This window comes from Pseudomonas sp. TE6288 (assembly GCF_054062095.1).
Map to the genome: position 1 here is coordinate 1 of NZ_JBSSEW010000007.1, position 111,859 is coordinate 111,859.

Here is a 111,859-nt window from a genome sequence, read left to right on the forward strand (position 1 = left end):
TGGTAGTGTGGGGTTTCCCCATGTGAGAGTAGGTCATCGTCAAGATTCATTTCGCAAAACCCCTATCTGCGCGAGCAGGTAGGGGTTTTGTCTTTGTGCCTGGAAAACACTGTAGGAGCCGGCTCGCCGGCGATGCGCCGCGTCAGCGGCGCCCCGGGGGCCACGCTCATGGAAAGTGTGACTCGAACACCGATACAGTTCCTCATATGGCCATCTCCCACAATTCGAGTCGGAACACTAGAATAGAGCCGACGCATCCATTCAGAACCCCTTTATGCCTAACCCTGTCGAACCCGAAGCGCTCGCGCAGCTGCGGCTGGATGAACTGGTGGCCTGCCACGAGTGCGACCTGCTGATGCGCAAGCCAACCCTGCAGCATGACGAGAAGGCCCTGTGCCCACGCTGCGGCTATGAGCTCTATGCCCATCGCCACAACCTGGTCAACCGAAGCCTCGCCCTGGTGCTGACGGCGCTGCTGTTGTACGTGCCGGCCAACTTCCTGCCGATCATGCAATTGCACCTGCTCGGTCAGACCTCCGACGATACGGTCTGGAGTGGCGTGCTCGGCCTGTACAACTCAGAGATGCGCGGTATCGCCGTGGTGGTGTTCCTGTGCAGCATGGCCATCCCGCTGCTGAAGCTGCTGTGCCAGCTGGCGGTGCTGTTGAGCATCCGTTTTGACTTCGGTCGCAGCTATGGCCTGCTGATCTATCGTATCTACCACCACCTGCGTGAGTGGGGGATGCTCGAGGTCTACTTCATGGGCGTGCTGGTGGCCATCGTCAAGCTGGTCGACCTGGCCGAGCTGAGCATCGGCCTGGGCCTGTTCTGCTTCATCAGTCTGCTGCTGGTGCAGGTCTGGCTCGAGGTGGTCATGTCGCCGCACCAGATCTGGGTGGCCTTGTCGGGGGAGGATGTCCATGCGGGCGATTGATGCAGGCATCCTGGTCTGTAATGAATGCCATGAGCTGAACCGCCATGAGCCTGGCAGCAACTCGCAGGCCTGCACCCGCTGCGGTGCGGTGGTGCACGCTCGGCGGCCCAACAGTATCGTGCGTACCTGGGCGCTGCTGGTCACGGCGATGATTCTCTATATCCCGGCCAACGTGCTGCCGATCATGACCGTCAGTGCCCTGGGGCAGGGCAGCCCGGACACCATCATGTCTGGCGTCATCACCCTGATGAAGCACGGCATGTTGCCGATCGCCGCCGTGGTGTTCATCGCAAGCATCCTGGTGCCCACCTTCAAGCTGGTGGGTATCGCCCTGCTGCTCTATTCGGTGCAACGCCACCAGCCCCTGTCCGCACGGCAGCGCATCCTGATGTACCGCTTCATCGAATTCATCGGCCGCTGGTCGATGCTGGACATCTTCGTCATCGCCATTCTCGTGGCCGTGGTGAATTTCGGCCGCATCGCCAGTGTCGAAGCCAACCTGGGCGCTGTCGCCTTCGCCACTGTGGTGATCCTGACGATGCTCGCCGCTTTAACTTTCGATCCCCGACTGATCTGGGACAACACGGAGTCGGATGACGACCATGAGTGACTTGCCTACGGCTAAAACCCGCCCAGCTTCGAACTGGTCGGCCATCTGGATCCTGCCGCTGATTGCCTTGGCGATCGGCGGCTGGCTGGCCTGGCAAGCCTACAAGGATGCCGGCATCGAGATACAGGTGCGCTTCGAGAGTGGCGAGGGCATCGTCGCCAACAAGACCGAGGTCATCTATAAAGGCATGTCGGTGGGCAAGGTGGTCGCCCTGGTGCTGGATGACAAAGGGGACAGCCGTGGCGTCGTCGCCACCGTCGAGATGCGCAAGGAGGCAGGCCCGCACCTGACCAAGGGCACGCGCTTCTGGCTGGTCAAGCCGAGCGTCAGCCTGGCAGGTATCTCGGGCCTGGAGACACTGGTTTCAGGTAACTACATTGCCGTCGATCCCGGGGAGGGGGAGCCTACCAAGCGCTTCACCGCGCTCAAGGAAGCTCCGCCACTGTCCGATGCCGAGCCGGGCTTGCACCTGACCCTCAAGGCCGAGCGACTGGGCTCGCTCAACCGCGACAGTCCGATCTTCTACAAACAGATCCAGGTAGGTCGGGTGAAGAGCTATCGGCTGTCTGAAGATCAGGGCACGGTAGAGATCAAGGTGTTCATCGCGCCAGCCTATGCCAGCCTGGTGCGCAAGCACACACGTTTCTGGAACGCCAGCGGGGTCAGCATCGATGCCGACCTGTCCGGGGTCAAGGTGCGCACTGAATCGCTGTCGAGCATCGTGGCCGGGGGCATCGCCTTTGCAACGCCGGAGAACCGCAAGGACAGCCCGCCCACCGATCCAAGCCTGCCGTTCCGCTTGTACGAGGACTTCGACGCAGCCCAGGCCGGCATCCGCGTCAAGGTCAAGCTCAGTGACTTCGAAGGTTTGCAGAAGGGGCGTACACCGGTGCTGTACAAGGGCATCCAGGTGGGCACGCTCAAGGATCTCAAGGTCGAAAATGACCTTGCCAGTGCAACGGCCGAGCTGACCCTCGACCCACTGGCCGAGGACTACCTGGTCGAAGGCACGCAGTTCTGGGTGGTCAAGCCGTCGATCTCGCTTGCCGGTATCACCGGCCTCGAGGCATTGGTGAAGGGTAACTACATTGCGGTGCGCCCGGGCGAGCCGGGCGCCAAGCCCCTGCGCGAGTTCGAGGCGCGTGCCAAGGCGCCACCATTGGACCTGAAGGCGCCCGGCCTGCACATGGTGCTGTTCGCTGACACCCTGGGCTCGCTGGAAGTGGGCAGCCCGGTGATGTACCGCCAGGTGCGCGTGGGCAGCGTGCAGAGCTACCAGTTCGCTCGCAACAGCAAGCGCATCCTGATTGGCGTGCACATCGAGAAGGAATACGCCAACCTGGTCAACGGTTCCACGCGCTTCTGGAATGCCAGTGGCATCACCCTGACCGGTGGCCTGTCGGGTATCCAGGTCAAGAGCGAGTCGCTGCAGACGCTCATGGCCGGCGGTATCGCCTTCGACACGCCGAAACCGGATGTACCGCTCAAACGGCATATCCCACGTTTCCGCCTGCATGAAAGCCAGGACGCGGCCAACCGTGCCGGTACCCTGATCACCATTCGCGTGGACCGCGCCGATGGCCTCAAGCCGGGCACGCCGATCCGCTTCCGCGGGTTGGACGTGGGCAGCGTAGAGAGCGTCGACCTGACTGGCGACCTGCAGGCGGTTCTGCTCCGTGCGCGGATTACTCAGGCGGCCGAGCGTATCGCCCGCGTGGGTACGCAGTTCTGGGTGGTCAAGCCTGCCTTGGGGCTGGTGCGTACCCAGAATCTCGACACGCTGATCGGCGGCCAATACCTGGAGGTGCTGCCAGCGCTCAAGGATAAGGGGCCGCAGCGTGACTTCATCGCCCTGGGCGATGCCCCCGAGGTGAAAGGCGAGGAGGTCGGCCTGCCGCTGACCTTGAGCGCGGCGCGTCGTGGCTCGATCAAGCCGGGCGTGCCGGTCACCTACCGTGAGATCGCAGTGGGCAAGGTCACCGGCTTCGAACTGGGTCAGACCGCCGACCGGGTACTTATCCACATCCTTATCGAGCCTCGCTACGCCGGACTGGTGCGTGGCGGCAGCCGCTTCTGGAACAGCAGTGGGTTCGGCTTCGACTGGGGCCTGTTCAAGGGCGCCACGGTACGTACCGAGTCGGTGGAGACCTTGATCGAGGGTGGGATTGCCTTCGCCACGCCCGATGGCGAGCAGATGGGCAACCCGGCGCGACCGCAGCAGACCTTTGCGCTGTTCGACAAGCCGGAGGATGAGTGGATGCAGTGGGCGCCGAAGATCCAGATCGGCAAGTAATGATGGGATGGGCCGCTATGCGGCCCTTTCGCCGCGGTTCTTCGTCACGACAAGCCGGCTCCCACGCCGACCGCATTGGCCTCGGGCCATTCGTTATTCAGTGGCAGCCGGCTTGCCGGTAGCCTCGAAGGCACCGACGCTAATGCAGTTTTGGCGAGTAACGAGAAAATCACAGGCATAAAAAAACCGACCCTAGGGTCGGTTTTTTCGACAAGAACGTCGCTTAGGCAGCTGCAGCTTCTTTCAGTGCCTTGATGTGGCCATTCAGACGGCCTTTGTGGCGAGCAGCTTTGTTCTTGTGGATGATACCCTTGTCGGCCATACGGTCGATTACAGGTACAGCCAGAACGTAAGCGGCTTGCGCTTTTTCGGCGTCTTTTGCGTCGATGGCCTTGACTACATTCTTGATGTAGGTACGGACCATGGAACGCAGGCTGGCGTTGTGGCTGCGACGCTTCTCAGCCTGTTTTGCACGTTTCTTGGCGGAAGGTGAGTTGGCCACCGTCGAGCTCCTCGAAAGACTTTAGGTAAATAGCAAACAAAATAGGCCGCGAATCATGCCGATGAGTCGATCGGATGTCAAGGCCACCTGCAAGGTTCCGCCGAGTGGTGAGCCAACAGGAGGGAAATATTCCTTTCTGTCGCACGACCTGTAAACTCGGGAATTTTTGGCTCCCCTGCGAAGGCGCGGGAGTATCGCACATTCGGACGCTGTCTGGCAGCGTCCTCTGCCCCTGGCGTGAAACTTTTCGATGAACCTGCTCAAATCCCTGGCCGCGGTCAGCTCCATCACCATGATTTCCCGGGTGCTCGGCTTCGTGCGCGATACCATCCTGGCGCGGGTGTTCGGCGCCGGCATCGCTACCGATGCCTTCTTCATCGCCTTCAAATTGCCCAACCTGCTGCGGCGGATCTTCGCCGAAGGCGCGTTCTCCCAGGCCTTCGTGCCGATCCTTGCCGAGTACAAGACCCAGCAGGGCGAGGAGGCCACCCGTACCTTCATCGCCTATGTCAGTGGCCTGCTGACCCTGATCCTGGCGCTGGTCACCGCCATCGGCATCCTCGCCGCGCCCTGGGTGGTCTGGGTCACGGCACCGGGGTTTGTCGACAGCACCGAGAAGTACGAGCTGACCACCGCGCTGCTGCGGGTGACCTTTCCTTATATATTGCTGATCTCGCTGTCGTCGCTGGTCGGTGCGATCCTCAACACCTGGAACCGCTTCAGCGTGCCGGCGTTCACCCCCACGCTGCTCAACGTGGCGATGATTGCCTTCGCCGTGCTGCTCACCCCCTACTTCGACCCACCGATCATGGCCCTGGCCTGGGGCGTGCTGGCCGGTGGCCTGGCGCAACTGCTGTACCAGCTGCCGGCGCTGAAGAAGATCGGCATGCTCGTGCTGCCGCGCCTGAACCTGCGCGATACCGGCGTGTGGCGCGTGCTCAAGCAGATGCTGCCGGCGATCCTTGGGGTATCGGTGAGCCAGATCTCGCTGATCATCAACACCATCTTCGCCTCCTTCCTGGTGGCCGGCTCGGTGTCCTGGATGTACTACGCCGACCGCCTCATGGAGCTGCCCTCCGGCGTGCTGGGCGTGGCCCTGGGCACCATCTTGCTGCCGACCCTGGCCAAGACCTACGCCAACCAGGACCGTGAGGAGTATTCACGGATCCTCGACTGGGGCCTGCGCCTGTGCTTCCTGCTGGTGCTGCCCTGCACCCTGGCCCTGGGCATCCTCGCCGAACCGCTGACCGTGGCGCTGTTCCAGTACGGCAAGTTCACCGCCTTCGACGCAGCCATGACCCAGCGGGCGCTGGTCGCATATTCGGTGGGGCTGATGGCGATCATCCTGGTCAAGGTGCTGGCACCTGGCTTCTATGCGCAGCAGAATATCCGCACACCGGTGAAGATCGCCGTGTTCACGCTGGTGTGCACGCAGTTGCTCAACCTGGCCCTTGTCGGCCCGCTGGCCCATGCCGGGCTGGCCCTGGCGATCAGTCTGGGCGCCTGCCTGAACGCCGGCCTGCTGTACTGGAAGCTGCGCAGCCAGCAACTGTTCCAGCCGCAACCGGGCTGGGCGATGTTCCTGCTCAAGCTGGTGCTGGCAGTGGCGTTGATGTCGGGCGTGCTGTTGCTGGGCATGCACTACATGCCGGCCTGGGAGCAGGGCAACATGCTCGAGCGCTTCGTGCGCCTGGGCGCTCTGATCGTCGCCGGTGTGGTGACCTATTTCGGTTGCCTGTACCTGTGTGGTTTCCGCCCACGGCATTTCGCCCGCAAGGCGCTGCACTGAGGCGCGAAAAGGGTCAGGCGTCGGTTTTTCGCATTCCATACCCCGTGGTGGCGCTGCTGCCTGTCACCAGCGCCCGGGTGTGGTTATAATCGGCCACTTTATGAGCAAGAAGCGCGTTATGCAGCTGGTTCGAGGTCTTCACAACCTGCGCCCCGAGCACCGGGGCTGTGTCGCCACCATTGGCAACTTCGACGGGGTCCACCGCGGCCACCAGGCGATCCTCGCGCGCCTGCGCGAACGTGGCCAGGAACTCGGCCTGCCCACCTGCGTGGTGATCTTCGAGCCACAGCCTCGCGAGTATTTTGCCCCGGATACCGCGCCGGCCCGCCTGGCGCGCCTGCGTGACAAGGTCGAGCTGCTGGCCGGCGAGGGCATCGACCGGGTGCTGTGCCTGTCGTTCAACCAGCGCCTGAGCCAGCTCAGTGCCGAGCAGTTCGTCAAGGCGGTGCTGGTCGATGGCCTGGGCGTGCGCCACCTCGAAGTGGGCGACGACTTCCGCTTCGGCTGCGACCGCGCCGGTGATTTCGCCTTCCTCACCGAAGCCGGCAAGCGCCATGGCTTCAGCGTCGAGGCAGCCAACACGGTCATCCAGGACGGCCTGCGGGTCAGCAGCACCGAAGTGCGCAAGGCCCTGGCCGATGGCAACTTCGAGCTGGCCGAACACCTGCTGGGCCGCCCGTACCGCATTACCGGCCGCGTGTTGCATGGCCAGAAGCTGGCCCGCCAGCTCGGCACCCCTACCGCCAACATCCAGCTCAAGCGCCGTCGCGTGCCGCTGTCCGGGGTCTACCTGGCAAGCATCGAAATCGACGGCCAGCAGTGGCCGGGTGTCGGTAATATCGGAGTACGCCCCACCGTTGCCGGTGACGGGCGTCCTCACCTGGAGATTCATCTCCTGGACTACGCCGGTGACCTCTATGGCCGGCGCCTGACGGTGGAATTCCACCACAAGCTGCGTGAAGAGCAGCGTTTCGCCTCCCTGGAGGCGCTGAAGTCGGCGATCGACGCGGACATCGCCGCCGCACGTGCCCACTGGCACGCTCAACCGCTAACGAAGAGCCTGAAATGACCGACTACAAAGCCACGCTTAACCTTCCGGACACCGCCTTCCCCATGAAGGCCGGCCTGCCTCAGCGCGAACCGCAGATCCTGCAGCGCTGGGACAGCATTGGCCTGTACCAGAAGCTGCGCGAAATTGGCAAGGATCGTCCGAAGTTCGTCCTGCACGACGGCCCGCCCTATGCCAACGGCAAGATCCATATCGGTCATGCGCTGAACAAGATTCTCAAGGACATGATCGTCCGCTCCAAGACCCTGTCGGGCTTCGACGCCCCGTACGTACCGGGCTGGGACTGCCACGGCCTGCCGATCGAACACAAGGTCGAGGTCACCCATGGCAAGCACCTGTCCGCCGACCGCACCCGCGAGCTGTGCCGCGAGTACGCAGCCGAGCAGATCGAAGGGCAGAAGACCGAGTTCATCCGCCTGGGCGTGCTGGGTGACTGGGACAATCCGTACAAGACCATGAACTTCGCCAACGAGGCCGGGGAGATCCGCGCCCTGGCCGAGATGGTCAAGCAAGGCTTCGTGTTCAAAGGCCTGAAGCCTGTGAACTGGTGCTTCGATTGCGGTTCGGCCCTGGCCGAAGCCGAAGTCGAGTATGCCGACAAGAAGTCCCAGACCATCGACGTCGCCTTCCCGGTCGCCGACGAGGCCAAGCTGGCCGCTGCCTTCGGCCTGGCCGCGCTGGCCAAGCCCGCCGCCATCGTGATCTGGACCACCACCCCGTGGACCATCCCGGCCAACCAGGCGCTGAACATCCACCCGGACTTCACCTACGCGCTGGTCGATACCGGCGAGCGCCTGCTGGTGCTGGCCGAAGAGCTGGTCGAGTCGTGCCTGAAACGCTATGCCCTGGAAGGTTCGGTCATTGCCACCGCCCCGGGTTCGGCCCTCGAGCTGATCAACTTCCGTCACCCGTTCTACGACCGCCTGTCGCCGATCTACCTGGCCGAATACGTCGAGCTGGGCGCCGGTACCGGCGTGGTGCATTCCTCGCCCGCCTACGGTGAAGATGACTTCGTCACCTGCAAGCGCTACGGCATGGTCAACGACGACATCCTCACCCCGGTGCAGAGCAACGGCGTGTACGTCGAGTCGCTGCCGTTCTTCGGCGGCCAGTTCATCTGGAAGGCCAACCCGGCCATCGTCGACAAGCTCAGCGAAGTTGGCGCGTTGATGCACACCGAAACCATCAGCCACAGCTACATGCACTGCTGGCGCCACAAGACCCCGCTGATCTACCGCGCCACCGCGCAGTGGTTCGTCGGCATGGACAAGCAGCCCACCAGCGGCGACAACCTGCGCGAGCGCTCGCTCAAGGCCATCGAAGAGACCAAGTTCGTTCCGGCCTGGGGCCAGGCGCGCCTGCACTCGATGATCGCCAACCGTCCGGACTGGTGCATCTCGCGTCAGCGCAACTGGGGCGTGCCGATCCCGTTCTTCCTGGACAAGCAGACCGGTGAACTGCACCCACGTACCGTCGAGCTGATGGAAGAAGTGGCCAAGCGCGTCGAGCAGCAAGGCATCGAGGCCTGGTTCAAGCTGGATGCCGCCGAACTGCTGGGCGATGAAGCCGGCCAGTACGACAAGATTTCCGACACCCTTGACGTCTGGTTCGACTCCGGCACCACGCACTGGCACGTGCTGCGCGGCTCCCACGATATCGGCCACGCCACCGGCCCGCGCGCCGACCTGTACCTGGAAGGCTCCGACCAGCACCGCGGCTGGTTCCACTCTTCCTTGCTGACCGGCTGTGCCATCGACGGCCACGCGCCGTACCGCGAGCTGCTGACCCACGGCTTCACCGTGGACGAGAACGGCCGCAAGATGTCCAAGTCGCTGGGCAACACCATCGAGCCGGAAAAGGTCAACAACACCCTGGGTGCCGACATCCTGCGCCTGTGGGTCTCCGCCACCGACTACTCCGGTGAGATGGCCGTTTCCGAGCAGATCCTGCAGCGCAGCGCCGACGCCTACCGCCGCATCCGCAACACCGCGCGCTTCCTGCTCTCCAACCTGTCCGGCTTCGACCCGGCCCGCGACCTGCTGCCGGCCGAGGACATGCTGGCCCTGGACCGTTGGGCGGTCGACCGCACTCTGCTGCTGCAGCGCGAGCTGGAGGAGCACTATGGCGAGTACCGTTTCTGGAACGTCTACTCGAAGATCCACAACTTCTGCGTGCAGGAGCTTGGTGGCTTCTATCTCGACATCATCAAGGACCGCCAGTACACCACCGGCGCCAACAGTGTCGCCCGCCGCTCCTGCCAGACCGCGCTGTACCACATCAGCGAGGCGCTGGTGCGCTGGATCGCGCCGATCCTGGCGTTCACCGCCGACGAGATCTGGCAGTACCTGCCGGGCGAGCGCAACGAGTCGGTGATGCTCAACACCTGGTACCAGGGCCTGACGGAACTGCCGGCCGACGCCGAGCTGGACCGCGCCTACTGGGACCGCGTGATGGCGGTCAAGGCGGCGGTCAACAAGGAGCTGGAGAACCAGCGCACCGCCAAGGTCATCGGTGGCAACCTGCAGGCCGAAGTCACCCTGTTCGCCGAAGAGGGCCTGACCGCCGACCTGAACAAGCTCGGCGACGAGCTGCGCTTCGTGCTGATCACCTCGGCCGCCAGCGTGGTGCCGTTCGTCCAGGCCCCGGCCGATGCCGTGGCAACCGAAGTGGAAGGTCTCAAGCTGAAGGTGGTCAAGTCCGGCCATGTCAAATGCGGCCGTTGCTGGCACTTCCGCGCCGATGTGGGCAGCCACCCGGAGCATCCGGAAATCTGCGCCCGTTGCGTCGACAACCTGAGCGGTTCGGGCGAGGTGCGCCACTATGCCTAATGCGTCCGCGGGGCGTTTCGGGCGCCTTGCCTGGCTCTGGCTGAGCCTGGTGGTGCTGGTCCTCGACCAGGCCACCAAGGTCTACTTCGAGGGCGCGCTGAGCCTGTACCAGCAGATTGTGGTCATCCCTGACTACTTCAGCTGGACACTGGCCTACAACACCGGCGCGGCGTTCAGCTTCCTGGCCGACAGCTCCGGCTGGCAGCGCTGGCTGTTCGCCGTGATCGCCGTGGTGGTCAGCGCCGTGCTGGTGGTCTGGCTCAAGCGTCTGGGGCGTAACGAGACCTGGCTGGCCGTGGCCCTGGCCCTGGTGCTGGGCGGTGCATTGGGCAACCTGTACGACCGCGTGGTGCTCGGCCATGTGGTCGACTTCATCCTGGTGCACTGGCAGAACCGCCACTACTTCCCGGCCTTCAACCTGGCCGACAGCGCCATTACCGTGGGCGCGGTGATGCTGGCGCTGGATATGTTCAAGAGCAAGAAGTCCGAGGAAGCCGTCCATGACTGAGACCCGTATCGGCCAGAACACCGAAGTCACCCTGCACTTCGCGCTGCACCTGGAAAACGGCGACACCGTCGACAGCACCTTCGACAAGGCCCCGGCCACGTTCAAGGTCGGCGACGGCAACCTGCTGCCGGGCTTCGAGAACGCCTTGTTCGGCTTCAAGGCCGGTGACCAGCGCAAGCTGAGCATCGCCCCGGAGAACGCCTTCGGCCAGCACAACCCGCAGAACGTGCAGGTGATGCCGCGCTCGCAGTTCGAAGGCATGGAGCTGTCCGAAGGGCTGCTGGTGATCTTCAACGATGCCGCCAACACCGAACTGCCAGGTGTGGTAAAAGCGTTCGACGATAACCAGGTGACCATCGATTTCAACCATCCACTGGCTGGCAAGACCCTGAACTTCGAGGTGCAGATCCTCGACGTGAAGGCCGTGTGAGCCTGGAGCCGAGCATGCAAATCAAACTCGCCAACCCGCGCGGCTTCTGTGCGGGGGTCGACCGGGCGATCGAGATCGTCAACCGCGCCCTGGAAGTCTTCGGCCCGCCGATCTACGTGCGCCACGAAGTGGTGCACAACAAGTTCGTGGTCGAAGACCTGCGTAACCGTGGCGCGGTGTTCGTCGAAGAGCTGGACCAGGTGCCGGACGACGTCATCGTCATCTTCAGCGCCCATGGCGTTTCCCAGGCCGTGCGCCAGGAAGCCGCGGGCCGTGGCCTGAAGGTATTCGATGCCACCTGCCCGCTGGTGACCAAGGTGCATATCGAGGTGGCCAAGTACAGCCGTGATGGCCGGGAGACCATTCTCATCGGCCATGAAGGGCACCCGGAAGTCGAAGGCACCATGGGCCAGTACGACGCCAGCAACGGCGGTGCCATCTACCTCGTCGAGGACGAGGACGATGTTGCCAGGCTGCAGGTGAACGACCCCGACCACCTGGCCTTCGTCACCCAGACCACGCTGTCGATGGACGACACCAGCCGGGTGATCGACGCCCTGCGCGCACGCTTCCCGAACATCGGTGGCCCGCGCAAGGACGACATCTGCTACGCCACGCAAAACCGCCAGGACGCCGTCAAGCAACTGGCCGACGAGTGTGACGTGGTGCTGGTGGTCGGCAGCCCCAACAGCTCCAACTCCAACCGCCTGCGCGAGTTGGCCGAGCGCATGAGCACCCCGGCCTACCTGATCGACGGTGCCGAGGACCTGCAACGCAGCTGGTTCGACGGTGTCCAGCGCATCGGCATCACCGCCGGTGCCTCGGCGCCCGAGGTGCTGGTGCGTGGCGTGATCGAGCAGCTCAAGGCCTGGGGCGCCACCGGCGCCGAAGAGCTCGACGGCCGCGAAGAGAACATCACCTTCTCGATGCCCAAGGAACTGCGGGTTCGCTCGCTGATCTGACTTAGTCACCTGCACAGCGGCGGTCCTCGTCGCTGCGCAGGCTGACCCGGCCACTGGGGCTCAGCACCACCTGATGCTGGCTGCCAGGCCCGCTGCGCTGGCAGATGTCCAGCGTGATGCCGACAAAGCCTTCCCCTATCGGTGCGCCCCGCCTGCTGAAGCGCACCTCCCGCGCAGAACTGGCTACTACCTTTACCGGCTTGGCCAGGCGATGTTCGCGCAACATCTGGCCGTCGTGCTCTTGCGATACGCGCCAGCCTTTGCCCCAGTCACCTTCCAATGGATGAACCGTCAGCGCCTGCTGTTGCAGCGCGGCCTGGTTGCGCGCGGCGCGCAGTGCCTGCGCCAGTTCCCGGGCGACGGCGGCCAGTTGCAGGGTTTCGCCGAGCCGGGCGTAGGACGTTGCCCCCAGGTGTGTCAGCAGGCTGCCAATCGTCAATGCGCACATCATTTGTAGCAGTGTTACGCCTTGTTGCTTCACCGTGCTTTCCTCCCTGGAAGTGCTTCGCTGTAGCTTCCGGCCTGGCCACGCGAGGCGCCAGTCAGCCGGTTCGGGCAGACGGCGAGGAAAGATCCCAGGAGGGCGACGATGCGAGCGAAGGAAGGCGGGATGACGCTGCTGGAGGTGCTGCTGGCGATGACGGTACTGGCGCTTGGGGTGTTCGCCGCAGCGGCCTTGCAGGTGCGTGGCATGCAGGCGGCTGAGAGCGCCCGGCGCGACGGTCAGGCGTTGCAACTGGCCCAGGGCATGCTCGAGCGGGTGAGGGCCAGCGGCACGCTCGAAGCGGGGGAGGAGAGTGCCTGGCGCTCGCGGGTCACCCAGGTGCTTGGCGCCTCGGCACAGGGGCGGATCAGGCGCCACGCCGGCATGTTGGAGCTGCAGGTGAACTGGCCGGCCCAGGCAGAGGGTCGCCCGGCCTTGCAGTTGCAGGGCAAGGTACTGCCATGAAACGCGGGCAAGCGGGCGCCGGGCTGGTCGAAGTGTTGTTGGCCGTGGCCCTGGGGGCGTTGTTGCTGGTGGCGGCGGGCCAGTTGTTCGGCCAGGCCTATCAGGCCTGGCGGCTGCAAGGCGCGGTGGCGAGGCTGCAGGACGATGCGCGCCTGGTCCTGCAGCGCCTGGCCGAGGATATCCGCATGGCGGGCATGTTCGGCTGCCTGCGCCTGGAGGCGGCGGACTTCGCCGATCCGCAGGCTGCGCTAGCCTTCGCCAGGCCAATCGAGGTCAACGCTGACAGCCTCACGCTGGTAGGCGCCGAGCTGCCGGGATTGCTCGGTGCGCCGGACTGGACCGTGCTAACCGACTGTCGCAGTTGGGCGCAGGTCCTGCGTGGCCAGCATGTGCCTGGCGATGCCCTGCTGGCCTTGCCGGTGCGCCGGGTTACCTACCGCGTGCGCAATGGCAGCCTGATGTTCACCAGCAACGCCCAGCATGCCAGCCTGGTCGGCAATGTCCGGGCCCTGCGGGTGCGCCAGGGCGACGGTCGCGTCGATATCGAGTTGCTCATGCAGGACCGCGAACATCGGCTGGAGCAGCGCCATGCACTGAGCGTGGCCGTGCGCAATCCTGGGGCTGGCGCATGATTCGCCAGCGTGGCGTGGTGCTCTTGCTGGCCCTGAGCCTCAGCCTGCTGCTTGGCCTGCTGACCGCTCTGGGCATGCGCGAGGCCTTGCTGCAGGCGCGGCAGGTCGGCGAACAATGGCGCAGGGCGCAGGCCTTCGAACAAGCCGAAGCCAGCCTGGTGGAAGGGGCCGCGTTGCTGCAAGGCGGGTTGCCTGCGTTGTGTCTTGACTGCCTGCCGCCTGAGCTGCCGACGGCATCACCTGCCGCGCCGTGGCGAACCACCGACAGTGGCTACGTGCTGCTCCAGCACCTGGGGCAAACACTCCGTGCCGTCGGCCTGCCGCGAGACAAGCGGGTCGACCTCGTGCGGATCACGGCGCTGAGCCGCCAGGTGCGTGGCCGACAATTCCTGGAAGCGGTCTATGCCGTGGACGGGCAGGGCAGTATCGGACGCATCAGCTGGCGGCAGCGCCTGGAGGAGGGCTGATCATGCAGCGGGGCCTTGGTCTGATCGAATTATTGATTGTCGTGGCGCTGATCGGCATGCTGGCAACCATTGCCTACCCCAGTTACAGCGACCAGCAACGGCGTGCCGCGCGCGGCGAGGTGGTCGGGCTGCTGCAGGACGCGGCGTTGCGCCTGGAACAGCATCGCGCGTATGTCGGCGGCTACGCCGACACCGAGCAACTCGTCACGGTATTGTCGGCTGGCAGCCGCTACTACCGCCTGCAGGCTCAGCGCGACGAAGACGCTTTCACACTGCTTGCCCGCCGTGTGACGGAGACGTTCATGGCAGGCGACCGCTGTGGCGACTTCCGCCTCGATCACGCTGGCGTGCGTGACAACCCGGGCGGCAGCGAAGACGAGCAGACATGCTGGGGAAGCTGAAGATCAAAAGGTGCCCGCGCACCGTGGAATTACTTCAGGTGTTGGATCGAACGATGAGCAAGCAAGTAGTGATTGTCGGCGGTGGCGTCATCGGCCTGCTGACGGCGTTGAACCTGGCGGCGGATGTCGACCGGGTGGTGGTGTGCGACCAGGGCGAAGTAGGGCGTGAGTCGTCCTGGGCCGGTGGCGGCATCGTCTCGCCGTTGTACCCCTGGCGTTATAGCCCGGCGGTGACGGCGCTGGCGCATTGGTCGCAGGATTTCTATCCACAGCTGGGCGAGCGTCTGTTCGCCAGCACCGGCATCGACCCGGAGGTCCACACCACCGGGCTGTACTGGCTGGACCTGGACGACGAAGCCGAGGCGCTGGCCTGGGCGGCGCGTGAGCAACGGCCGCTCAGCGCCGTGGATATCTCGGCTGCTTATGACGCGGTGCCCGTGCTGGGAGCGGGCTTCCACCGCGCCGTGTACATGGCGGGCGTGGCCAACGTGCGCAACCCGCGGCTGGTGAAGTCGCTCAAGGCGGCGCTGCTGGCGCTGCCCAACGTGACCCTGCGCGAGCATTGCCAGATCAGCGGTTTTGTCCATGAAGGCGGGCGTGTCGCCGGGGTACGTACCGAGCAGGGTGTGCTGGCTGCCGACGAGGTGGTGCTCAGTGCCGGTGCCTGGAGCGGCGATCTGCTGCAGACTTTGGGCCTGAGCCTGCCGGTGGAACCGGTGAAAGGGCAGATGATCCTGTTCAAGTGCGCCGAGGACTTTCTGCCGAGCATGGTCCTGGCCAAGGGCCGCTACGCGATCCCGCGTCGCGACGGGCATATCCTGGTCGGCAGCACCCTGGAGCATGCCGGTTACGACAAGACCCCGACCGCGGATGCACTTGAGAGTCTGAAGGCTTCGGCGGTGGAGCTGCTGCCGGCGCTGGCAGATGCCGAGGTGGTGGGGCACTGGGCTGGCCTGCGCCCTGGGTCGCCGGAAGGCATCCCTTACATTGGCGCGGTGCCGGGGCATGAGGGGCTATGGCTGAACTGCGGCCATTACCGCAACGGGCTGGTGCTGGCGCCGGCGTCTTGCCAGCTGTTCAGCGACCTGCTGCTGGGGCGTGCGCCGATCATCGATCCGGCGCCGTATGCGCCGCAAGGGCGTTTGGCTTAAGTTCGTCGGGCCCGCTGTGCGGGCCTTTCGCCGGCAAGCCGGCTCCCACAACGACTGCGCTGGCTTCGAACCTTGTGGGAGCCGGCTTGCCGGCGAAAGGCCGCAGGGCAGCCTCGCTCAGCGCGGTTGCCCCGGCCCTTGCTCCAGATGCTGCTGGCTGCAATACCAGTCCTTGCCCAACTGCAACGCCCGGTCATTGGGCAGGTGCACGCCGCAATGGGCGCAACGCACCATCTGCAGCGGGTCCTGCAGGCGCGGTTCGGCAGGCGATTGCTGACTGGTCTTGAACTTGCGCCACAGCCAGAACGCGGCGGCGATCAGGGCGATCCAGAAAAGTAGGCGAACCATGGTGTCCAGCTTGTCGAATGAAGAAGGCGACAGTCTAGGACGCGGCCAATAAAAAAGGGAGGCCTCGGGCCTCCCTTTCTTTGCATGCGACGTATCAGTCGAACAGACCGAAGGTCATATAGCTGAACCAGCTGCGGTCCTTCTCGGCTTCCTTCGGACCTTCCGGCAGGATCGGGTCGCCGTTCTCGTCCTTGGGCAGCAGCTCCTCGGGCATCTCGGAGCGGGCGTCCTGGAACTGCTTGACCACGTCCTGGTTGGCGCGGGTCTCGCCCGGCGGCAGCGGGGTCTTGGTCTCGATCAGGCCCAGGGTGGCCTTGGACAGCCACGAGCGGTTGCCGTTTTCGTCGACCTTGGTGACGAACTGGCCATCGACCAGGCTCGGGTGGTCCGGGTAGTTGAGCTTGAGGGTCTCGAGGCTGGTGGCGGCCAGTTCGTCCAGGTGCATGCGCTGGTACGACTCGACCATCACCGCCAGGCCGTCACCCACCGACGGGGTTTCCTGGAAGTTCTCCACCACATAGCGGCCACGGTTGGCGGCGGCCACATAGGCCTCGCGGCTCAGGTAGTAGTTGGCCACGTGGATTTCGTAGGAGGCCAGCAGGTTGCGCAGGTAGATCATGCGCTGCTTGGCGTCCGGGGCGTAGCGGCTGTTGGGGAAGCGGCTGGTCAGCTGGGCGAATTCGTTGTACGAGTCGCGGGCGGCGCCCGGGTCACGCTTGGTCATGTCCAGCGGCAGGAAGCGCGCCAGCAGGCCGCGGTCCTGGTCGAACGAGGTCAGGCCCTTGAGGTAGTAGGCGTAGTCGACGTTCGGGTGCTGCGGGTGCAGGCGGATGAAGCGCTCGGCAGCCGACTTGGCGGCCTCGGGCTCGGAGTTCTTGTAGTTGGCGTAGATCAGCTCGAGCTGGGCCTGGTCGGCGTAGCGGCCGAACGGGTAGCGCGACTCCAGGGCCTTGAGCTTGTTCACGGCGCTGGTATAGCTGGAGTTGTCCAGGTCGGCCTGCGCCTGCTGGTACAGCTCGGCCTCGCTGAGGTTCTCGTCAATGACTTCCTTGTTCGAGGAACAGGCAGCGGTGAGCCCGAGGATGGCGATCAGCAGCAGGTGTTTCACTTGCATGGCGGCTTGCGTCCCTTTGACGGCCGCTGTCTTGGGCGGTGCCGTCCTGTTATGATGAGCGCCCCCGGCCAAACCCCGGGGCAAAAGAAGCCGTATTTAACCACAAGCGCGCAGCCGAAACCAAAGGCTGAACGCCCGTCGATTCGAGCATGTCCGAGATCATTCAACTTAGCGCAGAGGTCCCGTCCGAACTGGGCGGCCAACGCCTCGACCAGGTCGCCGCCCAATTGTTCGCCGAGTACTCGCGTTCGCGCCTGTCCTCGTGGATCAAAGATGGCCGCCTGACCGTCGATGGCGCGGTGCTGCGGCCGCGCGACACCGTCCACACCGGCTCCATCCTGGCCCTCGAGGCCGAGCAGGAGGCCCAGGGCGAATGGGTGGCTCAGGACATCGAGCTGGACATCGTCTATGAAGATGACCAGATCCTGGTGATCAACAAGCCGGCCGGGCTGGTGGTCCACCCGGCGGCGGGGCACCCCGACGGCACCCTGCTCAATGCCCTGCTGCACCATGTGCCGGACATCATCAACGTACCGCGCGCCGGTATCGTGCACCGCCTGGACAAGGACACCACGGGCCTGATGGTGGTGGCCAAGACCCTGCAGGCGCAGACCAATCTGGTCGACCAGCTGCAGAAGCGCTCGGTCAGCCGCATCTACGAGTGCATCGTGGTCGGCGTGGTGATCGCCGGTGGCAAGATCGACGCCCCGATCGGCCGCCACGGCGGCGAGCGCCAGCGCATGGCGGTCACCGATGGCGGCAAGCCAGCCGTCAGCCACTACCGCGTGCTCAAGCGCTTCCGCTCACACACCCATGTGCGGGTCAAGCTGGAGACCGGCCGTACCCACCAGATCCGTGTGCACATGGCGCATGTGGGCTATCCGCTGGTCGGCGACCAGACCTACGGCGTGCGCTTCCGCATTCCGCCGGCCGCCAGCGTGGCCATGGTCGAGGCGGTGAAGAACTTCCCGCGCCAGGCCCTGCACGCCCGCTTCCTGGCCCTGGATCACCCGACCACCGGTGAGCGCATGGAATGGGCCTCGCCGCTGCCGGACGACTTCCTCTGGCTGCTGTCGCTGCTCAACGACGACCGCGAGAGCTTCATCGGATGAGTGGCCTGACGCAGGCGCTGATCATTCCCGACTGGCCGGCCCCGGCCTCGGTACGCGCCTGTGTCACCACCCGCGAGGGCGGCGTCAGCCTGCCGCCCTATGAATCCTTCAATCTTGGCGATCATGTGGGCGATGACCCCGCTGCGGTTGCCGAGAACCGTCGTCGCCTGAGCGACGAATTCGCCATCCAGCCCGCCTGGCTCAAGCAGGTGCACGGGCTGGTGGTGGCCGATGCCGATCCCGCCGTGGTCGCCGAGGCCGACGCCAGCTGGAGCGACCAGCCGGGCATCGCCTGCACCGTGATGACCGCCGATTGCCTGCCGGCCCTGTTCTGCGACCGCGCCGGCACCCGCGTGGCCGCCGCCCATGCCGGCTGGCGCGGGTTGGCCGGTGGCGTGCTGGAAGCCACCCTCGACCGCCTGGCCCTGCCACCTGAAGAGGTGCTGGTGTGGCTGGGCCCGGCCATCGGACCGCAGGCGTTCGAGGTGGGCATGGAGGTGCGCGATGCCTTTACCGCCGTGCATCCAGAGGCAGCCGTGGCGTTCGTCGACGGCGAGCGGCCGGGCAAGCTGATGGCCGATATCTACCAGCTGGCGCGAATTCGCCTGGCGGCATGCGGTGTTACTGCCGTGTATGGCGGTGGGTTCTGCACTGTCAGTGATCCGCGCTTTTTCTCCTACCGCCGCACCCCTCAGGGGGGGCGGTTTGCTTCACTGGTGTGGCTCAGCCCTCGCTGAGCCTGGGGCCGCTTCGCGGCCCAATCGCTGGCAAGCCAGCTCCCACATGCCAAAGTCTGTACTGCCCCTGTGGGAGCCGGCTTGCCGGCGATTGGGCTGCGCAGCAGCCCCGGCAATATCAATCCCACCACCACCCTGCTGACCTCCGTCAACCCCGCTACGCTTGAATCTTCCAGAATCACCCTTATCTATTGGTCATCTCAGGCAGGTTCATCATTACAGGTGCTGTCCATCGCTCCGCCTGCCCTTTAAAGGAAGGTATCCCCCATGCGAATAGACCGACTGACCAGCAAGCTGCAACTCGCGTTATCCGATTCCCAATCCCTGGCCGTGGGCATGGACCACCCGGCCATCGAGCCCCTGCACCTGCTGCAGGCGCTGATCGACCAGCAGGGCGGCTCGATCAAGCCGCTGCTGATGCAGGTCGGCTTCGACGTCAACAGCCTGCGCAAGGCGCTGACCAAGGAGCTCGACCAGCTGCCGAAAATCCAGAACCCCACCGGCGACGTGAACATGTCCCAGGACCTGGCGCGCCTGCTCAACCAGGCGGACCGCCTGGCCCAGCAGAAGGGTGACCAGTTCATCTCCAGCGAGCTGGTGCTGCTCGCCGCCATGGACGAGAACAGCAAGGTTGGCAAGTTGCTGCTCGGCCAGGGCGTGAGCAAGAAGGCCCTGGAAAACGCCATCAACAACCTGCGCGGCGGCGCGGCAGTGAACGACGCCAACGCCGAGGAATCGCGCCAGGCCCTGGACAAGTACACCGTCGACCTGACCAAGCGCGCCGAGGAAGGCAAGCTCGACCCGGTAATCGGCCGTGACGACGAGATCCGCCGCACCATCCAGGTGCTGCAACGCCGTACCAAGAATAACCCGGTGTTGATCGGTGAGCCCGGTGTGGGCAAGACCGCCATCGCCGAAGGCCTGGCCCAGCGCATCATCAACGGCGAAGTGCCCGATGGCCTCAAGAGCAAGCGCCTGCTGGCGCTGGACATGGGCGCGCTGATCGCCGGCGCCAAGTACCGCGGCGAGTTCGAAGAGCGCCTCAAAGGCCTGCTCAACGAACTGAGCAAGCAGGAAGGCCAGATCATCCTGTTTATCGACGAGCTGCACACCATGGTCGGCGCCGGCAAGGGCGAGGGCGCCATGGACGCCGGCAACATGCTCAAGCCGGCCCTGGCCCGTGGCGAGCTGCACTGCGTAGGCGCCACCACGCTCAACGAGTACCGCCAATTCATCGAGAAGGACGCAGCCCTCGAGCGCCGCTTCCAGAAGGTGCTGGTCGAGGAGCCGAGCGAGGAAGACACCATCGCCATCCTGCGCGGCCTGAAAGAGCGCTATGAAGTGCACCACAAGGTGGCCATCACCGACGGCGCGATCATTGCCGCGGCCAAGCTCAGCCACCGCTACATCACCGACCGCCAGCTGCCGGACAAGGCCATCGACCTGATCGACGAAGCCGCCAGCCGCATCCGCATGGAGATCGACTCCAAGCCGGAGGTGCTCGACCGCCTCGACCGGCGCCTGATCCAGCTGAAGGTGGAATCCCAGGCGCTGAAGAAGGAAGAAGACGAAGCGGCGAAGAAACGCCTGGAAAAACTGACCGAGGAAATCGAGCGCCTGGAGCGCGAGTATTCCGACCTCGAAGAAATCTGGGCCTCGGAAAAGGCCGAGGTGCAAGGTTCGGCGCAGATCCAGCAGAAGATCGAGCAGGCCCGCCAGGAACTGGAAGCCGCGCGCCGCAAGGGCGACCTCAGCCGCATGGCCGAGCTGCAGTACGGGGTGATCCCGGACCTGGAGCGCAGCCTGCAGATGGTCGACCAGCACGGCAAGACCGACAACCAGCTGCTGCGCAACAAGGTCACCGAGGAAGAGATTGCCGAAGTGGTGTCCAAGTGGACCGGCATCCCGGTGGCGAAGATGCTCGAAGGCGAGCGCGAGAAGCTGCTGAAGATGGAAAGCCTGCTGCACGAACGGGTGATCGGCCAGGACGAGGCGGTGACCGCCGTGGCCAACGCCGTGCGCCGTTCCCGCGCCGGGCTGTCCGACCCGAACCGCCCGAGTGGTTCGTTCCTGTTCCTTGGGCCCACCGGGGTGGGCAAGACCGAGCTGTGCAAGGCGCTGGCCGAGTTCCTCTTCGACACCGAAGAGGCCATGGTGCGCATCGACATGTCCGAGTTCATGGAGAAACACTCCGTGGCGCGGTTGATCGGTGCCCCGCCAGGGTATGTGGGCTATGAAGAGGGCGGTTACCTGACCGAAGCCGTGCGCCGCAAGCCGTACTCGGTGGTGCTGCTCGACGAGGTGGAGAAAGCCCACCCGGATGTGTTCAACGTGCTGCTGCAGGTGCTGGAGGATGGTCGCCTGACCGACAGCCACGGCCGTACCGTGGACTTCCGCAACACCGTGATCGTGATGACCTCCAACCTGGGCTCGGCGCAGATCCAGGAACTGGCCGGTGACCGCGAAGCGCAGCGTGCGGCAGTGATGGACGCGGTGGGCGCGCACTTCCGCCCGGAGTTCATCAACCGTATCGACGAAGTGGTGGTGTTCGAACCGCTGGGCCGCGAGCAGATCGCCGGTATCACCGAGATCCAGCTTGGCCGCCTGCGTGGTCGCCTGGCCGAGCGCGAGCTGTCGCTGAGCCTGAGCCCGGAGGCGTTGGATAAGCTGATCGCCGTCGGTTACGACCCGGTGTATGGCGCACGGCCATTGAAGCGTGCGATCCAGCGCTGGATCGAGAACCCGCTGGCGCAGTTGATCCTGGCGGGCGAGTTCCTGCCGGGTGCGGCGATTACCGCGAAGGTGGAGGGCGACGAGATCGTCTTTGGCTGACCCGCAGTAAACGAAGAGCCCCGCGTCAGCGGGGCTTTTTTATGTGTGCTGTCCGGCCTTATCGCGGGGCAAGCCCGCTCCCACGCCGATCTGCGCCAGAAGATACCCAATGCGTGGGAGCGGGCTTGCCCCGCGATAAGGCCAGTGCAGGCAGCGCAAACCCCTGATTTTCCGGCTTCCCAGCTAACTTGCTGAAAATTTTGAAAAAAGTGCTTGCACAAAAATCAGAGTGCCCCTAATATTCGCCCCGCTGTCAGGCACTGAGCAGATCGCCAGCAACACCGACGATCTGAAAACAACTTACAAATCAGTAAGTTGAACGAAAAAAAGTGGTTGACAAGCAAAACGAAGAATGTAGAATAGCCGGCCTCAGCAGCGACAACGCGAAAGCGGATAGCCAAAGAGATCGAAGCTAACACAGGCTTCGAAGCAGTAAAGATGTACCGAAGTTCAGTTCCGCGATAGCTCAGTCGGTAGAGCAAATGACTGTTAATCATTGGGTCCCTGGTTCGAGTCCAGGTCGCGGAGCCAATCTCGGGGTGTAGCGCAGTCCGGTAGCGCGCCTGCTTTGGGAGCAGGATGTCAGGAGTTCGAATCCCCTCACCCCGACCATTTTCCGGGTCGTTAGCTCAGTTGGTAGAGCAGTTGGCTTTTAACCAATTGGTCGTAGGTTCGAATCCTACACGACCCACCATGTAAAAAGGGCATCTCGAATGAGATGCCCTTTTTCTTTTGTCCGCGATTTATATCCCCGCCCTTTGCTACCCTGTGGCCTTCGCCCGCAGGAGTGCCCGCGCATGCCACTCAAAGCCAGTGTTTTCATTGCCTCCAGCCTGGATGGCTTTATCGCCCGCGAAGACGGCGGCCTCGATTGGTTGATGGGGGCGACTCAGTCCAGCGACGACCATGGCTATGCCGGTTTCATGGCGGGCGTCGATACGTTGGTAATGGGGCGCGGCACCTTCGACAAGGTCATGACCTTTGGTGAGTGGCCGTACCCTGATACGCGAGTGGTGGTGGTCAGCAGTACGCTCGAGGCACTGCCCAGGGGGGGGTCAGGGCGCGTCGAGCTGCATCCGGGGCCGATCCCGGCGTTGCTCGAGCACCTACAGGCCACAGGCGCAAAGAGCCTCTACCTGGATGGCGGCAAGCTGATTCAAGGGTTCTTGCGCGAGGGGCTGGTGGATGAGCTGACCATCACCCACATTCCCGTGCTGCTGGGGCAGGGGATACCGTTGTTCGGCGAGTTGGCGAAGGATGTGCTGTTGCAGCACATGAAGACGACCAGTTACGAGAGTGGGTTCGTGCAGAGCACGTATCGCGTGGTCAGATAAATCGCGTCAAGGCCATCGCTGGCAAGCCAGCTCCCACAGGAGCGCGCATCCTTGTGGGAGCTGGCTTGTCGTGGCGACGAACCGCAGCGAAAGGGCTGCAAAGCAGCCCCAGGATCTTGAATCCTCAGTGCAGCTTCAGGCGAGGCTCAGTCCCGCGCCCAATCTTGCTGCCCAGCATCAGCATCAAGGTGCGGAAGGTCCCATACAACGCCATCTGGTGCATGCGATACAGCGACACATAGAACATCCGCGCCAACCAGCCCTCCAGCTTCACGCTGCCCATCAGGTTACCCATCAAGTTACCCACCGCCGAGAAGCGCGACAGCGATACCAGCGAGCCGTAGTCCTTGTACTCGTAGGTCGGCAGCGGTTTGTTCTCCAGGCGCAGCTTGAGGCTCTTGGCCAGCAGCGAGGCCTGCTGGTGCGCGGCCTGGGCCCGTGGCGGCACGTTGCGGTCGGTGCCCGGCTGCGGGCAGGCGGCGCAGTCGCCGAAGGCGAAGATGTTGTCGTCCAGGGTGGTCTGCAGGGTCGGGCGCACCACCAGCTGGTTGATGCGGTTGGTCTCCAGGCCGTCGATGTCCTTGAGGAAGCCCGGCGCGCGAATGCCCGCCGCCCAGACCTTCAAGCTGGCCTGGATCACTTCGCCGGCCGCTGTCTTCAGGCCATCCTCGGTCACTTCGCTGACCGCGGCATTGGTCATCACCGTCACCCCGAGTTTTTCCAGGGTCTTGTGCACCGGCACGCTGATGCGCTCCGGCAGCGCCGGCAACACCCGTGGGCCCGCTTCGATGAGGGTGATGTGCATGTCTTTCGGCTGGATCTTGTCCAGGCCATAGGCTGCCAGCTCGTGGGCGGCGTTGTGCAGCTCGGCCGCCAGCTCCACGCCGGTGGCGCCGGCGCCGACGATGGCCACGCTGATCTGCTCGCTGGCCACATCACCGGCGTGGGCACGCAGGTAGTGGTTGAGCAGTTGCTGGTGGAAGCGCTCGGCCTGCTTGCGGCTGTCGAGGAACAGGCAGTGCTGCGCCGCGCCCAGGGTGCCGAAGTCGTTGGTGTTGCTGCCCACGGCGATCACCAGGGTGTCGTAGCCGATGGTGCGCGCAGGCAGCAGCTCACGGCCCTCGTCGTCGAGGGTCGCGGCCAGCTGGATCAGTTTGCTTTCGCGGTCCAGGCCGCTCATGCGCCCCATCTGGAAGTTGAAGTGGTTCCACTTGGCCTGGGCCACGTAGTTCAGTTCGTCTTCCGAGGAGTTCAGCGAGCCGGCCGCCACTTCGTGCAGCAGTGGCTTCCAGATGTGCGTCAGGTTGGCATCAACCAGGGTGATCTCGGCCTGTTTGCGCTTGCCCAGGCTTTTACCCAGGCGGGTCGCCAGTTCCAGGCCGCCGGCGCCGCCGCCGACAATCACGATGCGATGAGTCATGGGGATATCTCACAAGTTTTACGGAATTCGTGGACACAAGGTCCGGCCGCATCCGGCATGAGGGGCGGGCGAGCGCGAGGCAGCTCATAGCACCAGTCCACTCAGCAGGCGGCTCAACAGGCCCAGACCGATGGTCACGGCCACCACCAGCAGCAGGAGCAGCCACGGCCGGAAGGGCCGGCGCTCGACTTGATGCTGGGGGGCGCTCAGATACTCATCGACGCGACGCTGATCTTCAGGATTCAGGCGGCTGGTCATGGTGGGCCTCGTCAGATAGACGTTCGTGACTGCGTGCACGCCACAGCGCTCACGCAAACGCATGGGTCGAATGATAATGCTTTCTATCCCTGGCGCCGAGTGTACGTGATCGCAAAGACACCCGGCACTGGATCAAAGACTGATGCCTACGTCGAACACGATGCTGCGCCCCAGGTTGCCGCGCAGGAAATCCGGCGCGTCCGGGTGGGCGAACAGCACCCGGGCGAAGGTCGGCCCCACCAGCGACAGCGACCGCCAGCCCTGGCGCAGGTATTCGGTGGGCGGCGGGAAATGGCTGTTGAGGTCGAGCACCTCGCGCTTGAGGCTGGCGAAGGCGATGATGTCCAGCTCGCTCAGGTCCAGCCCGCGCTCGCGGTAGTTGTGCGATTTTTTGCGCAGGGTCGGCGCCAGGCGCGCCAGCAGCTCCTGGGCGCTGATGCGCCGGGGCCGCTGCTCGCGGCGCACCAGCTGGGCCAGGGAGAAGGCGCTGCGCCGCCGTTGCAGCTCCTCGCGCCATTCATCGTTGAGCCGGCGGCCCTCGTCGAGCACGAAGAACACCTCGAACGCCGCGTCGCGGAACAGCACGTCCGGTGGCTCTTGCCCGGCCGGGGTGAAGTCCTCGCTGCGGTAGGGGATGTTCAGCCCTTGCAGCAGGCGCTGGCAGACCCAACGCTCGCGCTCCCATTTGCGGGCATTGGACAGGAACGCATTGGCTTGCTCGGCCTGGATGGTAAGCAGGCGGAGGTAGTCTGAGTCATCCATGGGGACAAGCTTAGTCGCTAATTGATGACGGTAAGATGCTGTTTGTGCGTAGGAATCAGCCCAGCACCAGCCATTGCTGCACCACCCCCAGCAGATGCAACAGCCCGCCGCCCAGGCAAATGGCCGAACTGACCGCGATAAACCGCCGGCTGCGCCCGGTGCCGGCCAGCACCAGCGGCCCCAGCAGGCCCCGCGCCAGGTACACCAGGGTGATCAGGCAGATCACCGGCAACAGCAAGGGCAACGGGCGCATCAGCCCGGCCGCCGACAACGCATAGGCCGACCAGACGAGCAGCACCGCCGCGATCGCCGCAGTGACCAGGGCCGGGTAGGCGCGCCCTTGCTCCGCCGCCCTGGCCATGCGCTCGCCGGCGCCGAACAAGCGGTACCAGCGTGGACCAACGACGATCACCGCCAGGTGTAGCACGCCGGCGATGGCGCTGAACGCCGCACCGAGCAGCAGCGGCAGGTTAAGTCCTTCAGGCATGGCGGACGCGTCCTGCATCGAAATGAGGTGCCAGCCTATAGCAACCGGCTGAAAGGGAGAATGGGTGTAGACTCAGGCTTGTCCACATGGCCGACAGGGATATTGTTCAGGTGATCAGCGCACAAGTCTTGTCCAGCACCAGCCTTACCCTTGGCTGGATAGGTTACGTGCCCCTGCTGATCTGGGCCGCCAGCCGCACCCGCTGGGTCGAGCTGTTCACTGACACCCGCCGCCAGCACCTGCTGTTCGGCACGGTGTTCTGCCTGTTCATACTCTGGCTGGTGCGCCGCGACTTTGATACCGGGGTGTCGTACCACTTCATCGGCATGACCGCCGTCACCCTGCTGCTGGACTGGCCATTGGCCGTGCTCGGCGGCTTTTTCGCCCAGCTCGGCCTGTTGCTGATGGGCCGCCAGGACCTTGCCGCCATCGGCGTCAATGGCCTGCTGATCGTCGGCCTGCCGGTGCTGGTCACCGAGGTGTGCGCGATCCTGGTCGAGCGCGCCCAGCCGCGTAACCTGTTCGTTTATATCTTCTGTTGCGGGTTTTTCCCGGCGGCGTTGACGGTGTTGCTGTGCCTGGCGGCGGGGTTGGGGGTGCTGTGGATGGACGAGCGTTTCGCCATGCCGGAATGGCTAAGCGACTTTGTTGGCTACCTATGGCTGATGATGTTCCCCGAGGCGTTCATCAATGGCACGGTGATCAGTGCGCTGGTGGTGTTCTGCCCGGAGTGGCTGGAGACCTTCAACCGCAGCCGCTATTTGCAGGCTCCGTGGAAGGATGAAGAGCGCTAAAGCGTTATCGAGTGGCCTCTCGCCGGCAAGCCGGCTCCCACACCGACCGCGTAAACCTAAAGCCAAGCGCCGTCCCTGTGGGAGCTGGCTTGCCAGCGATGGGCCGCAACGCGGCCCCAGGATTCAAGCAGCAGCTGTTGTTAAGGCTGCGCGATCCGTTTAGTGCCGCGGCTCCAGATCCCCCGAATACAGCTCATCCTCGGACTCCTCCGCCCCGGCGATCTTGTGCTCCTCGGCCGCCCAGGCGCCCAGGTCGATCAACTTGCAGCGGTCCGAGCAGAACGGCCGGAACGGGCTCTTCTCGCCCCATTCCACGGGCGCCCCGCAGGTCGGGCAATCAACGGTCATCGGCTGGCTCATGGCTGGCCTCCTCGTAAAGTCAGGTAAAAGTGGTGCAGGCGGTCGATCTCGTCGTGCAGCGATTGCAGGTCACGATCGTTGACCACCACGTCATCGGCATGGCGCAGGCGTTCTTCCCGGGCCAGCTGGGCCTTGAGAATCGCCTGCACCTGTTCCGCGCTGGTGTTGTCGCGGGCCAAGGTGCGTTGCACCTGCAACTCGGTCGGCGCGTCGATCACCAGGATGCGCTGGGTCTTCTGGTGCTGCCCCGACTCGATCAACAACGGCGAAACGTACACCGCATAGGGCGTCTCGGCCTTGGCCAGGTAGCTGAAGATCTCCTGGCCGATCAGCGGGTGCAGCAGTTGTTCCAACCATTGCCGTTGGCTCGGGTCGGCGAAGATCAGCTGGCGCAGGGCGCCACGGTCGAGCTGGCCGTCCGCCTGCAGCACGCCGGCGCCAAAGCGCTCGACGATGCTGGCCAGGGCAGGGCGCCCCGGCTCGACGACCCAGCGCGCGGCCTGGTCGGCATCGACCAGGTGCACGCCCAGTTCGACGAAACGTTCGGCGGCGGCGCTCTTGCCGCTGCCGATGCCGCCAGTGAGGCCAAGAATCCAGGGTGTGAAGGGCGCTGTGCTCATCAGGTTCCAAGCAGTTGCAGGTATGAGGCGACTATTTCATCACCCCAGAGCAATGCGATCCACCCCGCAATGGCCAGATAAGGCCCGAAAGGCAATGCCGCGCCCATTTGCGTGCGCTTGAAACGCACCAGCGCCAGCCCGATCAGCGCCCCCACCAAGGACGCCAGCATCAAGGTCAGCGGCAGGATCTGCCAGCCGCCCCAGGCACCGAGCATGGCCAGCAGCTTGAAGTCGCCAAAGCCCATGCCCTCCTTGCCGGTGATCAGCTTGAAGACCCAGTACACCGACCACAAACTCAGGTAACCCGCCACCGCGCCCCACAGCGCATCGCTCAGCGGCGCCAGCAGCCCGAAGGCGTTGACGATCAACCCCAGCCACAACAGCGGCAGCACCAGCACATCCGGCAGCAACTGGTGCTCGGCATCGATCAGGCTCAAGGCGATCAGCCCCCAGGTCAGCAGCATTACCCCCAGCGCCTCGACACCCGGCCCGAAATGCCAGGCCACCAGCAGCGAGAGCAGGGCGCTGCCCAGCTCCACCAGGGGATAACGCAGGCTGATCTGCGCCTTGCATCCGGCGCAACGCCCGCGCAGGGCCAAGTAACTCAGCAGCGGAATGTTTTCCCACGCACGGATCTGGCGCTGGCAGTGCGGGCAACGCGAAGCTGGCAGGCAAAGGTCGAAGCGCTCATGCTCGGCCTGCGGCAGCCCCAGCACCTCCTGCGCCTCCCGCTGCCACTGGCGCTCAAGCATGATCGGCAGCCGATACGCCAGCACATTGAGAAAACTGCCCACCAGCAACCCCAGCACCGCGGCCAAGGTATAGAAGAACGGCGGATGATCGACGATTACGGTCCAGGCATTCATGTTCAGATCAGGCTACCCAACTGGAAGATCGGCAAATACATCGCCACGACGAGGCCCCCCACCAGCAGCCCGAGGATCAGCACGATGGCCGGCTCCAGCAGCGTGGTCAACTGCTCCAGCGCCTGGCTCACCTGTTCTTCGTAATGCAGCGCGGCCTTGTCCAGCATCCGGTCGAGGGTGCCGCTTGCTTCGCCCACCGCCACCAGCTGGCGCAACAGCGGCGGAAACAGCGCATCCGCCTCCATCGCCTGCTGCAGCCCCATGCCGCCGGCCACGTCCTGGCGCAACTTGAGGATCGCCCGCTCGTGCAGGCTGTCGCCACTCACCGGCGCCACCGTGGCCAGCGCATCCAGCAACGCCACGCCGGCGGCATAGGAGGTCGCCAGGCTACGGGCAAATCGCGCCAGCGCCGCCTGCCCGAGCAAGGTGCCCACCACCGGCACCCGCAACACCCCGCGCAATATCCACAGGCGCGCCGGCAGATGCCGCCGGTACAACGCCCGCATGCCAAACCCCAGTGCAGTTATCAACAGCACCAACCACCCGACGTGATTGCCCAGCCCTGTGGATAAATCGATCACCCACTGGGTGAACGCCGGCAGCGCCTTGTCGAAGCTGGCGAACAACCCCTGGAACCGCGGCACCACCTCCAGCAGCAACAATGCCGCCACCCCCAGCCCCGTGAGCAGCAACAGCGCCGGATACAGCATCGCCTTGCGCACCTTCTGCCGCAGCGCCTGACGTTTCTCCAGCATGGTCGCCATCTGTTCCAACTGCCGGTCCAGCGTGCCCGACTGCTCGCCCACACGCACCAGGTTGCAGTACAGCGCATCGAACCACCCCGGATGGCGCTGCAAGGCATCCGCCAAACCCAACCCCGCCGCCACATCCTGTTGCAACCGCGCCAGCAACGCCGCCATGGCGCCGTTCACCGTACTACGCGCCATCACCTCGAACGCCTGCAACAGCGGCACCCCCGCCGTGAGCAAGGTCGCCAGCTGGCGGCTGAACCCCGGCGCATCCGCCTTGCCCGCCCGTTGCGGCCAGCGCCAGCGCAGCCCACCCGCCAGCCGCACCCGCGTAGCGCGAATCCCCTGCTGGCGCAACCACGCCTGCACGAACGCCGGGCTGCGCCCAATGTGCTGGCCCTGTTGCGGCGTGCCGCTGGCATCGACGCCTTCCCAGGCGTACAGACGGGTGGAAGCAGGCATGGCGAGAGTCCTTTTGCGCGGGGGCGAAAAGCCCGGTAACAGCTTGCCCGGACTGCTGCCGGGCGCGTTTCCCTGTGGCTCACTAGAGTAGTCCAGCGAAGATGACGCCCCGCCGCGCAGGGGTGACAAAAGGTGTCGGTTCAGGCCTACTGCGCGCCTGCCGGCCGGGGCACGCCACGATGAAAGCGCCCGCCGCGCCTCCACGTATCACGAAGGAAGACCGTTCATGAAAGGGCAACGAGGTATCACCCTGATCGAACTGATGATCGTCGTCGCGATCATCGGCATCCTGGCGACCATCGCCATCCCCATGTACACCAACCACCAGGCCCGCGCCAAGGCTACCGCCGCGCTGCTGGAAATCTCCGCGCTGAAGACGCCGATGGACGTGCGCCTGAACGACGGCAAGGACGTACCCGACGTCGCCAGCCTCGGCGGCCAGCCCGCCACCGCCCATTGCGCGATCACCGCCAGCGGCAAGGCCGCCGACGGCACCGCCAGCATCGCCTGCACCCTGGCCGACGCACCGGCCAATGTGCTGGGCAAGACCGTGACCCTGGCCCGTACCCAGGCAGGCTGGAGCTGCGTGACCACGGTAGAGGAAGACCTCGCGCCCAATGGCTGCACGGTGCAATGAAAGTGAGGTGAAACAGGGGTTTGCGTAACCGACATGGCAGTGGTACGTTGCGCAACACGCCGGTGTAGCTCAGTCGGTAGAGCAGCGCACTCGTAACGCGAAGGTCGCAGGTTCGATTCCTGTCTCCGGCACCAGAGACCAGTTTCCAGAAGTCTATGACTGTCTACGAAACGCCCAGCAGAGCCCGCCTAGTGCGGGCTTTGTTGTGTCTGTCTGTCTCGTTTTGTCTCCCTGAGCCTGCTCAACATCCCCCCTACAGGCACACGCGTACGTTCGTGGACAGGTTGAGCGGGGGAGATTTCGGCCTTGATCTGAGCAGCCACCCAGTGGTTGAGCCGTAGCGGCTCGGCCGGTTTTAGAGAATTCAGATGACCGTAGCTAGGCTCCCAATAGCCGATCGACTAAACTGGGTCGCTAACCCGGCAGCCCATTGAAGGATAGGGAAGGCGATGGCTACGGCCCAACAAATCATTGCTCTGCTGAGCAGCCATAACCAAGGAGATGAGGAGCAATTTCTCTCCATCGCTTTGCAAGTGGCCGCTGCTGAAGCACGCCGTGGCAGACTTGATGTTGCTGATGAGCTCAAAGCACTTGTTGAGAGCGCTCGTAAACGCGAGTCTCCATTCAAAGGACATGCTTCTCGGCCGAATCAGCATGTTGCGATTCCAATCTCCAAGCCGCGAGGCGAATTGGAGTCCCTGCTATCTGTCAGCTATCCAAGGTCTCAGCTGCAAGACCTGATTCTTAATGACCTCAAGCGGGACCGCCTTACCCGCCTCATTCATCAACAGCGTCAGCGAGACAAGCTACGTAGCCATGGTTTGGCCCCGAGCTCAAAACTCCTGCTTGTAGGTCCGCCAGGCTCGGGGAAAACCCTAACAGCATCGATCTTGGCCGGTGAGTTACAGCTGCCGCTTTTCACCATACGCCTCGATGCCCTGATCACACGCTTCATGGGCGAGACGGCATCCAAGCTACGGTTGATATTCGATCAGATTGCATCTGTTCGCGCGGTTTACTTGTTTGACGAGTTTGATGCTATTGGTGGGCGACGGAACGCTGATAACGACGTAGGTGAAATGCGTCGTGTACTCAATTCGTTCCTTCAGTTCCTTGAGGAAACAAACAGTACAGACAGCCTCGTGCTAGCCACAACGAACCATCCCGAGCTTCTTGATCGCGCCCTCTTCAGGCGGTTCGATGACATCATCGAGTACTCTCTGCCTGATCCGAATGGCATTAAGGAAGTACTTGAGATGCGAATGCATGTCTATTTGCCGAAGAGAGTGTCTTGGGCGAAACTCATAGCCGCTGCCAAGGGTCTCAGCCAAGCAGAAATCACTAGAGCGGCCTCTGAGATTATCAAAGACGTCATCCTCCAAGGTGATAAGCACGCGACAACTGAAGCAATAGTCAGGGCGTTAAAAGAGCGCCACACCCTGAAAGAAACCATGTCAGGACTAAGCCCCGGCTAGGTGTTCAGCATGCATAACTTTGGATTAGGGAAATATCCAGAATGGCGTCGTCTTACGAGCTTCCGCATTTCAGAGTTGAGCAATTCAGGGTGGATCGCCCTTACCAGCGCCGAGATAAGGACCTGAGCAACGCGGGTAAAACACGAGAGGAAGGCCATGGCAGCCGCCTCCGCGAAAGGTTATCTCTTGCGTTTACTGCCGCACGAAGCGGTCAGAACGCCTTCTTTGCAGACAATATCAGCGACTCCCCCCAAGCGTTGTACTTAGAAGTTGAGCTTGAAGCGGGATCGCCCATTCCAGATCTAAACTGGAAAAAACAAAATATACGGCTTTCAGCCCTCCGAGTCCTCGAGGACGGTTCAACACTCGGAGCGCTCTACGTTCCTCACGATGCCATGGACTTTCTTGAATTAAAGCTGCAGGAATATGCAGAAGAAGAGACCAAGTCTGGGAAGCCAAAAAATGAGACTAAATTCTCATCCGTTGAAAACCTTTCCATCGGGGACATAGAGACCTTATGGACAGACTCCAGACCGTTCCCAAGCTCCTTATCTTCCACACTTTGGTGGGAGTGCTGGTGTGCAGCATGGAAGGCGGATCACGTCCGACGTGTCGCTGACAATCTAAAAATTCGCGTCAGCGAGAACTCGCTAATATTTCCGGATACAGAAGTATTACTCGTCTATGCAAATACCCTTGAAATGTCAATTCTTGCAGCGAATGCGGACGGACTAGAAGAGCTCAGGAAAGCCACCGACAACCCCTATTTCTTTACCCGGCAAACATCCCGGGAAAAGTCAGAATGGACGTCTAATCTAGCAGATAGGCTGATTCCACCTGATAGCGAAAGCCCCGCGATTTGCGTTTTAGATCATGGCGTTAACCACGCTCACCCCCTTATTCAGCCCGCGCTTGCAGCTGACGATTGCCAAGCAGTTAGGTCAGAGTGGGGAGTGCACGACCACCATGGCCATGGAACCAATATGGCTGGTGCAGCGCTATATGGGGACCTTAGCTACGCGCTGGCAGATGAAAGTTTTATTGAACTAACTGCAAAACTGGAATCGGTAAAATTCCTACCGCCCGCTGGCTGGGAGAGAAATGACCCTTCGAGCTACGGGTTCATTACCCAGTCAGCAGTGAGCTTGGCAGAAACGAAGGAGCCCCTGCGAAATCGCGTTTTCTGCATGGCGGTCTCGAACCAAGACGTATCAGGCGAGCGACCCACAACATGGAGCTCCGCTATTGATCAGGTCTGTAGTGGCTCGATGGTGGGGGACTTCGGGGAGAACGGAGAATATGGTCTGCGTCGACTCTTTATAATTTCAGCGGGTAACATCCCTGACTCCAACAGCCCTGAAGATTTGGCTGACCCCTATGACTTCCCGATTGAAGACCCTGCTCAATCATGGAACGCGTTGGCGGTCGGTGGATTCACTGACAAAGTCGACCTTCACGATCAACCAGGCTATGAGGGGTGGTCCGCAGTGGCGCGGGCCGGCGATCATAGCCCCTATAGCCGAGCATCAATCGACTGGGAGCACTCCAGAACCCCAATTAAGCCAGAAGTGGTTTTCGAGGCGGGCAACAAGGCGATCAGTCCTGACGGGGCAGAGATAATTTCCGGTATTCCTGCATTGTCACTCTTAACAACCGGAAAAGATGTCAATCAGCGGCCTATTGAGGAGTTCTGGGCCACCAGCTCTGCTACCGCACAAGCAGCGGGATTGGCTGCGACAATCATGGCTGTGCATCCACAGATGTGGCCAGAAACGGTGCGCGCACTGATTATTCATAGCGCGCAGTGGACGCCCGTCATGATGGAGCGATTCAGGAAATGCAAGAGCAAAGGGCAGCGAATCGCTCTCGCCCGTCACATCGGTTATGGCGTTCCACAGCTATCACGCGCCTTGGCATCTGCAGAAAACGACTTAGCCCTGATTGCTGAGACTAGTATTCAACCATTTGCGAGAGACCTCAACGCAAAGAGTCGAGAGGTTGGAGACCCGCACTTTAAAGAGGTGCATTACTACAATCTGCCATGGCCGAAAACAGAGCTAGAACGCCTCGAAAACCGGACCGTCCAACTGAAGATCACTCTTTCGTACTTCATCGAGCCTAGCCCAGGAGAAATGGCTCAAGTGATCCCAGCTAGGTATCAATCCTTTGGGCTTCGATTTGACCTCAAGAAGAAATCCGAGACCGAAGCAGCATTCCGGCATCGAATCAACAAGCTTGAGTCGATGGCGGAAAAGCCTCCACAACCAGAGCCAGATAACAGGTGGGTATTCGGTCCCAAAAGCATTTCCGCAGGCTCAGTACACAGTGACGTCTGGATCGGTCCAGCGATTGACTTGGCCTCAAGGGATAAAATTGCTATTTATCCGGTTTCCGGCTGGTGGCGATATCGGCCCCATCTGGGAAAATGCAATACTAAAACCCGTTATAGCCTGATTATTTCTATATCCTCTGATGGTGAGGACGTGGATCTATACACAGAAATCGCGAATATTATTGCAACGCCGGTAGACACTGAGATAAGCATTGGGACGAGCTAATTTCCACCATTATTCATCGTGAATCAAGCGCAACCCAATTCTGCCTTGGGCCGACTGCAGGGTCGACCTAGCTACTTGCAGCGCAACATCGTCGAACGGATACGTGGAGAGTTAAAAGAGCACCGCTGGATCGTAAAGGCTAACAATCGAAATGTATTAATTGTCTCTAGAATCGTAGAAGACATCGAGAACCTGTTCATGATCGGATGCGGCTGCTTGCGGACGGTCTCACCAAGGGTCGTTCTGAAGATGCCAGGTAGTTCATCTCTTGTGAGAAAGCAGGCAGAGCTTGCTTTTGATGCACTATTTGGTAGGCCGATTGCGTCACGTGAATAATATATAATGGTAGTGAAAGTTGATGGTGTGGTATAAGGTGATTTATTTATTCCCTGGTGAGTAGAAAGGTAATGAGCACCATGAAATAAATATGTCATTTTCTGCTGCTGTTCGGATATGCAAACTAGTACCCAGTAGGAGGTGCTGTGAGAAACTCTAAAGATCTAGAGGCCAAAAGGCGTCAGCATCATGTATGGGCCAATTATCTTTTGCGATGGGGAAACGGAACCAACAACGTACACTATACAAGCAAAACAGGAAAGCTCTCATACGATAGCGTTAGGGGAATCGTGGTAGATGACTATTTCTATAAAATCACGCACCTGAGTGATGAAAATATTGAGGTAATAAAGTATATATCAAGACGGTCGGCTGATTTTATGCAGAAGGTCCATATGGAGTCATTGGATAATTTTATAACTGTCCAGCGGCTTGAGGAGGAATACCGAAAGCTAGACGTCGATGACGATAAGATCAATCATGCTCTTCATGCTTTAAAGTGCAACATGCTTGAGAATCTGCACTCATCGTATGAAGCGGGGGCGCAAGCAAAACTATCTGCTCTCGCTGATGGGGATGTTGAAGTTTTGAACGATCCGGAAAGCATGAGGGAACTACTGCTTTTCATGGGGCATCAGTTCGCCAGAACTAAGACATGTCGTGAAGCTGCAATTAGAATAGCTATGACCTCTGAGGTCGACGAGGCTATGTCTAAAGCCATGTCACATGCTTGGTGGTTTATTAGCTATATGTATGGTATGAATATAGGGGCCAATCTATATAGGCGACTCAATTCTTCCACGCACGCATTGTTGATAAACGGTAGTGGTAAACCTTTCATCACGTCTGATCAACCTATCGTGAATGTTTATCCACAGATTAGCGAGGCTGGTTTCACGGAGCCAGAGAAAGTTGACTTTTATTATCCAATATCTCCCGGAGTGGCCTTTATTGTCTGTGAGTCAAAACGATTCGCATCGGGTCGCCAGAGTATAGATGTATCAGTCGCTGATGAGTTTAATGCAAAAATTGCTGCGCAGTCATTGAAGCATATCATTGGGGATTCAAAGGAAGCTATAAAGCCTTACAGTAAGCTCGTTGGCAGCAGATACAGGAATGCCTTTCTAGGTACATAGAGCCGACGATTTCTGAAGTGTCTCTCGGTTTTCTTGTTCCGCAGGAGTATTTCTCGGCTCCTGCCTACGCACTGTCCGTCTGCCACCAGTTCAGGTTCAATGTTGCAGGCTGGGCCTGTCCCGTACAGGTCCACTAACCATTCTCTGCAGTGTAGGCAGTTGCCCGCAGCATCCATCGCCTTTTCCCAGCCTTCCCAAGCTTGCATTAGCAGCCCCCAAGGCATAAATTCCCTCCGTCGCCGAAGCATCGGCGACGCGACCTTGGCCGGTCGGAATCGAAAGGCGCAACAGCGCCCAGTCTTCATCGCAGGCGCTTTTTTTGTGCCCGCGATGTCGCGTCATGGCGGTGGTGCGCGGGACACCTTCGGGTGTGCCGGGCCCCTTTCGTCCCGGTCGGCCAACCCGCGTACTGCTGCCACCTAAACTTGCTTGGCCGCGAGCGGTGGCAGTTCCACAACGAAAGGAACTCATGCATGACCACCAAGATACTGAGGATCCTCGCATCCGCTCTCCGCCGCCCAACCCGTGCGGCCACCCCATCCCCAACGTTCTACCCGATCGACAGCCAATCCCTCGCCGAGCGCGCCAATCGCGAGGTGCGCCATGACTGACCATGAACGCATGTCTACCCTGCAAAGCTACGTCTGGACCCTCGAACTGCTAGGCGAGGCGCTGGTCCAGCATGACGAGGTGCTCGAGTGCGAGCACAACCCGCAACTGAGCTTCCGCAACACGGCGGGTATTCACCAGGCGATCCGGATCATCAGCCGCTTGGCCAGCGAGCAGTTCGGCAAGCTGGAGGTAATGAAAGAAGAGGGTGTTTCTACAGGCTGATGCTGCACATCATCGGGGCCGCTTTGCGGCCCTGTTGCGGGGTGTGTCCTGAGCGGACTCCACCTGAACCATCGCGTCTTGCAAGAGCGTGCCCGGTCAGCAACGCATCGCTCGCCCGGTGTTTCATCACCCCCGAATCAGCGCCTACCAGAACCACCCACCCCGAGCCAGCTCCTGCTCACAACTCCGATATTGCGCCCCAAACACCGACGCCCGCGCCTGCACCTTCTGCGACACGTTCTTCAGCCACGGCTTGGCGTCGTAGCTGCGGTTGCGGTAGCCGCCCCAGCCTTCGTGATAATTGAGGTACTGGCCGTAGGCGTCCCACTTGGACACGCCATTCACCCGCTGGCTCTTCTGCATGTACCAGCCCATGAAGTCGAGGGCGTCGGCGAAGTCGTCGCGGGCGGCGCCCCAGCCGCCGGCTTCGCGCTTGTAGTCGGCCCAGGTCTCGTCCTTGGCCTGGGCGTAGCCGTAGGCGGTGCTCACCCGGCCCCAGGGGATGAAGCCGAGGAAGTAATAGCGCGGCGGCAGGGCGTCGTGCTTGAACGAGGACTCCTGGTACATCATCGCCATCGGCACCTGCACCGGGGCGCCCCAGCGCGCCTGCATCTTCAACGCCGCCTCGTGCCACTTCGGCTTCTCGCGGAAGATCTCGCAGAGGTTCTCGGGGTTGGCGGGGGGCTTGGTGGCACAGCCGGCTACAGCCAGGAGCAGGGCCGGCAGGGTGAGCCGAAGCATGGAGGGGGTTTCCTTGTGCGGACGTCGGGGTCGCAGGGCGCTGACGCTTTATACATTCTTTTGAGATGCAGATGAATCAGCGGGCGATCACACGATGCCGAGCTTTTGCTCTGCCCTGCAGTGAGGTGGCGTAAGCCATTCGATCCCAGCCCCTGCAGTGACAAGCCTACAGGAGCAATACTCTTCATACGCGACGCTCAGGTAGCCGTTATCACCCCGACAGATGCGACCATGCCGCGAAAGTGGCTGCTCGGCTGCAGGGTGTCTCCAAGGTGCGTCCGCTTGGGGCGGGAGGCCCAAGTGGCGGAGCTTCGAATGGGTGCGCACCGTAGCAATCGCGGCAGTTGGCCAACTTTATGAACCTTGCTAATGATTGTTAAAAAGTCTCAACGGCATCGATCTGCCGTGGCCTTTGAGCGGCTGTTCATCATCGCTGCGTCGGCGGACGGTCATCGTGGTGTTGGCGCGGCAGCCGGGCATGACGGTCTGCCAATGCCATCAGGCGCGGCACAAGGCCGCCCCGGCAGGTGGGGCGGCATAGGCACGCTCAGCGCCCGGTCGCTTGCTCGATGAGCAACTGCCAGTTGCGCGCCTCTTGCCAGTCGGCGGCAAAGGGCAGCTGAAGCCAGTAGGGATGCTGGCCAGCGCTCTGCAACTGCACGTGCAGGGTGAAGGTGCGCACGGTGTCGTGGGTGGTGGTCGAAGTGGAGCGGGACTTGCCGCCGCCGATCATGCCGAAATGGTTGTTGAACGCGTAGACGTTGCGCCAGCCGTGCTTGGTGGTGGTCTTGGTAGTGCTGCGGGTGACAGCCTGTTCGTCCACGCGCACTTGCTTGACCACCCGTGGCGCATCCATCAGTGCGTGGCACTCGCCGGTTTCCGGGGCCAGCACATACAGCGCGTGGCTGTCGGGGAACACCGCCAGCATGCGCCCGCCGCGGCACACCCAGCGGTATGGCCCCAGGGCCTGGCTGGCCAGGAATGCCTTGCCATGCTCCATGCGCGCCGCATCGAGTGTGCGCCAGGCCTTGTCCAGCGCGCGTTGGCGGGGGTACCACAGTACCGACACCGGGTAGTACAGCAGCCACAACAGGCACCAGAGCAACACGGCATAGATCGGCCCGCCGATGTAATGGCCCTGCCAGATCCACTTGAGCATCAGATAGGCGCAGTAGGCGGCTTGCACGCCCATGAATGCCAGGGTGACCTGGCGCCGGCGTTGGTGCAGGCTGGCCTCGGCCTGCCGCACCTGTTCAAGGGCGCGGCTGAGCGGCTCGGGTGTGGCGGTGAGGAGGGTATCGGCGGCGGTAACGTGTTGCTGAACTGACATAAGGCATCCTGCGCATGAAGGCTACGCGCCACTCTGGGCGCGACGGGGCGGGAGTATACCTTGGGTAAAACGCAGGGTTCGAGCCGGGAGCGGGCGAGGAATGCCAGTACTTCGTTTGCTGCTCGGTCAGTGACTTTTCCGACGGACAATGCGCATGGCTATAGGCGTATTACTCGTTGAACTCCGCAGCGACGTCGGGCTGCCGGGAGGGCGATTTCGAGGTGGCCGCTTCGAACCACACCGGCCACGAACTGCGCTGCCGGTTCTCCACCTGCACACAGGGGATCAGCCGCTCACGCAACACCTCGGTCCTGCCCACGCTCACCGCCAGCCGATACTTGGCGCTGTGCACGCATTCCCGATCGCCAAACTCGCAACGGTCCAGGCGGGTGCCGCCGCACGGCCCGTTGGCCAGCCCCTTGGGGCAGGTCTCGGGGCAGATATACAGCGTGTCCTCCAGTCGGCAACTGCCACAGGTATCGCAGCCCACCATCGGCCGTTTGATACGCCGCTCCAGCTGATGCAGCCACTGCGCCGCCGTGGGGTTGGCCCACAGTGGCCGGGTCACGGCCCAGCCGAAGGCCTTGCTCAAGGCGGTGGTGCGGCTGAACAGTTGGTGGTGTATCGCCGACAGCAGGTGATAGCGAACCTTTTCCTTGTTGGAGGCGGTGATCTGCCGCTGCCCGAGGCGCCAGGCGTGCCCGGGTGGATGGAAGGTGACCGGCTCAAGGTCCGCTTCCTGCCAGGCCGCTTCCCAGGCCGGGGTCCAGTCTTCCAGTGAGGTGAACTGCGGTTGCAGTGCGCTGATGGCCTGCTCCAGCGCCTCGAACTGCGCCACCTCGTGGATACCGGACAAGTGCACCCCGGCATAGCCCATCAACTTCAGGCCGATCACCTGCAAGGCCAGGCGCTGGTTGGCGCGCTCCTTGGCGTAGGTCTTGGAAACCGCTGCCTCGGCGGCCAGCAGTGCGCGCATCGATGGCGTGACGGTCACCCCGGCAACGTGATCGAGCATCCCGGCACGGCCCTCGGTGAGCGCCATGATGCAGGCCATCAGCGGCTTGGGGCGGGGCTGGCGCTGCATCCAGTCGAAGGCTTCCTGGTGTTTGTCGATATCGAAACCCAGCTGCAGGATGAACAGGTCGGCCCCGGCGGCGAGTTTCTTTTCGGCCTTGCTGTACTGCGCGCCGCCTTCGGCTTCCTGGTACTTGAACGGGTTGAGCGCGGCGGCCAGCAGCCAGTGCGGGCGGGCCTGGCGGACGATCTGCAGGGCGGCGACGGATTCGAGGTAGCGCACCGGGCGCTCGCCCGGGACGTGGCCGGGCAGACGGTCGCCGGTGAGCAGCAGGAGCTGGTCGAGGCCGGCGGCGTCCATGCGTTGCAATTGCGCCAGCAGCTCACGGCGCTCGCGGTCCTTGCCTGAGAAGTGCAGCAGGGTGGGGACGGGCTCGGCCAGGCTGTTGAAGGCGTCCAGCGGCGACATGTCCAGGGCGCTGCCGACGCGGTCGCCGATGGCCACGGTCAGCGGCCAGCCGCACAGCTGGGTGCGGGCCATGAGGGTGTCGAGGGTGGCGAAACGCTCGGCGCTGGGCTTGGGCACGAACTCCAGGATGCAGGCGAAGGCGTTGGCGTCCAGGGTTGTTTTCAGCAGGCTCATGGCGTGTGGGCTACCGGGTTGGGGCAGGGTGGCAGTGTGCGACAGGTGGGCGGCGTTGGCATGTCTGATTGCGCGGGTGAGTGTGTTGATTGAGACATTTGGGTCACCTGGGGCGACGTCATCGCGGGGCAAGCCCGCTCCCACGAAGCCTGCAACAACTTCGATGGCTGTAATGGCTCATCACAGGAATTGGCACTATGAACAAATCTTGAGTTCATCTCAAATTTAATGAGCTTGTCTCACATTAAACCGCAGCCCAGAATTGCCCTCATTCATTTTAAAAAGATCGAGGGACCACGACATGGCACTGGCACACAACCTGGGTTTCCCACGTATCGGCCGCGACCGTGAGTTGAAGAAAGCCCAGGAAGCGTTCTGGAAGGGCGAGCTGAACGAAGCCGGCTTGCGCGCCGTGGGCCGTGAGCTGCGTGCCGCCCACTGGCAGGTGCAGAAGGACGCCGGCATCGACCTGCTGCCGGTTGGCGACTTCGCCTGGTACGACCAGGTGCTGACCCACTCGCTGACCTTTGGCGTGATCCCCGAACGCTTCCGTGCCAAGGACGCTGCCAAGCCGACCCTGCAGACCCTGTTCGCCATGGCCCGAGGCGCCGTGGCGACGGACCGAAGCGATAGCTGCTGCGGTGGTGCCCACGCCCAGGAGATGACCAAGTGGTTCGACACCAACTACCACTACCTGGTCCCCGAGTTCAGCGCCGACCAGCAATTCGCCCTGAGCTGGGAGCAGCTGTTCGAGGAGGTCGAGGAGGCCAGGGCCCTGGGCCATGCGGTCAAGCCGGTGGTGATCGGCCCGTTGACCTACCTGTGGCTGGGCAAGGCCAAGGGCGCCGACTTCGACAAGCTCGACCTGCTCGACCGCCTGCTGCCGCTGTATGACCAGATCTTCAACCGCCTGGCGGTGCAGGGCGTGGAGTGGGTGCAGATCGACGAGCCGATCCTCGCCCTCGACCTGCCGCAGGACTGGAAGAACGCCTACGAGCGGGTCTACAACATCCTCCAGCGCGCCCCGCTGAAAAAACTGATCGCCACCTACTTCGGCGGCCTCGAAGACAACCTCGGCCTGGCCGCCAACCTGCCGGTCGATGGCCTGCACATCGACCTGGTGCGTGCCCCGGACCAGTACCCGACCATCCTCGACCGCCTGCCGGCCTACAAGGTGCTGTCGCTGGGCGTGGTCAACGGCCGCAACGTCTGGCGCTGCGACCTGGACAAGGCGCTGGAGGTGCTGGGGCATGCCCATGAGCGCCTGGGCGACCGCCTGTGGGTGGCGCCGTCGTGCTCGCTGTTGCACAGCCCGGTAGACCTGACCCGTGAAGACCAACTCGATGACGAACTGAAAAGCTGGCTGGCGTTCGCTGTGCAGAAGTGCCAGGAAGTTGCGTTGCTCGCCAAGTCTATCAACCAGCCCGCAGCTGAAGATGTGTTGGTCGCACTGTTTCAAAGTAATGAGGCCCAGCGCAGCCGCGCCGCTTCGCCACGTATCCACAAACCAGCGGTGCAGGCCCGCGTTGCGGCTATCAAGCCTGCCGACAGCCAGCGCGTCTCGGCCTTCGAGCAGCGCATCGCCAAGCAGCGCGCCGGGCTGAAGCTGCCGGCGTTTCCGACCACCACCATCGGTTCGTTTCCGCAGACCGCGGCCATCCGCCTGGCGCGCCAGGCGTTCAAGCAGGGCACGCTGACCGAGGCCGACTATATCGAGGCCATGCACAGCGAGATTCGCCATGCCGTTGAGATCCAGGAAAACCTCGGTCTGGACGTGCTGGTGCACGGCGAGGCCGAGCGCAACGACATGGTCGAGTACTTCGCCGAACAGCTGGACGGCTACGTATTCACCCGTTTCGGCTGGGTGCAGAGCTACGGTTCGCGCTGCGTGAAGCCAGCGGTGATCTTCGGTGACCTGAGCCGCCCGAAGGCGATGACCGTGGCCTGGATCACCTACGCCCAGGGCCTGACCCGCAAGGTGATGAAGGGCATGCTGACCGGCCCGGTGACCATGCTGATGTGGTCGTTCCCGCGCGAGGACGTGAGCCGCGAGGTGCAGGCACGCCAGCTGGCGCTGGCCATTCGTGACGAAGTGGTCGATCTGGAGGCCGCCGGCATCAAGATCGTGCAGATCGACGAGGCCGCTTTCCGCGAGGGCCTGCCGCTGCGCCGCAGCGCCTGGCCGCGCTACCTGGAATGGGCCACCGAGGCGTTCCGCCTGTGTGCCTCGGGCGTGCGGGACGAGACGCAGATCCACACCCATATGTGCTACAGCGAGTTCAACGATGTGATCGAGTCGATCGCGGCGATGGACGCGGATGTGATCACCATCGAGACCTCGCGCTCGGACATGGAGCTGCTGGAGGCGTTCGAGCGTTTCGCCTACCCGAACGAGATCGGCCCGGGGGTGTACGACATCCACTCGCCGCGGGTGCCGAGCAAGGAGGAGATGGTCAAGCTGCTGCGCAAGGCCGCCCAGCGGATCCCGGCTGACCGGTTGTGGGTGAACCCGGATTGCGGCTTGAAGACCCGTGGCTGGCCGGAGACCGAGGCAGCTTTGGTGAACATGGTCGCCGCTGCCCGCGAGTTGCGCGCTTCGGCCTGATCCCATCGCGGGGCAAGCCCGCTCCCACGTAGGTTCATTTCGGCGTCGTGGGAGCGGGCTTGCCCCGCGATTGGGCCCGCGCATGTTCCCCGGACTTCGGCTAGAGTGCCCGGATATCCCTGCCGAAGCCCTGCCATGAAGCCCATCCACCTCACCCTGATCTGCCACGCCCGCACCGCGGCGCAAAGGGTGGGGCGTTTCGCTCTGGATAGTGAGCCGTTGCTGGAGTTGCCCTCGCTTGTGCCTGAACCGGCGGTGCGCTACCTCAGCGCACCGGAGCTGCGCGCCCGGCAGACGGCCGAGGGCCTGAGGGCGACGGTTGATGAGGGGCTGCGCGACTGCGACCTGGGCACCTGGAAAGGTCAGCCGCTCAAGCAACTGGATGAGGCCGCGTTGCAGGCGTGGCTGAGCGACCCCCATGCCACGCCTCACGGCGGCGAATCGCTGGCCGCGCTGTGCGAGCGTGTTGCCCGTTGGATGGACAGCGCCCTGGGCGAGGGTGAATGGATCGCCGTCACCCACCCCTTCGTCATCCGCGCCGCGATGCTGCATGCGCTGGGCGCGCCTCTGCACACCTTCCACCGCATCGATGTGCAGCCCCTGGCCAGTGTGCGTTTCAGTCATTACGGTCAGTGGCGAGTGCGACAGGCCTAGCGCCGCACCAACGCCGGCACAACACGAACGTAGACCAGCTCGCTGACCAACTCCACCAGCGTCTGGGTAATCACCGCCGCTGCCGCCAACGCCCGGATCGACTCAGGCAGCGCCAACGCCAGCGGCAGCACCACCAGCGAATTACGCGTGGCGGCGCTGAAGGTCACCGCCCGGGCCTCGCCTGTGGACAACTTGAACAGCCGCGCCGCAAACCATCCGAGCAGCGGCGCCAGCAAAGCGAAGCCGACATACACCGGCACTACCGGCAGCAGGTCGTCCAGCCGGCTGGCGACCACGCCGATCTGCGAGCCGATCACCGCGATCAGCACCAGGGCCATGGCCGGCACCGGCAGCCACGTCCAGGCATCGTTCCACTTCGAAACCAGCGCAGAGCGCCGCGCCCCGGCGCTGGTGGCGACGGCCAGCAGCAGTGGCAGCGCGATCAGCAACACGAAGGCCTCGACAAATGGCGCCACGGAAATCTCCACATGGCCGGCGCCGCCGAGCATCAACGCCAGGTACAGCGGCAGCAGCGCCAGTTGCACCAGCAACAGCACTGGCGTGGCGGCAAGGGTCAGGCGCGCGTCGCCTTTGCCGAGGTGGGTGAACACAACCACGTAGTCGATGCACGGTGTCAGCAGCACCAGCAGGGCGCCGACCAGCACGGCGGGGTGCTCGGTCAGCCCGCGGGTTCCAGCCCACACCAGCAGCGGCACCAGTACGAAGTTGGCCAGCAGCAGCGCGCCCATGAAGCGCCGGTTGCCAAGCCCCGCGCGCAGGTCGAGGAACGGGATCTGCAGGAACATCGCGTACATCAGCACGGCAATGGCCGGAGTCACCAGCGCTTCGAGAGCGCCGGCGGCGCTGGGTGCGAGCAGGCCGAGCACGGCGGCCAGCGCTACGGCGATGAAGTACAGGGGGATCTGGTTTTGCTCGAGTTGCGCTCTGTCCACGGGCGGCCTGGCATTTCCGACTGGATTACTGGGGCAGGCAGGGTACTATCCGGCGCAGTCCATAGGGAGTGATTCGATGAGAATTCTGGTGGTCGGTGCAAGCAAGGGATTGGGCCAGGCGCTGGTGCAGGGCCTGGGTGGGCATGGCGATACGCTGATCGGTGTGTCGCGCAGCAGGCCTGTGGCGTTGCCGGGCGCGGCGCAGTGGATCGAGGCCGACCTCGGCCAGCCGCGCCAGGCCGCGGCGATCATCCATGAGGCGGTGGCAGACGGTGGGCTGGACGTGTTGGTGTACAACGTCGGCATCTGGGAGGCGCGGGCCTTCGAGGAAGGCTACAGCTTCCTCGATGATGACGAGGCGCAGATCGAGCGCATGGTCGACACCAACATCACCGCGCCGCTGCTGCTGATCAAGCGCCTGCTGCCGCTGCTGCTGCAGAGTGCCCGACCACGGATCATCCTCACCGGTTCCACCTCCGGCCTGCCGGGCAGTGGTCGCCCGGAGGTGACCTTCGGCGCCAGCAAGTTCGGCTTGCGCGGCATCGCCGAAAGCCTGCGCGAAGGTTTCCGCGAACAGGGCCTGGGGGTGAGTTGCCTGAACCTGGGCTACCTGAACACCGAGGATGGCCTGGACGTGCCGCTGGCCGAGGCCGAACGGCGTGGCGAGGGCGCGCTGATCCCGCTGCACGATGTGGTGCAGGTGTGCCGGATGATGCTGAATCTGTCCTCGGCCAGCTATGTGCGCGACATCACCTTGCCCGCGCTGCGCGACGAGCGTTTCTGAGCTGCGAGGGCGCGCACTGATGCTGAAAAGGCCCGACAGGAGAACCCGTCGGGCCTGGGCGAAGGTCTCAGCTGACCAGGCAGATCGCCCGCAGTTTTGAGCCTTCGCGCACTTGCGTGGTGGTATCGCCGAGCCATTGCTGGGTATCGGTCTTCTGCTGTTTGGAGAACACGTCTTTGACGTTGTTCCAGCTTTCCACCGACAGCTGGTAGATCGCCTGGGACAAGGTGTAAGACGATTGGAAGGTGATGGTGCCCTTGTGACTGGACGCCTTGATGGTGAATTCGCTGGCGTACAGCATGAAGTTCACCGAGCCGCTGTCGCCGGTTTGCAGGATGTTCTGGTTGAAGTTCGACTGGCGCTCGGTCTGCTCGGAATAGGACAGTGCCGCATTCACCAGGCTGCTCAGGGACTGTTTGATCTGCTCGACATCCTGGTTCTTCAGGCCGATGAAGCCTTTGACGAATGAGTCGACCAGCGCGTTGGCGTCATGGCTTTTTTGCTGGATCTGCGTGACTTGCGCTGCCAGCAGGGAAAGGAACGGGATTTCCGCGATCTGCTGGGTGAAGGCGATGAAGTGCTCACGGTCACCGGCGGACTTCGGCTTCTGGTCGGTCGGCTGGTCCAGTGGGTTGTAGCCGGAGCGTCGGCGGGCAATGTCGATGGCCGTCTGCAGGCCTTCGTAGATGCTCACTGGTGCGCTGCCGGGGCTGACGTTGGCGTCCGCATCCTTGGCATAGCTGCCGGTCGCCGTGCCCTTGGCCGGGCTGAAGAAGGGGTTGATGGCATCCGCGCCGCTGCGCATGGATTGGCCAGTCGCCGTGAGCAGTTGGCGGTTGTAGTCCTGCGCGAAAATGTTGCCGCGCAGCGCGGTGGATTTTGCATTCGCCTTGGTTTCCGTCAGCCAGGCGTGGGCACTTTCTTTTTCCGATGGAATTGCTCCTGGAGCGTGCATGTCAAATCCCTTTAGCAGATTTATTTATAGGGTCGATTGCGCTCGAACTTAAGCAGTTCAGGGAGTGCCTGACACAGGTTAGAGGGCGCCTTGAAAGTGTCAAAGTGCTGTTTTGGTGGCAGTCGGAAAGTAGGGGGCGCTGGCGAGAGAATTCGAATTAATGGCGCAGCTGCTTATCGTGAGGGGTTAAGTTGATGAGACGTTAAGTGTTCATTTGAATATGTTTGTTTCTTTTATGAGCTCTTTAAAGCCGCACTATTAATTACAACTAGTGCTTGTGGATGGCGATTGTTCAGGGTGGGCAACAGGTCTTCGGGGCCGCTTCTGCGGTCCATCGCCAGCGGGCCGGCTCCCACCGAAACAGCGCATGGCTATCGGGCAGTGCGAAAGGGGTGGGAGTCGGCTTGCCGACGATGGGCTGCAAAGCAGCCCCAAAAGCCGTCAGGTCAGCGTTCGATTGCCAGGGCCACGCCTTGGCCGCCGCCGATGCATAGCGTCGCCAACCCTTTCTTCGCATCGCGCTTGATCATCTCGTGCAGCAGGGTCACCAGCACCCGGCAGCCCGACGCGCCGATCGGGTGGCCCAGGGCAATGGCGCCGCCATTGACGTTGACCTTCGCCGCATCCCATTCCAGCTGCTTGCCCACCGCCAGCGCCTGGGCGGCGAAGGCCTCGTTGGCTTCGATCAGGTCCAGGTCGGTAAGCTGCCAGCCGGCCTTGTCCAGGCAGCGCTGGGTTGCCGACACCGGGCCGATGCCCATGATCGCCGGGTCCACGCCCGCGCTGGCGTAGGCCGCGATCTTCGCCAGCACCGGCAGGCCCAGGGCCTTGGCCTTGCTGGCGCTCATCAGCAGCACGGCGGCGGCGCCGTCGTTGAGGCTGGAGGCGTTGCCGGCGGTGACACTGCCGTCCTTCTTGAACGCGGCGCGCAGTTTGCCCAGGGACTCGGCGGTGGTGCCGGGGCGTGGCTGCTCGTCGGTGTCGAACACCAGCGGCTCGCCTTTTTTCTGCGGGATGTGGATCGGGGTGATCTCGTCCTTGAAGCGGCCGGCCTCGATGGCGGCCACGGCCTTGCGCTGCGACTCGGCGGCGAAGGCGTCCTGCTGCTCGCGGGTCAGGCCGTACTTGTCCACCAGGTTCTCGGCGGTGATGCCCATGTGGTAATCGTTGAAGGCATCCCACAGGCCGTCGCTGATCATGCTGTCGACCAACTGGCCGTGGCCCATGCGCTGGCCAGTGCGTGCCGAGGGCATCACATAGGGCGCCAGGCTCATGCTCTCCTGGCCACCGGCGATCACCACCTCGGCGTCGCCGCAGCGGATGGCCTGGGCGGCCAGGTGCAGGGCCTTGAGGCCCGAGCCGCAGACCTTGTTCAGGGTCAGGGCAGGTACTTCGTAGGGCAGGCCGGCCTTGACGGCGGCCTGGCGGGCGGGGTTCTGCCCGGCGCCGGCGGTGAGCACCTGGCCGAGGATCACTTCGTCGACCTGGGCCGGGTCCAGCTGGGTCTGGGCCAGCAGCTGGCGGATCACCGCGGCGCCCAGTTCCACGGCGGACACGTTGGCCAGGGCCCCCTGGAAGCTGCCGATGGCAGTGCGGGTGGCGGCGACGATGACGACTTCGTTCATTGTTGTTCTCCAGGATACGAGCGTGATCGTCACAGCATCCGCGCCCGGGGCTTATTTGAGAAGTTTGTTTTTCTTTGCCATTGATCCGAAATTCAAATGAATGATCGGGGTCGCGGCATGCCTTCATTCGGTCAGGGCCAGGTTTGGCCGCTCCCGTGAGCCTGGGGCCGCATGGCGGCCCTTTGCCGTTCAGCGCACGGTGCTGGCCTGGATCGCGGTCAAGGCGATGGTGTGCACGATGTCGTCCACCTGCGCCCCGCGCGGCAGGTCGTTGACCGGCTTGCGTAGCCCTTGCAGCATCGGCCCGAGGCTGACGCAGTCGGCGCTGCGCTGCACCGCCTTGTGCGTGGTGTTGCCGGTGTTCAGGTCGGGGAACACGAACACTGTGGCCCGCCCGGCCACCGGGCTGGCGGGCGCCAGCTGGCGGGCGATCTCGGGGTTGGCGGCGGCGTCGTACTGCAACGGGCCGTCGATCAGCAGGTCGTGCTCGGCCTGCTGCGCCAGGCGCGTGGCCTCGCGGACCTTCTCCACCTCTTCGTCGCTGGCCGCCGAGTCGCTGGAGTAGCTGAGCATCGCCACCCGTGGCGCGATGCCGAACGATTCGGCCGACTCGGCGCTCTGCCGGGCGATCTCGGCCAGCTCGGCGGCGCTGGGGTGCGGGTTCATCACGCAGTCGCCATAGACCAGCACCTGGTCGGGGAACAGCATGAAGAACACCGAGGACACCAGGCTGCTGCCTGGCGCGGTCTTGATCAGCTGCAAGGCCGGCCGGATGGTGTTGGCGGTGGAATGCACCAGGCCCGAGACCAGGCCGTCGACTTCACCGAGTGCCAGCATCATGGTACCGATCACCACCGGGTCTTCCAGCTGCTGCTCGGCCATCGGCGCGTTGAGGTTCTTGCTCTTGCGCAGGTTCACCATGGGCTCGACATAGCGGCCACGGATCACCTCGGGGTCGAGCACCTCCAGGTCCGGCGGCAGGCTGATGCCCTGGGCGCGGGCCACGGCCTGCACTTCCTCGGGCTTGGCCAGCAGCACGCAACGGGCGATGCCCCGGGCCTGGCACAAGGCCGCAGCCTGCACCAGCAAGGGCTCGGCGCCCTCGGGCAAAACGATGCGCTTGTTGGCCTGCTGGGCGCGCTGGATCAACTGGTAGCGGAACACCGCCGGTGACAGGCGCAGCTCGCGTGGCGTGCCGCAGCGCTGGTGCAGCCAGGCGGCGTCCAGGTGGCTGGCGACGAAGTCGGTGATGAACTCGGCGCGCTCGCGGTCGTCCACCGGGATCTCGCGGTTCAGCGAGTTGAGCTGGTTGGCGGTGTCGTAGGAGCCGGTGCTCACCGACAGGATCGGCAGGCCGGCCTGCAGGGCGCCGCGGCACAACTCGAGGATGCGCGGGTCGGGCTTGCTGTCGCTGGTCAGCAGCAGGCCGGCCAGGGGCACGCCGTTGATCGCCGCCATGCACACGGCGAGGATGATGTCGTCGCGGTCGCCCGGCGTCACCACCAGGGTGCCGGAGGTCAGCAGCGGCACGGTGTTGGCGACGGTGCGCGCGCAGATGATGATCTTGCTCATGCGCCGCTGGTCATAGTCGCCGGGGTTGAGCACCTGGGCGCCGAGCAGCTCGGCCACGTCGCGGGTGCGCGGGGCGTTGAGCTCGGCCTGGTAGGGGATGCAGCCGAGCAGGCGGAAGTCGTTGCCGCGCAGCAGCGGCGAGTGCTCGCGCAGGCGTGTGGCGAAATCGGCCATGCTTTCGTCGGTGCGCACCTTGTTGAGGATCACCCCCAGCACCTTCGGGTCGCGCGGGCCGCCGAACAGCTGGGCCTGCAGTTCGACGCGGCCGGACAGCTCGCTGAGCACCTCGTTTTCCGGCGCCGACACCAGGATCACCTCGGCGTCCAGGCTCTTGGCCAGGTGCAGGTTGACCCGGGCGGCATAGCTGGCGTGACGGGTCGGCACCATGCCCTCGACCACCACCACGTCCTTGCCGACGCAGGCCTGCTGGTACAGGCGGATGATCTGTTCGAGCAGTTCGTCGAGCTGGCCGTCACCGAGCATGCGTTCGACATGGCCCAGGCTCAGGGGCGTCGGCGGCTTGATGCCATGGGTGCGGGCGACCAGTTCGCTGGAGCGCTCCGGGCCGGTGTCGCCGGGGTGCGGCTGGGCGATCGGCTTGAAGAAGCCGACTTTCAGCCCGGCGCGCTCCAGGGTGCGCACCAGGCCCAGGCTGATGGAGGTCAGGCCGACACCGAAGTCGGTCGGCGCGATGAAAAATGTCTGCATGCGTGCTTCTCGGAATAAGCGGTGCAAGGAGTTCAGCGGCCAAGGGTAGCGCTAACGGCACCTTGAGCGCACCAGCCGCAGGCGAATACCTGGCCGATGCGCCGGGCGCGTTCGTTGGCATCGAGCACCCAGGGCCGGGCCTGCCACGGCGGCTGGTGGCGCAGATGCTGGGTGTGGCCGCAGGACAGCTCGACCACCCAGTGCCGCTCTTCGTCGAGGTGGAAGCCGGTGATCCGACTGATGGGCTGCTGTTGGTCCGCGCCGGGTTCGCAATCGGCCGATGCGTTGGTTACACTTGTTCGTTCTATATTCTTTTGCAAAAGGTCTTGCCCCATGCTGATCGCCGCCAACAAGGCTGTCTCCATCGACTATACCCTCACCAACGACGCAGGTGAGGTCATCGACAGCTCCGCCGGTGGTGCGCCGCTGGTCTACCTGCACGGTGCCGGCAACATCATCCCGGGCCTGGAAAAAGCCCTGGAAGGCAAGCAGGCTGGTGAGGAGCTGACCGTTGCCATCGAACCCGAAGAAGCCTACGGCGAGTACTCCGCCGAGCTGGTCAGCACCCTGAGCAGCAAGATGTTCGAAGGCGTCGACCAACTGGAAGTCGGCATGCAGTTCCACGCCTCGGCGCCGGACGGCCAGATGCAGATCGTCACCATCCGCGACATCGACGGCGACGACGTGACCGTCGACGGCAACCACCCGCTGGCTGGCCAGCGCCTGAACTTCAAGGTCAAGGTTGTCGACGTGCGTGACGCCAGCGAAGAAGAAATCGCTCACCGTCACATCCACGGTGAAGGTGGCCATCACCACTGATTTTCTGCGCTAAGCTCAGAGAGTCGCCAGGCGCTCGGGCAAGCCGGACTTGCCCTCCTCGGGAGGGTGGACGGTTTGGCCGCGCGCCTTTTTCGTGGGCGGGATTCGCCCCTGCGGCAATCGGAACCTGAGAGGGGATTTCATCATGAGTGCATTTCACGACCTGACGTTGAAGGCGCTGAACGGCGAGGACCTGCCCCTTGCACCGTTCAAGGGCCAGGTGGTGCTGGTGGTCAATGTCGCCTCCAAGTGCGGCCTGACACCGCAATACGCTTCGCTGGAAAAGCTGCACCAGCAGTACAAGGGCCAGGGCTTCAACGTGCTCGGCCTGCCGTGCAACCAGTTCGCCGGCCAGGAGCCTGGCAGCGAGAAGGAAATCCAGGACTTCTGCAGCCTCAACTACGGCGTGAGCTTCCCGCTGGGGGCCAAGCTCGAGGTCAACGGCGCGCAACGTCATTCGCTGTACCGCCTGCTGGCGGGCGAAGGCGCCGAGTTCCCCGGTGACATCACCTGGAACTTCGAGAAGTTCCTGGTCGGCAAGGATGGCCGGGTGCTGGCACGCTTTGCCCCGCGTACCGCGCCAGACGATCCGACCGTGGTGCAGGCGATCGAGAAAGCGTTGGCCTGATCATGGTTTGCCCAGCGCCGGCTCGCCGGCGCTGGGCAACAACGCAGCCCCGGGCGATCTAGAACTCTACCGACGTCTGCACGTACAGCGTGCGCGGTTCACCCACGTACTTGCCCTTGTTGTTGTCGTCGAACGAGCGGGTGTAGTACTCGCGGTTGAACAGGTTCTTCACCCCCACCGCCACCTTCAGGTTCGAAAGCGCAGGGCCGAAGTCATAGCCGGCGCGGGTGCTGACCAGCATGTAGCCGGGGATGCGCCCGGTGCTGCCGTCGGCACTCTCGCTGCCGGTGTTGGCGTTGTCGGCGTATTGGCTGCTCTGGAAGCTGCTGTCCAGGTTCAACTGCCACGGGCCTTCGGTATAGCCGATGCCCAGCGTGCCCTTGTGGCGCGACGAGAACGGCACCTGGTTGCCCTTGTTCGGGCCGTCTTCACGAATGGTGGCGTCGACGAAGGCGTAGCCGGCATGCACATCGAAGCCGGCCAGGGCCGGGCTCAGGCCGTCGAGGGCATAGCGCACGCTGGTCTCGATGCCCTGGTGGCGGGTTTCGCCACGGGCGATCACCGAATCGTTGATCTGGTTGCTTTCGTACTGGTTGTCGAAATTGATCAGGAACGCGCCGATCTCTGCCTGCAGGTCGCCATTGTCGTAGCGGGTACCGACTTCCCAGGTGCGCGCCTTCTCCGGTTTCACCTCGCCACTGCTGACCCGGTTGGGCATCTGGCTGTACTGCACGCTGCCGAACGAACCTTCGGTGTTGGCGTACAGGTTCCAGTGGTCGGTGAGGTGGTACATCACGTTCAGTGCGGGCAAGGCGGTGTTGTAGCTGCCCTGGTACTGCTGGCCGTTGAGCTTGTTGCTCTGCCGCGAGTCGATCATCTCGTAGCGGATGCCCGGGGTGATGGTCCAGCGGCCGATGTCGATGCGGTCGTCCAGGTAGATCGCGTGGGCTTCGGTGCTGCCGCGGGTGTCGCGGTCGTTGCGGCTGGCGGTGGTCGGCAGGGCGCCGTTGACCGGCTCGCGGTAACGCAGTTCATGGCCGGCTTCGTTGACGTAGCGGTAGCCGACGCCCAGCTCGTGCCAGCTGTCGCCCAGGGCCAGGCCCTGCGAGAAACGCGTTTCGATACCGCGCACCCAGTACTCGCGCGGCGACAGCGAGACGAAGCTGCCTTGGTCGAGGTAGCCGCTGCGCAGGGTCTTGGTGAAGAAGCTGTTGACGCTGAACTGGCGGTCGTCCTGCTTGTAGTCGTAACCGAAGTTGAACAGGGTGCGACGGCCCCAGAACTTGTCCTTCAGGCGCGTCGACTGGTACGGATCGGCGTCGAAGTCCGCCGTGCTGAGGCCGCCGGGCATCTCGGCCTCGCCGTCGTAGTACTGGGCCATGGCGTGCAGGCTGTTGGCGTCGTCCAGTTGCAGCTTGCCCTTGAGCATCAGGTCGTCGATCTGCGTGTCACTGTGCTCGCGCCAGTCACTGCCACGGGTGCCGGAGTAGAGCAGGGCGCCGCCCAGGCCGTTGGCGTTGGTGCCGCCGATCAGCAGGTTGGCGCTGTTCTTCAGGCCATCCTGGCTGGACGACGGGCTGAGCTGGTTCTGCATCGCCGCCTTGAAGGTGGCCTCTTCGGGAATGGCGCGGGTGACGAAGTTGACGATGCCGCCGACGTTCTGCGGCCCGTAGCGTACCGCGCCGCCGCCGCGCACCACGTCCACGGCGTCCATGTTGCCCAGGCTGATCGGTGCCAGCGACAGCTGCGGCTGGCCGTAGGGGGCGAAGGGCACCGGGATGCCGTCCATCAGCACGGTGGAGCGCGAGGCCAGGCGCGGATTGAGGCCGCGGATGCCGAAGTTCAGCGCCAGGTCGTGGCTGCCGGTGCCGTTGTTTTCCGGGGCGTTGACGCCGGGGATGCGGTTGAGCACTTCGCGGGCACTGCTGGCGCCGCTGCGTTCGAATTCATCGCGACGCACCACGTCGCGGGCACCAGGGTGCTCGAAGACGTTGTCCTGGCGGGCCTCGGCCAGCCAATCGCCGACCACGGTCGAGGCGCCCAGCTCCACGGCCGCGCTGCCGGTGCTGGCTGGCTGCGGTTGCAGGCTGTAGGCGTTGTCGGTCTCCTGGCGAGCCTGCAGGCCACTGCCACGCAGCAGGGCGTCGAGGCCCTGGCCGACCTCGTACTGGCCATCCAGGCCGGGGCTGTTCAGACCTTGGGTGAGGCCGGGGTTGAACGAGATCAGCGCGCCGCTTTCGCGACCGAACTGGTTCAGGGCCTGTTCCAGTGTGCCGGGCGCGATATGGTAGTCGCGGGGCTCGCCGGCCAGGGCGAACGGGGCGGCGAGGATCAGGGCGTAGGCGAGGGGACTGAGGCGCAGGGGCATGTGACGGAGGTCCTGTGACAAGGGGTTCTGCCTTCTCTGTCACGCGAGGTTCGCGAAATGGCTCAACGGATATGAAATACATGTGCGCTGGCACCGCTCTTCGTGGGAGCGGGCTTGCCCCGCGATGGCCATGTGTTGCCGCTCGCTTGTCTCTCAGCCGGTTTTCGCTGCCTCGAGCGACACCCAGTACCGGGTGAACCGTCGCACCTTCACCGGGAGTGTCACCTCCAGCATTTCCAGAATCCGTTCACTGTCGGCCAGTGGATACGACCCGGAAATCCGCAGCTCGGCGACGCTTTCGCTGCAGCCCAACTGCCCGAGCCGATAACGCCCAAGCTCGGCGAGAAAATCGCCCAGGCGCATCTGCGACACCACCAGCATGCCGTCTACCCAGGCCGCGCGGTTGGGGTCGAGCGGCGCGATGGCCTGCCAACCGCCCACGGCAAACCGCGCCTGGTGGCCGGCCAGCAGCGGTGTGCCGGCCACGCTGGCGCTGCCGCTGAACACCGAGACCAGGCTGAAACCGTCGAACTGGCGCACATCGAAGCGCCCGCTTTCCAGGCGCAGTTCGCCCTGGGCCGTGGCCAGGCGCAGTGGACGGGGATCGTTTTGCACCTCGAGCAACAACTCGCCCTCCTGCAATCGCACCCGGCGCTGCTGGCCGTCGAAACGCACATCGGCGGCGCTGCGGGTGTTCAGGTGCAGCTGGCTGCCGTCGTCGAGGGTCAGGCGGCGGCGCTGGCCAACCGGGCTGCGGTAGTCGGCCATCAGCCCGGGCAGCGGATTGTGCTGCTGCAGGCCCAGCCCGGCGGCACTGGCCACGCCGGCCAGCAGCAAGACCTTGAGGGCGCGGCGCCGGGCGGGTGAAGGTGGTGCCTGCAGGGTGGCGTGGACCACTGGCGCGGTCACGCCGCGCAGGCGCTGGTTGACCTGCTGGATATGCGCCCAGGCGCGCTGATGCTCGCTGTCTGCCTGCAGCCAATGCTGCAGGGCCTGGTGCTGGTCGAAATCGGCACTCTGCGACTCGATCAGCCAGTGCACCGCCTGTTCGGCGATCTGCGCCGAGAACGTGCCGTTCACAGGGCGAAGTAGCAGCGCAGGGCTGCCTTGTGCAGGTAGCGCTTGACCGTGGCCAGGGAGATGCCCAGCTCACGGGCGATCTCGCCCTGGCCCAGGCCATCGACCTGGGCCAGCAGGAAGGCGCGCTTGACCAGCGCCGGCAGGCCGTCCAGAAGGCGGTCGAGCGCCAGCAGGGTATCGAAGATAAGGGCTTTGTCTTCCTCGCTCGGTGCCACCTGTTCGGGCACCTGGGCCAGGGCCTCAAGGTAGGCGCGCTCCAGTTCCTGGCGGCGGAAGTGGTTGCACAGCACACGCTTGGCCACGGTGGTGAGGAACGCACGGGGCTCGATCAGTTGCGGCGCTTCGCGGGCCTGGAGCAAGCGCACGTAGGTGTCCTGTGCCAGGTCGGCGGCACTCTGCGGGCAGCCCAGGCGCCGTCGCAGCCAACCGGTCAGCCAACTGTGGTGGGCGAGGTAGAGGCCTTCGACGGTGGAAGAGAGGGCGCTGGGCACCGATGCGACTCCGGCGCCGGATAGCGCAACTGGAAGTAAGAATTGTTCGCATTGTATTCATGCCGCTGGTGTTCGGCAATCGCTGCCGACGCAAGGCATGCGACCGCTCGCGCCGCCATGCTTTGCTTATGAGAATTGAAATCATTAGTATTGCAGCCCCAATTCCCGGACCCTCGCCATGAAGAGCAAAGCTGCCGGCCTTCCCCTGAGCTACCGCCTGGCCGTGACCTCACGCAGCCTGGCCGCGCTGCTGGGTGGATACCTGCTGGCGTCGATGGCCAGTGTCTGCATCACCCTGCTTGCGCCGATGACCCAGGCCGACGCGACGATGACCGGGATGATGCTGTCATTCGTCTTCTACCTGATCGCCTTCATCTGGTGCTTCGCCTGCCGCAGCGCCTGGCGCGCCTGGCTGGGCATGCTGCTGCCAAGCCTGGTGCTGGGGCTGATCAACGCACTGGCCTACTGGATGAACCTGCCATGAAAGAAGGCTTCCGCCAGGCCATGGCCTGGCTGCACACCTGGACCGGCCTGATCTTCGGTTGGCTGCTGTTCGCCATCTTCCTCACCGGGACGCTGTCGTACTTCAAGGACGAGATCAGCCACTGGACCCAGCCCGAGGTGCAGAGCCATCCGCTCGACCCGGTAACCAGTCTTGGCCTGGCCCAGCGTTACCTCGAAAGCAATGCCGGCCACGCCAGCACCTGGTTCATCCGCCTGCCCAGCGAGCGCGAGGCGGCGCTGAGTGTCAGCTGGCGCGACCCGAACGGTGGTGGGCGTCGTGGCTTCACCGACAAGGAGCTCGACGCGCGCACCGGCGAGGCGGTCGAGGCCCGCGACAGCCGTGGCGGCGAGTTCTTCTACCGCTTCCACTTCCAACTGCAGATGCCGCACCCATGGGGGCGCTGGCTGTCGACCTTCTGCGCCTTCATCATGCTATTGGGGCTGGTCACCGGGATCATCACCCACAAGAAGATCTTCAAGGAATTCTTCACCTTCCGCCCGGGCAAGGGCCAGCGGTCCTGGCTCGACGGCCACAACGCCATCGGTGTGCTGGTGCTGCCGTTCCACCTGATGATCAGCTACAGCAGCCTGGTGATCTTCATGTACATGGTCATGCCGGCCAGCATCCTGGCCAGCTACGGCGACAGCAGCGGCTACTTCAACGATGTGTTCGGCCGCGACGAGGTGCCCGAGGCGGTTGCCCAGGCCGCGCCGCTGGCGCCGTTGAGCGACCTGTATGCCAAGGTCCAGGAACAGGCGCCGGGGGCGCGCATGGGCTACATCCAGGTGCACAACCCCGGTGACCGCAACGCCCGGGTCACCTTCACCCGCGCCTCGGCCGACAGTGTCGCCTACCAGCGCAGCGCCATCTGGACCTTCGATGGCGTCAGTGGCGAGCTGCTGCGCCGCGGCGCGCCGGAAAGCGCGGCGATGACCACCTCGTTCACCTTCGTCGGCCTGCACATGGGCAACTTCGCCGGGCCTTGGCTGCGCTGGCTGTACTTCGCCTTCGGCGTGGCCGGCACCGCGGTGATCGGCACCGGGCTGGTGATGTGGCTGGGCAAGCGCCAGCTCAAGCATGCCAAGAGCGCACGCATGCCCGGCGAGCTGCGCCTGGTCGAAGTGCTGAACATCGCCAGCATGAGCGGCCTGTTGCTGGGCGTGGCGGCGTTCTTCTGGGCCAATCGCCTGCTGCCGGCAACGCTGGAAGGGCGGGCCGACTGGGAAATCAACGGTTTCTTCCTGGCCTGGGGCGCGTCATTGCTCCACGCCATGCTGAGGAGCGGGCGCCGCGCCTGGGGCGAGCAACTGACGCTGGGCGCGCTGGCGTTCGCCTTGCTGCCGTTGCTCAACGCACTGACCTCCGACAAGGGGCTGGATCACTCCATCGCCGCCGGTGACTGGGCCATGGCCGGTTTCGACCTGACGGCCCTGGCCACCGGCCTGTTCCTGGCCTGGGCCGCCAGCAAGATGCTGCGCGCGCCCAAGCCGGCCGCCAAGCGTGCGCCACGCGCCGCCAAGACCGTGGAGGCGAGCTGATGCTGGGAGTTGCGCTGATGGGCTTCGCCGGTTTCGCCGGCCTGTGCCTGGCCATGGAAAAACACTTCAACGACCTGCTCGGGCGCAAGCCCACGGCCAGCCAGCAGCGTGCCATGCGCGTCGGGGGCTGGGCATTGCTGCTGTTGTCGTTGGCCCTCGCCGTGCAACTGCGCGGTTGGGCCTTGGGCCTGGTGGAGTGGATCGCCGTGCTGATGGCCGGCGTGACGCTGTGGGTATTCGGCTTGCCCTACGTGCCGCGCCTGCTGCTCGGCCTGGCCGCCGCCAGCCTGGTGCTCGGGCCGCTGCTGGCCGTGCTGGCGGTCTAGGCCCTTGAGCGACTCCGAGGCCGGCGGCGGGCGGGCACGCTTCCTCCAGGTGTTCCTCGCCCAGCGCGCGCGCATGGAGGCGCTGGTCAGCCGGCGCGTCGGCTGCCGCGCCACGGCGTCGGACCTGGTGCAGGACTTGTTCCTGCGCTTCTGGCGGCGCCCCGAGGTGAAGGTCGAGGCGCTCGACACCTACCTGCTGCGCAGCGCCAGCAACCTGGCCATTGACTACCTGCGCAGCGAGGGCAGCCGCGACCGCGCTGCCGAGGGGTTGCACGACCCCGACGAAGCGCACTGCGCCCAGGCGCCCGAGCAGGCCCTGGAGGTCGACCACGACCTGCAGCGCATCGAGGCGGCCCTGCGGGCCCTGCCCGAACGCACCCGGCAGATCTTCCTGCTCAGCCGCATCCATGGTTGCACCTACGGCGAGATCGCCAAGGCCATGCAACTGTCCCAGAGCGCGGTGGAAAAGCATATGATGCGCGCCCTCGAAGCGTGCAAGGCGAGTGTTGCCGAACCCGCGTCCCCATTGCGCCGGCCAGGGAGCGCCCGTCGATGAGTGTTGAACAGCCGATCACTGCCGCCCAGTCCCAGGCCGCCCTGCGTTGGCTGGGGCGCATCCAGCAGCAGCCGGCGCAGGCCGAGGGCGCGGCGTTCAAACGCTGGTTGCTGGAGAGCCCCGCCTATCGCCAGGCCTATGCCGAGGCCCAGGCGCTTTGGCGCCTGAGCGCGGTGCCGGCGGCGCGGCTGGCGGCCGAGGAACACCAAGGTCTGCAAACATACCTGGAGGCCATGCGCCGGCGCGAGCGCAAGCGACCGTGGCGCGGCCTGGCGGTGGCGGCGAGCCTGGTACTGGCGCTGGGATTCGCGGCAGGCTGGCAGCCGCAGTTCTGGCTGCAGGACCTGCGTGCCGACTACACCAGCGGGGCGCAGGTGCGCCAGGTGACCCTGGCCGATCGTTCGCAATTGACCCTGGATGCCGGTACCGCCGTGGCGGTGGACTTCGCCCATGGGCAGCGGCGTGTGCGGTTGCTGCGCGGCGCCGCATTCTTCGAGGTGACCCATACCGGCGAACCGTTCCTGGTGGATGCCCAGGGCGGCGAAGTGCGGGTGCTGGGGACCCAGTTCGAGGTGCGCGGGCAGGGTGACGGCGCACAGGTCACGGTGCGCAGCGGACGGGTGGCGGTGACGGCGGCCGAAGGGCAACCGGCCCGCGAACTGACAGCCAACCAGCAGCTGGCCTATGCCGGTGGTGTGGCCGCTGGGGTCGAGGCGGTGGACAGCGACAGCCGCCTGGCTTGGCGCCAGGGTTGGCTGAACTACTACCAGGTGCCGTTGGCGCAGGTGCTCGAGGACCTGGGGCGTTACTACCCGGGGCGGATCCTGCTGCTCGACGGTGAGCTGGCGCAGCGCAAGGTCAGTGGCAGTTTCCCGGTGGCGGAACCGCTGGCCGCGCTGGATTCGCTGGGCAAGGTGATGGGGTTCGAGCGGCAGACGCTGCTGGGCCGGTTGACCATTTTGCGTTGACCTGAGTCGACGTCATCGCGGGGCAAGCCCGCTCCCACGAGTCCGTTCCCATAAGCCATTGCGTGGGAGCGGGCTTGCCCCGCGATAGCGTCGGAACAGCAAAATATTTCCATCAGGTGATGAGGTACCCCACGCCGGCATCCGTGTAGTGAGTGGAAGTGCGATTCATTCGCATACGATCATCCCGCCCACAGGTCCGCGTCCATGAAGTTCACCCCGCGTTGCGTCTCGCTCTGGTTCGGCCTCTGCAGCTTGTCCGCCATGGCCGCCGTGCCCCCTGCCGTGGCCGCCCAGCAGAGCCAGGTCTATGCCTTCGCCCAGCCCAGCCAGCCGCTGGCCCAGGCACTCAACGCCTTCAGCCGTACTACCGGGCAGAGCGTGGTCTATACCCTGACGCTACCGGACCTGCGGGCCCCGGCGCTGAACGGCACCTTCGACGCCGACCAGGCGCTGCAGCAGTTGCTCGGCAACTCGGGCCTGGCCTGGCGCCGCCTCGACGCCCGCACCCTGACCCTGGAGCCGGTCGACACCTCCGGCGCGCTGAACCTGCAGGCCACCACCATCAACTCGCAACTGGACGACTACAGCTACCAGCCGCCGGCCAGCGCCTCGATCATGCGCGGCCAGGGCGCGACCCTGGATATCCCGCAGGCCGTGAACGTGGTTCCGGCCCAGGTGATCCGCGACCAGGCACCGCGCAACCTGGACGATGCGTTGTACAACGTCAGCGGCATCACCCAGGGCAACAACTTCGGCGGTACCGCCGACACCGTGATGAAGCGTGGCTTCGGCGACAACCGTGACGGCTCGATCATGCGCGACGGCATGCCGATCGTGCAGGGCCGCGCGCTCAATGCCAGTACCGAACGGGTCGAGGTGCTCAAGGGCCCGGCCTCGCTGTTGTACGGCATCCAGGACCCGGGCGGGGTGATCAACGTGGTCAGCAAGCGCCCGCAACTTGCGCAGTACAACGCCCTGACCCTGCGCGGCTCGACCTACGGCAGCGGCAAGAACGGCAGCGGCGGCGGCCTGGACAGCACCGGTGCGCTGGGGGAGAGCAACCTGGCCTATCGCCTGATCGTCGATCACGAGGATGAAGACTACTGGCGCAACTTCGGCGTGCACCGCGAATCGCTGGTGGCGCCGTCGCTGGCCTGGTACGGCGAGGACACCCAGGTGGTGCTGGCCTATGAGCACCGCGAGTTTCGCTACCCGTTCGACCGCGGTACCGCCTTCGGCAGCGACGGCCATCCTCTGAATATTCCTGCCACCCGCCGCCTGGACGAGCCGTTCAACGATATGGAAGGGCGCTCCGACCTGTACCGCCTGGAGGTCGATCATCAGTTGGACGATGCGTGGAAGCTGCACGTCGGCTACAGCTTCAACCGCGAGACCTACGACGCCAGCCAGGTGCGCGTGACCGGCGTGGATGAAAGCCAGGGCACGTTGTCGCGCAGCATCGACGGCACCCGGGGCGCCCTGAGCCGCGACCAGTTCGCCACCTTCAGCCTCAACGGCAGCGTCGAGCTGGCGGGCATGCGCCACGACCTGGTGGTCGGTGTCGATCACGAGGACCGCAAGGTCTACCGCGCCGACCTGATCCGCCAGAACAGCCGCTCGACCTTCAGCTACCTGAACCCGGTCTATGGCCGCGAAGTGGAAGGCACCAGCGTGCGCGCCAGCGACAGCGACCAGACCGACAAGCTGCGCACCGATTCGCTGTTCCTGCAGGACGCCTGGCACCTGGACGAGCACTGGATCCTGGTGGCCGGCGGGCGCTTCCAGCAGTACGACCAGTACGCCGGTCGTGGCCGACCGTTCATCGTCAATACCGACACCCGCGACCAGACCTGGGTGCCCCATGCGGGCGTGGTGTACAAGGTCGATGAGCGGTTGTCGTTCTATGGCAGCTACAGCGAGTCGTTCAAGCCCAACTCGACCATCGCCCCGCTGAGCATCGGCGGTGGCCGCACCCTGACCCTGGACTCTGGGATCGCGCCGGAGGAGGGCAAGTCCTGGGAGCTGGGGGCCAAGCTCGACGTGCCGGGCGCGGTGACCGGCACCCTGGCGCTGTTCGACATCACCAAGCGCAACGTGCTGGTGGCCGATGGCGACACCCAGCCGGGGACCATTCTCTACAGCAACGCAGGGGAAGTCCGCTCACGGGGTGTCGAGCTGGACCTGACCGGCCAACTCAGCGAGCGCTGGAGCCTGATCGGCGCCTATGCCTTCACCGACGCCGAGGTCACCAAGGACCCACAGCTCAAGGGCAATCGCCTGCAGAACGTCGCGCGTCACAGTGGCTCGCTGTCGGCGGTATACGACTACGGCAGCCTGTTCGGCGGTGATCGCCTGCGCCTGGGGGCAGGTGCGCGCTACGTGGGTGAGCGTGCGGGCAACGCGACAAACGACTTCGACATGCCGGCCTACACCGTGGCCGATGCCTTCGCCAGCTACGAAACCAAGCTGGACGAGCACAAGGTACGCCTGCAGTTGAACGTGAAGAACCTGTTCGACAAGGTGTACTACAGCTCGGCGGTGAACCGTTACTTCGTCGCCGTGGGGGATGCGCGGCAAGTCAGCCTGTCGAGCACCTTCGAGTTCTGACGCCAACCGATGATGGGCGGCGTGGGTGCGGGCTGGCCCCGCGATAGCGCCCGGCAGTCAGGCGCAGAACGCCGCCCGATACTCCCCCGGCGTCGCTCCCAACGCCTGGCGAAACCGGTTGTTGAAGTGACTGGCACTGGCAAACCCGCACAGCAGCGCCACTTCGCCCAGGGGCAGCGTGCCCATGCGCAGCAGGTGACACGCCTTTTGTAGCCGTCGGGCCAGCAGGTACTGATGCGGCGGCAGACCGAAGCTTGCGCGGAACATCCGCGCGAAGTGGTATTCGGACAGGTTGCAGCGCAGCGCCAGCTCGCCCAGCGTCAGCGCCTGGTCGAGGTGGGCCTCGATAAAGTCCACCAGTTGTCGGCGCTGGTGCGGCGCCAAGCCGCCCTTGAGTTTGAGCCCTTGGCGCAGGCCGGCCTGATTGAGCACGGCGTGGTCGATGATGTCGTGGGCCAGGCTGCTGGCCAGCAGGCGCTCGCCGGGTTCGGCCCAGTCCAGGCCGATCAGCTGGCGAAAGCGTGCGGCCTGTTGCGGGTCGTCGAGGAAGGTCGCCTCGTGCAGCTGCATTTCACGCGGCTCGCGGTCCAGCAGGCGGGTGCAGCCAAGGGCGAACTGCTGTTCGCTGATGTACAGGTGGGCCAGGCGGATCGTGCCGTTGACCACCCAGTTGGACTCATGGCCGGCCGGCATGATGCATAGCTTGCCCGGCGCGCCCTTGTCGGCCGGGCGCTGGCGGCGGAAGGTACCGGTGCCGTCGGCGATGTAGCACGACAACGTGTGGTGGCTGGGCGCCTGGTAGTCGCGGGCGTCGTCGCGGTTGCTCCACAACGCCGCCGCCAGCCCGTCGCCCAGGTGCGCGCTCAGCTCCAGCCGGGCGTGGGGCGAGGCATGCATGGCGTTGAAGACTTGCAGGTGGTCGAGTGCGGGCATGGGAGACTCCTCTGAAGGCCATCGTACTGCGGCGCGGGCGGGAAGGCAGCTGGCCGAAGAGGAAAAGCGCAAGTTTATGCAAGCGTCGGAATCAGGGCGCGGTAAACACTCGTAGTCCTGGCGAGGGCTGCGCCCTCGAATCGCTGGCAAGCCAGCTCCCACAAGGTAAAGGCATGTGCTGTTCCTGTGGGAGCTGGCTTGCCAGCGATGGGCCGCGAAGCGGCCCCAAGTCGACTGTCTGGAGGAATGCCCGTGAACCTGTCGCTCTACCTGCTCACCGTCCTGATCTGGGGCACCACCTGGATCGCCCTGAAATTGCAACTGGGGGTAGTCGCCATCCCGGTGTCGATTGTCTACCGCTTCGCCCTGGCCGGGTTGATCCTGTTCGCCTTGCTGCTGCTCACCCGCCGCCTGCAGCCGATGAACCGCCGGGGCCATCTGGTGTGCCTGGCCCAGGGCCTGTGCCTGTTCTGCGTCAACTTCATGTGTTTCCTCACCGCCAGCCAGTGGGTTGCCAGCGGCCTGATCGCCGTGGTGTTCTCCACCGCCACCCTGTGGAACGCGATCAATGCACGGATCTTCTTCGGCCAGAGGATCGCCGCCAATGTGCTTGGCGGCGGGGCCATGGGGCTGCTGGGCTTGGGGCTGCTGTTCTGGCCGGAGCTTTCCCATCATGCCGCCAGCCGCGAAACCCTTTATGGCCTGGGCTTGGCGCTGCTTGGCACGTTGTGTTTCTCCGCAGGCAACATGCTCTCCAGCGTGCAGCAGAAGGCCGGGCTCAAACCCATGACCACCAATGCCTGGGGCATGGTTTACGGCGCGTCAATGCTGGCGGGGTATTGCCTGCTCAGGGGGATCCCCTTCGATATGGAGTGGAACACGCGTTACATAGGCTCGCTGCTGTATCTGGTGATCCCGGGCTCGGTGATCGGCTTTACCGCCTACCTCACCCTGGTCGGGCGCATGGGGCCGGAGCGGGCCGCCTACTGCACCGTGCTGTTCCCGCTGGTGGCGTTGAATGTGTCGGCGTTCGCCGAGGGCTATCAGTGGACAGCGCCGGCATTGTTGGGGCTGGTGGCGGTGATGGCGGGGAATGTGCTGGTGTTTGGCAAGCCGCGAGTCAAACCGGACATTGTATTGGCGCGTTGAGCAGGTAGCACCTGTCGAAAATGGCAGGTGCGCAGGTTCCCAGGTGCTGGCTAGACTTTCCGGGATTCTTGGCCTGGGGATTAGGGATGTCGGCACCTTTGTCATGGAACAGACCGCTCACGCACTCCCAGGTCTGGGTGCTGTGCTCGGCAGCCATGATGCTGCACATCCTGCCATTGCTCATGGCGGACCATCCCTTTCTGGATGACTTTTCCCGCCAGCATCTCGCGAGCGGTGGTTGGGTTGCCTTGGGGCGTCCACTGACATCCTTGTTGTACTCAGGGCTTGGCTTTACCGCTGGTGCGGTCAATATCTATCCGCTTCCACTGCTGATGGCTGTTGTTATCAGTGGCTATGCCCTGGCCCATTTGATTCGCTACTGGTTCACCACGCCTACGCTCAGCTCCTTGTTCGTGGTGTTGCCGTTGTGGCTCCAACCGTTTTTTCTGCAGAACCTTTCCTATCAGTACGATGGCGCGGCCATGGCGCTGTCGATGGCGGCCAGCGTAGGGGCTATTGCGCTCGGTATTCAGCGATGGCGCGCTTGGTGGGGGGGAACATTGCTCGTTCTTGTTGCAGCCGGTTTCTATCAGGTAAGCATCAACCTGTTTGCCGGGCTGTGTTGCATAGAGGTGGTTCGCAGGATCATCGACGGTTCAGGTTTTCGCCAGATATGGCGACTTATATGGATACGTTTCAGTCAATTGGTGGTGGGTTGTTCGCTGTATTACGCGACCTGTGCCTGGATGATCGAAGGGTTCTATACCAGTGGCTTGCTGCCGTTCGATGAGCGATGGCTTGGCCAGGTCTTCCAGCGGATGGGGACGGTGACTGAAACCGTCGGTCTACTCATGACCCCCACCCTGCAAGGGCTTGTGATCGTGTTGGTTTGCGTGGCCACCTGGCAGCTCGTCATTGTGCTGAGGCGTGTTCAGCAGCGTGCATCATCCCGCGTGGAGTGCGTGGGCCTATGGATGACTCTGCTGGGGATGGCAGTAGCCGCCCTGGCGTTGATCCCGGGGTTGGTACTTTTCCTTGAACGTTTTCAAGGCGAGGTACGGGTGATGATGGGGCTGGGGGCCGTGATCGTCATGTTGCTGCTATTCGTGCACGGCGCCTTGGCGAGGGCGCCGCGCATGCAACTGCTGGTTCTGGCGGTCCCTTTGGTGTTCATGCTCTCGTTTTCCTTCGCGTACGGACGGGTCATGGTGCTGCAAAAGGCATTGCATCAATCGATTTCGCAAGGGTTGGCACAAGACCTCGCCCCGTACGCCGATCTGGCACCTTTCAAACATGTTTATCTCATTGATTTTTGGTTAAAAAAACCCTGGATTCCCGGCGCGGAAGGAACGCTGCGAGCGATGCCGGCAGTGAGCGCTCTTTTCCCGAACAGTTATCTCGTCTTGCCCGAGATGCTGCCTCTGGTCGGAATCGATGATTTTCGGCTTTTCTTCGACAAGCCACCCCTGGATCGACGGCAGGTGATAGCTATCAGCCCGTTGGCGTTGGTACATAGCCAGTTCTACGACATTCATCGGGTAGGCAATGATGCTTATGTGCTGATGAAGGCGCCTGCCGGATTCGAGGAAGTCGCACCATGAGCCTGGGGCGCTTTGTACGGTATGGTCTGGTGGGTATCGGCAATACCGCTGTGCATTGGCTGGTATTCCTTGTGTCGCATGTTCTTCTTGGCATGAGCCAGGCACAGGGCAACCTGCTTGCCTTCGTGGTGGCAGCAAGCCTTTCCTATCACGTCAATGCTCAATACACCTTTGCAGTTCGTCCGCAAGGACAACGCTATTTCCTGTTTCTATCTGGAATGGGCTGCTTGAGCCTGGTCATCGGTACGATTTCTGATCGTATCAACCTGTCACCTTGGCTGACGCTGGTCATCTTTTCGTTCGCCAGCCTGACGGTGGGTTACGCCTATTCACACACCGTGGTGTTCAGACGGAGGGACCCATGAACATTACGTTGGTGGTACCGGTGTACAACGAGGAGCAGACCCTCGAGTGTTTTTACCGCACCGTGCGCAGCGAGCCTTCGCTGAAAGACGCGACCGTGGAAATCGTTTTCGTCAATGACGGCAGCACCGACGATACGGAAGCCATCTGCGCCGATCTGGCGGCCAGGGACGAATGGGTCACGGCGATCAATTTCTCCCGTAACTTCGGCAAGGAGTCAGCGTTGTTCGCGGGGCTGGAGCATGCCGAAGGCGACGCGGTGGTGCCAATCGATGTCGACCTGCAAGACCCCATTGAGGTTGTCGCGCAGATGATCGAGCGCTGGCAGGGCGGCGCCGACGTGGTGCTGGCCAAGCGCCGCAGCCGGCTGGCCGATACGCGGTTCAAACGGTGGACGGCGGGGCTCTACTATCGTCTGCACAACGCCATCGCTGCGTTGCCGATCGAAGAGAACGTCGGCGATTTCCGCCTGCTCGACCGCAAGGTGGTCGCTGCCATCCGGCAGATGCCGGAGCAGCAGTTGTTCATGAAGGGCGTGCTGTCGTGGGTGGGGTTCCGTACCGAGATCATCGAGTACGACCGCCAGGAGCGGGCGGCGGGCAATAGCAAGTTTGGCTTCTGGCGCCTGTGGAACCTGGCACTGGACGGTATTACCTCGTTCAGCACTGTGCCGCTGCGGCTATGGACCTATATCGGTGGTGGCGTTTCGTTGTTCGCCCTGTTGTATGCGGTGTTTCTGGTGCTGGACAAGTTGCTGTTCGGCAACGACTTGCCGGGGTATCCGTCACTGATGACGGCGATTCTGTTCCTTGGCGGGGTGCAGTTGATCGGGATTGGCATCCTGGGCGAGTACATCGGGCGGATCTACCAGGAAACCAAGCACCGGCCCCGCTATGTTGTACGCAAGGTACTGGGGCGGCGTAGCCAACCCCAGTAGGCTCTATCGCGGGGCAAACCCGCTTGCACAAACCCCGTGATTGGGCTTTCAGCTTTGCCACACCTGCGGATTCACCAGGTCCTGCGGTCGCTCGCCCAGCAATGCCGAGCGCAGGTTGTCGATGGCCCGGTTGGCCATGGCTTCGCGAGTCTCGGCAGTGGCCGAGCCGATGTGCGGCAGGGTCAGGGCGTTGGGCAGCTTGAACAGCGGCGAATCGCCGAGCGGTTCTTTCTCGTACACGTCCAGGCCGGCGCCGCGAATGGTCCCTTCCTGCAGTGCCTCGACCAGTGCTGCTTCGTCCACCACCGGGCCACGGGCGATGTTGACCAGGAACGCGCTGGGTTTCATCAGCTTCAGCTCGCGGGCGCCGATCAGCTTGCGGGTGGCGTCGGACAGCGGCACCACCAGGCAGACGAAATCGGCTTCTGCCAACAGCTCATCCAGGCTGCGGAACTGCGCGCCCAACTCCTGTTCCAGCGCGGCCTTGAGGCTGTTGCCGGTGTACAGCACCTGCATGTTGAAACCGAAACGGCCACGCCGGGCGATGGCCGCGCCGATGTTGCCCAGGCCGACGATGCCCAGTTTCTTGCCGTGCACATCGCTGCCGAACTGCGCCGGGCCGACGGTGGCCTGCCAGTGGCCCGCCTTGGTCCAGGCGTCCAGCTCGGCGGTGCGCCGGGCACAACCCATGATCAGGGCGAAGCCCAGGTCGGCGGTGCTTTCGGTGAGCACGTCGGGGGTGTTGGTCAGGGCGATGCCGCGCTCGTTGAAGTAGTCCAGGTCGTAGTTGTCGTAGCCGACCGAGACGCTGGACACCACCTCCAGCTTGCCCGCGCCTTCGAGCTGCGCCCGGCCCAGCTTGCGGCCAACGCCGATCAGGCCGTGGGCCTCGGGCAGCGCTTCGTTGAACTGGGCGGCGATGTCGCCCAGCTTGGGGTTGGGCACGATCACGTTGAAGTCGTGTTGCAGGCGCTCGGCCATGGCCGGGGTGATGCGGCTGAAGGCCAGGACGGTCTTTTTCATCGGGCTGCTTCTCTGCAAGGCGGGTAGGGGCGGTGTCGTTGCTTAGCAACCTACCATTGTCCCCCGCCCGAATGCACCGGCTTTTTCAGTTGGCGATCAGCAGCTCGTGGGTTTTCAGGTCGGCCTCGTGGGCGGCGAGGATTTCCGGCAGCGAGTTGCGCAGGTACTCGACCCAGGTCTTGATCTTCGCATCGAGGTACTGGCGCGACGGGTAGATCGCATACAGGTTCAGCTCCTGCAGGCGGTACTGCGGCAGGATCCGCACCAGGCTGCCGTCACGCAGGCCATCGATGGCGGTGTAGATCGGCAGCACGCCCACGCCCATGCCGCTGCGGATCGCGGTCTTCATCGCATCGGCGGAGTTCACCTGGAACGGTGAGGTGGTGATATTGACCACCTCCTGTCCCTCGGGGCCGTCGAACAGCCATTTCTCCAGCGGGATCACCGGGCTGACCATGCGCAGGCAGGCATGCTTGAGCAGGTCGGCGGGCTTGTGCGCGAACCCGTGGCGCGCCACGTAGTCGGGCGATGCGCAGACGATGCTGTAGGTGATGCCCAGGCGCTGGGAGACGAACCCCGAGTCGGGCAGCTCGCTGGCCAGCACGATCGACACGTCGTAGCCCTCATCAAGCAGGTCGGGCACGCGGTTGGCCATGGTCAGGTCGAAGGTCACGTCCGGGTGCGACTCGCGGTAGCGGGCGATGGCGTCGACCACGAAATGCTGGCCGACACCGGTCATCGAATGCACCTTCAGCTGCCCGGCGGGACGGGCATGGGCATCGCTGGCCTCGGCCTCGGCTTCTTCCACGTAGGTAAGAATCTGTTCACAGCGCATCAGGTAGCGCTTGCCGGCCTCGGTCAGCGCGATGCGCCGGGTGGTGCGGTTGAGCAGGCGGGTTTGCAGATGGGCTTCCAGGTTGGAGACCGCCCGCGACACGTTCGCGGTGGTCGTGTCCAGTTGCGCCGCGGCAGCGGTGAAGCTGCCGAGCTGGGCCACGCAACTGAAAGCACGCATGTTTTGCAGGGTGTCCATGGGTCACTCTCGGTTTAGAGGACAAAATTGTGACATGAAGTAACGCTATTTCGCTTCCGACTAAAGCCGGATTATCGCTGTTTTGGTAACAAAGATTCGCAGGAATATACGCTTATCGCCAATGAAACCCGCCCCTAGAATTGCCCGGCCCCTCCACCTCTTCCTCGGGAAATCGCAGCTGTGCCGCGTCGCAACATCAGAGCGCTTAGCGCGCTCAGTGCCTGTGCCCTTTGTCTCACCTTGAGCGGCTGTATCGGAACCTGGGGCATCGCCCCGCAAAGCAAGACACTCCAAGCCAACCAACTGACCACTGACGACGCCATCCGTGAGGCTGCGCGTGACGCCCACTGGCCGGCCCAGCAATGGTGGCGCGCCTATGGCGACCCGCAACTCGACGCCTGGATCATCCAGGCCGTGGCCGGCAGCCCGAGCCTGGCGATGGCCGCTGCACGCGTGCGCCAAGCCAAGGCCATGGCGGGTGTGGTCGAGTCGGCGGAAAAGCTGCAGGTCAACGGCACTGCCACGCTCAAGCGCCATAACTGGCCGGAGGATCAGTTCTACGGCCCTGGCGCGTTGTCCGGCGCCAACACCTGGGACAACAACGCCGGCATCGGCTTGAGCTACGCGCTGGACCTGTGGGGCCGTGAGCGCAATGCCAGCGAGCAGGCCGTGGACCAGGCGCACATGAGCGTCGCCGAGGCGCGCCAGGCCCAGCTGGAGTTGGAGAACAACGTGGTGCGCGCCTACATCCAGCTCAGCCTGCATTACGCCCGGCGCGATATCGTGCTGGCCGAGCTTGCGCAGCAGGAGCAGATTGTCGCCCTGGCCAAGCGCCGCCTGGACGGTGGCATCGGTACCCATTTCGAAGTCAGCCAGGCCGAGGCGCCGCTGCCGGAAACCCACCGCCAGATCGACAGCCTCAACGAAGAGATCGCCCTGACCCGCAACCAGCTGGCAGCCCTGGCCGGCAAGGGGCCGGGGGAGGGCGCGACACTGCAACGCCCGACCCTGACCCTCGGCGCGCCGCTGAAACTGCCCTCGAACCTGCCCGCCGAGCTGGTCGGCCAGCGCCCCGACGTGGTCGCCAGCCGCTGGCAGGTGGCGGCCCAGGCCCGTGGCATCGACGTGGCCCACGCCGGGTTCTTCCCCAATGTCGACCTGGTCGGCGGCCTGGGCTTCATGGCCACCGGGGGCGGCCCGCTGGAATTTATCACCGGGCGTAAATTCAACTACAACGTCGGGCCGGCCATCAGCCTGCCGATCTTCGATGGTGGGCGCCTGCGCTCGCAGCTGGGCGTGGCCTCGGCGGGCTATGACGTGGCCGTGGCGCACTACAACCAGACGGTGATCGGCGCGTTGAAGAACATCTCCGACCAACTGATCCGACGTGAGTCGATGAAGGAGCAGGCGCATTTCGCTGCCGAATCCGTGGCCGCCGCGCAGAAGACCTACGACATCGCCACCGTCGCCTTCCAGCGCGGGCTCACCGACTACCTCAACGTGCTCAACGCCCAGACCTTGCTGTTCCGCCAGCAGCAGGTGCAGCAGCAGGTACAGGCCGCGCGTTTGGTGGCCCATGCCGAACTGGTCACGGCCCTGGGCGGCGGGCTGGAGGCGGGCAAGGACGTGCCGGACGAAGAGCGCCAGACCGCACCGAAAACGCCGGCCACCCTGGCCATCTTCGACACGCCGGATTACGCCGAATGAGCACATCGAGCTTGCCCTTGCGCTGGCTGCGGAGCCTGGAATGGCGCCGGGGTTTCTTTGCCTGGGCGCGGACCGACGGCGTCACCTGGGTCTACATCTTCAAAGTCCTGGCCGCCGCCTTCATCACCTTGTGGCTGGCCATGCGCCTGGAGCTGCCGCAGCCGCGCACGGCGATGATCACTGTGTTCATCGTCATGCAGCCGCAGAGCGGCCATGTGTTCGCCAAGAGTTTCTACCGGGTGCTCGGCACCCTGGCCGGCTCGGCGATGATGGTCGCGCTGATCGCGATCTTCCCGCAGAACACCGAGCTGTTCCTGCCCAGCCTGGCCCTGTGGGTCGGCCTGTGCTCGGCGGGCGCCATGCGCTATCGCACCTTCCGCGCCTATGGTTTCGTGCTGGCCGGCTACACCGCGGCGATGATCGGCCTGCCGGTGCTGCAGCACCCCGACCAGGCGTTCATGGCGGCGGTGTGGCGGGTGCTGGAGATTGCCCTGGGGATTCTGGTTTCGACTTTCGTCAGCGCTGCGATCCTGCCGCAATCGGCCAGTGCCGCCATGCGCAACGCCCTCTACCAGCGCTTTGGCGTGTTCGCCGGGGTGGTGGTCGAGGCCTTGCGCGGCGACAGCCAGCGCGACCGCTTCGAGACCAGCAACGTGCGCTTTGTCGCCGAGGCGGTGGGCCTGGAGAGCCTGCGCAACGTCACCGCCTTCGAAGACCCGCACATGCGCCGGCGCTCAGGTCGGCTGGTACGCATGAACAGCGAGTTCATGGCCATCACCACGCGTTTCAACGCCCTGCACCGGTTGCTCGAGCGCTTGCGCGCCCGTGGCCCGTTGCAGATCGTCGGCGCCATCGAACCCGGGCTGGCCACACTGGCCGAGCTGTTGCAGCCCTACGTCGGCCGGGCACTGACCGACGCCGACGCCTTGCGCCTGGCCCTGGAGCTGGGCACCTACAAGGAAGGCCTGCAGGCCCAGGTGCGTGGTCTGCGCGCCGAGTATCTGCAGACCAACCCCAGCGAGGCCGACCTGCTCGACTTCCATACCGCCTTCGAGCTGCTGTACCGCTTCGTCGACGAGATGTACAGCTACGCCGAGACCCACGCCTCGCTGGCCGTGCACAAGCACGAACGCGAACAGTGGGACGAACCCTATGTGGCCCAGACCAGCTGGCTGGTATCGCTCGCCGCTGGGGTGCGCGCTTCGGCGGTGCTGTTGCTGCTGGGCAGCTACTGGCTGCTCAGCGATTGGCCCAGTGGCGGCATGATGACCCTGATCGCCACGGTCACGGTGGGCCTGTCGGCGGCTTCGCCGAATCCCAAGCGCATGGCGTTCCAGATGGCCTGCGGCACGGCGATCGGCGCCTTTGTCGGCTTCTTCGAAACCTTCTTCGTGTTCCCCTGGATCGACGGCTTCGCGCTGCTGTGCATGGTCCTGGCGCCGGTGTTCGTGTTCGGCGCGTTCCTTGCCTCGCGCCCGGCCTATGCCGGTTACGGCCTGGGCCTGCTGGTGTTCTTTGCCATCGGTTCGGTGCCCAACAACCTGACGATCTACAACCCCTACACCTTCATCAATGACTACATCGGCATGGTCATCGGCATGTTCGTCTGCGCCGCGGCCGGGGCGATCATCCTGCCGCCCAACAGCCGCTGGTTGTGGAGCCGCCTGGAGCAGGAGCTGCGCGAGCAGGTGCTGTTCGCCATCAGCGGGCGCCTGCGCGGGCTGGGCTCGGCTTTCGAGAGCCGTACCCGCGACCTGCTGCACCAGGCCTACGGCCTGGCCGCCGGCAAGCCGCAGGTGCAGAGCCAGCTGATGGGCTGGATGTTCACGGTGCTGGAGATCGGCCACGCCATTATCGAGCTGCGCAAGGAGCAGGCTCGCGCCCCGGTGCACCCGGCCTACGCCGAGTCGCAGCCGTGGCGCCAGGCCATCCGTGTCATGGGCCGGGCCCTGGCGCGGTTGTTCCTGCAACCCAGCGCCAGCAACCACGAACGCGCCCTGGTGGCGGTGGACCATGCCATCAGCCGCGTGCAGGCCACCGATGAACCTTTCGCCCGGCACTTCGACACCTCGGTGCTGCGCCGGGCGCAGAGCTACCTGCATTTCATCCGTTCTTCCCTGCTCGACCCACAGTCGCCGCTGGCACCGGCGAAAGGACTGCACGATGCTCCGTGAAACCATGCCCCGCGAGATCGCCTTCCATGGCGTGTACATGCCCACCATGACCTTGATGTTCCTGTTCGCCCTGGGCCTGGCCTGGGGCCTGGACCGGTTCATCGCCAGCCATGATGGCTACCGCTTCTTCTGGCACCCGGCGCTGCTGCGCCTGAGCCTGTTCGTCTGCCTGTTCGGCGCCCTGGCGCTGTCGCTCTACTGGTGAGAATCCTGCAATGAAAAAGTTCTTCAGCCTGATCGCCACCCTGCTGGTGCTGACCGCTGCCGTGGTGATCGGCCGCCAGTTGTGGCTGCACTACATGACCACGCCGTGGACCCGCGACGGCCGGGTGCGCGCGGATATCATCAACGTTGCCGCCGACGTGCCGGGCTATGTGGTGGATGTGCCGGTCAAGGATAACCAGCGGGTGAAGAAGGGCGACGTGCTGATCCGCATCGATCCCGAGCACTATCAGTTGGCGCTGGACCAGGCCAAGGCGCTGGTGGCCTCGCGCAAGGCCACCTGGGAAATGCGCAAGGTCAACGCCAGGCGCCGCGCCGACATGGACAACCTGGTCATCTCGAAAGAGAACCGCGACGACGCCAGCAACATCGCCAGCTCCGCCCTGGCCGACTACCAGCACGCCCAGGCTCAGTTGGCCGCCGCCGAACTGAACCTCAAGCGCACGCAGATCGTTGCCACCGTCGATGGCTATGTGACCAACCTGAACATCCACAAGGGCGATTACGCCCGCACCGGCGAGGCAGTGATGGCGGTGGTGGATGAGCAGTCGTTCTGGGTGTACGGCTTCTTCGAGGAAACCAAGCTGCCCCACGTCAAGGTAGGAGATGTGGCCGAACTGCAGATGATGAGCGGCGAGCGCATCAAAGGGCATGTGGAGAGCATCGCCCGGGGGATCTACGACCGTGACAACCCACAAAGCCGCGAGCTGATCGCCGATGTGAACCCGACCTTCAACTGGGTGCGCCTGGCGCAGCGGGTGCCGGTGCGGATCCATATCGATGAAGTGCCGGAAGGGTTCCTGCTGGCGGCGGGGACCACGTGTACCGTGGTGGTCAAGCCGAGCGAGGGCTGATCCAGTTCTCGCGCTGACGCCATCGATAAATTGGCGGGCAAATGTCAGCGCTTGAGGGTGGCGTTGAATCGGGCTGTTGCTGCAGTTGCTTCCTGTAACAGCTGATTCCAGTCGTCAGGCGGGTATCCGGTGCCAAGCATGCGACGGAACACTCTGTAGGCGTCGTCGCTGCTCTCGTAAGCGCGTTTACTGTCGTCATCGTTTACCCAAACCAGGACGATTATCTTGCTCGACGCGTGATAACGGAAAAACAAACGATATTGCTGGAAGAACTTCGCCCGGAACCAGTGCCGGTGGGCATCTCCCAGGGTGTTGCCCTGGCGATACTCGGTTTTGGTTGGATCCTGCGCGATGCCATCAAAAGCCAGGCGAATAATTGCAGTCAGCCGTTTCCAGGCATTCTTCCTGGTGTAGCTATCGGGGGCCTTGCGCTTCAGGACCTCCAGTTCGTTTTTCAGCTGGTCCAGCTTATCGAGGAACATGGGGTGTGCGAACACCGTCCAGCCAGTTGAAGAAACGGGGGGGAGGTCAGCATCTGTCATTCATCATCCGCCGAAAGAGGTTGATCCAGATCGAGTTCTTCATCGCCAACCAGTGCCTTCAGGCGAGCGACAAACTCTGCATCGACAACCTTCAAACGTTGCGGGTTGGTGGCGATATCCCGCTCCAGGAATTCGAGGAACTGCCCCACGGCAGGGTCTTCCTCGGCTGTCTCTGCGCGGGTGAGTATCACTGCTCCGTCAGGGCGGATCGAGTAGTGAATCTTGTCACGCTTTTTCAGGCCCAACGCGCGGCGAACGGTTTCGGGGACCGTTGTCTGGTAGCGCTCGGTCAGGGTCGATTCCGCTTCGAAGGTAGTAGCCATGGTCGTCAGTCCGCGAGGGGTAATATCGGCCACGGTAATGCGAGTGCATTACCTGGTCAATGCAGTTGCATTACCTCGTGTGTACTGGCTGATCAACGGTTTTCCTGGCTCAGGCTGCCCCGACCAGCACGGGCACCTTCACCCGGTCGATCACCTTGGCGCTGATCGACGGATCCAGCAGCCTGCCTAGCCGTGACAGGTGGCGGTGGCCGATGATGACCAGTTCGCATTCCAGCTCCCGGGCTTTGGCGACGATCGCCTCCACCGGCTGGCCGGCGACCATGCAGCCCAGGCTGTCGAAGCCGGCTTCGCGCAGCATGCACACGGCGCTGTTCACGGCGTGCTCGGCCAGTTGCTGTTCGTCGCAGGCGGCGGGGTATTCCTCCAGCTCCTGCTCGGTGTAGGCGGTGCGGTTGTCGTGCACGGCGAAGGTCGAGTCGATGGCCAGCAGCACATGCAGGGTGTGCTCGCCGGGGCGGCAGTAGCGCTGGGCGAGGGTGAGCAGGCTGGTGGCTGCCGGGGAGGCGTCGATGGCGATCAGAACCGGGTGGGGCATGGGCAATCCTTTGGAGAATGGATGGCAGTGCTGCGCTCATCGCCGGCAAGTGGCAACGGCGAACCGCGGCGCCCACAGGGAGATGCGCTGCCTGTAGGCGCTGCGGTTCGCCGCCGCGGCTTACCGGCGGTGAGGCCACACCATTGTCGATTCAATAACCTCTGCGGATAAATGGTCCCCCACGCACGGCGCCATTGCGTCAGACGCAATCGGCCAACCTGTTACCATCGCGTTTCCCACAGCTGTCACGGAAAACGGCCATGCAACTCCCGGACATGAACCTGCTCGTCGCCCTCGATGTGCTGCTCGACGAAGGCAGTGTGGTGGGCGCCGCCCAGCGCATGAACCTGAGCCCGGCGGCGATGAGCCGGACCCTCGGGCGAATCCGCGAGGCCATGGGCGACCCGATCCTGGTGCGTGCCGGCCGTGGCCTGGTGCCGACCCCGCGAGCGTTGGCCCTGCGCGAACAGGTGCATGGTTTGGTGGAGCAGGCTGGCCTGGTGTTTCGCAGCCGCGATGCCGTCGACCTGGTCAACCTCGACCGCGCCTTCAACATCCGCACCAACGACCTGTTCATTGCCCTGTATGGCGCACAGTTGCTGCGCATGATGCTGGCCCAGGCGCCGCGCACGGTGCTGCGTTTCGTGCCCGAGGGCAGTGGCGATGACGATGCGGTGCTGCGCAACGGGCAGATCGACCTGATCATCAGCTCGGCCATCGAGCTGGGGCCGGAGATCAAGGTGCAGAGCCTGTTCAACACCTACTTCGTCGGCCTGGCCCGTGAGGATCACCCGATCTTCGATGCCGTGATCACTCCCGAGCGTTTTGCCGCCTACCCGCAGATCAGCGTGTCCCGGCGTGGTCGCGCCAACGGGCCGATCGACGTGTCGCTGGCCAACTGCAAGGTGGAGCGGCGAGTGGCGCTGATCACCACCAGCTTCCATTCGGCGATGTTTTCGCTGCCGGATTCGGACCTGATCCTGCCGATACCGGCCAATATCCTCAACAGCGTGCAGCGCTTGAAGCTGCCCTTGCGTTCGTTCGAGATCCCGGTGCCGCTGGAGAAGGTCAACGTGATGCAGGCCTGGCATCCGCGCTTCGACAATGACCCGGCGCACCGCTGGTTGCGGCAGACGTTGAAGGCTTGCGGCAGCATCGATCCTTGATCGGCAACGTTTACGTTCCATAGCCGGCAAATCCATCTGGATTGCGTCTGGCGCAACATAAAGCTGCCGACAAGTCAGTTTTCGTCAGCATTCGACCTTCTTAGACTTCCCCCAGCCCTTAAAATGTTGCTGGAGATGTCTATCCATGAGTTCCCTGACCGCGCCTTCCGCCGCGCTGGCCGCCGCCCCTGCGCCGGTCGCCCCTGCGCAGACGGCGTTCGGCCTGCGGGTGGTGGTCGGGCTGTTCGGCGTGTTGCTGGCGGTGCTGTGCGCCGGGCTCAACGAGGCGGTGACCAAGATTTCCCTGAGCGACATCCGTGGCGCCATGGGCATCGGTGCCGACGAAGGCGCCTGGTTGCTGGCGGTGTACAGCGCCGCCTCGGTCTCGGCCATGGCCTTCGCGCCGTGGCTGGCGACCACCTTCTCGCTGCGCCGCTTCACCATGACCGCCGTCGGCCTGTTTGCCGTGCTCGGCCTGATCCAACCCTTCTCTCCCAACCTGCACAGCCTGATGTTGCTGCGTGTGCTGCAGGGCTTCGCCTCGGGCGCCTTGCCGCCGATGCTGATGAGCGTGGCGCTGCGCTTCTTGCCACCGGGCATCAAGATATATGGCCTGGCCTGCTATGCCCTGACCGCCACCTTCGGGCCCAACCTCGGCACGCCGCTGGCCGGGCTGTGGACCGAGTACGTCGGTTGGCAGTGGGCGTTCTGGCAGATCATCCTGCCGTCGCTGCTGGCAATCGCCTGTGTCGGCTGGGGCCTGCCCCAGGATCCGCTGCGCCTGGAGCGCTTCAGGCAATTGGACTGGCGCGGGGTGCTGCTTGGCCTGCCGGCGATCAGTTGCATCGTCCTTGGCCTGTCGCTGGGCGACCGCTGGGGCTGGTTCGACTCGCCGCTGATCTGCTGGCTGCTCGGTGGCGGCCTGCTGTTGCTGGTGCTGTTCATGTACAACGAGTGGTCCGAGCCATTGCCGTTCTTCCAGTTGCGCATGCTCTCGCGGCGCAACCTGAGCTTCGCCCTGGTGACCCTGGCCGGTGTGCTGGTGGTGTTGTCCGGGGTGGGCAGCATTCCTTCGGCGTACCTGGCGCAGATCCAGGGCTACCGCCCGGCGCAAACCAGCCCGCTGATGCTGCTGGTGGCCATGCCGCAGTTGCTCGCCCTGCCGCTCACCGCAGCGCTGTGCAACATCCGCGCGGTGGACTGCCGTTGGGTGCTGGCCGTGGGCCTGGCGATGCTGGCGGCGTCGTGTGTGGGTAGCAGCCTGCTGACCTCGCAGTGGATTCGCGGCGACTTCTACCCCTTCTACCTGCTGCAGGTGTTCGGCCAGCCAATGGCGGTGCTGCCCTTGCTGATGCTCTCCACCAATGGCATGACCCCGCAGGAAGGCCCGTTCGCTTCCGCCTGGTTCAACACGGTCAAAGGGCTCTCGGCGGTGATCGCCGGCGGCCTGCTCGACGCCCTTGGCACCCTGCGCCGGCATTTTCATTCCAACCACCTGGTCGACAGCCTGGGCAACGCGCCGCTGATCGACGACAACGCCGCTGGCCTGGCCAAGCGCATCCATGAACAGGCCCTGGTGCTGACCTCGGCCGACCTCTACCTGGTGATGGCGGGTATCGCCGTCGCCATGATCTGCCTGATCCCCTTCGTGCCTACCCGGATCTTCCCGCCGCGTGCGGTGGCCTGAAGCCGGGGCTGAATTCGAGATAGAAAGATGACCAACAACCGCAAGACGCTCTTCATCGGCTCGGCACTCGCCGTGGCCGTGCTCGCCGCCCTGGTCGGCCCCTGGATGTTCGGCAGCGATCATCGCCAGCGCACCAACGACGCCTACGTGACCGCCGACTACACGGTAGTGGCGCCGAAGGTGGCGGGATTCATCAAGGAGGTGCTGGTGGAGGACAACCAGCAGGTGAGTGCCGGCCAGTTGCTGGCGACCATCGATCCGCGCGACTACCAGGCCGCGCTCGACGCCGCCCAGGCGCAACTGTTGGTGGCCAGGGCGCAGAGCCTGGATGCCCGCGCCACCCTTGAACGCCAGGCCTCGTTGATCGCCCAGGCCGAGGCGGCGGTGAAGGCGGCCCAGGCCGAGGCGGCTTTCGCCGACCACGAGGTGACCCGCTACAGCCGCCTGGCCGAGCAGGGCGCCGGCACCGTGCAGAATGCCCAGCAGGCGCGCAGCGGCGTCGACCAGGCCCGTGCGCGGCTGGCCAACAGCCAGGCGGCGCTGCTGGCCACCCGCAAGCAGGTGGACATCCTCAGCGCCCAGGTGGCCAGCGCCGATGGCCAGCTCAAGCGTGCCGAAGCCGGGCTGGAAAAAGCCCGGCTGGACCTGTCCTACACCCGCATCACCGCACCGGTCGACGGTATGGTCGGCGAGCGCGCCCTGCGCATCGGGGCCTACGTCAATCCGGGGGCGCGGCTGCTGTCGGTGGTGCCGCTGGAGCGCGCCTATATCGTCGGCAACTTCCAGGAGACCCAACTGACCCATGTGCAACCGGGGCAACCGGTGAGTATCAGCGTCGATACCTTCTCCGGCGAACAACTCCACGGCCGTGTCGAGAGCATCGCCCCGGCCACCGGGGTGACCTTCGCTGCCGTGAAGCCGGACAACGCCACCGGCAACTTCACCAAGGTGGTGCAGCGCATTCCGGTGAAGATCGTCTTCGATGACGGCCAGCCGCTGTTGGCGCGCCTGCGCGTGGGCATGTCGGTGGAAGCGACCATCGATACCCACGGCGACACGCTGGCTGGCAAAGAGGTGACTGCGCGATGAGACGCCTGAGCCCTCTGCTGCTGGCCATGCTGCTGGCCGGCTGCACCCTCGGCCCGGACTTCCAGCGCCCGGACAGCGAGGCGCCCAAGGACTGGGCCGAGCCGCAAGGCGCTGCCGCGGCCAGCCAGCCGGTGGCCGAACCGCTGGAACTGCGCTGGTGGGACAGCTTCCATGACCCGCGCCTGAGCGCGCTGATCCAGAAGGTCACCGAACGCAACCTCGACCTGCGCATGGCCAGTGCCCGCCTGTTGCAAAGCCGCGCCTTGCGCAGCAGCGTGGCGGCGGACGAGCTGCCGGCGGTGGACGTGAACGCCGGGTACAGCCGTGCGCGCAACAGCGCCGAGGGGCTGAACGACCCGTCCGGCAAGTCCGGCAAGTCGGCGTACAACCTCTGGCAAGGCGACCTGGTGGCCGGCTGGGAACTTGACCTGTGGGGGCGTGTGCGCCGTCAGGTCGAGGCCGCCGACGCGAGCGTGGCGGTGGCGGAAAACGACCGCCGGGGCGTGCTGCTGGCCTTGCTTGCGGAAACCGCCGGCAACTACATCCAGTTGCGTGCCGTGCAGCACACCCTGGACATCACCCAGGACAACCTCAAGGTTGCCCGCCACAGCCTGAAGTTGTCCGAAGGTCGTCAGGCTGAAGGGGTCGCTACCCGCCTCGACGTAGCCCAGGCCAGCGCCCAGGTGGCTTCGATCGAGGCGCGCCTGCCGACACTGGAAGCCCGTCGCGACGACCTGATCAACGCCCTCGGCTTGCTCGCTGCCGAACCACCACGCAGCCTGCAGCGTGAGCTGCTGCAAGGTGGCGAGCTGCCCGCGCCGCAGCAGCGCTTCGCCATCGGCGTGCCTTCGGAGCTGGCCGAGCGCCGGCCGGACATTCGTCAGGCCGAGGCCCGCCTGCATGCCGCCACCGCCAGCATCGGCGTGGCCAAGGCGGACTTCTACCCGAGCATCCGCTTGTCCGGGAGTGTCGGTTTCCAGGCCATGCAACTGTCCGATTTCGGCGGCTGGGATTCGCGCCGGTTCGCCTTCGGCCCGCAGCTGTCGCTGCCGATCTTCGAGGGCGGGCGGCTCAAGGGCACCCTGGAGCTGCGCGAGGCCCAGCAGCAGGAGGCGGCGCTGAACTACCGCAAGGTGGTGCTCGGTGCCTGGCACGAGATCGACGACGTGCTGCGCCTGTACAACGCCAGCCAGCTGCGCCGTGATCACCTGGCCGAGGCGGTGCGGCAGAACCGCATCGCCCTGGAGACCGCGCAGCGCCAGTACGTGGAAGGGGCGGTGGACTTTCTCAACGTGCTGACGGTGCAGTCGGCGCTGCTGGCCAGCGAGGAACAGTGGATCGACAGCTCGGCGGCGGTGTCGCAGGCGCTGGTCGGGCTATACAAGGCGCTGGGCGGCGGCTGGCAGGCGTTCGATCAGGTTTGAAACGCATCGCGGGGCAAGCCCGCTCCCACGATGCCTTGTGTCGTCAGAGCGGTCGCAACAGCCCGAAGCGTTTGCGCAACACCCAATCCAACAGCCTCTGCGGCAGCACCCGGGCCATCAACGGCAACGCCGTGCTGCCATTGCCGATACGCACCAGCGCCGGCACTGGCGACTTGCGCGTGGCGGCCAGCAGGCGCTGGGCAAACACCGCCGCCGAAGTCGGTCGGTCCTGCGAGGCCCGCGCCCGGGCCTGTACCTGTTCGCGCAACGGCCACCATGGCGAATCGCTCGCCAGTACCTGCTCGGCCTGTTGCTGGGCATTGCTGGCGAACTGCGAGGCGATCGCCCCCGGCTGCACTTCCATCACCCGAATGCCGAACGGCGCCAGCTCCAGGCGCAAGGCATCGGTGAGCCCGTGCACGGCGGCCTTCGACGCGCAGTACGCGCCGGCGAACGGGGTGACCAGCACGCCCGAGACGCTGCCGATGTTCACCACCAGCCCACGCGAGCGGCGCAGCAGCGGGAACAGCGCGCGGGTCACGCCGACCAGGGCGAAGACATTGGTTTCGAACTGTTGGCGCATGGCCTCGACACCGCCGTCGAGCAGCGGACCCATGGCGCCGTAGCCGGCGTTGTTGATGAGGATATCAAGGCCTCCGTGGCGGTCTTCCAGCTCGTCGGCCAGGCGGGTCAGTGCCTCGCCGTCATTCACATCCAGTTGGCGTGCGGCAAAGCCGGCGGCGAGCAGGGCGTCGACGTCGTCGGGCTTGCGGGCGGTGGCCCAGACTTCGTGGCCGGCATCGCGAAAGGCGTCGGCCAGGGCGCGGCCGATGCCGCTGGAACAACCGGTGATGAGGACGGTGGGCATGGGGTAGGCCTTAGGTGTGGGAGGGTCGTAATACCTGCCCCGGCCCTATCGCTGGCAAGCCAGCTCCCACAGGGATCACTGAAGCCCCTGTGGGAGCTGGCTTGCCAGCGATAGGGCCGGTACAGGCAATGAATCAATTGGCGAATGTACCTTGCAGATGTTCGGCACGAAACTCCAGGGTCTGCGGCCGATACCCCGAGCGCAGCGGCGGCACCGGCAGGCAGTCGCTCCACTCGACGCCCGGCTGCAATTCGCCGGGACCGCGATAGCGGGGTGCTGCATAGGTATTCTCGGCAAGGTTCACGGTATCGCCGGGTGCATAGGCGGCCACGCGCCAGCGCAGTTCGGTCAGCGGCGCCTTGTTGCCGTTCTTCATGCGCACCTGCAGGGCGCGGTCGGCGGGGCACTGGTCGGGGGCGTAGGTCAGGCGAATGTCCAGGCGCGCCAGCTGCGAGGCCTCGCGGGTGTCCTGCCAGACCACCCCTAGCGCCACCAGGCCCAGGCCGCACACGGCGGCCAGGGAAATCGGCAGGGCCTTGGCCGGGTAACGCAGCAGCAGGACCAGCCAGGTGAGGATGAGCAGGGCGCCGATGATCATGGTGGGGCAGGCCTTGGTGGCGGGGGTTTGATCATCTTGGAGCGCCAAGCTGCAAGCTGCAAGCCACAAGAAAAAGCGGGAGCGCGACGAATCGAGCATTTCGATTCACCGCGCCCCCGCTTTTTCTTGCAGCTCGCAGCTGTTACTGCGCGATGGTCTTCACCGAAACCCCACGCTCCACCGGCGTAGAGGTGCGCCCATACACATCCTCGAAGCGCTCGATGTCATCCTCGCCCAGGTAGCTGCCGGATTGCACCTCGATGATCTCCAGCGGGATCTTGCCTGGGTTGCGCAGGCGGTGCACCGAGGCGATGGGGATATAGGTGGACTGGTTCTCGGTCAGCAGGAACACGTTCTCGTCGCAGGTCACCTCAGCGGTGCCGGACACCACGATCCAGTGCTCGGCGCGGTGGTGGTGCATCTGCAGCGACAGGCTGGCGCCCGGCTTGACGGTGATGTGCTTGACCTGGAACCGCCCGCCCATGTCCACCGAGTCGTACGAGCCCCAGGGGCGGTAGACCTCCAGGTGGTTCTGGGTTTCGCTGCGGCCCTGGGCGTCCAGCGTGTTGACCAGTTGCTTGACCCCCTGAACCTTGTCCTTGTGGGCGATCATCATGGCGTCCTTGGTTTCGACCACCACGATGTTCTCCAGGCCAATCACCGACACCAGCTTGCCATTGCCGTGAATCATGCAGTTGTGGCTGTCCTGCACCACCACGTCGCCCTTCGTCACGTTGCCGTTGTCGTCCTTCTCGTGCACATCCCACAGCGACGACCAGCAGCCTACGTCGCTCCAGCCGGCCGACAGCGGCACCACGCAGGCGCGCTGGGTCTTCTCCATCACCGCGTAGTCGATGGAGTTGTCCGGGCAGCAGGCAAAGGTGGCTTCGTCGATGCTCAGCACATCGGCGTCTTCGTCGCTGCGCTCCAGCGCCAGCAGGCAGGTGTCGTAGATATCCGGATCGTGCTTTTTCAGCTCCTCGAGGAAGCGGCTGGCGCGGAACAGGAACATGCCGCTGTTCCAGAAGTAGCCGCCGGCGCGGACGAACTCGTTGGCGCGCTTCTCGTCGGGTTTCTCGACGAACTGCGCGACCCGTGCCACGCCCTCGGGCAGCAGCGCGTCCTGGCTGGAGCGGATATAGCCGTAGCCGGTCTCGGGCTTGGTCGCCGGCACGCCGAACAGCACCATCTCGCCGCGCTCGGCGGCCACGGTGGCCAGGGCCAGGGCCCGCTGCAGGGCCTTCTGGTCCTCGATCACGTGGTCGGCCGGGAGCACCAGCATCAGTTCGTCACGCCCTTCGTTGACCAGCTTCATCGCGGTCATGGCCACTGCCGGCGCGGTGTTGCGGCCGAACGGCTCCATGAGGATGGCCTGGGTTTCCAGCTTCAGCGCACCCAGCTGCTCCTGGACGATGAACTTGTGGTCCTTGTTGCAGACCACGATGGGGGTGTCCATGCCATCGAATACCAGGCGCTCGATGGTCTGCTGGAACAGCGTGTGTTCGCCGGTCAGCGCCAGGAACTGCTTGGGGAACTGCTTGCGCGACAGAGGCCACAGACGCGAACCGCTACCACCAGAAAGAATTACCGGGATCATCATGTTTCTCCAATAGTCGTTTTAGAGGCAGGGGGATCAGTTGCTAGCCACGGGGCGAGTTACCCACACCGGCGACAGGCTGTTGCCGGAACCGGTGACATACAGCACGGCCGCTTCGCCGCGCTCCAGGGCGACGGGCTTGACGTCGCCGACTTTCTTGTCGCCTGCATACAGGGCAAGGTTGACCTTGACCGGATTGATTTCACGTTCGCCACGGCCCTTGGCCGCCACCGGCTTGACCACTTCGGTCTTGCCGTCGGCGGTCTTCAGGGTCAGTTGCTGGTCGCTGAGGTTCTGCACCCGCACCAGGGCTTTCTGCTTGTTCTTGAACGGTGGCTCCTCGATCAGCTGCGGGTTGCCGCCGCTGTTGTTGACCAGGGTGTAGTACTTGTCGGCGGCCAGCTTGACCGGCACGCTCTTGCCGCCGACCTGGGCGGTGTAGTCGCCGCCGGGCAGGAAGCTGAAGTCGCTGCTGGCCTGGGCGCCGACCTGCTTGATCTGGGTGTTGCCGACGCTGGCGGCGGTGGGGCTGCTGGCGGCGTTGTACAGGCGCACGAAGGTCGAGCCTTTCGGCGCGCTCGGGCCATAGAGGGCGGCATCGGCGCCAGCGAAGGCCTGCATCGAGGCCAGGGTCAGGCCGGCGGCGAGGGTGAGGGCTTTGGCAATGGAAGTCTTGGTGGTCATGTGCGTGTTCCTCTCTATCTTCAGTGGTCCGTCCGGTTGGACGACAGGGCCAGGTTTTCTTCGGATTTGCGGGAGTTCTTCAGCTGCGCGATCCACTGCGGATCGAAGGCGCTGAGGTCGTTCTTCATTGGCAGATACCGTTCGGGGAATTCCCACACCACGACCTGTGGCGGGGCGTTTTTGAAAGCGTCGCTTTGCAGGTACTTGAGCATTGGCAGCAACGGCCCGTGGCCGTCTTCGGCGTAGTTGGCGACGTCGCTGCGCAGGGCCTGCTGCAGGGCGCCGAGGAAGTTCCAGCGCGGGTTGGCGCTGTAGCTGGTGCCCACCAGCGCCACCGGGATGCGGCTGTCGTCGAACAGCGCGTCGCCACCTTCGCCGCCCTCGGCCTGCACCGGGTGGGTCTTGCGTTGTTGCAGGGTGTCGGGAGTGGGCAGCAGGTTGCTGAACAGCGGATCGAGCGGCAGGAAGTTGGTCAGGTCACCCTTGTACGGCGCGCTGGCGCCGGCCTCGGTGATGTACGCCTGTGGCTCGCCGGTGAGCAACTGCTGGCGGTCGACGGCTTCGGCCAGCGATTGCGCAACCACTTCGGCGCCCATCGGCGTCCAGTGGGTGTCGGTGCGCAGGAATACCTGGCCGCGGGCCTTGGCCTGCTCCAGCGGCGCCAGCAGGTCGGGGGCGAACACATTGGCCTGGCGCGCCTGGGCGTGGAACTGGTTGAACAGGTCGTCGTGCAGGCTGGCCGGCGTCTCCTTGCCGATGTATTCGGAATAGAGGCGGGCCTTGGCCGGGACGATCGCCAGTACCAGTTGCACGCCCTGGCGTTGCAGTGCGTCGCGCACCCCACGCACCAGGGCCAGGTTGTCCTGCATCTGTTGCTGCGCGCCGACGGTGGGGTTGAATTCCTCGTCGGTGAACAGCCACTGGTCGCGGCCCAGCACCACGCCGGGGCGGCCTTCGTTGAACAGCTTGAAGTCCAGCGCGGCCCACAGGTTGGTGCCGACGCGCTTGATCGGGAACTGCTCGTCGTAGTGGGTTTCGGCGGCCTTGGCCAGCTTGCCGTCGAGCAGGGTCATCTGCCCGGTGCGGTTGAAACTTTCCAGCCCGCCGACCGACCATGCGCCCAACCCGACCAGCAGGCCCATGAACGACAGCGAATAGGTGATGCGAAGTGTCCGGTTCATGATCGGGGCCTCAGAACTGGAAGTAGAGGAAAGGCGAGTAGCTCTGCGCCGAGAGCTTGAGCACCGAGGCGACGAACAGCAGCAGGACCAGGGCGCGGGTCATGATCCGCGTCCAGTCCAGCCCCACCGACCCGTCGGCGTTGATTTGCACGGGCGTTGCCTTTGGCGTTGGCTTGGCGTTGCGGTAGAAATCACGCAGGCCGAAGAACGCCAGGCTGAGGTAGGCGACGACCAGCGTGGCGACCTGCAGGCCGGTGAGCTGGGCGCTGTTGATTTCCGACAGCTGCCAGTCGCCGAAGCTGAACATGGCGCCGTACATGCGGGCGGCCACGTGCAGGTTCTCGGCGCGGAAGATCACCCAGCCGACCACCACCAGCAGGAAGGTGAAGGCCCATTTCACCGGGTTGAAACGCTGTGGATTGGTGTCCAGACCCAGCGCGCGCTCGATGGCCAGCCACAGGCCGTGCCAGGCGCCCCAGATGATGTAGGTGAAGTTGGCGCCGTGCCACAGCCCGCCCAGCAGCATGGTCAGGAACAGGTTGCGGTAGGTGTTGAAGGTGCCTTTGCGGTTGCCGCCCAGGGTGATGTAAAGGTAGTCGCGCAGCCAGGTCGACAGGCTGATGTGCCAGCGCCGCCAGAATTCGGTGATCGACTGGCTGATGTAGGGCTGCTTGAAGTTTTCCATGAAGCGGAAGCCCATCATCAGGCCCAGGCCGATGGCCATGTCGCTGTAGCCGGAAAAGTCGAAGTACAGCTGCGCGGTGTAGGCCAGGGCGCCGAGCCAGGCATCACCGGTGGTGGGGTTCTGCAGAGCGAAGCAGTGGTCGGCGACCACCGCCAGGGTGTCGGCGATGAACACCTTCTTGATGAAACCCTGCATGAAGCGGGTGCAGCCTTCGGAGAACTTGTCCAGGGTGTGGGTGCGGTTGTTGAACTGGTCGACCAGGTCCTTGAAGCGCAGCACGGGGCCGGCGATCAGGTGCGGGAAGATCGCCACGAAGGCCGCGAAGTCGATCAGATTGCGCGTGGCCGGGGTGTCGCCGCGGTACACGTCGATGATGTAGCTGATCGACTCGAAGATGTAGAACGAGATGCCGATCGGCAGCAGCACGTGGGTGAGGATGAACGGCTCCAGCCCCATCGAGGTCATGATCGCGTTGAGGCTGTCGACGCCGAAGTTGGCGTACTTGAAGTAGCCGAGGATGCACAGGTCGACGCCCACGCCGAGCAGCAGCCAGCGCTGCGCGGGCTTGGTGCGCACGCCGGCGGCGCCGACTTTCAGGCCGATCCAGTAGTTCCACAGGGTGACCCCGGCGAACAGGGCGAGGAAGTCCACCCGCCACCAGGCGTAGAAGATGTAGCTGGCAACCAGCAGCAGCAGGTTGCGATAGCGATTCCCGCTCACGTAGTACAAGCCGAGGAAAACCGGCAGGAACAGGAACAGGAACACGTTGGACGAGAAGACCATCCCGGTTCTCCTAGTTATGCACAGCACCTGGGGCACAGCGCCCCCCAAACCCCCCAACAAAAAGCTGGAAGGCAACCTAGTCCCCTGTGGGAGCCGGCTTGCCGGCGATGGGCCGCATGGCGGCCCCGGCCATCGCAGGGCAAGGCTTTGCCTTGCATCGCCGGCAAGCCGGCTTCCACAGGGATCGCGTTACTTTTTCTGTTCCGCGCTCGGGTCGTAGACCCGCGTCACATCACCCCCCAGCCGGAAACTGTTGAACGGTTGCATGTCATGCTTGCGCTCGAGGGTGTCGCCGACGCACTGGTACAGCGCGCACCACGGTTCGAGCCAGGCGTACTTGCTGTCGATCTTCAGGTCCTTGAGGTCCTGTTTCACGCCGGCGCGGGTGTTGAAATGAACAGGGTCGCGGGCACCGGCCAGCACGCCTTCGCCGAGACGCTGCAGAGCGAAGTTGTTTTCCTTGCGCAGGTCCACGCCGTTGGCCTGGGCGAAGCTGGCGATCATCGCCAGCGGCGGCAGGGCGTAGTTGTGGTAGGCCAGGGCGCGTTGCTTGCGCTTGACCTCGTTGGGCAGGAAGCCCTGCTCGTCGACCTGGTTGACGCCGACCTTGTATTCCTTCACCGCCCAGTCGAACAGCTCTTGCTGGTCGGTGGCGACGGCGGTGGCCATCACCGACCAGGCCGCCCAGTAGCTGTGGTTGTTGATCTTGTCCAGCGGCAGGTCGCTCCAGTCGCGCACGGTCTGGCGTGCCAGGCGCACAAACCATTTCTCGATCTGCTCGGCCTCGGCGCGGTGCGCCGCCAGTGGCTGCGAGTTGGAGAACTTCAGGCGCAGCCACGAGCCGCTCATGCTGCCCAAAGCCCATTTGCGCATGGACTTGCCGGTATGGTTGTAATCGGTGGACATCAACGCATCGGCCCGTGCCCAGGTGTCGAGCCAGGTCAAGGCGCAGTCCAGTTGCGCCGGGCGGCCATCGCGCATGTACTGGCCGACCATCTTGCTCACGCCTTTCTCGAGGGTGGTGATGTCCTCGGTGGATTTGCGGAAGGCTTTTTCCGAGGCGACATTGAGCGTCGCCCGGGCCTTGTCCGAACCTTCGTACTTGCTGCGGAACTGCAGCGCGCCGGTATAGGGCTTGGGCGCGGCTTCGCAGCGGAAATTACCGTCGCCGGTCTTGAGCTTCTCGATGCCCTCGTAGTAACCCTGGGGCGGCACCAGCGCGGCCTGCGCCGCGCCGCCGAACAGGGCGAGGGCGAGCAGGGCGGGTGCGGTCTTGATGCTGATGGTGGTCATGGTCGCCTCACTGGCCAGCTTGCGCGGTGTGCTGCGCGGGGCTGGCGAAGTTGTTGCGTTTGCAGAGTTTGGCTTCGACTTTCTGCGTACCGCTTTCTGGCCCTTGTACCTCCAGGGCGAGCAGGTTCTGGCCTGCCCAGTCTTCGTCCTCGCGCATCTGGAAGACGAAGCGCCCGTCGGTGTCGGAGGTCTCGGGCTTCTCGATCTTGATGTCCTCGTGGCGGCCGTTGAGGTACCACAGGGTGGCCTGCAACACCTTCACCGAGGTGTCCTCGAACTTGATGTCGAGCTGGTGGTTGCGGTTGACCAGGTCCTTGATCACGCCGTTCTTGCCATTGACCATCAGCTCGTTCTTGCCGGGCTTGAGGATGGCGCTGGCGCTCATCTGTGCCGGGCGATCGTCACAGCCATCGTCGAGCAGGCCGAGGATCTGCCGCCAGATGGTTTCCTGGTCGAGGCGGTACAGCGGCGAGAACTCCCAGACCAGGATCTTCGGCGGGTTGTTCTGGAATTCCTCGCTGCCCAGGTACTGGATCATCGAGCCTTCCAGGCCGCCGCCGGGGAAGGCGACGTTGAGCACATCGGCGCCGATGTACTGCTCGAGGAAGCCCGAGAAGTTGTAGTTCTTGCCGCTGTGGCTGGTGCCCACCAGGGTGATCTGCGCGTTGCCCGAATCGCCGAACAGGTCGTCGCCGCCGGCGGCGCCCTTCGGTTCGGTGGCGAACTGGTCCATGTACTGCACCGCATAGCTGGTGCCGCACAGCTGGCCGGCGACGTTGTGCAGGGTGCCGGTCTTGCCCATGCGCCCGGACTTCCTGGTCTCGAACTCCTTGCGCGGGATGCCTTCGAAGGCCGGCATCTTGTGCACCGTGTCGGCCACGATCTTCGCCGCGCGCTCGGCGCCGTAGGGCGTCCAGTGCTGGTCGCCACGGAAGTAGAAGTCCTTGCCCTGGTCGGCGGCGGCCAGTTGCTCGTTGGTCAGCGGCGACAGGTCGGGCACGTTGTAGCCCATCCTGGCGAAGCGCTGCAGCATGGCCTGGTAGTTGCGCAGCGCCTTCTGGTAGTCGAAGGCGGCCTTCTCTTCGGGGTTGAGCATGTTGCGGTTCACCAGGCCACGGGTCGGCTGGTACACCACCACCAGCTCGACGCCACGCTTCTTGAACGCGTCGTGCACCTGCTGCAGGCGCTTGTAGCCGCCTGGGGTGGTGTCGAACTCGGTGCGCAGGTCCTCACGGGTACGGAACAGCCAGTCGCCCTGGGCTTGCACCAGGGTGGTGAAGTTCTGCTGGTAGCGCGTGGTGTAGCGGCTGGCGTCGTGGGCTTCGGGGCACAGCTGGCAGCAGGGCTCGGCGCTGAAGGTCGGCGCCTTGACGTCTTCGGCGCGCACGCCCTGGCTGATGGCCAGGAGGGCGGCGGACAGGCCCAGCAGTTTCATCAGGTGTGGAGTCATGGTCTGGGCTTCCTTAGTCGATCATTTCGGTCTGGCGTTCGACCGGGTCGATCAGCACGGCCTTCTGCTGGCGCACCAGCAGGTCGAGGATTTCGTCCTGGCGCTCGCCGAGCACGCCGTTGAAGCTGATGCCGTTGGCCTTGCGCGGCATCAGCATCGACACCTTGTACAACTCCACCGACAGCGGCGAATCGATCGACAGCGGGCCCGAGCCGTTGGCCGCCAGCTCGCCGCCGACCACGATCAGCGACACCTTGGTGTCGAACGGGTCGAGGGCGATGTCGCGGTCGGTGTCGGACAGGTCCTTGATGTGGCCGTACACGCCCACCAGGCCGTTGGCCATGGCGACGTTCTCGTACAGGCGGATGTTCACGCTGTTGCGCACGCGGATGCCGTGGCGGCGGTTGTTGATCAGCTTGTTGCCCCAGATCAGGTTGTCGCCGCTCTCGTACAGGGTGATACCGTCGGTGTGGTTGCGGTAGATCTCGTTGTAGGCGATCAGGTTGTTGACGCTGTTACGGTCGATCACCACCCCCGAGAGCTTGTTGTCGTAGCTCTTGTTGTTGATGATCCAGCTGTCGTTGACCTCACGGGAGACGATGATCCCGTGCTTCTTCTTGGTGCCGTACACGGTGTTGCCGGCGATGATCAGGCGGTGCGAGCGGTCGTGGGGGTCGATGCCGTAGACGATGTTGTCGCGGTAGGTCGAGTCCTTGATCACGAAGTCCTGGGTTTCGTAGCAATAAAAGCCGTACCACATGTCGCTGAACTCGGAACCGATGATCCAGCCGGTGGGTTCCGGGCGGCCCATCTGCTTGGCCATGTTCGGCGTGTACTGCGAGATGCTCACGCCATAGGACTTGGATTTGGCGTAGCCGAAGCTGGCCATCTTGCTGTTGACGATGTAGGTCTCGGTGCCGCCCCAGCTGAGCAGGAATGGGCGGAAATCGTCGGGCTTGCGGAAGGTCGCCGGGCCATTGGCCTGCTCGCGCCATCCAGTGACCTGGGTATCGCTGACGAACAGCTTGCCGTCGTTGACGATGAACGAACCGCCTTCTTCGGACAGGCGCAGTTCCTTGACCTTGCCGTCGATCTCCAGCACGCCCTTGCGCCCGACCACGATCGGCAGGCGCGCCAGGTATACGCCCGGTGCTGTTTCACGCAGGTACTGGCTGGGGACTTTCTTGCTCAGCTCCACCAGGTCGACGTGGCCGTCATCGACGAAGATCGCCTGGGGAATGCCGTGCTGGCGGCGGACCCATTCGGCGCCCTTGTTGTCGCCGCCGATGAACTCCTTGAGGGTGTCCTCCTGAAGCATGCGGCGCACGCTGACCTTGCCCTTGTGCCGGCGGTCGATCTTCTGCTGCACGGCCTGTGCGGTGTAGCCGGACAGGTCGGGCAGCTTGGGCGGGTCCATCTTCAGCGGCTCGATCGGCGCGCTGGAGACGGTATAGGTCTTGGCCTGTTGCAGCCCTTTGGCCATTTCGGGCTCGGCGGCCTGGGCAAGGCCGCCGGCCAGCAGCAGGGCGCTGGCGAGCAGGCTGTGGCGAAGGTTCGGGTGCAGGTTCATGGCTATCCTCTCCCGGCCTCAGTAGCGCCAGATCACGTCGACGAAGGCGCGGTGCATGTACGAGTCGGCTTCTTTGCCGTAGGCGTCGCCCGGCTTGAACACACCGGCGCGCAGGCGCACCAGGGCCGACGGTTCGTCGATCGACTGGCTGATCGAGGCCGGCAGCAGGCCCTGCTTGAAGTATTTGGTCACGACCACGTCCATTTCCTGGCCGAGGTCTTTCTCGCCCTGCACCAGCGGGCGGCTGATGCCACCGTCGTCGACCACCGCGTTGATGCCGCTGGAGCCGATGTTCTGCTTGCCGTCGACGCGCCAGAACTTGTGGTAGATGAAGCTGGCGTCGTAGTCGTCGCGCAGCTGCCAGGAGGCGAACAGGGTCGCCGCCTGCAGGTTGCCCAACTCGCCGCGGAACGCCTCGCCGAAGCGGTGCACGCGCGAGCGGGTGCCGGTGAAGTTGGAGCGGTTGCTCTCAAGGCCGGTCTGCTCGAAGTTGTTCGAGCCGTCGCTGCCACCGCCGCCGCTGCCTCGGGCGTAGGCCGCGCCGACCTGCCACTGCGGGTCGAGGCGCAGGCGGATGCCGAGGTCGGTGGCCCAGGCGTTGACGTCGCCGCTCTGCTTGCCAGTGGCGACCTGATCGTTGCCGACTGCCTGGCTGCTGAGGGTGTCGCGGTCGCCGGTCAGCCAGGTGACGCTGCCCCAGTAGTTGACGGTGTGGTCGTTGCGCCAGTTGTAGGCGTCGCTGTTGGCCTCCAGACCCAGCCAGGTGAGGTCGCCGGTGCGGGTCTTGTCGAGGGCGTCGACGGTTTCGCCTGGGCGCTTCAGGCTGCCGCCGTCATGGCTGTGGTGGGCACGCAGGCCAACCCAGTGGCCGGGTGTCCATTGCGTGGCAACGTTGCCGTAGACATGGGTGCGGTCCTTGTCTTCGGGGGCCAGCTCGGTGAGGTCGGTGCGGTATTCGCTGAAGCGCTGGGCAACGCCGAGGTCGGCCTTGAGCAGGGTGGTGTCGAAGGTCCAGTTCAGCGCCTCGATATTGGTGTCGCGCCACATGCCGTCGTCGCTGCGCAGGCGCTGGCGGCCGAAGCGCAGCTGCTCGCCGGGGTAGGGGGTCAGGCCGCTGTAGCCGATCCAGAATTCGCGCATGGCCAGGTAGCTCTTGTCCGGCTTGCGGCTGTCGTCGCCGTTGTCGCTGGTGGTGCCGTCGTCGTTCTGGCGCAGGGTGTCGGTCTCGATGATGTCGGTGGCGGCCACCGCCTGGCCCATGGCGAAGGCGCTCCAGTTGCCGCGCTCGCCGTACACCCAGGGACGCAGGTCAAGGCCGAGGCCGTTGACATCGCCGCCGGAGCGGGTGCCCAGGTCGCGGTCGTCCTCGGACTGGCCGGTGATCTTCACGTCGAGGCCGAAGTTCTTCTGCGCGGTCTCGGCGGCCAGGGTCGGCATCGACCACAGCAGGGCGAAGCCCAGGCCGATGCCGGCTTTCACGAAGGGGTTGAGCGTCATAGCGAGTCCTCGGCGTCTACTTCTTCTTTCTCGTCCTGCAGCGCTTCGATGGCCAGGGTGCTGTTGGCGCCCTGGGCCATGCTGCCGCGCGCCTGCTTTTCCTGCGCCAGCAGGGTTTGCGCCTGGCTGCGCTGGTCGGGCGTGAGCTGCTGGTCGAGCTGTTGCAGCAGTTCGGCCGACTGTGGGGTCGGGTTGGCCTGGGAGAGCTGCGCGAACACCCAGGCATTGGTCGGCGCCGGGCGGATACCGTGGCCTTCGCTGAACAGCTGGGCCAGGGCGTAGTCGGCGCTGTTCTGGCCACCACGGGCGGCGGCGAGCAGGTGGTCGACGGCCTTTTGTGGCTCGACCTGGCCCAGGTAGCCACGGCGGTACAGCTGGCCGAGGTAGTAGTCGGCGCTGACTTCGCCGGCGTCGGCGGCAGCCTGCAGGTGCTCCTGTGCCTTGGCCGCATCGGCCGGCACGGTCTTGCCTTCGTAGTACAGGCGGCCCAGCAGCAGTTCGGCGCGTGGCTGCTCGGCTTCGCGGCCCTTGTCGATGTAGGCCAGCAACTGGTCGGTATCGCCCAGTTCGGGGAAGTCGTAGAGCAGCTGCGCCAGGCTCACCCAGGATGCCGGGTTGGCCGGTGCGACCTGCTCGAGCAGGTCCTTGGCGGTCTTCTCGTCGGTCTGGCCCAGGCTGCGGTCGGCCAGCACGCGGGCGACGCTGTCGACCCGGGTGGCGGGCACGGCGCCGCGGGCATGGGCGGCCTTGAGCTGTTCAAGCAAGGCGGCCTGCTGCTCGGGCTGGGCGCGTTTCTGGTAGACGGTGGCCAGTTCCACGTAGCAGATGTCGGTAGTCGACAGCGCGGCCTTGCAGATCTTCTCCACCTCGCCCAGGTGCTGGTCGTAGGTGCCCTGGGTGCGGTACAGCAGCACCTGGGCCAGGCCGGCTTCGGGGTTGCCGGCGGCGCGCCACTGGTCGATCTGTTGCTGGGCGTTGACCTTGGGGAAGCTCTGCGGGTATTGCAGGTAGAGCATCGCCAGCGGGATCAGGGTGTTCGTCTCACCTTGTCGCGCCGCGAGCTTGAGCAGGGTCTCGGCCTCTTCGCGCTCGGCCTGGGTGCTGTCGGGCTTGGCCACCAGCAGGCGGCCGAGGCGCGCCTGGGCACGGGGCGAGGTGGCGGCGGCGGCGCGGTAAGTGGCCTCGGCTTGCTTGAGCATGGCCGGGTCGCGGGTGCCGACCTGGATGTCCGCCAGGCCGACCTGGGCGTCGCTGTAGCCGAGGTCGGCGAGGGCCTTGTAGTTGCGTTCGGCGGTGGCGGTGTCGCCACGCTTGAGCGCTTCGTTGGCCAGGCGCTGGTCGGGCAGGCCGGCGCAGCCGGCCAGGGTAATGGCGGCGGCCAGGGCGCATGCCCCCAGGCGCAAGCTGTCCCTGTGGGAGCCGGCTTGCCGGCGAGAGGCCAGTGCAGGCGCTGCATCCGCTGGGCGAGTGCTGCGCACTCGATCGCCGGCAAGCCGGCTCCCACAGATATCGGGGTGTCTGCTGGTCATTATCCGATCCTCTTACAGCCCGCGGGCCACGGCCTTGTCGATCAGCCAGTTCAGCGACGGGCCACGGTCGCTGTTGACCGAGGCCGGGCGGCCGGCGAGTTCGGCCGGCAGGCCGCCGTCGGGCTTGATCTGCACGCGGATATCGGAGGCCAGGTTGTCGGTGTCCAGGCTCGAGCTGCCGGTGATCCGGCCGCTGCGTACTTCATCCTCGCCGGCGATCTGGAAGTTGACCCGGGTGCCCGGCTTCACTTCATCGAACTGGCGATAGCTGAAGCGCGCCTCGATGGTCGGGGTGCTGGTACGCGGGATCAGCGCGAACACCGGCTGGCCCTTGCTGGCGTACTGGCCGTCATCCACCAGCTGGCGCGAGACCACACAGTCGCACGGGCTGGTAAGGGTTCCGGAGAGTTGCTTGCCGAACAGCTCCTCGACCTTGGCCGGCTCCAGTTGCGAGTCGTCCAGGTGGCCCTTGAGCAAATCGAGCATGCTGGTGTTGAAGGTTGCCAATGGCGCGCCCTTGGCCACGCTCGCGCCGTTTTCCACCAGGCTCTGCACGCTGCCATCGCGGGGCATGGTGACATTGGTGGTGGGCACCGCGACCACGCCGGCCTCGGCATGGCTGACGAAGTACAGGCCATACAGCGACTTGGCGACGAAGCCGAAGGCCACCAGGCCGACCACGAACACCCCGGCGGTGACGGTGACCGCGCGCAGGCGGCCGAAGGCGGACAAGCCCGAGCCCCCGTCCTTCTGCTTGCGCGCCTTGGTGAAATTGTCGCGCTGCAGGGTGCTGAGCACGTCGCCGACGCTGATCAGCTCGCCGGACAGGTGGCTGGTGATGATATGGCGCAGGGTGGCGATGTCGCGTGGCTCCAGGTTCTGGAACTCGGTGCCGGTGCGGCCGGTGTCGCGGCTGCTGGTGCGTACCAGCAGCTCGACGTCCATCGACAGGCCGAGGTTGTCGACCACGAACTGCAGGCGGCCGCGCAGCACTTCGCCTTCGGCCAGGGGCTTTGGCGCATGGAAGGACAGGCCCCCGGCGGACAGGTCGTCAACCTTCACCTCGTGCGGCTCGCGGTTGCCATCCAGGTAGCGCAGTTTGGCGGGAATGCGCACCCGGGCATGCTGGCGCTGCGCTTCGGATTCATGCACGACGTTGACGTTCACGGCGGTATTCATGGCGATATTCGTTCCTGTTATCCGATCCGGGGGCTCACACGACCATGAACAGCACGGCGACGAAGATGCTCGCGGCCGAGAAGGTCATGGTCCGCGAGGACCAGGTGTTGAACCATTGTTGAAAACTTGCGAGGTCGCGCTTGAGGGCAGTGGGCTGGCGGGTCCAGGACTGCTTGTCGAGGCGGAAGAACACGTAGATCTTCATCACCGCGCCGACGATCTGGTTGTAATAGAGAATCAGCGGGTAGGCGGGGCCTACGTTGTGCCCCGAGCACAGCAGCATGATGGTGAGGATCAGGCGGGTGATGCCGATCCACAGCAGGTACACCAGCAGGAACTGCAGGCCGAACTTGAAGCTGGCGATCACCGCCACGGTCAGGCCCAGCAGGCTGGTCCACATCGACACGCGCTGGTCGAGCAGGACGATGCTGGTGAACAGCCCCAGGCGCTTGAGGCCCAGGCCCAGGGCGCGGGAGTTCTGCCGCAGGTTGTTGCCGTACCAGCGGTACATCAGCTTGCGGCTGGCCTTGACGAAGCTTTTCTCCGGCGGGTGCTCCACCGTGTTGATCGCCGCGTCAGGCACGTAGAAGGTGTCGTAGCCCAGGCGCATCAGGCTGAACCAGCTGGACTTGTCGTCGCCGGTAAGGAACTTGAAGCGGCCCAGGCGCCAGTGCATCAGCGAGTCGCTTTCGACGTCGGCGATGAACTCGGGGTTGGTCACCACGCTGGCGCGGAACATCGACATGCGTCCGGTCATGGTCAGCACGCGCTTGCTCAGGGCCATGGAGCACATGTTGATGTGGCGCTGGGCGAAGCGCAGCTTGTGCCATTCGCTCATGATGTAGCCGCCGCGCACTTCGCAGAACTCGTTGGTGGTCAGGCCGCCGACGTTGGGGTAGAGCTTGAACCACGGCACGGTCTTTTTCACCACGCCTTCGGCCAGCACGGTGTCGCCGTCGATCACCGCCACCACGGCGTTGTCGTCCGGGAGCATCCGCGAGATGGCGCGAAAGCCATAGGCCAGGCCATCGCGCTTGCCAGTGCCGGCGATGCGCACGATGTCCAGGGTGACGTGTCCGGGCGGGTTGTACTTGGCCCACAGACTCTTGACCAGCAGCTCGTCGGACTTCTCCACCAGCGAGCAGACCACCGTGGTGGGGAAGCCGCAGTCGATCGCCTCGCGGATCACCGAGCTGTACACCTGGGCAGTGGTCAGTGCATCGATGCGAAAGCTGGTGACCATCAGGTACACATGCGACGGGTCGGCGGCCTTGCCGAGCTTCTGCACCTTGCGGCGCAGGTATGGGTAGACCAGGTAGAGGAAGATCATGCCGCGGATGAAATGGGTGGCGCCCATGGAGTAGCGCCAGATGCCGACAGCGCCGACCAGGAAGATGAAGTGCTTCGACTGCGAATCGAAGATATCGCTGGGCAGGGCCAGGGCGATCAGCATGAGCAGGCTCATGTAGAGCAGCCAGCCGGCGCACTGCAACAGCACTGTCTGGAACCTTTGCATGTTCGGCATCCGTCGAGAATTCGGGGTGGGGAGGGCGGCGCGCTGGGGAGGGACGCGCCGCCCGACCGGGTTTACCAGCAGATGCCTTCGGTGCGGCTGGTGGTGCAGGTCGGCTTGCTCATGAAGCCGACCAGGTCGATCACTTGCTTGCCGGCCGGTGCCTGTTGGGCCAGGGCGCGGAACTTCTCGTCACGGTTGCCCAGCACGATGATGTCGGCGTCGTTCACCACCTGCTCGAAGTTGGCGTTGAGCAAGGAGGACACATGCGGAATCTTCGATTCGATGTATTCCTTGTTGGCGCCGTGCACCCGGGCGTACTCGACGTTCTGGTCGTAGATGTCCAGCTGGTAGCCCTTGCCGATCAGGCGCTCGGCCAGCTCCACCAGTGGGCTTTCGCGCAGGTCGTCGGTACCGGCCTTGAACGAAAGGCCCAGCAGGGCGACCTTGCGCTTGTCGTGGCTTTCGATGATGTCGAAGGCGTTCTGCACCTGGGACTCGTTGCTGCGCATCAGCGAGTCGAGCAGCGGCGCCTTCACGTCCAGGCTCGAGGCGCGGTAGGTGAGGGCGCGCACGTCCTTGGGCAGGCACGAGCCACCGAAGGCGAAGCCGGGGCGCATGTAGTACTGCGACAGGTTGAGCACCTTGTCCTGGCAGACCACGTCCATCACATCGCGACCATCGACGCCGACCGCCTTGGCGATGTTGCCGATCTCGTTGGCGAAGGTGACCTTGGTCGCGTGCCAGACGTTGCAGGTGTACTTGATCATCTCGGCCACTTCGATCGGCTTGCGGATCACCGGGGCATCGAGTTCTTCGTACAGGGCTTGCAGGACGTCGCCGCTGGCGCTGTCCAGTTCGCCGATGACGGTCATTGGTGGGTGGTCGTAGTCCTTGATCGCGGTGCTTTCGCGCAGGAACTCGGGGTTGACCGCCACGCCGAAATCGACACCGGCCTTCTTGCCCGAGCAGTCCTCGAGGATCGGGATCACCACGTTCTTGACGGTGCCCGGCAGCACGGTGCTGCGTACCACGATGGTGTGACGGCGGTCGGTGTCGCGCAGCACGTAGCCGATCTCGCGGCACACCGACTCGATATACTCCAGGCCCAGGTCGCCGTTCTTCTTGCTCGGCGTGCCGACGCAGATCATCGACACATCGCTGGCGCGGATGGCTTCGGCGAAGTCGGTGGTGCCACGCAGGCGGCCTTTGGCGATGCCTTGCTGCAGCAACGCTTCCAGGCCCGGCTCGACAATGGGCGACTTGCCCTGGTTGATCAGGTCGATCTTGGTGCTGGACACGTCCACCCCAATCACGTCATGGCCTCGTGCCGACAGGCAACCGGCACAGACTGCACCCACATAACCCAAACCAAAGATGCTGATACGCATCGCATTCACCTCGTGTGTTTATCACGCCAGCCCTTCAGCGAAGAGCCGACCGGGTTGATTGACCAGCAGTATTCGGGCGTACGGATCCGTGGCGAATTGACACTTCACCGAACGCAGGCATGAATAAATCCGGAGCGCAAAAAGTTATGCACTCAAAGTTGGCAGTCAAAGGCCAATATTTAAAAGGCGTGCCCTGAAATGCAGCCGTCTTTATTGCAAATCGCCATTCGCGAATTGCTGTGCTTGTTCTTTCAAGTGGATAAATCCTTTGAAATCAACCACTAGGACGAATTTTAGGGGCGCTTCTCTCCTGCATGGATAATGGCTTCAGGCACTTCCTGTACCGCCGTTGAAGTTGTGGGGCCGATTGTGAATAGCGGCCCTTTGTCATCTGTAAGTCATTTCTCACGCTCAGCGCTTGAAACTCGTTACGGGTGCTATGAGCCATTGGGCGTAGCAGAAGTTCCTGGGGCGGTTCCGCCACGGTGAAAGATTTCTAAATATTTTTTCAGAGGGAAATACTTTCAATGTGATGGCACGCCACAGTTTCATCCCCGTATATAAAGGGCGAAATCGCAGGGGGATGGTTATATGCCAGCATGCGAAAATATTTTTCAAAAATCGTCAAAAAACTACGAACGGTCTTATGGCGTTTTGCGATAAGGATGTGGCTGATGATTTATTGACGCTGGAATTTTGGCTGATGGCTTTTTGCAGCGTGCCCCGTTGCAGGGCTGATGGGCTCATCGCGGGCTTGCCCCGCGATGAGCTGCAAAGCGGCGCTGAAAAAATCAGCCCTCAGCGTGATCGCGCAGGAATACCAGGTGGTCGGGTTTGGACTGCTCCGCGCTGTAGTAGTAGCCCTGCGCATCGAAGCGCTTGAGCTGCTCCGGGTCGTTGACCCGCTCCTGGATCACGAAGCGGCTCATCATCCCGCGGGCCTTCTTGGCATAGAAACTGATGATCTTGTACTGGCCGTTCTTCAGGTCCTTGAAGTCGACGTCGATCACCCGTGCCTTCAGGGCGCTTTTCTTCACCGCGCTGAAGTACTCGTTGCTGGCCAGGTTCAGCAGCACGTCGTCGCCCTGGTCGGCCAACGCCTGGTTCAGCCACTCGCTGATGCGCGTGCCCCAGAAGGCATAGAGGTCCTTGCCGCGGGCGTTGGCCAGCTTGGTACCCATTTCCAGGCGGTAGGGTTGCATCAGGTCCAGCGGGCGCAGCAGGCCGTACAGGCCCGAGAGCATGCGCAGGTGATCCTGGGCATAGCTGAAATCGTCCTCGCCCAGGCTTTCGGCATCGAGCCCGGTGTAGACGTCGCCCTTGAACGCCAGCAGCGCCTGCTTGGCGTTGGCCGGGGTGAAATCGGGGGTCCAGCTGCCGAAACGCGCGGCGTTGAGGCCGGCGAGCTTGTCGGAGAGGTGCATCAGCTCGGCGATCTGCGCCGGCGACAGCTCGCGCAGTTGCACGATCAGTTCCTGGGAATCGTCCAGGTACTGGGGCAGGGTGTGGCGCTGGGTCACCGGCGGGGTGTCGTAGTCGAGGGTCTTGGCGGGGGAAATCACCGTCAGCATCGGGTCGGCTCCTGGAATCGTCGGGCGAATTCTACGGGGCTGCCGGCGCAACGCCAAACTATGGCGACGATAGTCAGCGAACATCGCCACAGGCAAGCAGCGGGCGTCGCGTTATAGTGCGCGGCATGCCTTCAAGGAGAATGCACATCGTGCGTATCGCGTTTGCCCTGTTCGCTGGGCTGCTGAGCCTGGGTGCGCAGGCGGCCCCGGCGAATTTCGTCAGTTTCGACCGTGACCTGTGGCCCGAGCAGCTGAACAGCCCGACGCTGTTCGATGTTGCGTCGCGGGCGGAAATCCTGTCGTTTGCCCGGGTGCTGCACGAAAGCGAGATGCTCGACGAGCCGGCGTTGAAGAGCCGCCTTGGCCTGCGCCAGGTCAACCTGAGCGTCGTGCGGGCCGTGCGCGCTCGTCTGTGGCAGCGCCTGTGGACCAGTTATCAACAGGCGCAGCAGAGCTGCGAGCAGGATGCCTCGTTCTGCTACCCGGTTGAGTCCATGGCGGATCTACGCACGCAGGCGGCCGTTTTCGCCGATGATGTCGGCTCGTTCTACACCGAGTGGGTAGAGCCCAGTCATCAGTTCCATACCCGTTACCTGGATGAGCAACTGCGCAAGGCCGCGCTGTTCCCGCAGACCACCAGCGAAGTGGCGAAGCTCTCCGATCGTGAGCGCAATGGCGAGGAACTCAATGACCGGATGTTCCTGCTGACCTTCGTCAGCGGCCCTGCCCCTCAGGGCGGTAGCACCGATGCGCTGGCTGACTACCTGCGTCGGCAGAAGCTCGACGGGATTTTCTTCGTGCTCGGCAATCGCCTGCAGCAACGCCGCGATGCCGGCCCGCTGGGCGATCTGTATGCCGGCCAGTGCGTGGGTATCCAGGGCTGGGAATACCGCTCTCATGCCCAGTGGCAGGATTGGCAGGACTCACTGCGACGCAGCCAGGCGCGGGTGCAGGCCGACTTGGCCGAACAGTATGTACCGTTGTTCCGTCCGCCCTATGGCCAGCGACGCGCCGATGGCGAAGCGTTCCTGGACAGCCAGCAACTGCGGGTTTCTCTGTGGGACATCGATGCCCAGGATGACGGGCCGCTGACCGCCGAGGCCTCGGCGCAGCGGGTGCTGACGTTGATGCTGCTGTGGCGCAAGGGGGTGATCCAGTTCCGTGACGGCTTGCCCAAGGCCCAGCCGGCGCTGGAGTGGTTGTTGCAGCACACGGCCCAGAGCGGGATCGGTTGGGAAGGGTGTCGGGAGTATGCACGGCGGGGGTAGGCAGGGACCGGGCGCTCAAGGCACGCTGGCTGTACACTGCGCCTCACGCTGCATCGACTCCAGGTTGCGTTCGATGGTCTCGCAGATCGTGTCCATCGGGATCTGATGCTCGCTGATGCGGAACGGGCTCTGCAGGTCCGTGCCGATCCGTTCGATCGCCAGCAGCATGAAGCCGACCACGGTCGAGGCCAGCGGCGTGAACCAGCCCAGCGATTCCACCAGCCCCACCGGCACGATCAGGCAGAACAGCGTGATGAACAGCCGTGGGAAGTACACATAAGGGTAGGGCAGCGGCGTATTGGCGATCCGCTCCATCCCGCCCTGGGCGTTGGACAGGTCCACCAGCGTCGACTCCAGGCGCGCCAGACGAATGCTGTCCAGCCGCCCGGCCTGGTATTCCTGGGCCAGCAGTGCCGCCGAACCGCTGAGGATGTCGTTGGCAAAGTTGTTGGAGCGATTGCGCCGCTCGAACTCGCCGGGCGGTATGAAGGCCATCAGCTCGTCCGGGCATTTCTCGTTCTTGAGGTGGGCGGCCAGGCAGTTCACATAGGCGATGTGCCGGCGCAGCAAGGTCGCCTTCACCGGGTTCGGCCCGTCAGCCGGGTCGTCGACCAGGGTCAGCACCTGCCGGGCGAAACTGCGTGAACTGTTCACCAGCGCCCCCCACAAGGTGCGTGCCTCCCACCAGCGGTTGTAGGCACTGCTGTTGCGAAAGCTCACCAGCACCACCAGCGCCGAGCCCAGCAGGGTGAGCGGGATCAGCGGCAGGCTGAACTTGCTGTTGAAGAACAGCATGAAGTCGATGGTGACCAGCACGTCCCAGATCAGCAGCCAGAACAGCGACCAGCCGATGTAGCCGAAGGTCTTGACCACCAGGCGGTACTTGCGGGCGAGGAGGGCTTTCACGTTGGGGGAACCTCGAAGCGGGGATGCAGGTTCCGACGTCGCGGGAGGGGTTAAGGTTCGCTGGGATTCGTCGCAGGGTGTAACGCGGTTTTTCTGATCAGTGCTTAAGAAGATGCCTACATCAAGCGGAGAAACGTCCCTCGCGGCGATGGTTTAGGCTCATGACCCATTCACTTTCAGGAAGTCGAGCATGACCAGTGAACTGACGTCATTCAAGGTTGCGGATCTACTGGATTCAGAGGCAGCGATTCAGGAATACCTGTCACAGGTACTGGCCGAAGGTGACGCAGATGAAATCATTCGAGCCCAGTCCCATGTCCAGGCCGCACGCTTGCGCACTACAGATGGTTAGTCCAGCCAGATTCCTTGCACCCGGTCTTTTGTACTGCACTGTCGCACGGTGAGCAGAATTGCGAGCATCGTCAGCGTGGGAGCGGGCTTGACCCGCGATGGCTGCAACGCAGCCTCAATCCAGGCCACACTGCACACCGGTAAACCATATCAACCTCAGCCCAACACCTGCTTCATCTGCACCAGCGCCACCCGACTTCCATCCGGCGCCCGCCGCTCCTCGATCCCGAACGGTACAAAACCCAGCTGTGGATAAAGCAGCAACCCTGCGGTGTTGTGATTGAAACACGACACCCAGATCTCCCGCGCCGCGAATTCTTCGCGGGCCAGGGCGATCATGCATTGCACCAGGTAACGTGCCACGCCCTGACCCCGCGCAGCCGGCGCCACCACCACATTACCCAGCGCGCAGACGCCGCCGTGTTCGGCTTTGTAGAGGTTGGCGAAGCCAACGATCACGCCATCGGCCTCGATCACTGTCGAACCGCTGCGCTGGGCGATGGCTTCGCTCAGTTGCGCGGGTGTGAGCGGGTAGGTGGCTTTGGGGAACATGTAGAAGAGTTCGTCCGGGCTTTGAGGGAAGCCGCAGAGCGTGGCGATATCGGCAGGCTGAACGGGGCGATGGCTTAGTGGCACAGGGAATGTTCCGATGGGGCTAGAAGTCACTTACCCTGTGCGGCTGGTAACGTGAAGTCAATGCTGTGGCGCTACGGTAAATCGCACTAAGTGTGATTTTCTGTGCAGTCAGGAGTGTCGCAAGACTTGGCTAGAGGCGGTAAAGCAGCTGCCTCTTAGCACCCTGGCATGCCAGACACAAAAAAACCGACCATAAGGTCGGTTTTTTCTGGATCTTGGTGCCCCGAGGGAGACTCGAACTCCCACTCCTTTCGAAAACGGATTTTGAATCCGCCGCGTCTACCAATTCCGCCATCAGGGCTTGTGGCGCCGCAGTATAGAGAGGTCGCCCAAGGCGGTCAATCGGCTTTCATGGTCAATTTTCACGCATTGGGCTAAACTTCCCGGCCCTGTCGAACCCGAACATCATCATGCGCGTCGCCGATTTTTCCTTCGAACTCCCCGATTCCCTGATTGCCCGCCATCCACTGGCCGAGCGTCATGGCAGCCGCCTGCTGGTGCTCGACGGCCCCAGCGGCGAACTGGCCCACAAGCAGTTCACCGACCTGCTCGACTACCTGCGTCCCGGTGACCTGATGGTGTTCAACAACACCCGGGTGATCCCGGCGCGGCTGTTCGGCCAGAAAGCCTCCGGCGGCAAGCTGGAAGTGCTGGTCGAGCGCGTGCTCGACAGCCACCGCGTGCTGGCCCATGTGCGTGCCAGCAAGGCGCCTAAGGAAGGCGCGCAGATCCTCATCGACGGCGGTGGCGAGGCCGAGATGGTCGCCCGCCACGACACGCTGTTCGAGCTGCGTTTCAGCGAAGAGGTGCTGCCGCTGCTCGAGCGCGTCGGCCATATGCCGCTGCCGCCGTATATCGACCGCCCCGACGAGGGCGCCGACCGCGAGCGCTACCAGACCGTCTACGCTCAGCGCGCCGGCGCCGTGGCCGCGCCCACCGCCGGCCTGCACTTCGACGAGGCGCTGCTGGAAAAGATCGCCGCCAAGGGCGTCGAGCGCGCCTTCGTCACCCTGCACGTAGGGGCGGGCACCTTCCAGCCGGTGCGGGTCGACAAGATCGAAGACCACACCATGCATAAAGAGTGGCTCGAAGTGGGCCAGGATGTGGTCGATGCCGTGCAGGCCTGCCGCGCCCGTGGCGGGCGGGTGATCGCCGTGGGCACCACCAGCGTGCGTTCGCTGGAGAGCGCGGCGCGCGATGGCGAGCTCAAGGCGTTCAGCGGCGACACCGACATCTTCATCTTCCCCGGCCGGCCGTTCCATGTGGTCGATTGCCTGGTCACCAACTTCCACCTGCCGGAGTCCACGCTGCTGATGCTGGTCTCGGCCTTCGCCGGTTACCCGGAGACCATGGCCGCTTATGCGGCGGCGGTCGCAAACGGTTACCGCTTCTTCAGTTACGGTGATGCCATGTTCATCACCCGCAATCCGGCGCCACGCGGCCCAGAGGATCAAGCATGAGTCGCACCTGTCGAATGTCGTTCGAACTGCTGGCCACCGACGGCAAGGCCCGTCGCGGCCGGCTCACCTTCCCCCGTGGCACGGTCGAGACCCCGGCCTTCATGCCGGTGGGCACCTATGGCACGGTCAAGGGCATGCTGCCGCGTGACATCGAGGCCATCGGCGCCGAGATCATCCTCGGCAACACCTTCCACCTGTGGTTGCGCCCGGGCACCGAGGTCATCAAGAAACACAACGGCCTGCACGATTTCATGCAATGGAAAGGCCCTATCCTCACTGATTCCGGTGGTTTCCAGGTGTTCAGCCTGGGCGCCATGCGCAAGATCAAGGAGGAAGGCGTGACCTTCGCATCGCCAGTGGACGGTTCCAAGGTGTTCATGGGGCCGGAAGAGTCCATGCAGGTGCAGCGCGACCTGGGCTCGGACATCGTGATGATCTTCGACGAGTGCACGCCGTACCCGGCCGAGCACGACGTGGCGCGCACCTCGATGGAGCTGTCGCTGCGCTGGGCCCAGCGCTCGAAGAACGCCCACGGCGACAACACCGCGGCGCTGTTCGGCATCGTCCAGGGCGGCATGTACCAGGACCTGCGCATGCGCTCGCTGGAAGCGCTGGTCAACATCGACTTCGATGGCCTGGCCATCGGCGGCCTGTCGGTGGGCGAACCCAAGCACGAGATGATCAAGGTGCTGGACTACCTGCCCGCGCAGATGCCGGCTGACAAACCTCGTTACCTTATGGGGGTAGGCAAGCCGGAAGATCTTGTAGAGGGTGTGCGCCGCGGCGTCGACATGTTCGACTGCGTGATGCCCACGCGCAACGCGCGCAACGGCCATCTGTTCGTCGATACCGGGGTGATCAAGATCCGCAACGCGTTCCATCGCCACGATGAATCGCCGCTGGATCCGACCTGCGATTGCTACACCTGCACCAACTTCTCCCGCGCCTACCTGCACCACCTGGACAAGTGCGGCGAAATGTTGAGCAGCATGCTGAATACCATCCACAACTTGCGCCATTACCAGCGCTTGATGGCCGGTTTACGCGAGGCTATTCAACAGGGTAAATTGGCCGCCTTTGTCGACGCCTTCTACGCCAAGCGCGGGCTTCCCGTTCCGCCTTTGGACTGACTGTTCGCAATCATTATTAGAAAATTCCATTAGGAGAGCCCAATGAGCTTCTTTATCCCCGCCGCCTACGCGGACGCAGCAGCCCCCGCCGCCGGCCCAGCCGGTACCGGCTTCGAGTGGATCTTCCTGGTCGGCTTCCTGGTCATCTTCTACCTGATGATCTGGCGCCCGCAGGCCAAGCGTGCCAAAGAGCAGAAGAACCTGCTGAGCAACCTGCAAAAAGGTGACGAAGTTGTCACCAACGGTGGCATCGCCGGCAAGATCGTCAAGGTTGCCGACGACTTCGTGGTCCTGGAAGTGTCCGACAATGTCGAGCTGAAGTTCCAGAAGGGCGCCATTGCCGCGACCCTGCCAAAAGGTACGCTCAAGGCTATCTGAGTTACCGGTTTCATTTTTCCAGTCGGGGCGCGCAAAGCGCCCCGCGTCTTGAACGGGCGGCGTGATGCTGAACAAATACCCTTTGTGGAAATACCTGCTGATCGTGGTGGTACTGGCGGTCGGCTTCATTTATTCCGCACCCAACCTCTACCCGGATGATCCGGCGGTGCAGATCAGCGGCGCCAGTTCCGCCCTGCATGTCAGCCAGGCCGATCTCGATCGCGTCACCAAGGCGCTGACCGATGCCGGCATCACCGTCAAAGGCGGCAGCCTGGGCGAGAAGGGCAGTGCCCTGGTGCGCCTGACCAACCAGGAAGACCAGCTGCCGGCCAAGGATGTGGCGCGCAAGGCTCTCGGTGACGACTATGTCGTGGCCCTGAACCTGGCCCAGACCACGCCGCAGTGGCTGCGCAACCTGGGTGCCAGCCCGATGAAGCTCGGCCTGGACCTGTCCGGTGGTGTGCACTTCCTGCTGGAAGTGGACATGGACAAGGCCATGACCGCGCGCATGAAAGTCTACGAAGGCGAGGTCAAGACCTTGCTGCGCAAAGAGCGCGTCCGCTACCGCAGCCTGCCGCAGCAGGACGGCGGGATCATGCTGGGCTTCGCCGACGATGCTACCCGCGAACAGGCCCGCAGCCTGATCCGCAAGAATTTCAGTGATTTCGACCTGACCACCACCGAGCGCAACGAGCTCGCCGTGTTGCGCCTGGCACTGACCCAGGCCAAGGTCGCCGAGATCCGCGAATACTCCATCAAGCAGAACCTGACCACCGTCCGCAACCGTGTGAACGAGCTGGGCGTGGCCGAGCCGCTGGTGCAGCGCCAGGGTGCCAACCGCATCGTGGTCGAGCTGCCGGGCGTGCAGGACACCGCCGAAGCCAAGCGTATCCTCGGCAAGACCGCCAACCTGGAGTTCCGCTTCGGCGCCGAGCCAGGCGCGTCCAAGGCCACCACCGAGGTGTTCGAGTTCCGCGAAGGCGGCCGCTCCGCTCCGGTCGAGCGCGGCCTGATCATCACCGGTGACCAGGTCACCGACGCCCAGGCCAGCTTCGACGAGCACGGTCGCCCGCAGGTGAACATTCGCCTCGACGGCCATGGCGGCGAGCTGATGAGCCGCGCCACGCGCAGCAACGTCGGCCGCAGCATGGCGGTGATCTTCATCGAGCAGAAGCCGATCACCCGCTACGAGAAGCAGACCGTCGATGGCGTCGAGAAGGACGTTGCCGTACAGAGCTTCAAGGAAGAGAAGAAGATCATCAGCCTGGCGACCATCCAGTCGCCTTTGGGCAGCCAGTTCCGCATCACCGGCCTGAACGGCCAGGGCGAATCGTCCGAGCTGGCCCTGCTGCTGCGTGCCGGTGGTCTGGCCGCGCCTATGTACTTCGCCGAAGAACGTACCATTGGCCCGAGCCTGGGTGCCGACAACATCACCAAGGGTATCGACGCGTCCCTGTGGGGCATGCTGTTCGTCTCGCTGTTCATCATCGCCATCTACCGTGGCTTCGGCGTGATCGCCACCGTGGCCCTGGCGGGCAACATGGTCCTGCTGCTGGCGCTGATGTCGCTGCTGGGGGCCACGCTGACCCTGCCGGGTATCGCCGGTATCGTGCTGACCATGGGTATGGCGGTGGACGCCAACGTGCTGATCTTCTCGCGTATCCGCGAGGAGCTCAAAGCCGGCATGTCGGTGCAGCGCGCCATCCACGAAGGCTTCAACCGTGCGTACACCGCGATCATCGACGCCAACCTGACCAGCCTGCTGGTCGGCGGCATCCTGTTCGCCATGGGTACCGGCCCGGTCAAAGGCTTCGCGGTCACCATGTCCCTCGGGATTTTCACCTCGATGTTCACCGCCGTCATGGTGACCCGTGCAATGGTCAACCTGACCTGCGGCGGGCGTGACATCAAGAAGCTGTGGGTTTGAGGGAGCTGCGATGAAAACCATCAACTTCATGGGCGTGCGCAATGTCGCGTTCGCCATTACCGTGCTCCTCACCGTGCTGGCGCTGTTCAGCTGGTGGCAGAAGGGCCTGAACTTCGGCCTGGACTTCACCGGCGGCACGCTGATCGAGCTGACCTACGAGCGCCCGGCGGATCTCAAGGCCGTGCGTGCCGAGCTGGTCGATTCCGGCTTCCACGAGGCCGTGGTGCAGAGCTTCGGCGCCACCACCGACCTGCTGGTGCGCATGCCGGGCGACGACCCGCAACTGGGCAACAAGGTGGCCGCGGCGCTGCAGAAGGCCGGTGGCGACAACCCGGCCACGGTCAAGCGTGTCGAGTTCGTCGGCCCGCAGGTCGGTGAAGAACTGCGCGACCAGGGCGGCATGGGCATGCTCCTGGCCCTGGGCGGCATCCTTATCTACCTGGCCTTCCGCTTCCAGTGGAAGTTCGCCGTCGGTGCGATCATCTCGCTGGTCCACGACGTGGTGGTGACCCTGGGTATCCTGTCGTTCTTCCAGATCACCTTCGACCTGACGGTGCTGGCGGCGGTACTGGCGATCATCGGTTACTCGCTCAACGACACCATCGTCGTGTTCGACCGGGTGCGCGAGAACTTCCGCGTGATGCGCAAGGCCTCGCTGATCGAGAACATCAACGTCTCGACCACCCAGACCTTGCTGCGCACCATTGCCACCTCGGTATCGACCCTGCTGGCGATCGCCGCGCTGCTGTTCTTCGGCGGCGACAACCTGTTCGGCTTCTCCCTGGCGCTGTTCATCGGTGTCATGGCGGGTACCTACTCGTCGATCTACATCGCCAACGTGGTGCTGATCTGGCTGAACCTGAGCAGCGAAGACCTGATCCCGCCGGTCAAGACCGAGGGTGTGGACGAGCGCCCGTAAGGCTTCGTCCTGCGCCGTCCGGCGTAAAGAAAGGCGCGAGTGTTGAACTCGCGCCTTTTTTTTTGCTCCAAGGCTGGGAGAAGGCGGGCCATATGCCCGCGGGTACGATCAGGAGGTTCACGTGAACAAATCAATGCTGGTGGGTGCGGTTCTGGGTGCTGTCGGTGTGACTGCCGGAGGTGCTGTGGCGACCTACAGCTTGGTGAACAAGGGGCCTGAGTACGCCCAGGTCACCGACGTGCAGCCGATCAAGCAGCAGGTGAAGACGCCGCGCGAGGTCTGCAAGGATGTCACCGTGACGCGCCAGGCGCCGGTCAAGGACCAGCACCAGATCGCCGGTACGGTGGTCGGCGCCATCGCTGGTGGCCTGTTGGGTAACCAGATCGGCGGCGGTACCGGCAAGAAGATTGCCACCGTGGCCGGCGCGGTCGGCGGCGGCTATGCCGGCAACAAGGTGCAGGAAGGCATGCAAGAGCGTGACACCTACACCACCACGCAAACCCGTTGCAACACGGTCAATGACATCAGCGATAAGGTCGTGGGCTACAACGTGACCTATTCCATCGGTGATCAGGTCGGCAAGGTGAAGATGGATCATGAGCCGGGCTCGACCATCCCGCTGGACAAGAACGGCAAGCTGATCCTGAGTCAGAACCAGCCGGGGCAGTGAAGCTGCTTCAGTGCCAAAACGAAAAAAGCACCTCGAGAGGTGCTTTTTTTGTGCTCGCAATCGGCGCTTAGCGCTTCATGTGTTCCGGCAGGTGCGGCTGGATGGCAGTCAGCACGGCCTTGAAGCACTTGATGTTGCCCGCGACGATGTGGCCTTTCTCGAGGAATTCGTGGCCACCGTTGAAGTCGCTGACCAGGCCGCCCGCTTCCTGGATCAGCAGCACGCCTGCGGCCATGTCCCACTCGGACAGGCCCGACTCCCAGAAGGCGTCGAAGCGGCCGGCGGCGACATAGGCCAGGTCCAGGCTGGCGGAACCGGCGCGGCGGATGCCGGCGGTCTGGCCAGTCAGGGCGCGGAACATGCCCAGGTAGTTGTCCAGGTCGGCCATCTGGCTGTCACGGAACGGGAAACCGGTACCCAGCAGGGCGCCTTCCAGGCTGGTGCGCGAGCTGACGCGCAGGCGACGGCCATTGATCTGGGCGCCACGGCCACGGCTGGCGGTGAATTCTTCCTGGCGAACCGGATCGACGATCACGGCGTGCTCGAGGCGGCCGCGGTATTTGCAGGCGATGCTGACAGCGAAGTGCGGCACGCCACGCAGGAAGTTGGTGGTGCCGTCCAGCGGATCGATGATCCACAGATAGTCCTTGCCTTCCTCGCCGGTGCCGGCGTGCAGGCCAGTTTCTTCGCCCTGGATGGAGTGGTTCGGGTAGGCCTTGCGCAGGGCTTCGACGATGACCTTCTCGGCGGCGCGATCAACCTCGGACACGTAGTCCTTGGCCTGCTTTTCGTCGACTTTGATGCTGTCCAGGCGTTCGATGGAGCGGAAAATCAGTTCACTGGCGCTGCGAGCGGCGCGCAGGGCGATATTCAGCATAGGCTGCATGGGAAGGTCACCTGGAGATGTTAAAGAGGAAAGCCGGCCATTCTAGCAGAAATCTTTGACGACAGAAGTGTCACATTTGCTTTCATGGCGTTACGCTGGTCGGTTCTGTAAGATCGAACCCTCCTTTTTCTGCATCCGAGAGCACGACACCTTGCTGCAAAATATTCGTGTTGTCCTGGTCAATACCAGCCACCCCGGCAACATCGGCGGCGCTGCGCGTGCCATGAAGAACATGGGCTTGTCGCGCCTGGTGCTGGTGCAGCCGAAAGAATTCCCGGCCGCCGATGCCTCGGCGCGCGCCTCGGGTGCCGACGACGTGCTGGCCGGCGCCCAGGTGGTCGACAGCCTCGAGCAGGCGCTGGTCGGCTGCAGCCTGGTCATGGGCACCAGCGCCCGCGAGCGCAGCATTCCCTGGCCGCTGATCGGTCCCCGTGAGTGCGGCACCAAGGCGGTGGAGCACGCCCTGGCCGGCGAAGAAATCGCCCTGGTGTTCGGTCGCGAACACGCCGGCCTGACCAACGAAGAACTGCAGCGATGTCACTTCCACGTGCACATTCCCTCCAATCCCGACTTCAGCTCGCTGAATCTGGCCGCCGCGGTCCAGGTGCTCGCCTACGAGGTGCGCATGGCCTCGTTGGCGGTGCCGGACGCGGCGCCCAAGGTCGAGAAGGCGGACGCCAATGAGCTGGCGACCATGGACGAAATGGAGCTGTTTTATGACCACCTGGAAAAAACCCTGGTGGACATCGGCTTCCTCGACCCTGCCAAGCCCAAGCACCTGATGCCGCGCATGCGTCGGCTGTATGGGCGCAGCTCGGTCGAGCGTACGGAAATGAGCATTTTGCGCGGCATCCTCACTGAGACCCAGAAAGTTGTCCGGGGCGAGCCGCATAAACGGAAGGACTGAACGATGTTCGAGCGTCTGCGTGA

105 protein-coding genes and 5 tRNA genes (1 of these 110 cut by a window edge) are annotated in these 111,859 nt (G+C 64.0%); 62 read left to right on the forward strand and 48 right to left on the reverse strand.

What is annotated here, in order from left to right; translation table 11 throughout:
* Positions 1–274: 274 nt before the first annotated feature.
* From ACVWY1_RS08645 to ACVWY1_RS08655, 3 genes are read left to right on the forward strand one after another with little or no spacing between them, the layout of a single operon-like run.
* A complete protein-coding gene (locus ACVWY1_RS08645) occupies positions 275–934 on the forward strand; it encodes a paraquat-inducible protein A (RefSeq protein ID WP_102682164.1) in 660 nt (219 codons plus the stop codon).
* Positions 921–1,544, forward strand: coding sequence for a paraquat-inducible protein A (locus ACVWY1_RS08650; protein ID WP_198755440.1), 624 nt, complete (start codon positions 921–923; stop codon positions 1,542–1,544). Before ACVWY1_RS08645 ends, ACVWY1_RS08650 begins: the two co-directional genes overlap by 14 nt.
* Entirely contained in the window at positions 1,537–3,837 is a 2,301-nt protein-coding gene (locus ACVWY1_RS08655) for a PqiB family protein (RefSeq protein ID WP_110700077.1), read from the forward strand. Before ACVWY1_RS08650 ends, ACVWY1_RS08655 begins: the two co-directional genes overlap by 8 nt.
* 223 nt (positions 3,838–4,060) lie before the next feature.
* On the opposite strand, the gene rpsT is transcribed toward ACVWY1_RS08655, so the two are convergent.
* A complete protein-coding gene (gene rpsT, locus ACVWY1_RS08660; RefSeq protein ID WP_023533220.1) occupies positions 4,061–4,339 on the reverse strand; it encodes a 30S ribosomal protein S20 in 279 nt (92 codons plus the stop codon).
* A gap of 250 nt (positions 4,340–4,589) precedes the next feature.
* On the opposite strand from rpsT, the gene murJ reads away from it, so the two are divergent.
* The 6 genes from murJ (at position 4,590) to ispH (ending at position 11,925) form a co-directional block, all read left to right on the forward strand.
* Positions 4,590–6,128 (forward strand): murein biosynthesis integral membrane protein MurJ, encoded by a 1,539-nt coding sequence (murJ, locus tag ACVWY1_RS08665; RefSeq protein WP_457378122.1) that lies wholly within the window; start codon positions 4,590–4,592, stop codon positions 6,126–6,128.
* A 118-nt stretch (positions 6,129–6,246) separates the two neighbouring features.
* Complete coding sequence (gene ribF / locus ACVWY1_RS08670; RefSeq protein ID WP_102682160.1) at positions 6,247–7,197, forward strand: bifunctional riboflavin kinase/FAD synthetase; 951 nt, start codon at positions 6,247–6,249, stop codon at positions 7,195–7,197.
* Positions 7,194–10,025, forward strand: coding sequence for an isoleucine--tRNA ligase (gene ileS, locus ACVWY1_RS08675; RefSeq protein ID WP_110700075.1), 2,832 nt, complete (start codon positions 7,194–7,196; stop codon positions 10,023–10,025). The genes ribF and ileS overlap by 4 nt, the downstream gene beginning before the upstream one ends.
* A complete protein-coding gene (gene lspA / locus ACVWY1_RS08680; RefSeq protein WP_102682158.1) occupies positions 10,018–10,533 on the forward strand; it encodes a signal peptidase II in 516 nt (171 codons plus the stop codon). Before ileS ends, lspA begins: the two co-directional genes overlap by 8 nt.
* Positions 10,526–10,963: an FKBP-type peptidyl-prolyl cis-trans isomerase gene (locus ACVWY1_RS08685; RefSeq protein WP_023629753.1), complete on the forward strand. Its 438-nt coding sequence runs from the start codon at positions 10,526–10,528 to the stop codon at positions 10,961–10,963. The genes lspA and ACVWY1_RS08685 overlap by 8 nt, the downstream gene beginning before the upstream one ends.
* Positions 10,964–10,977: 14 nt before the next feature.
* Positions 10,978–11,925: a 4-hydroxy-3-methylbut-2-enyl diphosphate reductase gene (gene ispH / locus ACVWY1_RS08690; protein ID WP_102682157.1), complete on the forward strand. Its 948-nt coding sequence runs from the start codon at positions 10,978–10,980 to the stop codon at positions 11,923–11,925.
* A 1-nt stretch (position 11,926) separates the two neighbouring features.
* Here the strand turns inward: ispH and ACVWY1_RS08695 are convergent, their stop codons facing one another.
* The gene (locus ACVWY1_RS08695; protein ID WP_457378123.1) at positions 11,927–12,406 is read right to left on the reverse strand and encodes a GspH/FimT family pseudopilin; all 480 of its coding nucleotides are present in this window, start codon (positions 12,404–12,406) and stop codon (positions 11,927–11,929) included.
* A gap of 108 nt (positions 12,407–12,514) precedes the next feature.
* Here ACVWY1_RS08695 and pilV point away from each other — a divergent pair, with 108 nt between their 5' ends.
* From pilV to thiO, 5 genes are read left to right on the forward strand one after another with little or no spacing between them, the layout of a single operon-like run.
* A complete protein-coding gene (gene pilV, locus ACVWY1_RS08700; protein ID WP_457378124.1) occupies positions 12,515–12,874 on the forward strand; it encodes a type IV pilus modification protein PilV in 360 nt (119 codons plus the stop codon).
* Positions 12,871–13,506: a PilW family protein gene (locus ACVWY1_RS08705; protein WP_457378125.1), complete on the forward strand. Its 636-nt coding sequence runs from the start codon at positions 12,871–12,873 to the stop codon at positions 13,504–13,506. The genes pilV and ACVWY1_RS08705 overlap by 4 nt, the downstream gene beginning before the upstream one ends.
* Positions 13,503–13,973 carry a hypothetical protein gene (locus ACVWY1_RS08710; RefSeq protein ID WP_457378126.1) on the forward strand — a complete coding sequence of 157 codons (471 nt, stop codon included), beginning with the start codon at positions 13,503–13,505 and terminating at the stop codon, positions 13,971–13,973. Before ACVWY1_RS08705 ends, ACVWY1_RS08710 begins: the two co-directional genes overlap by 4 nt.
* A 2-nt stretch (positions 13,974–13,975) precedes the next feature.
* On the forward strand, positions 13,976–14,374 hold the full coding sequence (locus ACVWY1_RS08715) for a type IV pilin protein (protein WP_457378127.1): 399 nt from the start codon (positions 13,976–13,978) through the stop codon (positions 14,372–14,374).
* 53 nt (positions 14,375–14,427) lie between these two features.
* Positions 14,428–15,525, forward strand: coding sequence for a glycine oxidase ThiO (gene thiO / locus ACVWY1_RS08720; protein WP_457378128.1), 1,098 nt, complete (start codon positions 14,428–14,430; stop codon positions 15,523–15,525).
* 117 nt (positions 15,526–15,642) lie between these two features.
* Here the strand turns inward: thiO and ACVWY1_RS08725 are convergent, their stop codons facing one another.
* On the reverse strand, positions 15,643–15,873 hold the full coding sequence (locus ACVWY1_RS08725; RefSeq protein WP_102682150.1) for a PP0621 family protein: 231 nt from the start codon (positions 15,871–15,873) through the stop codon (positions 15,643–15,645).
* Between the two features lie 94 nt (positions 15,874–15,967).
* Entirely contained in the window at positions 15,968–16,987 is a 1,020-nt protein-coding gene (locus tag ACVWY1_RS08730; RefSeq protein ID WP_046854166.1) for an outer membrane protein assembly factor BamD, read from the reverse strand.
* Positions 16,988–17,136: 149 nt separating this feature from the next.
* Between ACVWY1_RS08730 and rluD the strand changes: the two genes are divergently transcribed.
* The 7 genes from rluD (at position 17,137) to ACVWY1_RS08765 (ending at position 23,002) form a co-directional block, all read left to right on the forward strand.
* The gene (rluD, locus tag ACVWY1_RS08735; RefSeq protein WP_038706814.1) at positions 17,137–18,099 is read left to right on the forward strand and encodes a 23S rRNA pseudouridine(1911/1915/1917) synthase RluD; all 963 of its coding nucleotides are present in this window, start codon (positions 17,137–17,139) and stop codon (positions 18,097–18,099) included.
* The gene (pgeF, locus tag ACVWY1_RS08740; protein WP_111532043.1) at positions 18,096–18,836 is read left to right on the forward strand and encodes a peptidoglycan editing factor PgeF; all 741 of its coding nucleotides are present in this window, start codon (positions 18,096–18,098) and stop codon (positions 18,834–18,836) included. Before rluD ends, pgeF begins: the two co-directional genes overlap by 4 nt.
* A 267-nt stretch (positions 18,837–19,103) precedes the next feature.
* Positions 19,104–21,668, forward strand: a complete 2,565-nt coding sequence (gene clpB / locus ACVWY1_RS08745) for an ATP-dependent chaperone ClpB (protein WP_457378129.1) — start codon at positions 19,104–19,106, stop codon at positions 21,666–21,668.
* 455 nt (positions 21,669–22,123) lie between these two features.
* Positions 22,124–22,199, forward strand: a tRNA-Asn gene (locus ACVWY1_RS08750).
* A 4-nt stretch (positions 22,200–22,203) separates the two neighbouring features.
* Positions 22,204–22,280, forward strand: a tRNA-Pro gene (locus tag ACVWY1_RS08755).
* A 6-nt stretch (positions 22,281–22,286) separates the two neighbouring features.
* Positions 22,287–22,362, forward strand: a tRNA-Lys gene (locus ACVWY1_RS08760).
* 103 nt (positions 22,363–22,465) lie between these two features.
* Complete coding sequence (locus tag ACVWY1_RS08765; RefSeq protein WP_457378130.1) at positions 22,466–23,002, forward strand: dihydrofolate reductase family protein; 537 nt, start codon at positions 22,466–22,468, stop codon at positions 23,000–23,002.
* A 124-nt stretch (positions 23,003–23,126) separates the two neighbouring features.
* Here the strand turns inward: ACVWY1_RS08765 and ACVWY1_RS08770 are convergent, their stop codons facing one another.
* The 4 genes from ACVWY1_RS08770 to ACVWY1_RS08785 all read right to left on the reverse strand — a co-directional run bounded on the left by ACVWY1_RS08770 (position 23,127) and on the right by ACVWY1_RS08785 (position 25,929).
* Positions 23,127–24,422, reverse strand: a complete 1,296-nt coding sequence (locus tag ACVWY1_RS08770) for an NAD(P)/FAD-dependent oxidoreductase (protein ID WP_102682146.1) — start codon at positions 24,420–24,422, stop codon at positions 23,127–23,129.
* A gap of 84 nt (positions 24,423–24,506) precedes the next feature.
* Positions 24,507–24,680 (reverse strand): DUF3094 family protein, encoded by a 174-nt coding sequence (locus tag ACVWY1_RS08775; protein ID WP_023631877.1) that lies wholly within the window; start codon positions 24,678–24,680, stop codon positions 24,507–24,509.
* A 132-nt stretch (positions 24,681–24,812) separates the two neighbouring features.
* Positions 24,813–25,442 carry a DUF1780 domain-containing protein gene (locus ACVWY1_RS08780; RefSeq protein WP_038706811.1) on the reverse strand — a complete coding sequence of 210 codons (630 nt, stop codon included), beginning with the start codon at positions 25,440–25,442 and terminating at the stop codon, positions 24,813–24,815.
* A gap of 55 nt (positions 25,443–25,497) precedes the next feature.
* Positions 25,498–25,929 carry a hypothetical protein gene (locus tag ACVWY1_RS08785; RefSeq protein ID WP_198755448.1) on the reverse strand — a complete coding sequence of 144 codons (432 nt, stop codon included), beginning with the start codon at positions 25,927–25,929 and terminating at the stop codon, positions 25,498–25,500.
* A gap of 86 nt (positions 25,930–26,015) precedes the next feature.
* Between ACVWY1_RS08785 and ACVWY1_RS08790 the strand changes: the two genes are divergently transcribed.
* Positions 26,016–26,723: an energy-coupling factor ABC transporter permease gene (locus ACVWY1_RS08790; RefSeq protein WP_457378131.1), complete on the forward strand. Its 708-nt coding sequence runs from the start codon at positions 26,016–26,018 to the stop codon at positions 26,721–26,723.
* 159 nt (positions 26,724–26,882) lie between these two features.
* Here the strand turns inward: ACVWY1_RS08790 and yacG are convergent, their stop codons facing one another.
* From yacG to ACVWY1_RS08810, 4 genes are read right to left on the reverse strand one after another with little or no spacing between them, the layout of a single operon-like run.
* The gene (yacG, locus tag ACVWY1_RS08795) at positions 26,883–27,083 is read right to left on the reverse strand and encodes a DNA gyrase inhibitor YacG (RefSeq protein WP_011535705.1); all 201 of its coding nucleotides are present in this window, start codon (positions 27,081–27,083) and stop codon (positions 26,883–26,885) included.
* A complete protein-coding gene (gene coaE, locus ACVWY1_RS08800; protein ID WP_038706809.1) occupies positions 27,080–27,703 on the reverse strand; it encodes a dephospho-CoA kinase in 624 nt (207 codons plus the stop codon). Before coaE ends, yacG begins: the two co-directional genes overlap by 4 nt.
* Positions 27,703–28,569, reverse strand: coding sequence for a prepilin peptidase (locus tag ACVWY1_RS08805; protein ID WP_457378132.1), 867 nt, complete (start codon positions 28,567–28,569; stop codon positions 27,703–27,705). Before ACVWY1_RS08805 ends, coaE begins: the two co-directional genes overlap by 1 nt.
* 2 nt (positions 28,570–28,571) lie before the next feature.
* Positions 28,572–29,780 carry a type II secretion system F family protein gene (locus ACVWY1_RS08810; protein ID WP_457378133.1) on the reverse strand — a complete coding sequence of 403 codons (1,209 nt, stop codon included), beginning with the start codon at positions 29,778–29,780 and terminating at the stop codon, positions 28,572–28,574.
* A gap of 226 nt (positions 29,781–30,006) precedes the next feature.
* On the opposite strand from ACVWY1_RS08810, the gene ACVWY1_RS08815 reads away from it, so the two are divergent.
* From ACVWY1_RS08815 to ACVWY1_RS08845, 7 genes are all read left to right on the forward strand, one after another.
* Positions 30,007–30,417, forward strand: a complete 411-nt coding sequence (locus ACVWY1_RS08815; protein ID WP_038706807.1) for a pilin — start codon at positions 30,007–30,009, stop codon at positions 30,415–30,417.
* A 58-nt stretch (positions 30,418–30,475) separates the two neighbouring features.
* Positions 30,476–30,551, forward strand: a tRNA-Thr gene (locus tag ACVWY1_RS08820).
* A gap of 315 nt (positions 30,552–30,866) precedes the next feature.
* Positions 30,867–31,892: an AAA family ATPase gene (locus tag ACVWY1_RS08825; RefSeq protein ID WP_110700041.1), complete on the forward strand. Its 1,026-nt coding sequence runs from the start codon at positions 30,867–30,869 to the stop codon at positions 31,890–31,892.
* Between the two features lie 41 nt (positions 31,893–31,933).
* A complete protein-coding gene (locus tag ACVWY1_RS08830; RefSeq protein WP_457378134.1) occupies positions 31,934–34,450 on the forward strand; it encodes a S8 family peptidase in 2,517 nt (838 codons plus the stop codon).
* A 482-nt stretch (positions 34,451–34,932) separates the two neighbouring features.
* Positions 34,933–35,922, forward strand: coding sequence for a DUF4238 domain-containing protein (locus ACVWY1_RS08835; RefSeq protein WP_457378135.1), 990 nt, complete (start codon positions 34,933–34,935; stop codon positions 35,920–35,922).
* A 473-nt stretch (positions 35,923–36,395) separates the two neighbouring features.
* The gene (locus tag ACVWY1_RS08840) at positions 36,396–36,533 is read left to right on the forward strand and encodes a hypothetical protein (protein WP_167659510.1); all 138 of its coding nucleotides are present in this window, start codon (positions 36,396–36,398) and stop codon (positions 36,531–36,533) included.
* The gene (locus ACVWY1_RS08845) at positions 36,526–36,756 is read left to right on the forward strand and encodes a hypothetical protein (RefSeq protein WP_046854186.1); all 231 of its coding nucleotides are present in this window, start codon (positions 36,526–36,528) and stop codon (positions 36,754–36,756) included. The genes ACVWY1_RS08840 and ACVWY1_RS08845 overlap by 8 nt, the downstream gene beginning before the upstream one ends.
* A gap of 144 nt (positions 36,757–36,900) precedes the next feature.
* Here the strand turns inward: ACVWY1_RS08845 and ACVWY1_RS08850 are convergent, their stop codons facing one another.
* The 3 genes from ACVWY1_RS08850 to ACVWY1_RS08860 form a co-directional block, all read right to left on the reverse strand.
* Positions 36,901–37,497, reverse strand: coding sequence for a transglycosylase SLT domain-containing protein (locus ACVWY1_RS08850; protein ID WP_214500582.1), 597 nt, complete (start codon positions 37,495–37,497; stop codon positions 36,901–36,903).
* Between the two features lie 547 nt (positions 37,498–38,044).
* On the reverse strand, positions 38,045–38,827 hold the full coding sequence (locus ACVWY1_RS08855) for a hypothetical protein (protein WP_102682135.1): 783 nt from the start codon (positions 38,825–38,827) through the stop codon (positions 38,045–38,047).
* 169 nt (positions 38,828–38,996) lie between these two features.
* Complete coding sequence (locus ACVWY1_RS08860; RefSeq protein WP_457378136.1) at positions 38,997–40,484, reverse strand: methylenetetrahydrofolate reductase C-terminal domain-containing protein; 1,488 nt, start codon at positions 40,482–40,484, stop codon at positions 38,997–38,999.
* Positions 40,485–40,785: 301 nt separating this feature from the next.
* Between ACVWY1_RS08860 and metE the strand changes: the two genes are divergently transcribed.
* Together metE and ACVWY1_RS08870 are read left to right on the forward strand one after the other, a co-directional pair.
* Positions 40,786–43,089 (forward strand): 5-methyltetrahydropteroyltriglutamate--homocysteine S-methyltransferase, encoded by a 2,304-nt coding sequence (metE, locus tag ACVWY1_RS08865; RefSeq protein ID WP_457378137.1) that lies wholly within the window; start codon positions 40,786–40,788, stop codon positions 43,087–43,089.
* 135 nt (positions 43,090–43,224) lie between these two features.
* Positions 43,225–43,743 carry a histidine phosphatase family protein gene (locus ACVWY1_RS08870; RefSeq protein WP_457378138.1) on the forward strand — a complete coding sequence of 173 codons (519 nt, stop codon included), beginning with the start codon at positions 43,225–43,227 and terminating at the stop codon, positions 43,741–43,743.
* Here the strand turns inward: ACVWY1_RS08870 and ACVWY1_RS08875 are convergent.
* Complete coding sequence (locus tag ACVWY1_RS08875; protein ID WP_457378139.1) at positions 43,740–44,696, reverse strand: bile acid:sodium symporter; 957 nt, start codon at positions 44,694–44,696, stop codon at positions 43,740–43,742. The genes ACVWY1_RS08870 and ACVWY1_RS08875 overlap by 4 nt on opposite strands.
* A gap of 76 nt (positions 44,697–44,772) precedes the next feature.
* Here ACVWY1_RS08875 and ACVWY1_RS08880 point away from each other — a divergent pair, with 76 nt between their 5' ends.
* Positions 44,773–45,480 carry an SDR family oxidoreductase gene (locus ACVWY1_RS08880; RefSeq protein ID WP_258599896.1) on the forward strand — a complete coding sequence of 236 codons (708 nt, stop codon included), beginning with the start codon at positions 44,773–44,775 and terminating at the stop codon, positions 45,478–45,480.
* A gap of 67 nt (positions 45,481–45,547) precedes the next feature.
* On the opposite strand, the gene ACVWY1_RS08885 is transcribed toward ACVWY1_RS08880, so the two are convergent.
* From ACVWY1_RS08885 to ACVWY1_RS08900, 4 genes are all read right to left on the reverse strand, one after another.
* Complete coding sequence (locus tag ACVWY1_RS08885; RefSeq protein WP_023631032.1) at positions 45,548–46,435, reverse strand: hypothetical protein; 888 nt, start codon at positions 46,433–46,435, stop codon at positions 45,548–45,550.
* A 446-nt stretch (positions 46,436–46,881) separates the two neighbouring features.
* Positions 46,882–48,060, reverse strand: coding sequence for an acetyl-CoA C-acetyltransferase (locus ACVWY1_RS08890; RefSeq protein WP_277502030.1), 1,179 nt, complete (start codon positions 48,058–48,060; stop codon positions 46,882–46,884).
* A gap of 189 nt (positions 48,061–48,249) precedes the next feature.
* Entirely contained in the window at positions 48,250–50,340 is a 2,091-nt protein-coding gene (gene pta, locus ACVWY1_RS08895) for a phosphate acetyltransferase (RefSeq protein ID WP_457378140.1), read from the reverse strand.
* Positions 50,341–50,372: 32 nt separating this feature from the next.
* The gene (locus ACVWY1_RS08900; protein WP_198755867.1) at positions 50,373–50,675 is read right to left on the reverse strand and encodes a DUF3565 domain-containing protein; all 303 of its coding nucleotides are present in this window, start codon (positions 50,673–50,675) and stop codon (positions 50,373–50,375) included.
* Here ACVWY1_RS08900 and ACVWY1_RS08905 point away from each other — a divergent pair.
* Positions 50,674–51,159, forward strand: coding sequence for an FKBP-type peptidyl-prolyl cis-trans isomerase (locus tag ACVWY1_RS08905; RefSeq protein ID WP_046854201.1), 486 nt, complete (start codon positions 50,674–50,676; stop codon positions 51,157–51,159). The two genes, ACVWY1_RS08900 and ACVWY1_RS08905, sit on opposite strands and share 2 nt — an antisense overlap.
* Positions 51,160–51,304: 145 nt before the next feature.
* Complete coding sequence (locus ACVWY1_RS08910) at positions 51,305–51,787, forward strand: glutathione peroxidase (RefSeq protein WP_046854202.1); 483 nt, start codon at positions 51,305–51,307, stop codon at positions 51,785–51,787.
* A 58-nt stretch (positions 51,788–51,845) separates the two neighbouring features.
* On the opposite strand, the gene fecA is transcribed toward ACVWY1_RS08910, so the two are convergent.
* From fecA to ACVWY1_RS08925, 3 genes are all read right to left on the reverse strand, one after another.
* On the reverse strand, positions 51,846–54,155 hold the full coding sequence (gene fecA / locus ACVWY1_RS08915) for a TonB-dependent Fe(3+) dicitrate receptor FecA (protein ID WP_457378141.1): 2,310 nt from the start codon (positions 54,153–54,155) through the stop codon (positions 51,846–51,848).
* Between the two features lie 153 nt (positions 54,156–54,308).
* Positions 54,309–55,235 carry a FecR domain-containing protein gene (locus ACVWY1_RS08920; protein ID WP_277502021.1) on the reverse strand — a complete coding sequence of 309 codons (927 nt, stop codon included), beginning with the start codon at positions 55,233–55,235 and terminating at the stop codon, positions 54,309–54,311.
* Positions 55,232–55,726 (reverse strand): sigma-70 family RNA polymerase sigma factor, encoded by a 495-nt coding sequence (locus ACVWY1_RS08925; protein ID WP_277502020.1) that lies wholly within the window; start codon positions 55,724–55,726, stop codon positions 55,232–55,234. Before ACVWY1_RS08925 ends, ACVWY1_RS08920 begins: the two co-directional genes overlap by 4 nt.
* Before the next feature lie 178 nt (positions 55,727–55,904).
* Between ACVWY1_RS08925 and ACVWY1_RS08930 the strand changes: the two genes are divergently transcribed.
* The 6 genes from ACVWY1_RS08930 to ACVWY1_RS08955 all read left to right on the forward strand — a co-directional run bounded on the left by ACVWY1_RS08930 (position 55,905) and on the right by ACVWY1_RS08955 (position 62,226).
* Positions 55,905–56,210 carry a DUF3649 domain-containing protein gene (locus ACVWY1_RS08930; protein ID WP_094011745.1) on the forward strand — a complete coding sequence of 102 codons (306 nt, stop codon included), beginning with the start codon at positions 55,905–55,907 and terminating at the stop codon, positions 56,208–56,210.
* Positions 56,207–57,769: a PepSY-associated TM helix domain-containing protein gene (locus tag ACVWY1_RS08935; RefSeq protein WP_214500571.1), complete on the forward strand. Its 1,563-nt coding sequence runs from the start codon at positions 56,207–56,209 to the stop codon at positions 57,767–57,769. Before ACVWY1_RS08930 ends, ACVWY1_RS08935 begins: the two co-directional genes overlap by 4 nt.
* A complete protein-coding gene (locus tag ACVWY1_RS08940; protein WP_110700007.1) occupies positions 57,769–58,095 on the forward strand; it encodes a DUF3325 domain-containing protein in 327 nt (108 codons plus the stop codon). The genes ACVWY1_RS08935 and ACVWY1_RS08940 overlap by 1 nt, the downstream gene beginning before the upstream one ends.
* A gap of 4 nt (positions 58,096–58,099) precedes the next feature.
* A complete protein-coding gene (locus ACVWY1_RS08945) occupies positions 58,100–58,651 on the forward strand; it encodes an RNA polymerase sigma factor (RefSeq protein WP_250888375.1) in 552 nt (183 codons plus the stop codon).
* Complete coding sequence (locus ACVWY1_RS08950) at positions 58,648–59,619, forward strand: FecR family protein (RefSeq protein WP_457378142.1); 972 nt, start codon at positions 58,648–58,650, stop codon at positions 59,617–59,619. Before ACVWY1_RS08945 ends, ACVWY1_RS08950 begins: the two co-directional genes overlap by 4 nt.
* A 204-nt stretch (positions 59,620–59,823) precedes the next feature.
* A complete protein-coding gene (locus ACVWY1_RS08955; RefSeq protein WP_457378143.1) occupies positions 59,824–62,226 on the forward strand; it encodes a TonB-dependent siderophore receptor in 2,403 nt (800 codons plus the stop codon).
* A gap of 57 nt (positions 62,227–62,283) precedes the next feature.
* Here ACVWY1_RS08955 and ACVWY1_RS08960 read toward each other — a convergent pair whose 3' ends face one another.
* Entirely contained in the window at positions 62,284–63,159 is an 876-nt protein-coding gene (locus tag ACVWY1_RS08960) for a helix-turn-helix domain-containing protein (protein WP_457378144.1), read from the reverse strand.
* 252 nt (positions 63,160–63,411) lie between these two features.
* Between ACVWY1_RS08960 and ACVWY1_RS08965 the strand changes: the two genes are divergently transcribed.
* From ACVWY1_RS08965 to ACVWY1_RS08980, 4 genes are all read left to right on the forward strand, one after another.
* On the forward strand, positions 63,412–64,308 hold the full coding sequence (locus tag ACVWY1_RS08965; RefSeq protein ID WP_457378145.1) for a DMT family transporter: 897 nt from the start codon (positions 63,412–63,414) through the stop codon (positions 64,306–64,308).
* Between the two features lie 86 nt (positions 64,309–64,394).
* Positions 64,395–65,909 (forward strand): glucosyltransferase domain-containing protein, encoded by a 1,515-nt coding sequence (locus tag ACVWY1_RS08970; protein WP_457378146.1) that lies wholly within the window; start codon positions 64,395–64,397, stop codon positions 65,907–65,909.
* Positions 65,906–66,274, forward strand: coding sequence for a GtrA family protein (locus ACVWY1_RS08975; RefSeq protein WP_457378147.1), 369 nt, complete (start codon positions 65,906–65,908; stop codon positions 66,272–66,274). Before ACVWY1_RS08970 ends, ACVWY1_RS08975 begins: the two co-directional genes overlap by 4 nt.
* Positions 66,271–67,209, forward strand: a complete 939-nt coding sequence (locus tag ACVWY1_RS08980) for a glycosyltransferase family 2 protein (protein ID WP_457378148.1) — start codon at positions 66,271–66,273, stop codon at positions 67,207–67,209. The genes ACVWY1_RS08975 and ACVWY1_RS08980 overlap by 4 nt, the downstream gene beginning before the upstream one ends.
* 48 nt (positions 67,210–67,257) lie before the next feature.
* Here the strand turns inward: ACVWY1_RS08980 and ACVWY1_RS08985 are convergent, their stop codons facing one another.
* Entirely contained in the window at positions 67,258–68,232 is a 975-nt protein-coding gene (locus tag ACVWY1_RS08985; protein ID WP_457378149.1) for a 2-hydroxyacid dehydrogenase, read from the reverse strand.
* Between the two features lie 85 nt (positions 68,233–68,317).
* Positions 68,318–69,265 (reverse strand): LysR family transcriptional regulator, encoded by a 948-nt coding sequence (locus ACVWY1_RS08990; RefSeq protein WP_110699994.1) that lies wholly within the window; start codon positions 69,263–69,265, stop codon positions 68,318–68,320.
* Positions 69,266–69,445: 180 nt separating this feature from the next.
* Here ACVWY1_RS08990 and ACVWY1_RS08995 point away from each other — a divergent pair, with 180 nt between their 5' ends.
* From ACVWY1_RS08995 to ACVWY1_RS09010, 4 genes are read left to right on the forward strand one after another with little or no spacing between them, the layout of a single operon-like run.
* Positions 69,446–70,972 carry an efflux transporter outer membrane subunit gene (locus ACVWY1_RS08995; protein WP_457378150.1) on the forward strand — a complete coding sequence of 509 codons (1,527 nt, stop codon included), beginning with the start codon at positions 69,446–69,448 and terminating at the stop codon, positions 70,970–70,972.
* Positions 70,969–73,146 (forward strand): FUSC family protein, encoded by a 2,178-nt coding sequence (locus tag ACVWY1_RS09000; protein ID WP_457378151.1) that lies wholly within the window; start codon positions 70,969–70,971, stop codon positions 73,144–73,146. The genes ACVWY1_RS08995 and ACVWY1_RS09000 overlap by 4 nt, the downstream gene beginning before the upstream one ends.
* Positions 73,147–73,150: 4 nt before the next feature.
* Positions 73,151–73,351, forward strand: a complete 201-nt coding sequence (locus ACVWY1_RS09005; protein WP_008097766.1) for a DUF1656 domain-containing protein — start codon at positions 73,151–73,153, stop codon at positions 73,349–73,351.
* Between the two features lie 10 nt (positions 73,352–73,361).
* Positions 73,362–74,222, forward strand: coding sequence for an efflux RND transporter periplasmic adaptor subunit (locus ACVWY1_RS09010; protein WP_102682110.1), 861 nt, complete (start codon positions 73,362–73,364; stop codon positions 74,220–74,222).
* 44 nt (positions 74,223–74,266) lie between these two features.
* On the opposite strand, the gene ACVWY1_RS09015 is transcribed toward ACVWY1_RS09010, so the two are convergent.
* The 3 genes from ACVWY1_RS09015 to ACVWY1_RS09025 all read right to left on the reverse strand — a co-directional run bounded on the left by ACVWY1_RS09015 (position 74,267) and on the right by ACVWY1_RS09025 (position 75,643).
* A complete protein-coding gene (locus ACVWY1_RS09015) occupies positions 74,267–74,764 on the reverse strand; it encodes a type II toxin-antitoxin system YhaV family toxin (protein WP_277501998.1) in 498 nt (165 codons plus the stop codon).
* Positions 74,761–75,087 carry a type II toxin-antitoxin system PrlF family antitoxin gene (locus tag ACVWY1_RS09020; RefSeq protein WP_102682108.1) on the reverse strand — a complete coding sequence of 109 codons (327 nt, stop codon included), beginning with the start codon at positions 75,085–75,087 and terminating at the stop codon, positions 74,761–74,763. Before ACVWY1_RS09020 ends, ACVWY1_RS09015 begins: the two co-directional genes overlap by 4 nt.
* Before the next feature lie 109 nt (positions 75,088–75,196).
* On the reverse strand, positions 75,197–75,643 hold the full coding sequence (locus tag ACVWY1_RS09025; protein WP_111532077.1) for a universal stress protein: 447 nt from the start codon (positions 75,641–75,643) through the stop codon (positions 75,197–75,199).
* A gap of 260 nt (positions 75,644–75,903) precedes the next feature.
* On the opposite strand from ACVWY1_RS09025, the gene ACVWY1_RS09030 reads away from it, so the two are divergent.
* The 4 genes from ACVWY1_RS09030 to ACVWY1_RS09045 all read left to right on the forward strand — a co-directional run bounded on the left by ACVWY1_RS09030 (position 75,904) and on the right by ACVWY1_RS09045 (position 81,009).
* On the forward strand, positions 75,904–76,809 hold the full coding sequence (locus ACVWY1_RS09030) for a LysR family transcriptional regulator (protein ID WP_102682106.1): 906 nt from the start codon (positions 75,904–75,906) through the stop codon (positions 76,807–76,809).
* 145 nt (positions 76,810–76,954) lie between these two features.
* Complete coding sequence (locus ACVWY1_RS09035; protein ID WP_457378152.1) at positions 76,955–78,496, forward strand: MFS transporter; 1,542 nt, start codon at positions 76,955–76,957, stop codon at positions 78,494–78,496.
* A gap of 27 nt (positions 78,497–78,523) precedes the next feature.
* Entirely contained in the window at positions 78,524–79,585 is a 1,062-nt protein-coding gene (locus tag ACVWY1_RS09040) for an HlyD family secretion protein (protein ID WP_102682104.1), read from the forward strand.
* Positions 79,582–81,009 (forward strand): efflux transporter outer membrane subunit, encoded by a 1,428-nt coding sequence (locus ACVWY1_RS09045; RefSeq protein WP_457378153.1) that lies wholly within the window; start codon positions 79,582–79,584, stop codon positions 81,007–81,009. The genes ACVWY1_RS09040 and ACVWY1_RS09045 overlap by 4 nt, the downstream gene beginning before the upstream one ends.
* 43 nt (positions 81,010–81,052) lie before the next feature.
* On the opposite strand, the gene ACVWY1_RS09050 is transcribed toward ACVWY1_RS09045, so the two are convergent.
* From ACVWY1_RS09050 to yaaA, 15 genes are all read right to left on the reverse strand, one after another.
* Positions 81,053–81,877 carry an SDR family oxidoreductase gene (locus tag ACVWY1_RS09050; protein WP_094011735.1) on the reverse strand — a complete coding sequence of 275 codons (825 nt, stop codon included), beginning with the start codon at positions 81,875–81,877 and terminating at the stop codon, positions 81,053–81,055.
* A gap of 133 nt (positions 81,878–82,010) precedes the next feature.
* Positions 82,011–82,475 carry a multidrug transporter gene (locus ACVWY1_RS09055; protein WP_102682166.1) on the reverse strand — a complete coding sequence of 155 codons (465 nt, stop codon included), beginning with the start codon at positions 82,473–82,475 and terminating at the stop codon, positions 82,011–82,013.
* Between the two features lie 142 nt (positions 82,476–82,617).
* Positions 82,618–84,072 carry a mannose-1-phosphate guanylyltransferase/mannose-6-phosphate isomerase gene (locus tag ACVWY1_RS09060; RefSeq protein WP_139669305.1) on the reverse strand — a complete coding sequence of 485 codons (1,455 nt, stop codon included), beginning with the start codon at positions 84,070–84,072 and terminating at the stop codon, positions 82,618–82,620.
* 36 nt (positions 84,073–84,108) lie between these two features.
* Entirely contained in the window at positions 84,109–84,756 is a 648-nt protein-coding gene (locus ACVWY1_RS09065) for an alginate O-acetyltransferase AlgF (protein ID WP_102682101.1), read from the reverse strand.
* Between the two features lie 20 nt (positions 84,757–84,776).
* Positions 84,777–85,937: an alginate O-acetyltransferase gene (locus ACVWY1_RS09070; protein ID WP_457378154.1), complete on the reverse strand. Its 1,161-nt coding sequence runs from the start codon at positions 85,935–85,937 to the stop codon at positions 84,777–84,779.
* A gap of 10 nt (positions 85,938–85,947) precedes the next feature.
* Positions 85,948–87,405: an MBOAT family O-acyltransferase gene (locus tag ACVWY1_RS09075; RefSeq protein WP_102682099.1), complete on the reverse strand. Its 1,458-nt coding sequence runs from the start codon at positions 87,403–87,405 to the stop codon at positions 85,948–85,950.
* A gap of 189 nt (positions 87,406–87,594) precedes the next feature.
* Positions 87,595–88,698 (reverse strand): mannuronate-specific alginate lyase, encoded by a 1,104-nt coding sequence (locus ACVWY1_RS09080; RefSeq protein WP_457378155.1) that lies wholly within the window; start codon positions 88,696–88,698, stop codon positions 87,595–87,597.
* Between the two features lie 7 nt (positions 88,699–88,705).
* Positions 88,706–90,148, reverse strand: coding sequence for an alginate O-acetyltransferase (locus ACVWY1_RS09085; protein ID WP_457378156.1), 1,443 nt, complete (start codon positions 90,146–90,148; stop codon positions 88,706–88,708).
* A 13-nt stretch (positions 90,149–90,161) separates the two neighbouring features.
* Entirely contained in the window at positions 90,162–91,718 is a 1,557-nt protein-coding gene (algG, locus tag ACVWY1_RS09090) for a mannuronan 5-epimerase AlgG (protein ID WP_457378157.1), read from the reverse strand.
* 18 nt (positions 91,719–91,736) lie between these two features.
* Positions 91,737–93,215: an alginate export family protein gene (locus tag ACVWY1_RS09095; protein ID WP_102682095.1), complete on the reverse strand. Its 1,479-nt coding sequence runs from the start codon at positions 93,213–93,215 to the stop codon at positions 91,737–91,739.
* On the reverse strand, positions 93,212–94,744 hold the full coding sequence (algK, locus tag ACVWY1_RS09100; protein WP_457378158.1) for an alginate biosynthesis TPR repeat lipoprotein AlgK: 1,533 nt from the start codon (positions 94,742–94,744) through the stop codon (positions 93,212–93,214). The genes ACVWY1_RS09095 and algK overlap by 4 nt, the downstream gene beginning before the upstream one ends.
* Positions 94,745–94,756: 12 nt before the next feature.
* A complete protein-coding gene (locus ACVWY1_RS09105; protein ID WP_110699968.1) occupies positions 94,757–95,923 on the reverse strand; it encodes an alginate biosynthesis protein Alg44 in 1,167 nt (388 codons plus the stop codon).
* A gap of 34 nt (positions 95,924–95,957) precedes the next feature.
* Complete coding sequence (locus ACVWY1_RS09110) at positions 95,958–97,439, reverse strand: glycosyltransferase family 2 protein (protein WP_457378159.1); 1,482 nt, start codon at positions 97,437–97,439, stop codon at positions 95,958–95,960.
* A gap of 71 nt (positions 97,440–97,510) precedes the next feature.
* The gene (locus ACVWY1_RS09115; protein ID WP_102682091.1) at positions 97,511–98,827 is read right to left on the reverse strand and encodes a nucleotide sugar dehydrogenase; all 1,317 of its coding nucleotides are present in this window, start codon (positions 98,825–98,827) and stop codon (positions 97,511–97,513) included.
* A 791-nt stretch (positions 98,828–99,618) separates the two neighbouring features.
* The gene (gene yaaA, locus ACVWY1_RS09120) at positions 99,619–100,398 is read right to left on the reverse strand and encodes a peroxide stress protein YaaA (protein WP_046854239.1); all 780 of its coding nucleotides are present in this window, start codon (positions 100,396–100,398) and stop codon (positions 99,619–99,621) included.
* Between the two features lie 149 nt (positions 100,399–100,547).
* On the opposite strand from yaaA, the gene ACVWY1_RS09125 reads away from it, so the two are divergent.
* Positions 100,548–101,666, forward strand: a complete 1,119-nt coding sequence (locus ACVWY1_RS09125; RefSeq protein WP_139668964.1) for a polysaccharide deacetylase family protein — start codon at positions 100,548–100,550, stop codon at positions 101,664–101,666.
* A 15-nt stretch (positions 101,667–101,681) separates the two neighbouring features.
* Here ACVWY1_RS09125 and ACVWY1_RS09130 read toward each other — a convergent pair whose 3' ends face one another.
* The gene (locus ACVWY1_RS09130; RefSeq protein ID WP_111532086.1) at positions 101,682–102,572 is read right to left on the reverse strand and encodes a bestrophin family protein; all 891 of its coding nucleotides are present in this window, start codon (positions 102,570–102,572) and stop codon (positions 101,682–101,684) included.
* A gap of 190 nt (positions 102,573–102,762) precedes the next feature.
* Here ACVWY1_RS09130 and ACVWY1_RS09135 point away from each other — a divergent pair, with 190 nt between their 5' ends.
* Entirely contained in the window at positions 102,763–102,924 is a 162-nt protein-coding gene (locus ACVWY1_RS09135) for a helix-turn-helix domain-containing transcriptional regulator (RefSeq protein WP_198754927.1), read from the forward strand.
* Between the two features lie 155 nt (positions 102,925–103,079).
* Here ACVWY1_RS09135 and ACVWY1_RS09140 read toward each other — a convergent pair whose 3' ends face one another.
* Both ACVWY1_RS09140 and ACVWY1_RS09145 read right to left on the reverse strand, forming a co-directional pair.
* On the reverse strand, positions 103,080–103,559 hold the full coding sequence (locus ACVWY1_RS09140) for a GNAT family N-acetyltransferase (protein WP_457378160.1): 480 nt from the start codon (positions 103,557–103,559) through the stop codon (positions 103,080–103,082).
* 216 nt (positions 103,560–103,775) lie between these two features.
* Positions 103,776–103,860: transfer RNA gene (locus tag ACVWY1_RS09145), tRNA-Leu, on the reverse strand.
* Positions 103,861–103,969: 109 nt separating this feature from the next.
* On the opposite strand from ACVWY1_RS09145, the gene queA reads away from it, so the two are divergent.
* The 6 genes from queA (at position 103,970) to ACVWY1_RS09175 (ending at position 110,043) form a co-directional block, all read left to right on the forward strand.
* Positions 103,970–105,019: a tRNA preQ1(34) S-adenosylmethionine ribosyltransferase-isomerase QueA gene (queA, locus tag ACVWY1_RS09150; protein WP_102682086.1), complete on the forward strand. Its 1,050-nt coding sequence runs from the start codon at positions 103,970–103,972 to the stop codon at positions 105,017–105,019.
* Positions 105,020–105,033: 14 nt separating this feature from the next.
* Complete coding sequence (gene tgt, locus ACVWY1_RS09155) at positions 105,034–106,149, forward strand: tRNA guanosine(34) transglycosylase Tgt (RefSeq protein ID WP_023629281.1); 1,116 nt, start codon at positions 105,034–105,036, stop codon at positions 106,147–106,149.
* 42 nt (positions 106,150–106,191) lie between these two features.
* Positions 106,192–106,527, forward strand: a complete 336-nt coding sequence (yajC, locus tag ACVWY1_RS09160) for a preprotein translocase subunit YajC (protein WP_023629280.1) — start codon at positions 106,192–106,194, stop codon at positions 106,525–106,527.
* A 64-nt stretch (positions 106,528–106,591) separates the two neighbouring features.
* A complete protein-coding gene (gene secD / locus ACVWY1_RS09165; RefSeq protein WP_277501956.1) occupies positions 106,592–108,454 on the forward strand; it encodes a protein translocase subunit SecD in 1,863 nt (620 codons plus the stop codon).
* A gap of 10 nt (positions 108,455–108,464) precedes the next feature.
* On the forward strand, positions 108,465–109,373 hold the full coding sequence (secF, locus tag ACVWY1_RS09170) for a protein translocase subunit SecF (protein WP_046854246.1): 909 nt from the start codon (positions 108,465–108,467) through the stop codon (positions 109,371–109,373).
* A 121-nt stretch (positions 109,374–109,494) separates the two neighbouring features.
* The gene (locus ACVWY1_RS09175) at positions 109,495–110,043 is read left to right on the forward strand and encodes a glycine zipper 2TM domain-containing protein (RefSeq protein ID WP_102682081.1); all 549 of its coding nucleotides are present in this window, start codon (positions 109,495–109,497) and stop codon (positions 110,041–110,043) included.
* 67 nt (positions 110,044–110,110) lie between these two features.
* Here the strand turns inward: ACVWY1_RS09175 and suhB are convergent, their stop codons facing one another.
* Entirely contained in the window at positions 110,111–110,929 is an 819-nt protein-coding gene (suhB, locus tag ACVWY1_RS09180) for a type III secretion system regulator SuhB (RefSeq protein WP_046854248.1), read from the reverse strand.
* Positions 110,930–111,080: 151 nt separating this feature from the next.
* Here suhB and trmJ point away from each other — a divergent pair, with 151 nt between their 5' ends.
* Both trmJ and cysE read left to right on the forward strand, forming a co-directional pair.
* Positions 111,081–111,836: a tRNA (cytosine(32)/uridine(32)-2'-O)-methyltransferase TrmJ gene (gene trmJ, locus ACVWY1_RS09185; RefSeq protein WP_102682080.1), complete on the forward strand. Its 756-nt coding sequence runs from the start codon at positions 111,081–111,083 to the stop codon at positions 111,834–111,836.
* Positions 111,837–111,839: 3 nt separating this feature from the next.
* On the forward strand, positions 111,840–111,859 hold the 5' portion of the coding sequence (cysE, locus tag ACVWY1_RS09190; RefSeq protein ID WP_102682079.1) for a serine O-acetyltransferase. The gene runs 769 nt beyond the window's last position; the window shows 20 of its 789 coding nt (coding positions 1–20); it begins with the start codon at positions 111,840–111,842; the stop codon falls past the right edge of the window.

Coding starts and splice junctions, on each gene's coding strand:
- suhB (WP_046854248.1), bottom strand. CDS start 110,929: ATGCAGCCTATGCTGAATATCGCCCTGCGCGCCGCTCGCAGCGCCAGT.
- ileS (WP_110700075.1), top strand. CDS start 7,194: ATGACCGACTACAAAGCCACGCTTAACCTTCCGGACACCGCCTTCCCC.
- ACVWY1_RS09095 (WP_102682095.1), bottom strand. CDS start 93,215: ATGACGCTCAACCCCTTCGTGAAAGCCGGCATCGGCCTGGGCTTCGCC.
- ACVWY1_RS08970 (WP_457378146.1), top strand. CDS start 64,395: ATGTCGGCACCTTTGTCATGGAACAGACCGCTCACGCACTCCCAGGTC.
- ACVWY1_RS08955 (WP_457378143.1), top strand. CDS start 59,824: ATGAAGTTCACCCCGCGTTGCGTCTCGCTCTGGTTCGGCCTCTGCAGC.
- ACVWY1_RS08810 (WP_457378133.1), bottom strand. CDS start 29,780: ATGCCTGCTTCCACCCGTCTGTACGCCTGGGAAGGCGTCGATGCCAGC.
- yacG (WP_011535705.1), bottom strand. CDS start 27,083: ATGAGCCAGCCGATGACCGTTGATTGCCCGACCTGCGGGGCGCCCGTG.
- ACVWY1_RS08975 (WP_457378147.1), top strand. CDS start 65,906: ATGAGCCTGGGGCGCTTTGTACGGTATGGTCTGGTGGGTATCGGCAAT.
- ACVWY1_RS08890 (WP_277502030.1), bottom strand. CDS start 48,060: ATGAACGAAGTCGTCATCGTCGCCGCCACCCGCACTGCCATCGGCAGC.
- ACVWY1_RS09025 (WP_111532077.1), bottom strand. CDS start 75,643: ATGCCCCACCCGGTTCTGATCGCCATCGACGCCTCCCCGGCAGCCACC.
- ACVWY1_RS08785 (WP_198755448.1), bottom strand. CDS start 25,929: ATGCCTGAAGGACTTAACCTGCCGCTGCTGCTCGGTGCGGCGTTCAGC.
- ACVWY1_RS09035 (WP_457378152.1), top strand. CDS start 76,955: ATGAGTTCCCTGACCGCGCCTTCCGCCGCGCTGGCCGCCGCCCCTGCG.
- murJ (WP_457378122.1), top strand. CDS start 4,590: ATGAACCTGCTCAAATCCCTGGCCGCGGTCAGCTCCATCACCATGATT.
- ACVWY1_RS08710 (WP_457378126.1), top strand. CDS start 13,503: ATGATTCGCCAGCGTGGCGTGGTGCTCTTGCTGGCCCTGAGCCTCAGC.
- ACVWY1_RS09105 (WP_110699968.1), bottom strand. CDS start 95,923: ATGAATACCGCCGTGAACGTCAACGTCGTGCATGAATCCGAAGCGCAG.
- ACVWY1_RS09005 (WP_008097766.1), top strand. CDS start 73,151: ATGCCCCGCGAGATCGCCTTCCATGGCGTGTACATGCCCACCATGACC.
- ACVWY1_RS08860 (WP_457378136.1), bottom strand. CDS start 40,484: ATGAGCCTGCTGAAAACAACCCTGGACGCCAACGCCTTCGCCTGCATC.
- ACVWY1_RS09070 (WP_457378154.1), bottom strand. CDS start 85,937: ATGAACCGGACACTTCGCATCACCTATTCGCTGTCGTTCATGGGCCTG.
- ACVWY1_RS08930 (WP_094011745.1), top strand. CDS start 55,905: ATGAAGAGCAAAGCTGCCGGCCTTCCCCTGAGCTACCGCCTGGCCGTG.
- ACVWY1_RS08885 (WP_023631032.1), bottom strand. CDS start 46,435: ATGCACGCTCCAGGAGCAATTCCATCGGAAAAAGAAAGTGCCCACGCC.
- algK (WP_457378158.1), bottom strand. CDS start 94,744: ATGACCAGCAGACACCCCGATATCTGTGGGAGCCGGCTTGCCGGCGAT.
- ACVWY1_RS08950 (WP_457378142.1), top strand. CDS start 58,648: ATGAGTGTTGAACAGCCGATCACTGCCGCCCAGTCCCAGGCCGCCCTG.
- ACVWY1_RS09020 (WP_102682108.1), bottom strand. CDS start 75,087: ATGGCTACTACCTTCGAAGCGGAATCGACCCTGACCGAGCGCTACCAG.
- algG (WP_457378157.1), bottom strand. CDS start 91,718: ATGAACCTGCACCCGAACCTTCGCCACAGCCTGCTCGCCAGCGCCCTG.
- ACVWY1_RS08900 (WP_198755867.1), bottom strand. CDS start 50,675: ATGGGGCAAGACCTTTTGCAAAAGAATATAGAACGAACAAGTGTAACC.
- ACVWY1_RS08805 (WP_457378132.1), bottom strand. CDS start 28,569: ATGAATGCCTGGACCGTAATCGTCGATCATCCGCCGTTCTTCTATACC.
- ACVWY1_RS08790 (WP_457378131.1), top strand. CDS start 26,016: ATGGCCGACAGGGATATTGTTCAGGTGATCAGCGCACAAGTCTTGTCC.
- ACVWY1_RS09050 (WP_094011735.1), bottom strand. CDS start 81,877: ATGCCCACCGTCCTCATCACCGGTTGTTCCAGCGGCATCGGCCGCGCC.
- clpB (WP_457378129.1), top strand. CDS start 19,104: ATGCGAATAGACCGACTGACCAGCAAGCTGCAACTCGCGTTATCCGAT.
- ACVWY1_RS09055 (WP_102682166.1), bottom strand. CDS start 82,475: ATGATCATCGGCGCCCTGCTCATCCTCACCTGGCTGGTCCTGCTGCTG.
- ACVWY1_RS08980 (WP_457378148.1), top strand. CDS start 66,271: ATGAACATTACGTTGGTGGTACCGGTGTACAACGAGGAGCAGACCCTC.
- yaaA (WP_046854239.1), bottom strand. CDS start 100,398: ATGCTGACGGTGATTTCCCCCGCCAAGACCCTCGACTACGACACCCCG.
- ACVWY1_RS08985 (WP_457378149.1), bottom strand. CDS start 68,232: ATGAAAAAGACCGTCCTGGCCTTCAGCCGCATCACCCCGGCCATGGCC.
- ACVWY1_RS09010 (WP_102682110.1), top strand. CDS start 73,362: ATGAAAAAGTTCTTCAGCCTGATCGCCACCCTGCTGGTGCTGACCGCT.
- pilV (WP_457378124.1), top strand. CDS start 12,515: ATGCGAGCGAAGGAAGGCGGGATGACGCTGCTGGAGGTGCTGCTGGCG.
- ACVWY1_RS08715 (WP_457378127.1), top strand. CDS start 13,976: ATGCAGCGGGGCCTTGGTCTGATCGAATTATTGATTGTCGTGGCGCTG.
- secF (WP_046854246.1), top strand. CDS start 108,465: ATGAAAACCATCAACTTCATGGGCGTGCGCAATGTCGCGTTCGCCATT.
- ACVWY1_RS08730 (WP_046854166.1), bottom strand. CDS start 16,987: ATGCAAGTGAAACACCTGCTGCTGATCGCCATCCTCGGGCTCACCGCT.
- ACVWY1_RS09115 (WP_102682091.1), bottom strand. CDS start 98,827: ATGCGTATCAGCATCTTTGGTTTGGGTTATGTGGGTGCAGTCTGTGCC.
- yajC (WP_023629280.1), top strand. CDS start 106,192: ATGAGCTTCTTTATCCCCGCCGCCTACGCGGACGCAGCAGCCCCCGCC.
- ACVWY1_RS08645 (WP_102682164.1), top strand. CDS start 275: ATGCCTAACCCTGTCGAACCCGAAGCGCTCGCGCAGCTGCGGCTGGAT.
- ACVWY1_RS09000 (WP_457378151.1), top strand. CDS start 70,969: ATGAGCACATCGAGCTTGCCCTTGCGCTGGCTGCGGAGCCTGGAATGG.
- ACVWY1_RS08770 (WP_102682146.1), bottom strand. CDS start 24,422: ATGACTCATCGCATCGTGATTGTCGGCGGCGGCGCCGGCGGCCTGGAA.
- ACVWY1_RS08815 (WP_038706807.1), top strand. CDS start 30,007: ATGAAAGGGCAACGAGGTATCACCCTGATCGAACTGATGATCGTCGTC.
- ACVWY1_RS08855 (WP_102682135.1), bottom strand. CDS start 38,827: ATGTCAGTTCAGCAACACGTTACCGCCGCCGATACCCTCCTCACCGCC.
- rluD (WP_038706814.1), top strand. CDS start 17,137: ATGTCCGAGATCATTCAACTTAGCGCAGAGGTCCCGTCCGAACTGGGC.
- ACVWY1_RS09135 (WP_198754927.1), top strand. CDS start 102,763: ATGACCAGTGAACTGACGTCATTCAAGGTTGCGGATCTACTGGATTCA.
- ACVWY1_RS08705 (WP_457378125.1), top strand. CDS start 12,871: ATGAAACGCGGGCAAGCGGGCGCCGGGCTGGTCGAAGTGTTGTTGGCC.
- coaE (WP_038706809.1), bottom strand. CDS start 27,703: ATGAGCACAGCGCCCTTCACACCCTGGATTCTTGGCCTCACTGGCGGC.
- secD (WP_277501956.1), top strand. CDS start 106,592: ATGCTGAACAAATACCCTTTGTGGAAATACCTGCTGATCGTGGTGGTA.
- ACVWY1_RS08780 (WP_038706811.1), bottom strand. CDS start 25,442: ATGGATGACTCAGACTACCTCCGCCTGCTTACCATCCAGGCCGAGCAA.
- metE (WP_457378137.1), top strand. CDS start 40,786: ATGGCACTGGCACACAACCTGGGTTTCCCACGTATCGGCCGCGACCGT.
- pta (WP_457378140.1), bottom strand. CDS start 50,340: ATGCAGACATTTTTCATCGCGCCGACCGACTTCGGTGTCGGCCTGACC.
- ACVWY1_RS08845 (WP_046854186.1), top strand. CDS start 36,526: ATGACTGACCATGAACGCATGTCTACCCTGCAAAGCTACGTCTGGACC.
- ACVWY1_RS09110 (WP_457378159.1), bottom strand. CDS start 97,439: ATGCAAAGGTTCCAGACAGTGCTGTTGCAGTGCGCCGGCTGGCTGCTC.
- ACVWY1_RS08725 (WP_102682150.1), bottom strand. CDS start 15,873: ATGGTTCGCCTACTTTTCTGGATCGCCCTGATCGCCGCCGCGTTCTGG.
- ACVWY1_RS09085 (WP_457378156.1), bottom strand. CDS start 90,148: ATGACTCCACACCTGATGAAACTGCTGGGCCTGTCCGCCGCCCTCCTG.
- ACVWY1_RS08850 (WP_214500582.1), bottom strand. CDS start 37,497: ATGCTTCGGCTCACCCTGCCGGCCCTGCTCCTGGCTGTAGCCGGCTGT.
- ACVWY1_RS09015 (WP_277501998.1), bottom strand. CDS start 74,764: ATGACAGATGCTGACCTCCCCCCCGTTTCTTCAACTGGCTGGACGGTG.
- ACVWY1_RS09045 (WP_457378153.1), top strand. CDS start 79,582: ATGAGACGCCTGAGCCCTCTGCTGCTGGCCATGCTGCTGGCCGGCTGC.
- ACVWY1_RS08765 (WP_457378130.1), top strand. CDS start 22,466: ATGCCACTCAAAGCCAGTGTTTTCATTGCCTCCAGCCTGGATGGCTTT.
- ispH (WP_102682157.1), top strand. CDS start 10,978: ATGCAAATCAAACTCGCCAACCCGCGCGGCTTCTGTGCGGGGGTCGAC.
- ACVWY1_RS08775 (WP_023631877.1), bottom strand. CDS start 24,680: ATGACCAGCCGCCTGAATCCTGAAGATCAGCGTCGCGTCGATGAGTAT.
- ACVWY1_RS08960 (WP_457378144.1), bottom strand. CDS start 63,159: ATGCCCGCACTCGACCACCTGCAAGTCTTCAACGCCATGCATGCCTCG.
- lspA (WP_102682158.1), top strand. CDS start 10,018: ATGCCTAATGCGTCCGCGGGGCGTTTCGGGCGCCTTGCCTGGCTCTGG.
- ACVWY1_RS08830 (WP_457378134.1), top strand. CDS start 31,934: ATGGCGTCGTCTTACGAGCTTCCGCATTTCAGAGTTGAGCAATTCAGG.
- ACVWY1_RS08870 (WP_457378138.1), top strand. CDS start 43,225: ATGAAGCCCATCCACCTCACCCTGATCTGCCACGCCCGCACCGCGGCG.
- ribF (WP_102682160.1), top strand. CDS start 6,247: ATGCAGCTGGTTCGAGGTCTTCACAACCTGCGCCCCGAGCACCGGGGC.
- ACVWY1_RS09075 (WP_102682099.1), bottom strand. CDS start 87,405: ATGGTCTTCTCGTCCAACGTGTTCCTGTTCCTGTTCCTGCCGGTTTTC.
- thiO (WP_457378128.1), top strand. CDS start 14,428: ATGAGCAAGCAAGTAGTGATTGTCGGCGGTGGCGTCATCGGCCTGCTG.
- ACVWY1_RS08940 (WP_110700007.1), top strand. CDS start 57,769: ATGCTGGGAGTTGCGCTGATGGGCTTCGCCGGTTTCGCCGGCCTGTGC.
- ACVWY1_RS09030 (WP_102682106.1), top strand. CDS start 75,904: ATGCAACTCCCGGACATGAACCTGCTCGTCGCCCTCGATGTGCTGCTC.
- ACVWY1_RS08990 (WP_110699994.1), bottom strand. CDS start 69,265: ATGGACACCCTGCAAAACATGCGTGCTTTCAGTTGCGTGGCCCAGCTC.
- ACVWY1_RS08685 (WP_023629753.1), top strand. CDS start 10,526: ATGACTGAGACCCGTATCGGCCAGAACACCGAAGTCACCCTGCACTTC.
- fecA (WP_457378141.1), bottom strand. CDS start 54,155: ATGCCCCTGCGCCTCAGTCCCCTCGCCTACGCCCTGATCCTCGCCGCC.
- ACVWY1_RS08840 (WP_167659510.1), top strand. CDS start 36,396: ATGACCACCAAGATACTGAGGATCCTCGCATCCGCTCTCCGCCGCCCA.
- ACVWY1_RS08650 (WP_198755440.1), top strand. CDS start 921: ATGCGGGCGATTGATGCAGGCATCCTGGTCTGTAATGAATGCCATGAG.
- ACVWY1_RS08905 (WP_046854201.1), top strand. CDS start 50,674: ATGCTGATCGCCGCCAACAAGGCTGTCTCCATCGACTATACCCTCACC.
- ACVWY1_RS09080 (WP_457378155.1), bottom strand. CDS start 88,698: ATGACCACCATCAGCATCAAGACCGCACCCGCCCTGCTCGCCCTCGCC.
- ACVWY1_RS08655 (WP_110700077.1), top strand. CDS start 1,537: ATGAGTGACTTGCCTACGGCTAAAACCCGCCCAGCTTCGAACTGGTCG.
- ACVWY1_RS09060 (WP_139669305.1), bottom strand. CDS start 84,072: ATGATCCCGGTAATTCTTTCTGGTGGTAGCGGTTCGCGTCTGTGGCCT.
- ACVWY1_RS08825 (WP_110700041.1), top strand. CDS start 30,867: ATGGCTACGGCCCAACAAATCATTGCTCTGCTGAGCAGCCATAACCAA.
- ACVWY1_RS09065 (WP_102682101.1), bottom strand. CDS start 84,756: ATGACCACCAAGACTTCCATTGCCAAAGCCCTCACCCTCGCCGCCGGC.
- queA (WP_102682086.1), top strand. CDS start 103,970: ATGCGCGTCGCCGATTTTTCCTTCGAACTCCCCGATTCCCTGATTGCC.
- ACVWY1_RS08910 (WP_046854202.1), top strand. CDS start 51,305: ATGAGTGCATTTCACGACCTGACGTTGAAGGCGCTGAACGGCGAGGAC.
- ACVWY1_RS08880 (WP_258599896.1), top strand. CDS start 44,773: ATGAGAATTCTGGTGGTCGGTGCAAGCAAGGGATTGGGCCAGGCGCTG.
- tgt (WP_023629281.1), top strand. CDS start 105,034: ATGTCGTTCGAACTGCTGGCCACCGACGGCAAGGCCCGTCGCGGCCGG.
- ACVWY1_RS09040 (WP_102682104.1), top strand. CDS start 78,524: ATGACCAACAACCGCAAGACGCTCTTCATCGGCTCGGCACTCGCCGTG.
- pgeF (WP_111532043.1), top strand. CDS start 18,096: ATGAGTGGCCTGACGCAGGCGCTGATCATTCCCGACTGGCCGGCCCCG.
- ACVWY1_RS08935 (WP_214500571.1), top strand. CDS start 56,207: ATGAAAGAAGGCTTCCGCCAGGCCATGGCCTGGCTGCACACCTGGACC.